We start from the raw sequence: 101,835 nt of genomic DNA, 5'->3' as shown, positions 1-101,835 counted from the left end.
ATGTCTAAAGAAAAATTTGAACGTACAAAACCCCACGTTAACGTTGGTACAATCGGCCACGTTGACCACGGGAAAACAACTTTAACAGCTGCAATTACAGCTGTACTTGCAAAAAAATACGGCGGTCAAGCTCGTGCATTCGATCAAATCGATAACGCACCGGAAGAAAAAGCACGTGGTATCACCATCAACACTTCACACGTTGAATACGATACACCAACTCGTCACTATGCACACGTAGACTGCCCAGGCCATGCTGACTATGTTAAAAACATGATCACTGGTGCTGCACAAATGGATGGTGCTATCTTAGTAGTGGCAGCAACAGATGGTCCTATGCCACAAACTCGTGAACACATCCTTTTAGGTCGTCAAGTAGGTGTTCCTTACATCATCGTATTCTTAAATAAATGTGATATGGTTGATGACGAAGAATTATTAGAATTAGTTGAAATGGAAGTACGTGAACTTCTATCTCAATATGATTTCCCAGGTGATGATACACCAGTAATTCGTGGTTCTGCGCTTAAAGCGTTAGAAGGCGATGCAGCATGGGAAGACAAAATTGTTGAATTAGCAGAAGCATTAGATAGCTATATTCCAGAGCCAGAGCGTGATATCGACAAACCATTCCTATTACCAATTGAAGACGTATTCTCAATTTCAGGACGTGGTACAGTAGTAACTGGTCGTGTTGAACGCGGTGTAATTAAAGTTGGTGAAGAAGTTGAAATTGTTGGTATCAAGCCAACTACTAAAACAACTTGTACTGGTGTTGAAATGTTCCGTAAATTGCTAGACGAAGGTCGTGCAGGTGAAAACGTTGGTGTATTACTACGTGGTACAAAACGTGAAGAAATCGAACGAGGTCAAGTACTTGCAAAACCAGGTTCAATCACTCCACATACTGATTTTGAATCAGAAGTGTATATTTTAAGCAAAGATGAAGGTGGTCGTCACACTCCATTCTTCAAAGGTTACCGTCCACAGTTCTACTTCCGTACAACTGACGTAACTGGTACTATCGAATTACCAGAAGGTGTAGAGATGGTAATGCCTGGAGATAACATTAAAATGACAGTATCCTTAATTCACCCAATTGCAATGGCAGAAGGTTTACGTTTTGCGATTCGTGAAGGTGGTCGTACTGTTGGTGCAGGTGTTGTTGCTAAAGTTATTAAGTAATCAAACTTACCGTAATAAAGAGCAACTATTGATGCTCTTTATAATCAGTAAAAAAGGTGCATTTAGGTGTGCCTTTTTTATTTTTTAATCAATAATTTCATATATACTTAAAGTTAACTAACCGCAGTAACCTTATATTTTCTACAGCATTATAAAACGTCAAGCCTCGAACATATTTCCGTTAAAAGAAAGCCTTTAGCCAATTATTCTAAATGTCTATTAATACTTTTACTAATTTATCTAGCATGTTTTTAGTACTTCATTGATATTAAAAATAAATTTCACTATTTACAGTTATACATAAGGTTGTTATTAGTGAATTTAATTCATGATACTATCAATTAGAAACTTATTTATTTCAATAAATATAAGGGTTAGAATAATTTATCGAAAATATATTATTCGCTTATTGTTAGATGGATAAAATTTATTCAAATTAATTTTTACAAGGGAGGATTTTATGGAATATTTACAACTTGGCAACTCTAATATTAAAGTGTCTCGTCTTTGTTTAGGATGTATGAGTTTTGGTGATCCTGCCAGTAAAATGCATGCATGGACACTTAATCCCGATCAAAGCGAAACAATTATTAAACATGCACTAGATTTAGGAATTAATTTTATTGACACTGCCAACACTTATTCTGCTGGTACAAGCGAAGAATATTTAGGACGAGCAATCAAAAAAAATATCGCTCGCGACAAAGTCATATTGGCAACGAAAGTCTATTTTAACGAAGGACACCTATCAAAAGCCGCAATTGAAAGGGAAATCGATGGATCGCTTAAACGACTTGGCACTGACTATGTCGATTTATACATCATTCATCGCTTTGACTATACAACACCAATGGAAGAAACAATGCAAGCTTTACACAATCTTGTCAAGGCAGGAAAAGTCAGAGCTTTAGGAGCTTCGGCTATGTATGGATACCAATTTTATAACATGCAACTTGTGGCAAAGAAAAATGGTTGGACGCCTTTTATTTCTATGCAAAATCACTATAACCTACTGTATCGTGAGGATGAGCGTGAATTAATTCCTATCTGTCATCAATTCAATGTTTCACTAACCCCATATAGTCCTTTGGCTGCTGGTAGACTTGCTCGTTTAGAGTGGCAAACCGATACACTACGCAGTAAAACTGATCAGACCTCTATTGCCAAATATGATGGTACGCAAAAAATGGATGCTAATATTGTACAAAGAGTCCATCAACTTTCGGAGAAATACGGTGTGACTATGACACAAATAGCATTAGCTTGGCAATTTGCTAAAGGAGTCACTTCACCAATTATTGGTGCAACTAAAACCAAATATCTCGATGATGCTGTTGGTTCGCTTAAAGTATCTTTATTAAAGGACGATATTGCATATTTAGAAGAACAATACACGCCACATCGTGTTGTTGGTGCGCTTTGATTTGTGATATGGAAGGTTATTTTTAATAAAACAAAGCATTAATAAAATAATTATAACATTTAGCCTTTCTAAAAGGCTATTTAGGGTTTAGTTAGGTTAGGATGCTTTGTCATTTTGATGAAAAATACTTACCATGATAATTTCAGAGTGTGAGAGGGGGTGTAAAATCCTCTCGTTTCGCTAATTAGTATTTAGTGGAAAGTATTGGAATGTATTTGCCTGTACATCAAAGGCTTATTAATCTTTCCGCCAAATGTTCTATACCATATTAACTTGCCCAGCAAAACTTAGAAAGAAAAAAGTTAGGCTAAGGTTACGTGAAACCCTAAAAATATCATATTAATCTAATTATATTTTTTGCTTTATCATTATTTAATGAAAAATAAAAGAGTGCTAGTTTTTAAAAAGGGAAAAATATTGGCACTAAAGCAATATCCACCGCCATTACTAAAAAAGTTAACGGTACGCCAATTTTGACAAAATCGCCAAAGCTGTATCCTCCCGGTGCTACTACCATGGTTTTAATCGGTGAGGATACGGGCGTAATAAATGACGCTGATGTGGCAATTGCCACCGTCATGGCAAATGGATAAGGTGAGTAACCAAATTTTAGTCCTAAATCAATAGCGATTGGCGCAATTAAAATGGCTGTTGCAGTATTGGATATAAATAATCCAATTGTTGAGCATAATAAGAAAACAAATGTTAGCACCATGTATGGGCCGAAAGAGCGTAAGTGGACTTCAAGCCAAGCTGATATGAGCGAAATCCCCCCCGTTTTGTTGAGTGCTAGTGCAAAAGGCATCATACCTATAATTAGAATTAAGGTTGGCCAATGTATGGATTTATAGGCATTAGCCATGTCAATGCATCGTGTTGCTCCCATCAGTAAGCCGGCGACTAATGCCGCAACCACATTAGGCACAATACCTGTCACCATTAAAATAATCATAATGGCTAGGTTAATTAAAGCCGCTGGTGCTTGTGAGCTTGCTGGTGCAATGTCGTCGATATCGGCCGGAAAGTCTAATACAACAAAGTCATTGGTTCGAGTTTGTAGTTTTTGGATCGAACCCCAGTCACCACAAACTAATAATGTATCACTCATTTCTAAACGTTCTTGGAATAAGTTGTTTGTTTCAACCGGTGCATGATTACGCCAAATACCAATTACAGTCAGGAAATATTTTCCTCTAAAATCAATTTCATTAAGTGTTTTTCCACACAGTGTCGATTCTGGGAGCAGGGCAACTTCGGCCATGCCGACTTGTTTAACCTGTTCTGAAAAATATTCACCTCGTAATACTTTCGGTTCAAGGTTGTTGGTGTTTAAAAAGGTTCGATAATCGGCTTCGGAGTGTGACATATCGAGTAATAAAATATCATTTTCACGAAATTCGGTTGAGCCATTAACGGGGATTAGTACTTTGTGGAATTTGCGCCAGCGTTCAATACCAATAACATTTACACCATGTTCACTACGCAAATGTAAGCCATCAATTGTGCGCCCAACAAAAGGTGAGCCAGCTAGTATTTGTGCTCGATGGGCTCGGCCAATTAATTTATAGTCTCGAATTAAATCGGTGATTTTTCGTCTTTGTGGTTGGGTATTAGTTGGGGTAACTTGTTCTGCTGTGAGTAACCAATTGCGTGTTAATATGCAATATATAACCCCGACAATTAAAACACCAATACCAATTGGGGTGATCGAGAAAAAACTGAATTCAGTCAAAGCGGCACGGTTTAATTCACTGTTTACCACAAGGTTTGGTGCGGTGGCAACCAGTGTCATCATGCCACTTATTAATGCCGCAATACAAAGTGGCATCATTAATTTTTTTACATGAATACCAGTATGGTTAGCAATGCTAATGGCAACGGGTATAAAAATTGCAACTACGCCAGTTGAGCTCATCACTGAGCCAAGCAAAGCAACGCCTAACATAATGCAGGTGATAATGCGAATATCGTTTTTGCCTGAGACTTTTAATATGTATTCGCTCATTTTGTATGAAATGCCTGTTCTAACCAAGCTTTCACCAATAATAAATAGAAGGGCAATTAAGATAATATTCGGATCGCTAAATCCAGCGAGGGCTTCCGCTGGTGTTAATACGCCTGTGATGGTGATTGCCGCGATTGTGAGCAATGCAATAATGTCCATTCTTAATTTGCTGAACGAAAACATTAAAATTGCTATTAATAATAATATGCAGACAGTAATAAGTGGGTAATATTCAATAAAATAATTAGGTAAGAATTTAGTGATTGATGATACTAAACTATCCTCAGATGACAAATGTTCCACAAAAAGTAGCTCTATGATACAGATTACATTTTGTACATAATACCTTGATTTATTGTAATAGGGAATATCTCTAAATGAAGTTTATATGACTATAATTACTTTGTTGTTAATTTTCTTTAACATTATTTTACATTTTTTAACATTTTTTGCTATTTTCTTTATGACCTATTCGCATTATCGAAAAGTAGGTGTAATTTAAGCAACTAAACCTATTTAATCGTTAACTCTTTAGGAGAGAATATGTCATCAAAAAAATCTGTTGCACAAATTATAGTTGATGTTTTGTCTGAAGCAGGTGTTAAGCATTGTTATGGTATTGTTGGGGATACTTTAAATCATATTACTTCTTCTATTAAAAAAAGTAATATTGAATGGGTACACGTTCGTCATGAGGAAGTCGGTGCTTTTGCCGCAGGGGCAGAAGCCTATTTAACAGACCAAATTACAGCTTGTGCTGGATCTTGTGGTCCAGGAAGTTTGCATTTTATTAACGGTATTTATGAAGCACACCGTAATAAAGTACCTGTTGTTTTATTGGCAAGCCAATTGGTGACTTCGCAACAAGGTACCGATTTTCCGCAAGAAGTTGATTTTGAATCTATTTATAAAAATTGTTCTGTATTTTGTCAGCAAATTAATGATCCAACCCAAGCAAGACAAATAACAACCGCAGCAGTTCAAGCTGCAATTAATCAACGAGGTGTAGCTGTTTTAGTGGTACCTTATAATATTAGTTTAATTAAGGTTGAAGATAATAGTGGGCATAAGATTTATCACCCTAAACCTATTATTCGTCCGTCAAATGAAGAATTAAATCAAATCGCAGAAATACTTAATAATAATCCCAAAATAGCTATCTTTGCTGGGCAAGGAGTGTGTGAGGCTCACGATGAGCTTATTGCCTTTGCTGAAAAATTAAAATCACCTATTGTGCATACCTCAAGAGGTAAAGATTTTGTTGAGTATGATAATCCTTATAATGTTGGTATGACTGGTATGTTTGGTATGGAGTCAGGAACAACAGCGATTAAAGAGTGTGATGTGTTAATTATGTTAGGTGCTGATTTTGCGTGGTCACAATTTTATCCTGATAAAGCGATTATTATTCAAGTTGATATCGATGCCACTCATCTGGGGCGGCGTCATCCAGTGAGTGTGGGGGTTGTTGGTAGTAGTAAGCCAACGTTAGCCGCTTTAATTCCTTTAGTTGATGAAAAACAAGATACTACGTTTTTAGAAAAATGTCGCCAATTGTATATGAAGGCAATGGATAAATTGAATAAGAAAGCTGTACCTTCTCAAACAATGATTCATCCTCAATATTTAACCGAGCTTGTTGATAAATATGCGACACAAGATGCTGTGCTTTGTGCTGATGTTGGCTCAGCTATGGTTTGGGCTTGTAGGCATTTTAATACCAATGGAAAAAGACGTACGGTAATTAGTTTGAAACATGGCACAATGGCAAATGCAATGCCGCAAGCGTTAGGTGTGCAAAAAGCATTTCCTAATCGTCAGGTAATTACTTTATCAGGTGATGGTGGTATTAGTATGTTATTAGGCGATTTGTTAACTACAATTCAAGAAAATTTGCCAATTAAAATTATTGTGCTTAATAATAGTTCACTTAATTTTGTTGAATTGGAACAAAAATCAGAAGGTTTAGTTGATCACTATACCGATTTACAGAATCCTAATTTTGCAAAAGTTGCTGAGTCGATGGGATTATTTGCGATAAGAGTCGATAATTCTGATTCTCTTGATGAAGCAATGCAATCATTTTTATCACATCAAGGTCCTGCATTATTAGATGTTAAAACCAGCTCTAATGAATTAGTTATGCCGCCTGAAATTCAAGCATCGCAGGTTATGGGGATGGCGCTTTACAGTGTAAAAGCTTCTTTGCAAGGGAAAATGGGCGATGTAGTAAATCTATTGGTGGATAATTTTATCAAGAAATAGTTTATATTATTTTTTATATTTATTTTAAATGACAAGTTTACAGAGAGTTTTTGTTAAAAACTTTCAGGAAATAGGGGTGTTTCAGTATAATTTGGGGGGGAGCTGCCGCTGATTTGCGGCAGAATAAATGAATTAAAAACTAACGGCGCCTTCTTCTGCGGAAGTTAAATTTTCTCGGATAACGGTAAATAGTTCACGCCCATAACCTAGATGTGAATCCGTTAAGTCGAAAGAATAAGGTTCACGTTTGGCTAATTCTGCTTCGTCTACTAATAATGTTATTTCGCCAGTTTGACCATTAACACGGATCATGTCTCCATTTTGGATTTTACTGAGTAAACCTCCATCATAAGCTTCGGGGGTGACATGAATTGCGGCAGGTACTTTACCCGAAGCCCCCGATAATCGACCATCAGTTAATAACGCAACTTTATAACCTTTATCTTGCAGAACACCTAGCGGTGTTATTAGTTTATGTAATTCTGGCATACCAATTGCTTTTGGTCCTTGATAACGGACAACAACTACGCAGTCTTTATCTAGTTTGCCAGCTTTATATTCGGCATCTAAATCATATTGGCTATTAAAGATGACTGCTGGTGCTTCAATAATTTGATGTTCAGGTGCAACGGCTGATGTTTTCATAATTGCACGGCCAAGATTACCTGACATCACTTTTAATCCACCATGAGAATTAAATGGTTTTTTGATTGACGCAATGACGCTGTCATCTAATGATTTTGTTGGGCCTTCACGGAAAGTAAGTTTGCCATTTTCTAAAATAGGTTCTTGAGTATAACGACTAAGTCCACGCCCTACTACAGTTTCAACATCTTCATGTAATAAGCCACCAGATAATAGTTCGCGAACCAATAAAGATGTACCTCCAGCTGCTTGAAAGTAGTTTATATCGGCTAGACCATTCGGGTAAATTCGGCAAAGTAGTGGTACTGCCGTTGATAGGTCTGAAATATCATCCCAATTAATAATTATGCCAGCTGCTTTAGCCATCGCCACAATATGCATGGTTAAATTAGTTGAACCGCCAGTTGCGAGTAGTGCAACTAGACCATTGACAATCACCTTTTCATCTACCATTTTACCAATAGGCATATAGTTGCCTGATTGGTTGGTTATGCGGGTAATTTGTTTAGCTGCAGCATTAGTTAATTCAAAACGTAGTGCTGTTTCAGGATGAACAAAAGCTGCTCCAGGCAAATGTAGTCCCATTAATTCAATAACCATTTGATTAGTATTTGCTGTACCATAAAAAGTACAAGTACCACTAGTGTGATAAGATGCCGATTCTGATTCAAGTAAATCTTCACGTGAAGCTTTACTTTCCGAGTAAAGCTGTCGGATACGCACCTTTTCTTTATTGGATAAGCCTGATGGCATTGGTCCTGCAGGTACAAAAATAGCAGGTAAGTGACCAAACGTTAATGCGCCAATAAATAAACCTGGTACAATTTTATCGCATATTCCAAGATATAGAGCACCATCAAACATATTATGCGAAAGTCCGACAGCAACCGACATCGCAATCACATCACGGCTTGTTAATGACAGCTCCATTCCAGGTTCTCCTTGAGTTACACCGTCGCACATGGCTGGTACTCCGCCAGCCATTTGCCCAACAGCACCAATTTTGTGAAGTGCTTTTCGGATTTGTTCAGGATAAAACTCATACGGTTTATGGGCTGATAACATATCATTATAAGAACTAATAATCCCTATATTACTTTTTAAGATATTTTTTAGATCTTTCTTATCATTGGTACAACAAGCCGCAAAACCATGAGCTAAATTACTACATGGTAAACTAGATCGAGTTACTTTATTATGCATAGCACGTTCTATTTTTTGCAGATAATTGGTACGAGATACCCTAGAACGCTCAATAATTCGTTGAGTTATAGCCTGAATAGTCGGATTCACATTGACCTCGTTTATTTTTTCTATTTTTTAACAATGACATATTGTCCGTATTACTTGTTCAGCATCTTGCACAACCTTTTTTAGTGGTTGTTCAATATTAATATTGTAGACATCTTTTTCATCGGGAGTTGGTTCTTCTAGAGTATCAAATTGCGATTGAAGCATGCCTGTCTTTTGGTAGTGTCCTTTACGTTTAGCTAACCTTTCTGCGATTACATCGAAACTTCCTTTCAAATAAATAAAATGTACATTTTCATTTTCACCGCGAATAATATCTCGATATTTTCGTTTTAATGCCGAGCAAATAATAATTGAGACATCGTTAACATTACTCATAGCAAATGCGGCATTACTGATTAAGCTAAGCCAAGGCATTCGATCTTCATCGTTTAATGGCGTACCGCTCCGCATTTTTAAAATATTAGCCTTTGGATGTAGAAAATCGCCATCTAAAAAAGCAGCATCTAGATTGTAAGCAACTTGTTTGGCAACTGCTGATTTACCACATCCTGATACTCCCATTAATACAAAAACTTGTTTGTTTTTTTTAGTCATTATTTATCCTTCGTACATCCAACTAGTTACGGGTAACATTTTGACATGTTAACCCCTATTTGCAATATAAAAAAATTTTTTTTGTGATCTGGATCAGGTTTTACTTTTAATTCTTCAATTAATAGTAAGTTACCTATTGGTTAATCTTTATTATTGAAAATTAGATTACGATCACAAATATATAAAATCTTATTTGCTTTTTAATTCGAAAGTAAATAATCTTTCGTTATTATTTTGTTTTCGAAAGTTAAATTAGAAAAGTAAACTATAATAAATAGTGGAGAATAAATATGAATAAATTTCAGCTTTTTTTCGAAAACAATCTTAAATTTGATAATGAATTAGAAGCATTAACTTATATTAGTGAGCAATTACAACAAAAGGGCATTGTTAAAAAAAGTCATTTAAAAGCCTTAATCGAAAGGGAAGCATTATTTCCAACGGGTATTGCTTTCGATGGTTATGCTGTGGCTATTCCACATTGTGACGCAAAGCATGCAAATACTCCAGCAATCTTTATTATTCGCACTCAATTCCCAGTTTCTTTTAATCGAGCTGATGATGATAGCAATATTGATATTTCATTGATTATTTCACTTGTTGTGACTTCACCAGAAGATCAAATTGAGCTATTAAAAACGCTTTTTTCAAATTTACAACATAAAGACTTCTATCAATTTTTATTAAACGCTCCGCAAAATGAAATTGTGGATCATTTTAATAACGTGATATTTAATCAATAAGTTTCAGGAGGCATTATGAAAAAGAAGATTATTGTTGCTTGTGGTGGTGCTGTTGCAACCTCCACTTTGGCTGCTGAAGAAATAAAAGAATTGTGCAACGAGAATAATATTCAATTTGATCTTATTCAATGTCGCATTAATGAAATTAATACTTTTATTGATGATGTTGATTTGATCTGTACTACAGCCAGAATGGATCAGAATTTTGGTGATATTCCAATTGTTCATGGAATGCCTTTTGTATCCGGGGTTGGTATTGATCAACTAAAAGAAAAAATATTATCTATTTTAAAAGGATAAATCTATGTTTACTGAAATTATGCAGTACATTCTCGATCTTGGTCCATCGGTGATGCTACCCATTGTGATTATCTTGTTTTCATTAGCTTTAAGAATGAAGTTGGGTGATGCACTAAAAGCTGGAATTCATATAGGAATAGGGTTTGTTGGTATAGGATTAGTTGTCGGTTTGTTAACCAGTTCTGTTGGACCTGCAGCTCAAGCGATGGCTGAAAGATTTGATATTAGTCTAAATGTTATCGATGTTGGTTGGCCTGGTGCTGCGCCTATGACTTGGGCTTCACAAATTGCTTTAGTAGCCATTCCCATCGCTATTGCAATAAATATTATTATGTTAGTTTTAAGATTAACTAGGGTTGTTAATGTTGATATTTGGAATATATGGCACATGACATTTACTGGTGCGCTTGTTTACATTGCAACAGGCTCTTACTGGCTTGGTATTGTAGGGGTTATTGTTCATGCCATTATTGCTTATAAACTGGGTGATTGGTTTGCCAAAGATACCAAAGATTTTTTTGAGCTTGACGGTATTGCGGTTCCTCATGGTACGTCTGCATATTGTGGTCCAATTGCTGTTTTTGTTGACGCTGTCATTGAAAAAATCCCAGGTATTAATAAGATTAATTTTAATGCTGTTGATATGCAAAAGCGGTTTGGTGCGTTTGGTGAGCCTGTTACCGTTGGCTTATTCATGGGCATCATATTAGGTTTATTAGCAGGGTATGGTGTGAAAGAAACGCTACAACTAGCGATTCAAACTGCAGCGGTAATGTTATTAATGCCACGCGTAATTAAACCTATTATGGATGGATTAACACCGATCTCTAAACAAGCTCGTAAACATTTGCAATCAAAATTTGGTGGGCAAGATTTTCTTATTGGTTTAGATCCAGCATTGTTATTAGGGCATTCAACGGTAGTATCGGCGAGTTTAATTTTTATTCCATTAAGTATTTTTATCGCCATCATCCTACCTAGTAATGAAGTTTTACCTTTTGGTGATTTGGCAACTATTGGCTTTTTTATCGCAATGGGGGTAGCTGTTCATCAAGGTAACCTGTTTAGAATCATTATTTCTGGTTCTATCATTATCGCCATTACGCTTTGGATTGCCACTCAAATGATTCCATTGACTACTCAACTAGCCATTAATGCAGGCACGATGACTACGAATAATGGCGTTTCAGTTGGTGCAATGGATCAAGGTGGGTCACCCATTACTTATCTTATGGTTCAGTTGGTCAACTTGAAACAACCTATTGGTTTTGCCCTTATTGGATTGTTTTACCTTTTCTGCTTATTTTTGACATGGAAACGTGCCCAAAAATACCAGTTATTTCTGAAAAATTAACCATTAGATCAAGAAGATGGGGTAATAAAATAATCCCAAAACAGTCATCACCAAAATCAATCAGAAAGCTTTTACTCAGTAACGAGTGAAAGCAATACATTAACGTAATTTGTTTACCAATAAAGGAAAATAACATGAAAGCGGTTGTTGTCAATGAAGGGGGAGCTTTAGCTATACAAAATATAGGAATGCCCAAAATAACATCTCCAGATCAAATCTTAGTAAAAGTTGCTTATTGTGGTTTATGCGGTTCAGATATTCCGCGTATATTTCACCATGGTGCTCATTTTTATCCCATTACATTGGGACATGAATTTAGTGGTACAGTTGTTGAAATGGGGTATGGTGTGACTGAATTTGAGATTGATGATTTAATATCTTGCGTGCCATTGTTACCATGTTTTAAATGTGATGAATGCCAAAATCATTATTATTCACTTTGTAAGAATTATACTTTTGTTGGTTCAAGGATAACAGGCGGTTTTGCTGAGTATATTGTGTTAGATAAGAAAAATGCATTTAAATTACCTAAAGGTATCAGCCCGCTTGAAGGTGCATTTTTTGAACCAATGACTGTTGGAATGCATGCTTTGTTATTGGCTGATGGATGTGAGGACAAAAATGTTGTCATCGTTGGCGGTGGCACAATCGGATTACTTGCTATGCAATGTGTCAAGGCAATGGGGGCAAAATCAGTTGCGGTGCTTGATATTAACCAGCACCGCCTCGATCTAGCCAAACAACTAGGCGCTGATGCGGTATATCATTCTCAAGATCTTAGCACCGACGCGATTTACCAAGCTTTATCTTCATCTCGCTTTGATCAAATTGTATTAGAAACGGCGGGTTCACCCGTTACGGTCAACTTAGCCATTGAAATTGCAGGCTCTAGAGCGAAGGTAGTCTTAGTGGGTACACTTCATCATGATATTACACTTCCAGAAAAAACATTCGGACTGATTTTACGAAAAGAGTTACAAATTTTAGGCAGTTGGATGAATTATTCAGCGCCATGGCCAGGTAAAGAGTGGCAATTAGTGAGTCAGTACTTTATGGATGGAAAAATTAAACTTGATGAGCTGATTGCTGGCATGGGGGACTTTGATTCATTTATTAAACAAGTGACTGCCTTAAATGGTCGTCCTATGAATGGCAAAATTTTATTAAATTGCATGTAATTATTTTGATTTAAGTCAGTGATTGAAAATGAAACCTTATCTTTTGATTTTGTTTGTTATACACTGCTAAAAAATTTTCGAAAAAGGAAATATTATGAATGCAAGTGAAAGACGCCAACAGATAGTAGAACTTCTTAATATGAAAGGAACTGTGTTAGTTTCTGATTTATCGGAACAGTTCAATGTTTCTGAGGTCACAACCAGAACCGATCTGAGATTGCTAGAAAAACAAGGAGTGCTAACACGATTTCATGGCGGAGCAACCAAAATCATGAATAACGGTGACTTAAAATCATTTAAAGAGCTGCAATTAGAAGAACGTTATCAGCGATTTATAGAAGCTAAAAAACGTATTGCAATTGAAGCGGTTAAACATGTTAAAGAAGGTGACACTATTATTTTAGATAGTGGTAGTACTACCATGTTGATAGCTGAAGAACTCGTAAAATTGAAGCATATTACTGTGATTACCAATAGTCTTACTTCTGCATTTATATTATCAGACAATAGTGACATTATGCTATTTATGTGTGGCGGTACACTTAGACATAAAACGCGTTCTTTTCATGGAAAAATTGCTGAGCAATCGTTAACTGGCATCTCTGCTGATATTTTGTTTGTTGGTGCAGATGGAATTGATGCCAAAAGAGGAATAACAACGTTTAACGAAGGTTACACTATTAGCAGTGTTATGGCTAATGCCGCTAAGAATGTGATTGCCGTGCTCGATTCATCAAAATTTGGTCGTAATGGGATTAATGTTGTGTTACCCCTTAACCAACTCAATACCATTATTACCGATATTGATGTTGACAGTAGCTGTAAAAAAGAATTTGTGGCAAAGGGTATTAAATTAATAACGGTTTAATATTTGTGCTTACACTCGTATGTTTTTTTATATCTTAATTGGTCATAAATATTAAAAACCATTACTCGTTTAGGTTGAATATCCTAAACGATAAAAGTTTTTGCTTCTAGCCAAGCCGATTTAATGATAGTGATCATTTAAGTTTGTTATTTCTCCCAACGATATCAATGCGTAGGTGAGAATATGATATTAACAATTACGATGCCCCCTTCGGTGGATATATCTTATCCATTAAATAAATTAGCGATTAATGATATTAATCGAGTCTCAGAGGTAAAAAAAAACGCAGGAGGTAAAGGGCTTAATGTAACTCGAGGCATTAAATATTCAGGTATTCCTGTTCTTGCATCAGGCATTATTGGTGGAACAACGGGTGAGTATATTCAAAAACAATTAGATAAAGATAATATTAATTACAACTTTTATATCACCCAACATGAATCAAGAAACTGCATTGCCATTTTACATGAGGGAAATCAAACTGAAATCCTAGAGTCAGGCCCAGTATTAGATAATCATGATGTCAATGTTTTTTTGGAACACTACCAGAATTTGCTTAACCAAGCGCAGGTTATTGCTATTTCAGGGTCATTACCACAAGGATTTCCAATCGGTTTTTATACTCAATTAATTGAAAAAGCAAATAAGTATCAGATCTCAGTATTGCTAGACTCATCAGGTAAAATGTTATTAGAAACGCTCGTTTCTAAAAATAAACCTTTTTTAATCAAACTCAATAAAGGTGAACTACAGCAGATTATTCAAATGGATATCGATCCAAATGATGTAACTTCATTAGTTAGAGCCGTCAATCATCCTTTACTGAATGATATTGCTTTTATCATCATCTCATTAGGTAAAAATGGTGCTTTTGCTCGTTGCCATCACAACTATTACCAAGTTTCAATTCCTAAAATTAACATGGTGAATCCTGTTGGATCGGGGGATGTTACGTTAGCTGGGCTTGCTATTAGTATCCATGAAAAAGAAACTGTAGAGGTAATGTTTAAACGTGCGATGACTATGGGAATGCTAAATGCAATGGAATAGCAAATCGGTTTTGTCAATATGGATAATTATGACAAGTATTATCAACACGTTAAAGTGAAAAAAATCGTAGCAAAATAACAGATTAATGAGGATTAAATTATGTATCTTATTTCTAGTCAAGAGATGTTAAAAAAAGCTCAACGTGAATGTTATGCTGTGCCCGCATTTAATATACACAACCTTGAAACTATTCAAGTTGTTATTGATACCGCTAAACAGATGCAATCCCCCGTGATACTTGCAGCAACGCCAGCAACTTATAGTTACGCAGGAATACAGTATTTAATCAGTATTTGTGAAACAGCAGCAAGCATTCACCATTTTCCTTTTGCGTTACATTTGGATCATCATGAAAATATCAGTGATATTCAAACAAAAATAGGGGCAGGAATTCGCTCGATTATGATTGATGCCTCGCATCACCCCTTTGAAGAAAACATTGACATAGTTAGTAAAATGGTTGCTTTTAGTCATAAATATAATGCTAGTGTTGAAGCCGAATTAGGGCGGCTTGGCGGGCAAGAAGACGATCTTATTGTCGATAACAAAGATAGTGCTTTTACAGATCCCAATGCGGCAAAAGAGTATGTCGAACGCACAGGAATAGATTCACTTGCGGTAGCTATTGGTTCAGCTCATGGTATGTACAAAGGTGAGCCTAAACTCGATTTTGAGCGATTAGCCAAAATTCGAAATAAAGTTGATATTCCACTAGTGTTACATGGTGCATCGGGTATACCTGAGGCGATGGTGAAAAAATCGATTTCATTGGGTATTTGCAAAGTAAATGTGGCAACTGAATTAAAAATTGCCTTTTCAGATGCTTTAAAACAAGATTTTAAACTCCATCCTGACGTCAATGATCCAAGGCACTATATGCAGCCAGCAAAAGCCGCCATGAAAAAAATTGTTGAAGATAAAATACGTATTTGCGGTAGCGCAGGTAAATTATAATATGAAAGATCAAGGTGTTATTTTGAATTAGCAAGAACGTACAATTTTTAACCAGCAGTTGATCGCTGCTGGTTAAAATGTGTTAAGTGACAGCACATTAAGTATTTCTAGGAATGACTTGCTTGTTTACCGTAATTTGAAAAACGATTGTAATGCATAGACATAACGCTGTATCCCAAACAGATGATATGATGCCTATATCATAAAGAAAAATCACCGTCACTGATTTGGCTAAACGCTTTATGGTCAGTTGGTCTACAATTATAATGTACTAAAGAAAGCCCGAATGAAGCTTTTTGTGCCTTTAACCAGTAAAAATGAATGTTATAAAACCATTTATTATGGTATTAAACGTCTGGTTAAAGTCGAAAAATCTATTGAAGATAAATTAAGGTGGCAAGCTAAATGCTATAACAAAACCTATCCGCGTGAAATGCTACACGTTGATACCAAACGTTTACCGTTACTTAAAAATTAAACAAAACAGAAAACTAGAGAATATTTATTTGTCGGCATTGATGATTTTTCACGTGAGCTTTATGCGGGTATTTACCCTGATAAATCCCAATTTAACTCGGCACAGTTTTTACAAACGATGTGTTAGCCCAATCTCCTTATATCATTGAATGTATTTATTCCGATAATGGACGTGAATATCAAGGCACCAGCGAACACCTATTTGTTAAAACGTGTCATAGCCATCATATTAATCAAAAATTTACCAAACCTGCCAGCCAACAAACGAATGGGAAAGCCGAAAAGAGTGATACGAACTTTGAATTGAGATGTGGCATAATCAGCAAATATTTAGCAATTTAAAAGATAGAAAATAAAAATTTAAACGCTTTATTAATTTTTATAATACCGTTAAACCGCATAAAGCGATTTCAAGGAAAACGCTTTATGAGTTTTTATAGGATTATTTTAATTATGAAGTGTAAACAACTCGGCGTTTTTTACAAATTAGAATTATTTTTACAATAATGCTTAAAATGCTCGAAATTAAAACTACCAATGAATTATGATGCATTAACTTTTACTCGTTCAACAAACATCATCACGATAAAAGCAATAATCGTTAAATAGATGATGAAAGCCCCATAAGTTGCTAACATATCAATCAGTGAGCGCCCTCGCATGGCAAAATCGCGGAAAAATTTAAATAACCAAACTAATGGGAAAGCATGGCTAACATAGTAAGTCCAAATTGGCATTATTCCCACAGCCATTGTTGAACCACCCATGATAAACCCTGGAGGTACTAAGAAAATCATTCTACCAGCGCCTTCCCCTGGATTGTTAGTTTTCCAAGACAGTAACAATCCTAGCCAACCAAATGCCAATCCTGTCATAAATATGCTCGGTACAAAAGCAAAATAGTTACCGTCAAAACGCAGTTGTCCAAATATAACAAGTATGGCTGTGATAAGCGTTAATGCTGTTGTAAAAAATAGTGCATAAGGTATTGTTTTTGCTAATAAAGGTAAGAATCCTCTTTCTATAGTTTGTTCCCACATGCCAGTTACTTTTAAGCGGCCAATAATCATTAATGAGGTTAGACCGTAAGTCAGTGACGAGAAAAAGTAGACAAAATATATAATCGTCGATATGGTGGACGAGCTTGCAGGATTAAACATATATCGTGTTTTAAGTTGCATTGGTGATAAAGTTGCTTCAATGCCTTCTTTACCAAGTCCTAATGCTGCAACTTTACCAACACTAAGTTCAGCCCCCAATTTTGGAATATATTCATTAAGGCTTTGTAGTACTTTGGCATTTTGTGCATCGTTTGTATCATCAGCAAAATAGCCTAGGCGTACTGTTTGATCGCCTTTTTTTAAGCTTTTTTCTAGACCTTTAGGAATATATAAAACACCTAAATTACGGTCGTGTGAAACCAATGTTATTGGATTTACTGGCGATCTTATTACTTCTGTCACTTCAATATAAGGCGATGTATTGACTTTGCTAATTAATTCAGTCGAATAATGAGAACCATCAAGATCAATAACCGCAATTTTTCCTTCAAACACAGCTCCATGACTTAATACAATTGAAAAAACGAGCGAAACAATAGCAGCTAAGCCAAGCGAAACTTTATAATAAGGTATAAAATGGCCAGACAACATGGCGTCAAGCTCTTCAAGCATGGATTTAATGATGTTTTGCATCATTTTTCAACCTCAAGTGTCATTCCAGTTAATAGTTTAGGAATTGATTTTATGTAAATTCTGACTTGATAAGAGGTTAAATCAGCTTGACCTCGTTCTCGTGTCATGCGTAAGTCAGCAAATGATGGTGCAGCGGTGGCAAAGCGAACTTTTCCTTTTACTTCTTTGTTAAGTGCAATTACATTTGCTGTAACCGTTGTGCCTGGTTGATAATCATTAACCATTTTTTCATTCACATAAATGTCGATATATTTACGATCGGTTTCTAATAAGACTGCTGGCGCACCGTTTGGTACCATTTCGCCATCTTCAAACATAAGTTTTAATACTTTTCCATCTTCAGGTGCTCTTAATGTTAGTCGATCATAATTAAGCTGTAGTTGTTTTAATTCAGCTTCGCCTTGTGCGAGTTGTGATTGAAGCTGTGTTAATTGATTTTGGCGGTTTAGCAGTTTTTGTCGCGCAATTAAGATTGATTGTATTGTCATTCCTGTTGCATTTTTTGTTTGCTCAAATTGGCTAATTTGTTCAGGCGTCGCACCAATCATTAAGGTAGAAAGTTGACTTTCAATTTTAATAACTTGCATTTTTGCATTAATAAAAACATTACGAGCATTATCAAGTTGTGACTGCGAGTTTCCCCCCGACTTACGTAATTGGGTTTGGCGATCAAATTCAGTATTAGCTAGGTTTCGAGCCGATTTTGCTGCTTCTAAATTGGCTTGCACTTCTTCTATTTTTCGCCAAGTTGATAATTCCGAAAGGTTGGTTTCATTTTCAGTGATTTCAATATTTTTTTGTTCTTGGTTTACTGCCGCCTTTTGGCTATCAACTAAAGCTTGTAGTCGATCGATAGCTAGTTTGGTATCGATATCTTCTAATTGCATTAAAGGATCACCTTTTTTTACTATTTGTGATTCTTCTACAAATCGCTTGGTGACTTTTCCTCCGACATTTTGAAAGGCAATATTAATCTCATCGGCAGTTAATACACCAGATTTGATGCTTTTGGCAACCGAGACCGCATCATTTCTTGATCCTAAAAAGATTAAAAATGAGCCAAAGATTAGCAGGAGTAAAAAGATAACAGGAATTTTGACATTTTTTTTCATATACAGCTTATTTTCCATTTATTTAGTCAGCTAACTATTTAAGTGAAATGAAGGACTTTAATGATTAAAGTCCGTTATTTTCGTAATAATTTACGTAACATCAATATTAAAGACTCTTGTTCTTGCGAATTGAGTACTTGTGCAAAAGCGCGAATTGATTTTAGGTGATTGGGTAATGCATTTTGAATCAGCTTTTCGCCTGTATGTGTTAAAGCGATTAATCGAGAACGACCATCATCACCACTTTTTGACATCGAGATTAAAGGCTCTGGCGCTGCCAGCATTCGTTTAACCATTACTGATACTGTTGCTGGTGTTACACCAATGCGCAAAGCAAGATCACTGGTACAGATTTCACCTTCTGAAAACAATGACATCAATAAGGCAAACTTACCTTCAGAAACGCCGTAATCTTTATCTAATTGCGCATAGATATTAGCACGAATTAAATCGGCAGTTGTTATTAAGCTCAAAACCAGATCAACACCAGAAACATCAACGATGTCATCGTTAAATCTTTGTGATCGAGCTATGGTTTCACGTGAAGGAAGCTTTCTTGAATTGTAATTCAATTATCATTACTCAATTTATTTAGTCGGCTAATTATAGCTAATTTAGCTAAAATTAGCAATTATTTTAAGTACGTTTTTGCAAGTTTGATATTTAAGTACTACTAAAGTAGTAATCCTTGAGGGTAGTTATATTCTATGCACAGTTTCATACAATGTTATTAAATTAAAATTTTTTAGCAATTTAATTAAATTAAAATTGGAGTTATGTATGAGTAAAACCAACCTCGTTATTATTGGTAATGGGATGGTTGGGCATCGTTTTATTGAAGAGTTAATTGATAAAATGCAGCCCAAACAATTCAATATTACTATTTTTTGTGAAGAACCTCGTCTTGCCTATGATCGGGTACACCTTTCTTCTTATTTTTCTGGTCACACAGCAGAAGCGCTTTCTCTTGTTCGCGAAGGTTTATACGAAGAGAATAATATTCAAGTCTTACTTAATGAACGGGCTATTTTAATTAATCGTCAGCGTAAGGAGATTCATTCTCAACAAGGGCGAATTGTTGCTTATGATAAATTGATTATTGCGACAGGATCTTATCCTTGGGTACCACCGATTAAAGGTGCTGATGGTTCGGATTGTTTTGTTTATCGTACGATTGAAGATCTTGATGCTATTCAAGAATGTGCAAAGCGTTGTCAAAAAGGCGCTGTTGTGGGTGGGGGATTGCTTGGACTTGAGGCTGCTGGAGCTTTAAAAAACTTAGGTATGGAAACGCATGTGGTTGAGTTTGCTCCAGTGCTTATGGCAGAACAGCTGGATGTGCAGGGCGGAGAACAACTACGTCGTAAAATTGAGGAAATGGGGGTAGGTGTTCATACCAGTAAAAATACCCAAGAAATTATTCACACACCTGCTGGTAAAATCATGCAATTTGCGGATGGCTCTGCACTTGAAGTCGATTTTATTGTTTTTTCAACTGGCATTAGAGCAAATGATAAATTAGCTCAAGAATGTGAGTTAGAAATCGGTCCTCGCGGGGGAATTGTTATAAATGATTATTGCCAAACTTCGGATCCTGATATCTATGCTATTGGTGAATGTGCTTGTTGGCAAAACAAGGTGTTTGGTTTAGTTGCACCAGGCTACAAAATGGCTCAGATTGCCTTAGCGCATTTAATGGGACAAGCAGATAAATTTGAAGGCGCCGATATGAGCGCTAAGCTAAAGCTTATGGGAGTCGATGTCGGTAGTATTGGCGATGCTAAAGCAAAAACAATAGGGTGTCATAGTTATGTTTATTTAGATGAAACAACGCCAGTTTATAAAAAATTGGTTGTTTCGAATGATAATAAAAAGCTTTTGGGTGCGGTATTGGTTGGCGATACGTCAGATTATAGTAATTTATTGCAATTAATGCTTAATGATATGGATCTACCTGAACATCCAGATACGTTGATACTGCCTGCACATGCAGGAGCAAAACCAGCTATGGGGGGTGATGCGCTTCCCGATTCAGCACAAATCTGCTCTTGTTTTGATGTGACTAAAGAAAAAATTATTAATGCCATTAATGCTGGTTGTCATACGGTTGCAGCAATCAAAGCTGAAACTAAAGCTGGGACTGGGTGTGGAGGCTGTATCCCACTTGTTACACAAATTCTTAATTTAGAGTTAGCTAAACAAGGCATTGAGGTCAGCCATGCATTATGCGGACATTTTAAATATTCGCGTCAGGAGTTATATCATCTTATCCGTGTTGAGGGCTTAACGTCTTTTGAGCAAGTAATTAAGAAACATGGTAAAGGCTATGGCTGTGAAATTTGTAAACCTACCGTCGGATCTTTATTAGCTTCATGTTGGAATGATTATATTCTTAAAGATAATTTGATTCCTCTACAAGATAGTAATGATATTTTCTTAGGTAATATTCAAAAAAATGGTACTTATTCGATAATTCCACGTAGTGCTGGTGGTGAAATTACTCCAGAAGGATTAATTGCTGTTGGCCAAATAGCTAAAAAATATCAGCTCTATTCTAAAATTACAGGTTCACAGCGCATTGGCTTATTTGGAGCTCAAAAAGACGATCTTCCAGCTATTTGGAAGGAGCTTATTGAGGCTGGTTTTGAGAGTGGTCATGCTTATGCCAAAGCATTAAGAATGGCAAAAACCTGTGTAGGTAGCACTTGGTGTCGATTCGGTGTCGGAGATAGTGTTGGTTTTGGTGTTGAGCTAGAAAACCGCTATAAAGGCATTCGTGCACCACATAAATTTAAACTAGGCGTATCAGGTTGTACACGTGAATGTGCCGAAGCGCAAGGAAAAGATATCGGTGTTATTGCTACTGAAAAAGGATGGAATCTTTATGTGTGTGGTAATGGTGGTATGAAGCCTCGTCATGCTGATTTACTTGCCGCTGATCTCGATAAAAATACACTAATCCGATATATTGATCGTTTCCTTATGTTTTATATTCGTACCGCAGATAAATTACAACGGACGTCAGTCTGGCTTGAAAATTTAGATGGCGGTATTGATTATTTACGTAGTGTTATTATTGACGACAAATTAGGTATAAATGCTGAGTTAGAAAGTGAAATGACACGCTTACGTAAATTAATGGTATGTGAATGGAAGGAAGCTGTTGAAAATACAGAAGGTCAAATTCGATTTTTTCATTTTATTAATAGTAACAAACGTGATGAGAATGTCCAAATCGTACCTGAGCGTGATCAGCATCGTCCAGCAACAGCAGAAGAACGTAAAGTAATGTTAGGGGAATAATATGAGTCAATGGATAACTATTTGTAAACTTGATGAGATTTTACCTGGCACAGGAGTTTGTGCACTTGTTGGTAATGATCATGTGGCTATTTTTCGCCCTTATAATAATGCTGAGCTTTATGCGATTAGTAATATTGATCCATTTGCTAAAGCAAGTGTTTTATCCCGAGGCATTATAGCAGAACATGAAAATGAGTTATGGGTGGCAAGCCCGCTTAAAAAGCAACGCTTTCGTTTAAAAGATGGTTATTGTTTTGAAGATGAACAATATTCAATCTTCCATTATGAAGTAGATGTTAATGACGGTGGGATCGTACAAGTAAAGTCGCGCTAAATGTATTTTTAAAAGGATAAATTCATTATGTATACAGAGACAATTAATAAATGTGCAGCAAATGCTGCGCGTATTGTTCGTTTGACAAAAACGAATCCATTTGGTTTTTGGCTAAGTTCTGCTATGGCTGGGGTTTATGTAGGAATAGGTATTATTTTGATTTTTACTTTAGGAAACCTTGTTGATCCATCAATAAGACCTTTACTTATGGGGGCAACATTTGGTATTGCTTTAACGTTGGTTGTAATTGCAGGTTCTGAATTATTTACAGGGCATACCATGTTTTTAACCCTAGGAGTAAAATGCAAAAAAATTACTCATACCCAAATGTGGACAGTATTGCCACAAACATGGTTAGGAAATTTATTAGGTTCAATTTTTGTTACTGCATTGTATTTTTATGCTGCAACACCGCTATTATCAACGGATACTAGTTTGGTTCATGCAGCGGCTTTAGCAAAAACATCTGCTTCAGCTTCGGCATTATTTTCTAGAGGTATTTTATGTAACTGGTTAGTTTGTTTAGCGATTTGGATGGCTAATCGAGTTGAAGGTTCGGCAAAGTTTATCGCTATTTGGTGGTGTTTGTTAGCATTTATTGCTTGTGGTTATGAACACTCCGTTGCGAACATGACACTTTTTTCACTTTCATGGTTTGGTCATCATAGTGATGCTTACACATTAACTGGAATTGGTCATAATCTATTATGGGTTTCATTAGGAAATATTGTTTCTGGCGCATTATTTATGGGACTGGGATACTGGTATTCAACACCCAAAGAAGATCGACCTTAATAGCTGTTTAATTCAGAAAATGTGGTTAAAATAACCTAATATAAGGAGAGAGCATGGTAAGCAATCCCCCAAAAGGTGTTAAATTAATGAGGATTATATTTGGTTTTAATCGTAATTAGTAATAAAAAATAACGAAGCAATTAAAAATAGGATAATTAATAAATTTCTATTATTAGAGGTTAGTTGTTAATAAATTTTTAAACAGATAATGTTTTATTTTGAGGTATTATGGATTATTTCCCCTTATTTTGTAAGCTAGAAAACCGTGATTGCTTATTAGTCGGTGGCGGTGAAGTTGCTGAGCGTAAAGCTCGATTATTACTTGAAGCTGGTGCACGCTTAACTGTCAATGCGCATGAATTTAACGAGCAATTCATATGTTGGAATGAACAAAAACAACTAGTTTTAGTTCAAGGGGAGTTTAATGCCGAATTACTGAATGATAAATGGTTAGTTATTGCGGCAACAGACTGTCAGGAAACTAATCAAAGGGTGAGTGTTGAGACGGAAAAAAGGCGTATTTTTTGTAATGTGGTTGATTCTCCAAAAGATGCGAGTTTTATTATGCCCTCAATTATTGATCGTTCGCCTATTATGGTTGCAATATCTTCAGAAGGGCATGCTCCTGTTTTGGCTAGATTATTGCGTGAAAAACTAGAGTCCATTTTACCCCAACATTTAGGAAAATTAGCTAAATATGCCGGTTATTTACGTAATAAAGTTAAAACAACCTATCAAACAGTGACGGAACGTCGTCGTTTTTGGGAAAGGTTATTTTCTCATGATAGGTTAGCTCAAGCGATTGCTAATAGCGATTCAGATCATGTTGAAAAACTCACTAATGAGTTATTTGATACTTCACTTGATTCGCGTGGAGAGGTTGTATTAGTTGGCGCTGGTCCGGGTGATGCAGGCTTGTTGACTTTAAAGGGATTACAACAAATCCAACAAGCAGATATTATTGTCTATGATAGATTAGTATCGGATGAAATTATGAATTTAGCCCGTCGAGATGCTCAACGTATTTTTGTTGGTAAGCGAGCAGGATTTCATTGTGTACCTCAAGAACAAATAAATCAGATTCTTTTACAACAAGCTAAAAAAGGTAAACGTGTTGTACGTTTAAAAGGTGGAGATCCTTTTATTTTTGGTCGAGGTGGTGAAGAGCTCGAAACATTATTTAATGCTGATATTCCATTTTCTGTTGTGCCAGGAATTACTGCAGCTTCAGGTTGTTCTGCTTATAGTGGAATTCCATTAACGCATCGAGATTATGCTCATAGCGTACGTTTAATTACTGGTCATTTGAAAGATGGTAGTCATCTTGATTGGAAAAGTTTAGCCGCTGAAAAACAAACATTAGTTTTTTATATGGGATTATCTCAAGCTAGTAACATCGAAAAACAATTAATTAAATACGGTATGAATGCAAATACGCCAGTTGCAATTGTTGAAGAAGGTACAACGACAAAGCAAAAAGTAATATCAGGTCTGTTATGTGATTTAGCACAATTGTCTTTGCAGGCTTATAGTCCTAGTTTAATTATTATCGGGCCTGTTGTAGCATTCCGCGAAAAGCTGAATTGGTTTTCTGAGTATTAATAGAAATAAATAGATGAATTTTCGTGAACACCATCCTATATTTTGTGTTATAAATTGTTTTACCTATTTAAGGTAATGCGTTATGATTTATCTATTTTTAAGTAAATAACATTATTCCTTACTTTGTAAATACCATACTGTCATTTCCATTCGTGATTTAAAATTAAGTTTTTTGAATATACTTTTGATATGTACTTTGACGGTGCTTTCTACGATACCTAAATCTCTTGCAATTAGCTTATTTGATAGTCCTTGTACTAATAAATTAAAAATTTCATTTTCTCTTAGTGTCAACAAGCTGACATCATGCATCTGTTTTGCAATTGGTTGTTTGTTATGACGCATGTAATTGAGGATAATATGCGAAATAGCATTATCCATAACTAGTTTTCCAATCGAGATTTCTTGTAGTGATTTTAGAAAATCTTCAGGCTCCATATCTTTTAATAAATAGCCATCAGCACCTGTTTTTAGTGCGGTGATTATATCTTCTTTTGCATCTGATACTGTAAACATAATAATTCGACTCGATATGTTTTTTTGGCGCAAATAGCGTAATATTTCTAATCCATTAACGTCTTGCATATTGATATCAAGTAAAATAATATCAGGATCAAGCTCTTCGGCTAATTTAACGCCTTCTATTCCAGAGCCAGTTTCTCCTACAATGTCAAAATGGTTGACTGTATTTATCAGCTGTTTTACGCCATTTCTTAACATTGGATGATCATCAATAAGAAGTATTGAGCAATTTATTTGTTCCATTTTTACTCTTCTGTTGTTTTGAATGAAATGGTTTTATTAACCTTAAATGCTATCATAACTTGTGTTCCTTGGAGAGGTTTGCTATTTATTGTTAAATTACCATTTAGTATTTCAACTCTATCACGCATAATGATTAGACCATAGCTATTATCTAGTCTAATATTGTTTTGTAAACCAATTCCATTATCCTCAATACAAACAGAAATAATTTGATGGTCATCAATTTTTAAACTAACAATAACCTGTGTAGCTTTAGCATGTTTGTATATGTTATTTAGTCCTTCTCGAATTATTTGCAATAAATGAAATGCATATTTACTATTGATAATATTCAGCGGTAATAAATATTCAAACTGAATATTGAATTGTAATTTTTGATTAAATTCCTCAATTAATTCCAGTAAATTTGCATAAAAACCCGTTTGGTTAAGGCGTAAGCGAAAAGAGGTAATTAGTTCTCTTAGTTGAGAGTAGGTTATATTGACTTCTTTACGCATTGTTGACAATAAATCAATACTGCTTTGTGATGTTAAATCTGATTGCATTTGTAAGCAGCTGAGGTGTATTTTTAAACAAGATAGAGATTGAGCAATGGAATCATGCAGCTCTCTGGCCATTGCTGAGCGTTCTTTTATTAATAAATATTGTTTTTGTTGTTCAATTTGTCTATCGAGCTTCATTGCGGTAGTCATTTGCTTGATGACTCCTATAATTAAGTTTTCTTGTTCATTGGTTAATATGATATTTTCTGGCTGTAAAGCAAATAATATCCCATATTTTTCTCCATTTTCTTGAAGGTGCCAATGGCGTTGAAAGTTATTTTTTTGAGAAGTTTTTGATGAGATTAAACAAGCGTTGCATTTAGGACCTTGGCAATAAGGTAATTTTTGTTCATTATTGTAACTAATTTGTTGATAATGATCAGTATTATTTGATTCATAAAAACGAATTTTAAATTGAGTTAATGGTACTAAATCTTCTAATTTGTGTAGTATTTTTAGAAAACGTTCACACAATGGTTCTGAAGTATGCAGTTGCTTAATTGTTTGATATTGAAATGAAACGATTTTATTGGTTTGTTGTAATTTATCTGTTTTTTCTGCGACTTGTTTTTCTAACAATAAATATTGTGATTCGATTTGCTCGGACATTTTGTTAAAAGCAAGCCCTAATAGATCAAATTCATTTTTTCTACCTTTAATATTAAAACGCGCTTTAAAATTGTGGTTAAAAATTGCTTCAGCCATACTAATTAGTTTCTGCCATGGCGCAAGGAGGTAGTAGCGTAAATAATAAATTTGAACAGCTAAAAAAATTACGATAATAACAATAAATAATTGTTGTAATTGAGAAATATAATAAATTTTGTTTTCGGTTTTTTGATCAATCTTATCTACTAAATTGTTGATACGAGCAACATAGTTTTCAATATCAATTTTTATTTCATCGATTTTTTGTGCTTGCTGTATTTTAGTAATAAGTCGAGTATTCCAATCGGTTTCTAACTGATTAAATGCATTAATTAAATCGTAACGTTTTAAAAGCGTTAAATGTTTTTGTGATGAAGAAATATTAATAAAAATATTTAAATTATCATAATCTTCCTTATTGAGTGGAACCATTGTTAGTATTTGGTAGTTCTTCATTCTTAGTAAGCCTAATTGATTAACCATATACGCTCCACCTTTTGTATCATTGGCAATCTGGATTGAAAACGATAATGCAACTAAAGCAATAGCGCCTAAACAGAGCAGCAATAGTGTTAAACGATTAATAATTGATTCGGTGTAGCGAATTTTTATTTTCGACATATAAACACTTAACGTTATTTTTAAATTTTATTCTGGCTAAATAGTAATTTATGATTATTGTAGCTTGAAAAGAGTATCTCGCTGATCTTTTTTATAACTTTTTGCGATCTTTTGTTAAAGAGCGCTTGCAACAAGAATAAAATTTGCGTAAAATTCACGCCCTATAAGATTAATCACGCAGACATATATGTTTAATCAAGTAATCGTCTGCTTTTTATTGCGGAGTTAAGTATGTACGCAGTTTTCCAAAGTGGTGGTAAACAACACCGAGTTAGCGAAGGACAAGTCGTTCGCTTGGAAAAAATTGAAGTCGAAACAGGTGCAGAAGTTGTTTTCGATAAAGTTTTAATGGTAGCAAATGGTGAAGACATCAAAGTTGGTGCTCCGTTTGTTGAAGGTGCAACAATTAAAGCAGAAATTGTTGAGCACGGTCGTGGCGATAAAGTGAAAATTGTTAAATTCCGTCGTCGTAAACACTATCGTAAACAACAAGGTCACCGTCAGTGGTTCACTGATGTGAAGATCACTGCAATCGCTTAATAGGAGTATCGAACAATGGCACATAAGAAGGCTGGTGGTTCATCACGTAATGGTCGTGATTCCCAAAGTAAACGTTTAGGTGTTAAACGTTATGGTAGTCAAGAAGTTCTTGCTGGTAACATTTTAGTTCGTCAACGTGGAACTCAATTCCACCCAGGCACTAATGTAGGTTGTGGTCGTGATCATACTCTATTTGCCTTAATTGATGGACAAGTAAAGTTTGAAGTTAAAGGACCTAAGAATCGTCGTTATGTTAGTGTAGTTGCTAACAGCTAATTCATAAACGGTTCAAAAAGTTTTAGAAGCCTCACAATTATTGTGGGGCTTTTTTCATTTCTTGAAGTTAATATAAAATTGATGGTGATATGATAAAGCAGCAAAATGTTAGATTAGGTTTTGCACTTGCCATGTTAACCGCAGTGATGTGGGGCATTGTGCCAATTGCAATGAAATACGCACTAGTAGTTGTTGATCCATTGACATTAGCTTGGTCTAGACTAGCTATTTCAGCGCTTGGTATTACCATCTGGTTGGCTTATAAAAAGCAATTTCCTAATTTAATGATGTTTAGAAAATGTCGTCGTTTTGTTTTAGTGATGATTGCAGGTTTTGGGTTGTTGGGTAATTTTGCACTGTTTGCTAATGCACTTCAGTATCTTTCAGCTACAACCGCTCAGGTTGTTGGGCAAACAGGCATTGTGATTTTTATGATTTCAAGTGCTTTTATTTTTAGAGAGCGACTCAGACCGACTCAGATTATTGGTATTTTAGTATTATTAGTTGGGCTGGGGTTATTTTTTAATAAAAATATTGTAGATCTGTTTTCTAATATGTCTTCATATGGTATTGGCGTGTGGCTTGGTTTACTGGCTTCGGTATCATGGGCTTGTTATGCGCTTGCTCAAAAAGTACTATTACAGAAATTACGTGCAGAACAGTTACTTTGGTTGATTTACCTTATTTGTACTGTTTTTTTGTTGCCTTTTACGTCGCTAAGTAAAATTACAAATGCTGATGCAACTCAACTGTTTGCTATCATATTTTGTGGTTTAAATACTATTATTGCTTATGGCGCATTAGTGATGGCTATGGAACGATGGCAAGCAGCACAAGTGAGTGCAATAACAACCCTAACGCCATTGTTTTCGCTGATCTTTTCAGATTTGTTTGCTTTAATTTGGCCTGAAAAGTTTGCTATGCAATATTTAAATATTTTAGGTTATATTGGTGCAGTATCTGTTGTTGCTGGTGCTATGTTTGCGACCATTGGGCATTATATTTGGCATCCAAGAAAAGGCTGGCTAATTAACCGCAATAAAGGGGAAGAATAATGAAATTTGTTGATGAAGCATCAATTCGCGTTGAAGCTGGAGATGGTGGAAATGGTTGTGTCGGTTTTCGCCGAGAAAAGTATATACCTAAAGGTGGTCCTGATGGTGGCGACGGTGGCGATGGTGGTGATGTCTTTTTTATCGCTGATGAGAATTTAAATACACTAGTTGATTTTCAGTTTGAAAAAAATTACCGTGCTGAGCGTGGCCAAAATGGACAGGGTTCTGATTGTACGGGTAAGCGTGGCCGAGATATTACCGTTAAAGTACCGGTGGGGACACGAATTACCGACAAATATACAGGTGAAATTATTGGTGATTTAACCCATCACCAACAAAAAGTATTGGTTGCCAAGGGCGGTTTTCATGGGCTTGGAAATGCGCGTTTTAAATCATCGGTAAATCGTGCGCCAAGACAAAAAACTGATGGTACTCCAGGTGAAAAGCGCGATGTATTATTAGAATTGTTGTTACTTGCTGATGTGGGGATGTTGGGCTTGCCTAATGCTGGTAAATCAACTTTTATTCGCTCAGTTTCAGCTGCTAAACCAAAAGTTGCCGATTATCCATTTACTACTTTAGTGCCTAGTTTAGGTGTAGTAAGAATGGATAATGAACAAAGTTTTGTTGTTGCTGATATTCCTGGTTTAATAGAGGGGGCATCAGACGGTGCAGGACTTGGTATTCGTTTCTTAAAACATCTTGAACGTTGTCGTGTTTTAGTTCATTTGATCGATATGGCACCAGTAGATGAATCAGATCCGGTAGAAAATGCTAAAGTGATAATCCAAGAGGTTCAACGATATAGTGAAAAATTAGCTAATAAACCACGTTGGTTGGTGTTTAATAAAATGGATGTATTAGGTCCTGAAGAGAGCGCTAAACGTGCGGCTGAAATAGCTAAGACACTTGATTGGCAAGATAAATATTATATTATTTCAGCCATTAATCAAGAAGGTGTAAAAGCCTTGTGTTGGGACTTAATGGAATATATCAATGCGCATCCACGTGAAGCAGAACAAGAAGTGTCATCGCCTGAAAAAGTGGAATTTATGTGGGATGATTACCATCAACAAGTAATGGATGAGGCTTTTGATGATGGCGATGATTTTGATGACTGGGACGAAAGCGATGAAGAGGGTGTTGAATTTATTTATCAAAAATAATGAGTACTATACTCTGTTTTATTTCGCCTAAATTAGCCATTGCGTAGAATTTTTTATAAAAGCAGAATAGGAATATTCTGCTTATTTTTTATATTGTTAAATATGAATCCTCTTATTATGAAATTAGAGAATAAAGGATTTATTTTTATCTAGCTTAGAAAATAAAAAAATGCTTGATCATTGTTAATGATAATCATTATCATTATTGTCGTACTTTGTTAGAGCTTTAGAGGCTTCTGAAAAAGTATGACATTGCTCACATTGCTTCCAATGTTTACCAGCTTGACGTTATCGCTAAGCTGGTTTTTTTGTTTTGCGTTATTAACAATTATTTTTAAACATTAACCTCTAGTTAAAACTATTTTAATTGTTGTTTTTATCTACATGCTAATGTCGTCACAAAGGCTTAAATAAATTGACGGAAGAAGAGTAAAAATTATTTTTATGATTACCCAGATGGTTGGTTAAGTTTTCAAAAACTAGCTATTTATTAGTTTGTTTTCAATATCAAATAAAATGAGAAGTGCTGCGTTGCCACCAAATTCTTTAGGGGCTTGATGAAAACAGATAACATGAGGATGCTGAGCTAGCCACATGGGTGTTTGTTTTTTTAAGATGTTTTTCCCATGTCCATACATGATACAAGCACAATGCGTTCTTTCACGTAAACATGCTGCGATAAGAGCGGCAATTTCTTTTTTAGCCTCTTGTTGAATTAACCCATGTAGGTCTAAAAAGAATTCTGGTTCATAAAATCCACGACGCAATTTTTTTACTTCGTAGGGATCTGCATTTTCTCGGCTATAGCAAATAGGGTCTTCTTGCAATAGCGGCTGATAATCATCAGAAAAATAAAATTCAGCATTAATTTTTTCATATTGCTGTTTTTGGGTTTCTATTACTTTTTGTGAACGTTTTTGTGGTTTATGAACGACAGTATCTTGTTTTAGTTTTTTGGTGATGTTACCAATACTATTTTTAAACAAGTTTATATCATCTTGGTCTAAATTAAATTTATTTGGCATTGATTTCTACTCTGGATAAGTTTTTTCTTTAAATTCGCACAAATCTTCTATAACACAGGATCCACATCTAGGCTTTCTGGCAATACAGGTATAACGGCCATGTAATATTAGCCAGTGGTGACAATTTATTTTATATTCTTTGGGTACGACTTTCAGCAATTTTTCTTCAACAACCTCTACTGTTTTACCTGGTGCAAAACCTGTACGGTTGCTTACTCTAAATATGTGTGTATCAACGGCAATGGTAGGCCAACCGAAAGCGGTGTTTAACACAACATTTGCCGTTTTACGACCAACACCCGGTAATTCAATTAGTGCATCAAAACGTTCAGGAACTTCACCCTGATATTTATCTACCAAAATTTGACACGTTTTTATTATATTATCCGCTTTACTGTTATAAAGCCCAATGGTACGGATATAGCTTTTTAGTTTATCAATACCAAGAGCCAAAATTTGTTCAGCAGTATTAGCAATAGCAAACAGCGGTTTTGTGGCTTTGTTTACACTAACATCAGTCGCTTGGGCTGAAAGTACTACTGCGATTAATAGTTCAAAAGGTGTTTCATACACTAGTTCTGTTGTTGGATCTTTAATATGATCTTTTAATCTTTCTAAAATTTGAATTCGGGTTGATTGTTTCACAAAATAATTTTATTAAAAAATAGTAAGACGCATATTATATACTTTTATTTACTGTTTATCTGTAAGTTGCATTTATTTTTTTATATGGATGAGAACGATGAAATGTACTGATTAATAATTGTAAGACAATTTTATTTTTAATGTTGCTTAGTTTTTTGTTATTTGTATATTCACATTTATACTCACTGACTTTTTAGCATAGTCATTTTATGATAAGCTAGCGTACTATTTCTTAATTTTATCAAATAAGGTTTTTTAAAGATATGCCCTTACCAATGATTGTCACCTTTGCTGTATATATTTTAGGCATGATTGCCATAGGTTTTTTTGCGTTTCGTTCAACGCAAAATTTTGGTGATTATATTTTAGGTGGGCGTCGTATCGGTAGTGTTGTGACTGCGCTTTCAGCTGGCGCATCAGATATGAGTGGTTGGCTATTAATGGGATTACCTGGTGCTGTTTTTTTGTTTGGTATTTCACAAAGTTGGATTGCAATCGGATTGATTATTGGTGCTTATTTAAATTGGCTACTCATTGCAGGACGATTACGAGTCTTTACTGAAATCAATCATAATTCATTAACTTTACCCGATTATTTTGCTCGTCGATTTGATGATAAAAGCTCACTTCTACGCATTATTTCAGCTGTCATTATTCTAATATTTTTTACTATTTATTGTGCTTCTGGCGTAGTTGCGGGTGCAAAGTTATTCGAGAGTACATTTGGTATGAGCTATGGCTGGGCGATGTTAGCGGGTGCAGGTGCAACAATTGCCTATACGTTTATCGGTGGTTTTTTAGCAGTAAGCTGGACTGATACTATTCAAGCTAGTTTAATGATGTTTGCACTTATTCTAACGCCAATTATGGTTATGGTGAATGCTGGTGGGCTTTCTGATGCATTGATATATATTGAATCGCTCAATTCAGATTATACCAATTTATTTGCTCATATGGATTTTATTGCCATTATTTCATTATTAGGTTGGGGGCTTGGATATTTTGGGCAACCTCATATTTTAGCCAGATTTATGGCTGCTGATTCACATGAAGTAATGAAAAACGCTCGACGGATTAGTATGACATGGATGATTTTGTGTTTAGCTGGCGCAATCACGGTTGGTTTTTTTGGTATCGCCTTTTTTGCTCATAATCCAGATTTATCTTACTTGATTAATGATGGTAAACATGAACGTATTTTTATCGAATTGTCGAAATTACTTTTTAATCCTTGGATTGCTGGTATTTTGTTGGCCGCTATTTTAGCAGCGGTCATGAGCACATTAAGTTGTCAATTATTAGTTTGTTCAAGTGCTCTAACGGAAGATTTTTATCGTGCGTTTTTTAGACCAAAAGCAAAACAAAAGGAATTGGTATGGGTTGGTCGTATAATGGTGCTATTAGTTTCAGTTATTGCTATTTTATTAGCTATTAATCCAAATAATAGCGTACTTGATTTAGTAAGTCATGCTTGGGCTGGATTTGGTGCGGCGTTTGGTCCTATAATCGTATTTTCTGTTTTTTGGTCGCGTATGACACGTAATGGAGCACTAGCTGGAATGATAACTGGTGCCGTAACTGTGTTGCTATGGATTAATTTTAATTGGTTTAATTTGTATTCGCTTATCCCTGGATTTTTATTTGCTTCTATAGCTATTATTATTTTTAGTCTTTTTGATAAAAAGCCAAACGAGATCGTAGCAGATCATTTTAAACAAGCGTATAAACGTTATCACAACAAAGTAAATTAGAATAAATCTTATTTAAACTAGAATATAAATGTAATAAATTTAATAGGTAAAATATCATGACAAAAAATGTGATCAAACAACTACAAGAACGTGGGCTGATTGCTCAGCTTACTGATGAAAAAGCACTAATAGAACAAATTGAACAAAATCCTATTGCGCTTTATTGTGGTTTTGATCCAACAGCAGATAGTTTGCATCTTGGTCATTTAGTTCCATTACTTTGTTTAAAACGTTTTCAGTTAGCTGGTCATAAACCTGTTGCGCTTGTAGGGGGAGCAACAGGATTAATTGGCGATCCAAGTTTTAAAGCTGTTGAACGAAAACTTAATACTGAGGAAACAGTTATTGAGTGGAGTGAAAAGATCAAACAACAAGTGTCACCATTTTTAGATTTTAATTGTGGTGGAAATTCAGCGATTGTGGCTAATAACTATGATTGGTTTAGTGGCATGAATGTACTGACATTTTTACGTGATGTTGGTAAGTATTTTTCAGTTAATGCGATGATCAATAAAGAATCAGTTAAACAACGTATAGATCGTGATGAGGTGGGTATTTCATTTACTGAATTTTCTTATAGCTTATTACAATCTTATGATTTTGCTTGTTTGAATAAATCACATGATGTTGTTTTACAAATTGGTGGATCTGATCAGTGGGGTAATATTACTGCAGGTATTGATTTAACCCGTCGTTTACATCAAAAACAAGTTTATGGTTTGACTGTACCGTTAATCACTAAATCAGATGGTACCAAATTTGGTAAAACTGAAAGTGGTGCCGTATGGTTAGACCCTAAAAAGACAAGTCCTTATAAATTCTATCAATTTTGGATAAATACTGCTGATGCTGATGTTTATCGATTCTTAAAATTTTTCACATTTATGCCTCTAAGTGAGATTGATGCATTGGAGGAAAAAGATAAAAATAGTGGCGTTGCACCACGAGCTCAATATGTACTTGCCGAGCAAGTTACACGCTTAGTTCATGGTGAAGAAGGATTGATTGCAGCAAAACGCATTACAGAAAGTTTATTCTCTGGCAAATTAACTGACTTATCCGAAGCTGACTTTGAACAATTAGCTCAAGATGGTATGCCAACATTAGCCGTTGAGGAAAATGTTGATTTGCAACAAGCAATTGTTAATGCGGAATTTGCACCATCAAGAGGACAAGCTAGAACAATGATTGAATCTAATGCTATTTCTGTTAATGGTGAACGTAACACTACAACTGATTACCGTTTTACTGATAGTGATAAACTATATAATCGTTATACTTTACTTCGTCGTGGTAAAAAATATTACTGCTTATTAATTTGGAGTTAATTTCATGAAAAATATTTTATCTATTCAGTCACATGTTGTATTTGGTCATGCTGGGAATAGTGCGGCTGTATTTCCTATGCGTCGAATAGGTGTAAATGTTTGGCCTTTAAACACTGTACAATTTTCTAACCATACTCAATATCGACAATGGGCTGGAACGGTAATGTCTGCATCACATTTAACAGAAATTGCTGATGGAATTAATGAAATCGATGAGTTGAAACGGTGTGATGCGGTATTAAGTGGTTATATGGGATCACCAGAACAAGGTAATGCAATTATAGAAATAGTTAAAAAAGTAAAAGCTGTTAACCCTAATGCGATTTACTTTTGTGATCCTGTAATGGGACATCCTGAAAAAGGATGTTTTGTTGCTCCTGGTGTTTCTGAGTTTTTATGTAATACTGTGTTGCCTGTGGCAGATATGATGGCTCCCAATATTTTGGAACTTGAAGAGCTTAATGGAAAACAACGTATTAATAATGTTGATGAAGTAATTTTAGCTTGTCGAGAGTTATGTAAAAAAGGACCTAAAGCAATTTTAGTTAAACATTTAAGCAGAGCTGGATATAAAATTAATCGTTTTGAAATGTTGCTTGTAACTAGTGACGAAGCATGGCATATTGATCGCCCGCTAGTTGATTTTGGTGTAAGACAACCCGTGGGTGTTGGTGATATGACAAGCGGGCTTTTTTTAGCTAATATTTTACTTGGGAAGTCATTGGTTGAAGCTTTAGAACATACTACCTCAGCCGTGTATGCGGTTATGCTTGAAACCTTAAAGCAAGATGAATATGAATTACAATTAGTTGCAGCTCAAAATGAAATTGAAAAACCAACACGATGGATTAATGCAAACAAAATTGATTAATTGAAGAAATAAGTGAAAATCGAATTAGCTAACGATTAGTATTAAATTTATGAGGATATGATGGACGATATTTCATTAGGAGTGATGCTTGCTGATTTACGAGAAAAAATGGGATTAACTCAAGATGATATTGCCAATAAAATTCATGTGCGAAAGACAGTAGTTGTTCATATCGAAAATGATCGGTTACCTCATGCCCCGCTTGTTTTTATAAAAGGTTATATTCGTACTTATGCTGAAATAGTTGGCTTATCATCAGATTACTATCAACCTTATCTAGATGAATTAACTAAAAAATTTAAGTCTCAACAAAAGAAAGTGCAAATACAAATGTTTATAACAAAAAAACAAGGAAAAGCTCCATTTATCTTTTGGGGAATATTTATTCTTCTTTGTGCTCTTTGTATAACGTTATATTATGTTAATAAAGACAATAAAAATAATCTTATTGAAGTAAGTCATTATATTTCGCCATCCTCTTCTACTCGTGTTAATAGTTAGCAAATTTTCTTATTCTCATACAGACATTTGCCTTAAATCTTGTTAAGATTGCTGGCTAGTTATTTTGTAAAATGGTTAAATATGTATGAGTCATCAAGATTTACCAATTGTTAGACGAGAATCAACCCGAATTTATGTCGGCAATGTTCCTATTGGTAACGGAGCTCCGATTGCAGTTCAATCAATGACAAATACTCGAACCACAGATGTAGAAAAAACAGTAGCCCAAATTCAAGCACTTGAACGTGTTGGTGTAGATATTGTGCGGGTTTCCATACCTACAATGGATGCAGCTGAAGCTTTTAAATTTATTAAGCAGCAGGCAAAAGTTCCACTCATTGCCGATATTCATTTTGATTATCGTATTGCATTAAAGGTTGCCGAATATGGCGTTGATTGCTTAAGAATTAATCCTGGCAATATAGGTAATGAATCAAGAATTCGAGCTGTTGTTGATTGCGCTAAAGATAAAAATATCCCGATACGAATCGGTGTTAATTCTGGTTCTCTTGAAAAAGATATTCAAGAAAAATATGGTGAACCTACTCCAAAAGCGATAGTTGAATCAGCTATGCGCCATGTCGATATACTTAACCGACTTAATTTCGAACAGTTTAAAGTTAGTGTAAAAGCATCTGATGTGTTTACTGCAGTTGATGCTTATCGATTGTTAGCTAAGCAAATAAAGCAACCATTGCATCTAGGTATAACTGAAGCAGGTGGTGTTCGAAGTGGTGCTATTAAATCGGCCATTGGATTGGGATTATTGTTATCAGAAGGTATTGGCGATACACTTCGAGTTTCCTTAGCGGCTGACCCAACAGAAGAAGTGAAAGTTGGATTTGATATTTTAAAATCGCTGCGTATACGGTCTCGTGGTATTAATTTTATTGCGTGTCCAACCTGTTCTCGCCAAGAGTTTGATGTGATTAATACAGTCAATACATTAGAACAGCGATTAGAAGATATTATTACGCCAATGGATGTATCAATTATTGGCTGTGTGGTTAACGGTCCTGGGGAGGCATTAGCTTCAACTATGGGCGTTGCTGGCGGTCATAACAAAAGTGGTTTTTATGAAGATGGTGTACGTATTGGCCGTATTGATAATGAACAAATGATTGATAAATTAGAAGCTAAAATTCGTGCTAAAGCATTAATATTGAAAAACAGAATTGCAGCAACTGAATTATAATTTTATTAGATAGCGAATAAATAAATGACAGAGAAAAAGATCCAATCTATACGAGGAATGAACGATTTACTCCCAACAGATAGTGCAAGTTGGCAACAGATTGAAAAAATCGTTAAAGGTGTACTAAATAGTTATGGCTACAACGAAATTAGAACGCCTATTGTTGAAGATACTGCGCTATTTAAACGGGCGGTCGGAGAAGTCACCGATATTGTTGAAAAAGAGATGTATACTTTCAATGATCGAAATGATGAAAGCATCACTTTACGCCCAGAAATTACCGCAGGTTGTGTTCGAGCAGGAATTGAACACGGTCTTTTTTATAATCAAGAACAACGCCTTTGGTATTTAGGACCAGCTTTTCGTTATGAAAAACCACAAAAAGGGCGCTATCGTCAATTTCATCAATTTGGTGTTGAAGTCTTTGGGCTTGAAGGGCCAAATATTGATGCTGAGCTTATTTTATTAACGGCTCGTTTTTGGAAAGCCCTTGGTATTGAACAGCATACTTCTCTTGAACTTAATTCAATTGGTTCGCTTGAAGCAAGAGCCAATTATCGAAATGCGTTGGTTGCTTTTCTTGAGCAACATAAAGGTAAATTAGATGAAGACTGTTTACGTAGAATGTATACTAACCCATTGCGCGTACTTGATTCAAAAAATCCAGTTGTTCAAGAGTTGCTGAATCAAGCTCCAAAATTGTTTGATTATTTAGATGAAGAATCTAAAATTCACTTCGAAAGCTTATGCCGACTATTGGATAATGCTGGAATAGAATATAATATTAATCAAAGATTAGTACGCGGTTTAGATTACTATAATCGAACAGTTTTTGAATGGGTAACTAACAGCCTAGGGGCACAGGGAACAGTTTGTGGTGGTGGTCGCTATGATGGTCTTGTAGGCCAACTTGGCGGGCAACCAACACCAGCAGTTGGTTTTGCAATGGGGGTTGAGCGTTTAGTGCTATTAGTGCAAGCGGTTAATCCATCATTTTATTGTGATAATTCGATTGATATTTATATGATTTCATCTGGTGATGAAAAGACCATATCAGCTGCTCAAAGTGTTGCAGAGCAATTACGTGATGGTTTTCCTGATTGGCGAATCATGACAAATTATGGTAGCAGTAATTTTAAGAAACAATTTACCAAAGCAGATAAATTAGGTGCTAAAATAGCCGTTATTATTGGTGAAAATGAATTATCTAATCAAACAGTAATGATTAAAAATTTACAAACAGGCGAACAAGTTGAAGTTGCAAAAAAAGATGTTGTCCAAACTTGTTTGTCTATTAAGTAAAGGAAATAGGAGAAAAACGTGAGTCATCAGTTATCCAGTGAAGAACAACTTGAAGAGATAAAAGGCTTTTTTGCTAAAAAGTGGAAAATTATGGTTGCCGTTCTTGTGATCGGATTATTGACCTTTTATGGCTGGCGTTATTGGCAATCATATAAAGCTGAAAAGGCAATAGAATCATCAGATAAGTATGAACAATTAATTACTCAATTAGATGCTAATAAACCAGATTCTGTTAATGAATTAGTATCTTTTGCTAAAGATAACGATACTATTTATAGTGTGTTTGCTAATTTGCGTGCAGCAAAATTTTATGTTGAGGTATTAAAAGATTATCCTGAGGCACAAGCGTTGTTAGTTGATGCTTTAAAGAAAGCGGATTCAGAGCCTGTGAAAGCGATTATTAATATTCGTATAGCACGTTTACAGTATCAACAAGGTCAATATCAAGAAAGCCTAACATCATTAGGTAATGTTACTAATGAAAGTTGGGGAGCAGTAATTAATGATCATAGGGGTGATGTGCTTGTTAAAATGTCCCGTTATGCTGACGCCATGAGTGCTTATAATGCTGCTTTAACTTCTTCGCCAACCAAAGATTTAGAAGAAAGCATTAAAATGAAGTTGAATCAAGCTGAATATTTAAAAGCAAAACAACAAGTTGAACAAGAAGCTAAGGCAAAACAAGCCGCATCTGAAGAAAGTAAAAATTAATTTATCCTGCTATAAGGGTCTATACAATGAAGTTATCAAAATATCTTTTTGCTGGTGTTTTTGTTTTTTCACTAGCTGGGTGTTCTTTATTTGGTGGAGAGGAAGATATTGTCCAAATTGCACCGTCACCGAAAGTAGATAATCAATTTTCTATCCAACAAGTGTGGAAAAATAGTACTGCAGGCAATACTCATATTTATTCATTATTAGGTCCGATTAATTATGATAATGCTATTTATGTAGCGAGTCGTAGTGGACAAGTTAAAGCAATTGATTTATCAAGCGGTAATACTATATGGGATGTAAATTTATCTGAAAGTACACTTTTCAGTAGTAAAACAGCACTATTTTCAGGTGGTGTAAGTGCTGATGATAAATATATTTATGTAGGCAGTGAACGTGCTGTTGTCTATGCGCTAGATCGTCTCGATGGTAAAGTTGTGTGGGAAAAAACAGTGAAAGGGGAAGTACTTGCTCGTCCAGTATCTTCTGAAAATAAATTAATAATTCATACTGCCAATGGTATTCTTCAAGGCCTTGATCGTGACACAGGTGATTATTTATGGGATGTTTCCTTCGAAGTACCAGCATTATCGATAAGAGGTAACTCTACGCCAACTATCGCTCATGGTGCAGCAATTGTTGGTGATGATAATGGCCGAGTAAATGCTTACTATATTAATGATGGCCAATTAATTTGGCAACAACGTATTTCACAGCCATCAGGCTCTACAGAAATAGCAAAATTGAATGATGTTGATTCTACTCCAGTAGTTGAGGGGAATTTAGTTTATTCTATTGGTTATAATGGTAGTGTTGTTGCGCTTGATTTAAGTAATGGTCAGACTGTTTGGCGTAAAGTACTTGGATCTATTCATAGCTTTGCTGTTGATACTGATAGACTGTTTGTTATTGACCAAGATGACAATGTTCAAGCCATTGCTAAGAATGGCGGTGGAGAACTTTGGACTCAGTCAGACTTTACTCATCGTTTGTTAACTGATCCAGTCATCTACCAGAATTATGTTGTGTTTGGTGATTTTGAAGGTTACCTATATTGGTTAAATGCTGAAAGTGGTGAACTTGTTGCTAAAACACAAGTGAGTAGTAGTGGATTAATATCTAAACCATTAGTTGTAGACAATAAGTTAATTGTTCAGGCTAAAAATGGTGATATTTATGCTTTTACAAAGAATTAAAGTAACCTAGAGAAGAAACATGGTACCTGTTGTAGCGCTTGTTGGTCGTCCAAATGTTGGAAAGTCGACTCTATTTAATCGGTTAACACGAACTCGAGATGCCTTAGTGGCTGACTTTCCTGGATTAACTCGTGATCGTAAATATGGAAGAGCTGAGATCAAGGGTCATGAATATATCTTAATTGATACTGGTGGTATTGATGGAACAGAAGATGGGGTTGAAAGCTTTATGGCTGAGCAATCTCTGCAAGCAATAGAAGAAGCTGATATTGTTCTTTTCTTGGTTGATGCTAGAACTGGTACAATGCCAGCCGATCATGCTATTGCAAAACATCTCCGTTCTCGCGATAAAGCTACTTTTTTAGTAGCCAATAAGATTGATGGTATTGATACCGATACTGCGATTTCTGATTTTTATGGTTTAGGATTGGGAGAAATTCATCCAATTGCAGCTAGTCATGGTCGTGGCGTAAGTTCATTAATTGAAACTGTATTAGATCCTATTTTTCAGTTCGATAATAATGAAGATAATAACTCGGATGATAATCAACAATTAGATGATCTAGTTGAATTATGTGATGATTTTGTTTCTGAAACAGAATCATTAATCAATCAACCTATCAAAGTTGCTATTGTTGGCCGACCAAATGTTGGTAAGTCAACACTAACTAATCGAATTTTAGGTGAAGAGCGAGTTGTTGTATATGATATGCCAGGAACAACTCGAGATAGTATCTATATACCAATGAATCGAGATGAACGTGAATATATCTTGATTGATACGGCTGGTGTACGTAAACGAGGAAAAGTTACTGAAACAGTTGAAAAATTTTCAGTTATTAAAACGTTACAAGCAATTGAAGATGCTAATGTAGTTATTTTAGTTATTGATGCCAGAGAAGGTGTATCAGATCAAGACTTATCATTGCTTGGTTTTATTATTAATAGTGGGCGCTCACTTGTAATAGCCGTTAATAAATGGGATGGTTTATCACAAGATATCAAAGAGCAAGTTAAAACGACATTAGATGATAGATTAGATTTTATTGATTTTGCTCGTGTGCACTTTATTTCTGCGTTGCATGGTAGTGGTGTTGGTAACTTATTTGATTCGATTCAAGAAGCATATGATTGTGCAACACGTCGTGTTAATACCGCATTATTAACCAAGATTATGCAAATGGCACAAGATGACCATCAGCCGCCTTTAGTTCGAGGACGACGTGTTAAACTAAAATATGCACATGCTGGTGGTTATAATCCACCAATTGTTGTGATTCATGGTAACCAAGTAGAAGATCTACCAGATTCTTATAAACGTTATTTGATGAACTATTTTAGACGATCACTAAAAATCATGGGGTCACCAATTCGAATTCAGTTTAAAGAAGGAGCTAACCCATTCGAAGGTAGAAAAAATACTTTAACTGCATCACAGCAACGTAAACGTCGTCGATTAATGAAGCATGTAAGAGGGCGAAATTAATTTATGTCAGGAAAATTAATAAATGATTCTGGGAAAGAAGGCCTTTGTCCAAAGTGTCATCATAAAATGAGTGTTGTTTCGCCACAGAATTTTAATTGTCCTCATTGTAAGCAACATTATCTTGAACAGTATATTTGCCCGACTTGTTTGCAAAAAGCTCAAATGATCAAAGGTTGTGGAGCGGTTAACTATATTTGCCCAACTGATGGTTTGATATCCAGCAGTAAGGTGATATTTCATTATTTACCAGAATAAAAGCTTTATTTATATTAAAGCCATAAGAGGTTATTTTATGCGAATTATTTTATTAGGAGCACCAGGAGCAGGAAAGGGAACACAAGCACAATTTATTATGCAAAAATATGGTATTCCTCAAATTTCAACTGGTGATATGTTGCGAGCAGCAGTAAAAGCTGGTAGTCCACTTGGTTTACAAGCTAAGGAGTTAATGGATGCCGGTAAACTAGTTACCGATGAACTCGTTATTGCATTAGTTAAAGAACGTATTGCACAAAGCGATTGCGCTAATGGCTTTTTGCTAGATGGCTTCCCTCGCACGGTTCCACAAGCAGATGCAATGAAAACAGCTGGCATAAATGTTGACTATGTGCTTGAATTTGATGTACCAGACGCAGTGATTATTGATCGCATGAGTGGGCGCCGAATTCATGCTCCTTCAGGTCGTGTTTATCACATTCGCCATAATCCACCAAAGGTGAAAAATGTTGATGATGTGACTGGTGAACCACTTACTATTCGCAAAGATGATAACGAAGAAATCGTTCGTAAACGCCTTGTTGAATATCACGAATTGACTAAACCACTAATTAGTTATTATCAGCATGAAGCCAAAGAAGGGCGGACACAATATTTCTGTATCGATGGAACGCAAATTGTAACTGAAGTAACAAAAGAATTAGTGAAAATTTTAGGATAATTTGTTTTTTTATTAAAAGCGCAAGGCAGTTAACACTATCTTGCGTTTTATTATCTCGAATGAATTTATGTCACTACTTATACAACACTAATTTGAAAATCGTAATAAAATACATTGATTCTATAATATTTTCTAATTAATTCTTTTGTTATAATAAAGATGAATCTTTACTAAAATAACACTGGCAGAGTATTGATTTTATTTAATTTTAATCGTGTAACAGAAAGCCTTATCTATACCGATAAGACTTTCAATTTTTAGCAAAAAGTAAAACACTATAAAACCATTCTTACAATATCGATTTCGCCTAATTCTTTATAAAGATTTTCGACCTGATCGATATGCGTTGCATTAATGGTAATTGATACAGAATGATAATTACCTTTACTACTAGGTTTGATTGATGGCGTATAATCGCCAGGAGCATGGCGTTGAATCACTGATACCACTTTGTCTACAAGCTCTGGTTTTGCTTCTCCCATTACTTTATAGGTAAAAGAGCATGGGAACTCTAATAACTCATTTAATTTTGTTTTTTGCATAATTTTATTTTTCTCGTTTATTTGGTTTGGTGTATCGTTACGACTACCAAGAATAAACACTATATATAGGCAGTTTACTATTCTTCAAGTAACAAATAATAAACATTGCTTTTTAAAGTATATATTTTGATCTATGATAGAAATTATAACATAGTGTAATTAACGTATCTTGCTATTTACTAATAAGGCTAAAATAACATGTCATCTAAATCCAATAATAAAGAACCTTTTGGTACATTATTAGGGTATGCGCCAGGTGGCGTTGCCATTTATTCATCTGATTATGAAACTTTAGATCAAAAGCAATACCCTAATGATGCATCTTTTCGTAGCTATTCTGGTTATGAATATATGGGATATAAATGGCAATGCGTTGAATTTGCAAGGCGATTTTTATTTTTAAACTATGGTATTGTTTTTACAGATGTTGGTATGGCGCATGAAATTTTTTCACTACGTTTTCTAAGGAAAGTTGTTAATGAAGCGATTTTACCTTTGCAAGCTTTTGCAAACGGAAGCAAAAAAAAGCCCGAGGCTGGTGCGTTACTTGTTTGGGATGATGGTGGTTTTTTTGACCGTACAGGTCATGTAGCTATCATTACTGAAGTATTTAAAGATAAAGTACGGATAGCAGAACAAAATGTCATACATAAGCGTTTACCAATTGGGCAGCAATGGACTCGTGAACTTAAAATGACAGTGACCAGTGACGGTTACCAATTACATGACTCGTTTGATGATACGAAAATCTTAGGGTGGATGATTCAAACTGACAAGACTGAATATAGTTTACCGCAACCTAAAATTCCTAAACCGTTACTTGAAATTCATAGCGCGCATATTGAAAACCAAGGTCAATTTGATAAAAATTGGTTAAATGAATCAGATCCATTAGAAAGTGCGTATGTTTCAGCGACAGGTCATGCTATTAGTCATGATGATCACTATCGCTATTTCACTATTTCTGAAAGTGCCGAACAAGAGCTTATTCGCGCAACCAATGAATTACATTTAATGTATTTGCATGCCACAGATAAAGTATTAAAGGACGATAACTTATTACTTAATTTTAATATCCCAGAAATATTATGGCCAAGATTAAGACTTTCATGGCAGCAGCGCCGTTACCAAATGATTACTGGGCGGTTAGATTTTTGTATGGATGAACGAGGCTTTAAAGTCTATGAATATAATGCTGATTCTGCTTCTTGCCATACTGAAGCAGGTCATATTTTGCAAAAATGGGCTATTCAAGCTGGACTGAATATAGGAATCAATCCTAGTAGTGGTTTACTTAATTCTTTAGCTAACTGTTGGAAGCATAGTGATGCTCAATCTTTTGTTCATATTATGCAAGATAATGATAGTGAAGAAAATTATCATGCATTATTTATGCAAACAGCACTTACTCAAGCTGGATTTAATAGCAAGATTTTACGAGGGCTTACTGGACTAAGATGGGATAAACGTGGTCGACTTGTTGATGATGAAGATCGCCAAGTAACTTGTGTTTGGAAGACATGGGCTTGGGAAACAGTATTAGAGCAACTTCGAGAAGAAAGCGAGGCACAAATTGCAGGGTTACCAATTCGTACATGGCATCCTGAAAATTCAGTTAGATTGCTCGATGTACTTTTGCGACCGGAAGTCTCTGTTTTCGAACCACTGTGGACGGTTATTACAAGTAATAAAGCTATTTTACCCGTATTATGGTCTTTATTTCCTAATCATCGTTACCTATTAGAGTCTACATTTGAACTCAATGAAAGCCTAATTAAAAAAGGTTATGCAATAAAACCAATAGCTGGACGCCGTGGTAGTGATATTCAATTAGTGAATAATCAAGAACAGATCCTTGATAAAACAGTAGGACGATTTGCTAAACAAGAAAATATTTACCAAGAACTATGGTGCTTACCGAAAGTCGAAGATCGTTATCTACAGTTATGTACTTTTACTGTTGGTGGACATTATGGTGGGACTTGCTTACGCTCCGATCCTTCTTTAGTTATAAAAGGTGAAAGCGATATGCAACCATTACGAGTATTAACAGATGATGAGTTTTTAAAATAATTTTGTAAAAAACTTTCAGGTAAATAGGCGTTTTAATATAAAATTTAGTTCATCATTTCTGAATGCTCCCACGTATTGGTTACAGAATGTGGTCTTTGAATAGATATATGTATCATCCCTGATATTCTTCTTTTCAAGGCCACCATTACTTTGTTCTTATGTTAGAATTTTTTTCAGATAAATTTTTCTGCCAGTATTTGGTTTTAATACGCTGTTTATGGTTCGCTCTAGAAAAAAAGCACAAGCTTGCCAAACATCCCATGTTTGACATGCTAACTTTACTTCGACACATTCTGACGTAGTAAAAAGACAGCCATATTAATTTTGAGTGTTATGAGAGTTTATTTTTTCTTATAAAATGGTTCAGATAGAGTATTGATTTTATTTTTAAATTAAATAGTTATAATGTATTATTGAGGAATAGATAATATTATAGTTAATTGTAGTAGCTCAGATTTAATTTGACAGACACTTATTACTCATTGGTCTTCATTTCAACAAAATGCGTGTCCGATGCGCAAAATAAATTATCCAACATTACGTTATAAAAATCACTTTGCTCATAGTCAAAAAATAAAGCCTATGCTAGACTGAACCAAACTCTGAAGCTTTTTTACCTAAGTGACATTTTCATATGGTGGATTAGCCGCGGTATAACGCAGAAATGGTTATGCTTCCCGATTTGGATAAGGTGTTTAATGTATATATGCAATTAGTTGATAATTATCAGCGTCGATTTCAATATCTGCGTTTGTCGATTACCGAGCTGTGTAATTTTCAGTGTCAGTACTGTTTACCACGTGGTTACCAGCCTAACAAGAAACATAAATTTTTGTCGCTCAGTGAAATTAATCATGTTGTGGCAACATTTACTGATCTCGGTGTACGCAAAATTCGATTAACTGGTGGCGAGCCTACTTTGCGTCGCGATTTTATTGATATCTTATCGCTCATATCCTCCTATCCCAGCGTGAAAGAACTCGCTATTACGACCAATGGTTCGCGTTTATTAAAAAATATTCACTATTGGCATCAAGCTGGTTTAAATGCGATTAATATTAGTATTGATAGTTTTTCTCCCCATTTATTTAAATTAATTACTGGTCAAGATAAGCTTAAAGAATTACTGCATTGTGTTGATAAATCGTTAGAAGTAGGTATAAAAAAAGTCAAAATTAACACCGTTTTGATGAAAAATATGAATGATAATTTAAATGATTATTTGTTATGGATTAAAAATATTCCAGTAGAGTTGCGTTTTATTGAACTTATGGAAACAGGCGAAAGCAATGATATATTTAATCGTTATCACTTGTCTGGTAGTTTTATTGAAACACAATTAATTGCGCAGGGGTGGGAGTTACAACCCAAAAAAACATTATCAGGTCCTGCTAAGATTTATGTGCACAGCGATTATCAAGGAAAAATTGGTTTGATTATGCCCTATTCAAAAGATTTTTGTAAAAGTTGCAATCGATTACGTGTATCATCTATCGGTAAGTTACATTACTGCCTATTTGGTGATGCGGCGGTTGATTTACGTGATTTGTTGGAAAGCTCAGAACAGAAACAACAATTAAAAGCAAAAATTCTTGCTTCATTAATGATTAAACCAGAAAAGCATTTGTTACATGATCATCGTGTAGGGATCACCCCTAATTTATCTTATATCGGTGGATAATTGGCTGTTCTGTTTTGGGACATTGTCAATTTGCCAATGTTGTATAGCCCAATCTAGTAACTGTTTTTGAGTGGCGTCTTGCCAATCTTCTGGCACATATTGTCCTAGAAACTGTAAAGCCTGGACGGTTAACGCTTTAAAATTTTTTAAATCAATCGGACTAGCATGATTTTGTTTTGATAGTTTATTGCCATTTTTATCTAATACTAGTGGTAAATGGCTGTAACTTGGCACAGAAAAACCAAGCAGTTGATATAGTGAGATTTGTTTTGCAGTAACAGGTAAAAGATCCGCGCCACGAACAATTTCGGTAATTCCTTGTTCATGATCGTCTAAAACTACCACTAAGTTATAGGCAGATAAGCCGTCTTTGCGGTGAATAATAAAATCTTCTTGCGCACTTGCTTTTTCAACTGTTTGTAAGCCACGAATCTGATCTTTAAATTGAAAAATAGGATTATTTTGTTTTAAACGTACAGCAACTTGTTGCTTATTATTGATAGATAAATATCGTTCACGACAAAAGTTATCGTAAATACCATTTGTTAGGTTTTGAATTCGTTGTCTAGTACAGTCACAATAATAGGCTTGTTGTTTATCTATAAGTGTTTTTAAAACAGTGCGGTAACGCTCACTGCAAGATGATTGATACAAGACTGTATCATCCCAATATAAATTAAGCGCTTCAAGCGTTTTTAATATAAGTGATGATGCCCCTTTGATTTCTCGTGGTGGGTCGATATCTTCGATACGGACAAGCCATTTACCACGACAAGATTTAGCTTGGAGATAACTACCAAGAGCCGTTACCAACGAACCGAAATGTAATGGCCCGGATGGCGAAGGGGCAAAACGACCGATATAATGCATAGGTCTGATTTGGAATGATAGATAAAACTGGGATCACATACCCATTTGTTTTTCGCGAAGTTCAGCAAGCGTTTTACAATCAATACATAAATCGGCTGTTGGCCTTGCTTCTAAACGGCGGATTCCAATTTCAACACCACAAGATTCACAATAACCAAAATCGTCTGATTCGATTTTCTTTAACGTTTTTTCAATTTTTTTGATGAGTCTTCTTTCTCTATCTCTAGCGCGTAATTCAAGGCTGAATTCTTCTTCTTGTGTTGCTCGGTCAGCCGGATCTGGAAAGTTCGCTGCTTCATCTTGCATATGTGTAACTGTTTTTCCCATTTCACCTTGTAGCTGTGTTAGCCAAGCTTCTAAAATAAGTTTGAAATGTTTCAATTGCTTAGGGTTCATGTACTCCTCATCTTTTGCCTCTTTATAAGGCTCAAGCCCAGCAATTGAAAGCAGGCTAAGAGAAGATGTATTTACTTTTTGTTCCTTTTTCACTGCAATCCCCTTAAGTAAAGATTATTTGAAAGCGCTAAACTATAGCAATAATTCAGCCTTTGGCAAATTTTTTTTATCATTTTTATAATTAAAAAATAAAAAAAATAGTACAACTATATGTTATTAATAAAGATAATTACTTATTCCACTTTTTTAATCCATTTTCAGAACATTTAGCTACTAAATCGTACAATTTGTCATTATCGGGGAAAATAAGTTCAGGACTGATATCAAATAGTGGATAGAGGACAAATTCTCTATTTTTCATATGATAATGAGGGATAGTAAGTCTTTCATTATTAATAACTAAGTCATCATAAAGTAAAATATCTAAATCTAGGGTTCTAGCACCCCAACGATTATCTTTGCGTACGCGTCCTTGTGCTTTTTCAATTACTTGTAGTTCATCAAGCAATGCTATAGGTGATAAGCTTGTCGTCAGTTTAATTACTGCATTAAGATAATCATTTTGATCTTGTGGTCCTAAGGGCTTACTTCGGTAAAATGGTGAAATATCTACCACTTTTGTGCTAGGCAAACAGCGTAATGATTCAATAGCACGATTAGCTTGTGCAAACGGATCTTCAAGGTTGCTCCCTAAAGCAACATAACAAATTGACATAATTAGACTTATTTTTTGTGATGTTAAGTACAATTTAATGGCAATATCTTAGCACATAAAACAATTGCCAAGAATAATTATATAAATAGATTCATGCTTATGACTTTGTGTTATAAAAATATAACCATATAATCTTTAACTTTTTATTTATTTTTCATTATGTTACTTATGGTAAAGCAAATTATTTTATTAAATGGTTATTTTTATTACTTATTGTATTTATTGAGAATATAAAATGAATTTAGGTCAACAATTAAGTATTTTAATAAAAAATACTTCAATAATCAGTGATCCTCAAGTTATTGATTGTGCTATCAAGGGTATAACCGATTATTTTGCTTGTAGTTTACAAGCTTGTCAGAAAGATGATGTTCATAAATTACTAGCATGGATAGCAGATGAGGGTGGAAATACTAGAGCTTTGCTGATTGGTCAAAAAAAGTTAGTTACGGCAAGGCAAGCAGCACTTTTTAATGGCTTCCAAGCGCATTGTTTAGATTATGATGATGTACATTCAGATGTTAGAGGCCACCCCTCAGCCGTTATTTTATCCGCTCTTATTGCTAGTGTTCGATTAGATAGTATTGAACAAAAGGTTGATAGTCGACGTTTTTTAACGGCTTATGTTATTGGTATCGAAGTGATGGCTTTGTTGGGTAAAAGTGTTAATCCACAGCATTATGAAAAAGGTTGGCATGCAACTATTACTTTGGGTGGAATTGCCGCCACTGCTGCTATTTGTTATCTCTATGATGAACCTTTTTTATCACAGGCATTAACATTAGCAGCTACACAAGCATCAGGAATGCGTTTGTTAATGGGTACTCCGATCAAATTTTTACATGCAGGATTAGCAGCACAGCATGCTGTACAATCCGTTGAATGGTTAAGAGCTGGTATACATGCCGATCAGGATTTTTTAGATGATAAATTAGGTTTTTTGGCTATTTATGGGCAAGGTAATACACATTTTGATTTAAGTCATTGGGGTAAAACTTGGAAGATTGTGGATCCCGGATTATGGTTTAAAAATTATTCTTATTGTTCAGCTGCTGCTTATATTGCTGATGCGGGTCAATTACTTTACCAAAATCTTAGCTTTGAATTTGATAATATTAATAATATTGTTATTTATTTTGCACCGCCAAATAGTGATGCTGCACTGATATATAAAACCCCTTCATTGGCGCAGCAAGGACGTTTTTCGGCTGAATATGTTTTAGCATTAACTCTTTTAGGATTGCCACTTGGTTTTGAGCAGTTTTCATCACAACCTATTTCAAATGCAATAAAACAATTAATGCAGAAGATGAAACGAAGTTATCAAACGCATCTTACGCCACATCCCGAAGCTTATAATGGGCGTTATGTAATTATTGATATTTTTCTTAAAAATGGTAAAAAGATAAGTCAGTGTATTGATATTCCCAAAGGTTCTCCTAAAAACCCATATAGCCAAACTGAAATGTCGTTAAAATTGCATTCAGCGATTAAAGATCAAGCTAAAACAGAGCAATTATTAACAGATATTCATAAACTAGCAAAAGGTTTAGATTTTCGTCAATTTCTATTATCTTATTTATTTACTCTTTAAATATTAAATTATTATCATTAGTTAATATAGTTTTTAACTAAATTTCAAAATCAATTTCGTCAGTTAGCTGGCGTAAAAATCGTTGCGTAATTTCATTTTGAGGATTATCGATGACTGATTTTGCAGATCCCTCTTCGATAATCACTCCTTCAGCCATAAAGATAATTCTATCTGCAACGTACTTAGCGAACTCCATTTCATGAGTTACTATAATCATAGTAATACGTTCTTTTGCTAGCTGTAGCATGACTTGCAATACTTCGTGTACTCGCTCAGGATCAAGTGCAGAAGTCGGTTCATCAAATAATAATACATTTGGTTTAACAGCTAAAGCTCTTGCAATTGCAACACGTTGTTGTTGACCACCCGATAAAGTGATGGGATATTGTGTTGCATATGGCAACATACCGACTCGTTCTAATAATGATAATCCTTGTTGTTTTGCTTTGGTTTTATCCATTTTTTGACCAACAATTAATGGATAAGTTATATTTTCTAATGCTGTTTTATTTTTAAATAAATTATAGTGTTGGAAAACCATAGCGGACTGTTTTCGTAAGTTGCTTTCTTCTTTAATACTATAATGCTTACTATTAAGTGATACAGTCCCTATTTTGATAGTGCCAGTATTTGGTTTTTCTAGTAAATTTAAACAACGTAACAGAGTTGATTTTCCTGAGCCTGATGGGCCAATAATGGCAACAATTTCACCTTGTTTTATATTTAAGTTGATGTCCTTTAATACTTCATTATTTGCAAAACGTTTAGATAAATGCGAAATAGAAATCATAACCTTACTCCTTAACGATGATAAGGTATACTGAGCTTTTGCTCTAATTGTTTTTGTATCCAAGAATAGACAACAACAGTTAGCCAGTAAACAATACCTACAGCTAGATAGGTTTCGAAGTAGAGGAATGAGTTAGCAGTTAACATTTTCCCCGATGCTAATAGTTCTTGCACGCCAACAAAAAAGGCAACAGATGAATCTTTAAGTAATGAAATGAACATATTACCGGCGTTTGGTAGAGCATTGACCATAGCTTGTGGTAGTATAATACCCCGATAAACTTGTATTTTACTTAAACCAACGGTTATTCCTGCCTCTTTCTGACCCTGATCAACGGACTTTAAACTTGCTCGGAAAATTTCAGCTAAATAGGACGAATATTTTAAACTGAAGCAGATAATGGCTGCTGTTGTAGCGCCCATTTGTTTTAAAATAGGAAAAATTTGTGGTAATCCGTAATAAATAATAAACAGTAAAACAACAGAAGGTATTCCTCGAAACAGTGAAATAAACAGTGCAAAAAACGAATCGATAATGATTATTTTATTGCTACGTAATAGTGCAATCGCAAGTCCAAATATAATGGCAAACATAATCGATATGATGGTAATAAAAAGTGTAACTGGCAGATAAGGTAATATCTGCGGAAACACACTTAAAAAATAGTTTACATTAAAATTCATAGGGTAATATCTTCACCAAAATATTTAATTGCAAGGTTTTTCAATGTGCCATTGGTGCGTAACTTTTCGATGGCTTGATTGAATTTTTCACGTAGTGCTTGACCTTTTTCATCTTTACTAAATGGAAAAGCAACTTGCTCAATAGTAATTGGCTCACCTACTAATTTAAACGGTAGGTTTTTACGCTTAATTTCAGCCAGTAATATTGGCTTAGAATTGACATAACCATCAACTCGTCGATACTCCGTGTCATACATTGCACCATCTCGTGTTTCATAGGTTTTGATTGTTATTTCGTTGTTAGGAAAGGCTTTTTTTAGATTGTTTATATGATTTGAGCCTAGCACACCAGCAATGGTTTTACCTTTAAAATCAGATAATTGCTTGATATCGTTGTTATCTTTGTGGGTAACAACTTGGCTACCGTAAAGGCTATAGGTATTGGAAAAATCATATTTGGCTTGACGAGCAACTGTAACCGCAACTGCATTGGCAATAGTATCTAAACGCCCTGAATCAAATTGCCCCATCAAGCCACCAAATTCAGCAATGATCCATTCGACTTTATAGCCTAATTCGTTAGCAATTGCTTCAGTAACTTCAACATCAAATCCGACTAAATTGCCATCTTGTTTATAACCGTTTGGATAGCTTTGTCCTGTGGAGCCCACTTTAATGACATTTTGCTCTGTTACTTGGTGATTGGATTTATTATCACAACCAATTAAGGCTAGGCTAGTTAATAAAAGAGCGGACAGTAACTTGCTTATTTTTTTCATTGTTTATTACTCCTTTTTTCCATTCGGTATAGTTTTTATGATTTAAGATTTTTTCAAAATAAAGCGTGGTATGATCGAGTGTTAAATTAGCTTCCCCTATTTTTTTATAGCCTCTATTAATATAAGTTTGGGCAAGCCATGGATGATTTGCAGCAGTGCCTAACGTGACAGCAGGTAATTTTAGTTGGTTAATTAGAATTTGCTGTTCAACAAAATTCCATAATGTATTACCATAACCTTTGCCTTTATATTGTGGCGCTGTTGCAAACCAACCTAAATGTGGTAACCCATAAGGTCCAGGGTTATTGCCCCACGGAAAGCGAATACTTAAGGTTGATAGTAGATCACCTTCTTTTTCTAATAGATACACGGCATTCGAATTAATATGGTCAGCAATTTGTGATTGCGTGACTGTTGCTGCGGCAAAATGGATGCCTAATTGAGTGGTAGTTTGATAAGCACTATGCAATAGCGCCTGATAAGCCGGAATGTCTTTATGAGTGATTAAGCGAAAGCTCATGCTAATACTCCACACTGTTCAGCATATTGAATAACTTGTGCTACTTTTTCCGGTGCAGAGCCAATATAGCTAATTGGATCTAACCAAGCATCAAGTTCGGATTCGGTGAATTCTTTATTTAAACGTGGTTCTTCTAATAATATATCTTTAAATGGTCGATTTTGTTCAAATGCTTTCATGGCGCTTTGGTAAACTAAATTATGTGCAGTTTGTTTACCTAATCGTTTGCCGATTTCAAACATCACTTTTTCAGATAGTAGTAAACCATTTTGTAGTGATAAATTGGTCAACATTTTGTCAGCATTGACTTTAAGTCCTTTAAGTACTGCAAGTGCTGTGTGTAATTGCGCTGAAATATAGAGATTAATTTCTGGTAGTGCGATCCATTCGGCTCGCCAACTCATGGCATCGCGCTCATGTTCAACTTTCATTGATTCGTGAATTAACGCGACGCTTTTTAAAAGTGGAGCTGTCAAACTGGCTAAACCTTCTAATGCCGCTGGGTTGCGTTTATGTGGCATGGTAGTTGAGCCTATTTTTCCTTCCGAGAACGGTTCTTCAACTTCGTTAATTTCGGTACGCATTAAGTTGTAAAATTCATTGCCTATTTTACCTAATGTGCCACTAATTAGCGCAATGACTGATGCATATTCAGAAAAACGGTCACGAGCTGCTTGCCAACCGATATTAGGGATATTAAGTCCCAGTATTGTTAAAGCACGAGTTTCAATTTGTGGTCCTAACTTGCCCATTGAGGCATAAGTACAAATTGCACCACTAATATTACCGACTAATACTCGTTGTTTGATTTCACTTAAACGTTGTAAGTGCCGAATAAATTCATCTAACCATACGGCAAGTTTAAAACCAAAGGTTGTGGGGAGTGCCTGCATGCCATGGGTTCGTCCAACCATGGGTAAATACTGATACTTTTTGGCTAAACGTTTTAGTTCTAGTGCCACTAGTTTGCTATCACGTTCAATTACAGTAAAAGCTTGTTTTAATTGTAAAACAGTTGCAGTATCGACGATATCTTGTGTGGTTGCGCCGTAATGAATATATTGACCTGCATCACCGACTTGTTTTTGCAGTGCATTAATTGTTGACATTAATGAATGTTTGGCTTTAGCTGCTTCTTCGGCAATTTGTTCAATTGATAATTTAGAAGCATCGGCTTTGGAAATGATTGAATTGGCTGATTCAATTGGAATAACACCTAACTTACCTTCCGCTTTAGCTAAAGCAACTTCGACATCCACCTGTTTTTGCAAGCGATTTGTCTCTGACCAAATTGCTCTCATTTCATTAGTACCAAAGTTATTGCCCAAAATTAAAAAATCTAAAATATGTGACACCACCAAACTATCCTCAATAATTGTTACTATCCTACTAAATAATTATTAGTAATTATTGGAGTATCGTCTAATAATCTGTTTTTCTATTGATATAATCAAATGGAATAAGATATTAATAAGAGAGGGAGGAGGTGTAAGTAATCATTAGGATACTTTTTGATTAATAAGGATATGTATGCCAAAGCTAAGCATATTTTTTTATAGTAAAAAACATATTAAATTTAAAGGAGGAGTAAATAGAAACACCCTTTAATTGAGCGTTTCTATTGTTATGACTGTTTATTATTAAAATTTCTATAGTACTTCAACAATTGATTCGCAAAGTCTGGACATGTTATCTAATGTCATACCAGCCACGTTGATACGTCCTGAGTTTACGATGTAGATGCCATAATCATTACGTAATTTTAGCACTTGTTCTTCGTTCAAGCCACTGAACGAAAACATGCCATTTTGTTTGGCAATAAAACTAAAATCTTGATTTGCACCTTTGTCTTGTAAGGTTTTTACAAATAGTTGTCGCATGCGGTGAATACGTTGACGCATACTTGTTAATTCATCGATCCACTCTTCTTTTAATTCTTCATTGTTTAATATATAAGAGACGATTTTAGCTCCATGGGCAGGAGGGTTTGAGTAATTAGCTCGAATAATTGTTTTAACTTGACTAAAGGCTCGATCGGCAATTTCAGCATTTGCCGCAATTAATGTAAATGCTCCCACTCGTTCGTTATATAAACCGAAATTTTTAGAGTATGAACTTGCAATAAGTAGTTCTGGATGATTATTGGCAAATAACCGTAACCCATAAACATCTTCTTCTATACCTTGTCCAAAGCCTTGATAAGCTAAATCAAACAGTGGTAACCAACCATTTTCTAAGGCAAGATCCGATATAGCTTGCCATTGTTCTGGAGTTGGATCGATACCCGTTGGGTTATGACAACATCCATGGAATAATACCGCTTCGCCAGCGGCAACTTGATTTAAGCTACTCATCATAGCATCAAAATCAAGAGTGTGCGTTTGTGCACTGTAATAATAGTATTCGCGTACTTCAAGGCCTGCCATTTGGAATACACTACGATGATTTGGCCAAGTTGGATTACTTACCCAAACTCGTTTTATTTTGGTTCGACGAGCTAAAAAGTCTGCCATAATGCGTAAAGCCCCTGTTCCTCCGGGGGATTGTGCAGTTCTTGCTCGTTCATTTTCACTACCAAAAAGCAAAATTTGCGTTGCGATATTGAAAGATTTTAGACCGTCAATAGGGAAATAACTTTTGGTGATTTCGTCATTTAGTAACAAATGCTCTGCTTTTTTTACACTTTCTAAAATAGGGGTTTTTGTCGTATCATCTTTATAAATACCGACGCTTAAGTTAATTTTATTGGTGCGTTCATCTTTATTATAAAGGTCAGCTAGCCCTAAAATGGGATCGGTTGGCGCTGCTGTCAAATTTTCAAACATAATCCACCTATTTAATTGATTATTATTACTGCATTATATACACATTATTTTGTAAGTTACAATTTCAAATAGGTATACGAAAAAATAGATTTTTGTAAACATTTTTAACTTTCTTATAGTTACTGAAAAACTGTAAGTTGATTAAAAAATGAAATCAAATCATTAGTTAATGTCGTTAGTTCTCCTGTAATTAAGTCCTCTTTTACTATTTCGCCCGTTAAATTGTTTAATGAAATTATTTTTGTGCTGTCATCCGTTGTAGCTATAAAAATGGTTGGTGTTCGTTTTAATCTTTTTTGTTGGGATAAATGAGCTATTAAATTTTGTTCTAAAGTTGAAAAGTCATCATCGTTCCATGCTTGAATTAAGGTTAAATGTGTGTCGGTAAATTTAGCCGTCATATTGCCTGCATATTGTGTACCATAAAAAATGTGAGCAGATGGATGTAAAATGATACCAATAACTTGTTCAACAATCGAGAGATCTCTTGGCGGTTCTAATAAGAATGGTTGCCAAAATACCGTGAGATGGTCAGTTTTTAAAATACAAGGCGAGGGGATGGCATGTAGTTCTTCGCTTTGTGGTGCGTATTTGAATTGCTCAATCCAACGAGTAGTAAAATTAAGTAAGGCAATTTTATTGGCAGAGTTCATAAACAGATATATCCTATATTTAAATTATAATGTCATTTTATTGTAATTATACTGATTAGGATTTGTTATGCATAATTACATCGGCGTTTTATTTTTAAGTAATGAAATAATTAGTAAAAAAATTTTATAAAAAAGTTTCCGGTAACTAGGTGTTTTAATATAAAAATTTAAGCAAATTAAATAATTTATTTATCTTGTGGTTAAAGCTAGTTGAATGTAGTCAAAAATGAATTTTTAACTGATTGTAAAATAGTCAGTTTAATTTACTTGCTATCCTTGACTGAAACGTTAATAATAGTGGCGGATAATTTTATCCTTGTAATGCAGCAATGGCGTTAGACATTACAGTTTGTAAAAATAAAATAGCGTAAGTAGAATCATTATAATTAGATAATATGTTTATTTTAAACAATTGCATAAAGATTTAGTTTATTTGCTAAAGCCGGTAAGACACAAAGGTTTGCAAATTATCTACATTAATAGTGTCGATAAATTATATAATTAGGTTTTTTTAAAGTATTTAGTGCTTTTAATTTAGCATTTTGCTTAATGTATTATATTAATGTTGTGTAAGCGGTGTCAGGTTCACATAAAATAATAACAAAAATAACAGAAATAAAATAATGAATGCTGTATACCAATATTTAGTTAAGTACCATTATTCATCATTGTTAAAATAATCACTTATCAATAATAAGATTCTACCTAACTGTTAATTAAGATTAATCAAGAGTGTAGAATAATGAAAAGAATGCTAATCAATGCAACCCAGCAAGAAGAGCTGCGAGTTGCGCTTGTTGATGGTCAACGATTGTATGATTTAGATATCGAAAGCCTTGGGCATGAACAAAAGAAAGCGAATATTTATAAAGGTAAAATCACTAAAATTAATCCAAGTTTAGAAGCCGCTTTTGTTTCGTATGGTGGTGAGCGTGATGGTTTCTTACCTTTAAAAGAGATTGCTGAAAGCTATTTCCCATCTAATATTTCTGGTCGTCGTAGTATTAAACATCTACAGGAAGGTCAAGAAGTCCTTATCCAAATTGAAAAAGAGATTCGTGGCAAAAAAGGTGCGGCTTTAACTACCTATATTAGTTTAGCTGGTAGCTATTTGGTATTGATGCCTAATGATCCTCGTGCTGGTGGTGTTTCACGCCGTATAGAAGGTGAGGAAAGAGCAGATCTTAAACGTATTATTGATGCAATTGAAAAGCCAAAAGGTATGGGCGTTATAGCTAGAACGGCGGGCGTTGGTAAAAGCCAAGAGGAGTTGCAACAAGATTTAGATGCATTAGTTAACTATTGGACAGCAATTCAAAACGAAGCAAAAAAACATCCTGCACCAAGTTTGATTCATAAAGAAAGTGATATCATTACTCGCGCGTTTCGTGATTATTTGCGTGATGATGTTGGTGATATTTTAATTGATAATTCTAAAGTACTTGAGATTGCTAAAAAACGTTTAGCTGATTTGGGACGTGTTGAGTATATCAGTCGCTTAAAGCTTTATGAGGGTGATGTGCCATTATTTAATCATTTCCAAATTGAGGGGCAGATTGAGTCGGCATTTCAGCGAGAAGTTCGCTTACCTTCTGGTGGTTCAATTGTTATTGATGCCACAGAAGCGCTTACAGCAATCGATATTAACTCGGCTAAATCCATTCGTGGTAGTGATATTGAAGAAACAGCATTTAATACTAACCTTGAAGCAGCCGAAGAAATAGCTCGTCAACTACGTTTACGCGATTTAGGTGGTTTGATTGTTATCGATTTTATTGATATGACACCGGTCCGCAATCAGCGAGAGGTAGAAAATCGCTTAAAAGAAGCGATGAAAACCGATCGTGCACGAATTCAAACTACGCGAATTTCACGCTTTGGTCTACTTGAAATGTCGCGCCAACGTTTAAGCCCATCATTACGTGAAGCAACGCATCATATTTGTCCTCGTTGTCAAGGTACAGGTACAGTTCGGGACAATAATTCATTGTCTTTATCTATTCTTCGATTGATTCAAGAAGAAGCAATGAAAGATAATACAGTACAAATCGATGTCATTGTTCCTGTGCCAATAGCAAGCTATTTACTCAACGAAAAACGTCGTGCTATCACAAATATTGAAAGCATGCATCCTGATGTCAAAATTGTGATTGCTGGCGATGAAGAGATGGAAACCCCATTGTATAAGGTGATTCGTAAGCGTAGAGGAGAAGAAACAGATGTGCTGAGCTATAATCTTCCAAAATTGATTCGTGAACTTGAGGAAGAGGAAGAAGAGCAACAAGCTGTTGAAGTTATTGTTGAACAAGCTGTATTATCAGGTCCTAAAGTTGAAGCATGTGCAACACCAAAAGAAAAGGTAGAGTTAAAAACTAAAAAATCAGATGGTCTGTTTAGTGGGTTATTTGGTAAATTACGTAAACTGTTTGTTACTGAAAAAGTAGAACCTCAGCCAGAAGTTAAAACAAGATCGACCAAAAGACGGGATAATCAACGTTCAAACAATCGACGTCAACGTAATAACCGAAATAACAATGCAGCTAATAATGGTAATGTTGTTGCCGTAGGCAATACTAATGAGGTTAAAGAATCAAGTCGAAATAATAATCGCAGAGCTAAACAAAATAGTAATTCAAATACTAATTTAGTAACCCCCGAAAATAATCTTAAGGCAGATAGGGTTGTCGATGAAGAGGTACAACCAAAACTGCGTGAAGCTAAGCCAAGGCGTCAACAACGAACATTAACTAAAAGTGTTCGTGTGAAAAATAGTAATGCCATGGCTATGGTGCAAACTGAACTAGAACGAGTTGTTATTCCTTCTTTATTATTACCTATTATTGTTTCAGAATCAGCTGAGGACAATATTGTATCAGAAATTCAACCGAAACGTCAGCGTCGTACTTCAAGACATTTACGAATGAATGGCCAACGTAATAAACGTCGTGTTCGTAATGTAGAACTAAAACAGTCTCCAATGCCATTACCGTTTGCCGCAGCATCATTGGAATTAGCTTTAGGTCGCGTTGTTGTTGATTACAGTCAAATAACTAATGAAGAGCAAAATAATGTGGTACCTGTCATTCCATCGCTTTTACTTCCTGTTATTGTTAAAAATGAGGAAGATGTAAATAGTACTGATACTGCTAATGTTGATGAGGTATCAAAAGCTCCGTTATTTGTAAGTGCTCAAGAGGATTTTAACGTTAGTGAGCAAAATGGTAATTATATTGATCTGGTAAGCAATGATTTACACTCAATAGGTTATTCTTCTTCAGCGATGACTAAAGCTCCTGCACCAGAATATGTGACTTCTGATGTCGGAATAAAATCGCGTGAAGAATTGGACTATCATTTTGAAGGTAAAGGTAATGCTGGTGGTTTAAGTGCTCAGGATCATGCTTATGCTGCAGCAAGTAAACCAGTAATACCGGACAATCAATAAAAATAGATTAAAACACGGTAGTGTGTTTATGTCGCCGTGTTTTAATTAATTATAATAGCGATAAAGATAAACAATGATTATCTATATTTTCAAAAAAATAGTAACGTTTTTGTTTATTATCTGCGTATTAGCTCAGATCAGTTTTTGTTTAGTTTATTTTAGCCCTCACTCAACATTTAATATTAATAATTTAAGCTTTTTGGATGCCTACAGTGCTTTTTTTAAACAGTTACCGCAAGGTCAATTCAGATTGTTAACTGGAGAAGCAGTACCGTTTTTCCATATATTATTGGCTACATTTGAACTGTGTATTCTCGCTTTATTCGTTGCTTTACTGATTGGATTGCCATTGGGAATTTTTCTTGGACTTAGTAATATTCATTGGTTAAATAATATTATCCGTTTAGGATCTTTATCATTGTATTCTTGCCCTATAGTTATGGTTGTTATTATCGTTATGTATTGGTTATCGCCAACTTGGTTGATATCGATAAATTTTGATGTATCGCCATCAATAGCTGGAACTTCGTTATTGGATCTTTTGATTTCATCAAAAATAGGTAAATGGCATATGATATTGGGTCAACTTCACTATTTGTTTTTGCCAATCATTATTTTAGCTATTCAACCAAGCATTATGACTATTCAACTTGTTAGCCAGAATGTAAGAAATATATCACGACAGAATTTTATTAAAATGGCAATTATTCGTGAGCGCTCGCCGTTCAAAATTTTACGCCGCCATTTATTACCTAATTCCATTCCCGCGACTATTCCACAGCTGACTTATAATACGACAACACTACTTTTTTCAACTATGGTAATTGAAATTTTATTTAATCGAGTAGGATTAGGGCAATGGGTGATGCTTGCTTATCATCATCATAATTATTTTGTTATTTCTATTGCCATTTTAGCCTGTGGCACTGTCATCAGTTTGTTAACGTTATTGGGCGAAATTTCAGCGGTAGTTATTTATCCTTTACGTCATAAGGAACATTATGTCTAGGCAAGCAAGATTGCTTAAAAATGTTAATTTAAGCTTTAATCGGTTGCATAGCAATCTTTACTTAATTGTTGGCTTTTATGGCATATTAGCGATCTCATTTGTGGCATTATCAACCAAATGGTTCTTTCATGCTCATTTAAACCCTATTTACCCAACTTCATTACCACCTGCTTGGTGGTCTAATGGTGATATTAATCATATATTAGGTACAAATGCTAAAGGACAAGATATTTTTGGTTATTTGTTAATTGGTTATCGTTCAACCATGTCAATGACATTAAAGGCGGTTTTTTATGTGGCTGTCATTGGTGGGCTAATTAATTACTTAATGTTTTTTATATCATTTATGCGCCCTTTTATATTATTTGTTTTTAAATTTTTTATGGTAGTACCACCGTTACTTGGTGTGATTGTGATTAGCTTATTATTAGAAGATGACATTACTAATATTTTATTGATAATAGGGTTATCTTATACGCCACGCTTTATTTATAATATTCATCAGCGTGCTATCAATGAATGGAATAAAACGTATATTACGGCCTATAGGCTTGATGGTTTATCTTCCTTGGCAATTTTTAATCATTATATTTTACCTAATATTTTACCTATTTATTTGACTGAAATTGTTTCGCTATTTGGTTCGATTATTTTAGCTATTACTACCATAACTTTTTTAGGTTTTGCAAATGATATTTCTCGACCAGATTTAGGTATGATGATGTTTCAAATGAAAGATATCATTGCAACTAATTATTTAGCCTTTTTATCTCCGGGAATTGCAGTTTCTGCTACAATTATTTTGGTTTATTTATTCAATTTTGGATTATATGGCCGTCGAGCAGGAACTTAATTATGGCATTATTAGATATTCGTAATTTAACCATTGAGTTTATTACACCAGATGGTCTTTTGCGCGCAATTGATCGCGTAAATTTAAAGTTGTCAGAAGGTGAAATTCGAGGTTTAGTTGGTGAGTCAGGATCAGGAAAAAGCCTTATCGCTAAAGCTATTTTAGGTGTGACTAATCATAATTGGAAGATTTCAGCTGATCGATTTTATTTTAATGACATTGATTTACTTAAACTCACTCCTAGACAGCGCCGAAAAGTCATTAGTGCCAATATATCGATGATATTCCAAGAACCACAATCTTGCTTAGATCCTTCCATGAAAGTAGGACAACAATTAATTAGTGCAATTCCAAGAAGGACATTTAAGGGGCATTGGTGGCAAAGGTTATTTTGGCGTAAACATCGAGCGATTGAGTTATTGCATCGGGTAGGAATTAAGAATCATAAGGAGATATTAAAATCTTATCCGTTTGAATTGACTGAAGGTGAATGTCAAAAAGTCATGATTGCAATTGCGTTAGCTAATCAGCCTAAGCTACTTATTGCTGATGAGCCGACAAATGCGATGGAAGCAACTACTGAAGCACAAATTTTTAGGTTGCTAGCTAGTATGAATCAAAATGTGGGTACCACTATCTTATTTATTAGTCATGATCTGCAAATGGTTACCAGATGGACTGATCGTATCAATGTTTTATATTGTGGACAGACAGTTGAAGTCGCTGATAGTAAAGATTTAATTAAATCGCCTTATCATCCTTATACTCAGGCGCTAATTTATGCAATTCCTGATTTTGGTAAAGCTATGCCGCATAAAAGTCCTTTAAATACTTTGCCTGGAGTGATTCCATCATTAGAACACCTACCAATAGGTTGTCGATTAGGGCCTCGTTGTCCATATGCCCAGAAAAAATGTATTTTGGCTCCAGAATTGATACCGATAAAAGATCATTTCGTAGCCTGTCATTTTCCGTTAAATACAGATGAGTAGCCATAAATAATAGGAATATACGATGAATCCAATATTAAGAGTGCGTAACTTATCTAAGCAATTTAAAATTCCTAAAGGTTTTCTGGGGCATTTATACATTAATGCAGTGAAGCCATTATCGTTTTCTCTTAATGAAGGTAAAACGCTTGCAATTATCGGAAAAAATGGCTCTGGCAAATCGACACTCGCAAAAATGTTAGTTGGTATGATAAAGCCTGATAGTGGAGATATCTGGATTGACGGTAATAAAGTTCAATACGGCGATTATAGCTATCGTTGTCAACTAATTCGTATGATATTTCAGCATGTAGAAAGTTCATTTGATCCAAGATTACGTATTGGGCAATTGCTTGAAATCCCATTAAAGTATAATGTTAATTATGATGCTCATGAACGCGAAAAGTTAATTAGAGATGTATTGAAGCAAGTTGGATTGTTACCTGAACATGCCTCTTATTATCCTTCGGTGATGGCTGCGGGGCAAAAACAGCGAGTGGCATTAGCTCGAGCATTGATTTTAAAACCCAAAGTGATAATTTTAGATGAAGCATTAGCTGCACTTGATATTTCGATGCGTTCACAAATTGTTAATTTAATGCTGATGTTACAAGCTGAACAAAATATCTCTTATGTATATGTAACTCAAGATATTGGGATGATGAAACATATCAGCGATGAAATTTTAGTTATGCATAATGGCGAATTGGTTGAATATGGTAATACTGCTGAAGTATTAGCTTCACCGCTGAGTGATATTACCCAAAAATTAATCAATAGCTATTTTGGTGAAGCGCTTACCGCAGATACTTGGCGTACCGATACTCGTACTTTTTAATCAACAATTCTATTCGAGTTATTTTGATTTTTGCATGAAGCAATACACATTTCTTTAGAATGTTCGTCAATTTGTAATTTGATTATTCTGATGATTTTGTTAAATAAAAAATCTCGACAAATAAATTAAAAGATACTATATTTAGCTATATGGATTTCTAGACGTCTATTTGATGTTTAAAAATAACTTATCGATTTAGGAGTTTTTATTATGCCTATTTGTATTCCTGACTCATTACCTGCGGTTGATGTATTACGTAATGAGAATGTATTTGTTATGACGTCATCGCGTGCTAATACCCAAGAAATTCGACCTCTTAAGCTTCTTTTTTTAAATTTAATGCCTAAAAAAATCGAAACAGAAAACCAATTTTTGCGCTTACTTTCTAATTCATCTTTACAAGTTGATATTCAATTATTACGTATTGATCAGCGAGAGTCTAAAAATACGCCAATTGAACATTTAAATAGTTTTTATTGTGATTTTGATGATATTTGTGAGCAAAATTTTGATGGGTTAATTATAACAGGTGCCCCACTAGGGAAAGTGGCTTTTTCCGATGTTGTGTATTGGTCTAAGTTAGCCGAAATTATTACTTGGGCAAAGGATCATGTTACTTCAACTATGTTTGTTTGTTGGGGTGTTCAAGCTGCTTTGAATGTCTTATATGATTTACCAAAATTTACTCGCACGCAAAAGTTATCGGGTGTTTTTCAGCATCATATTGTGCAATCTAATGCGATTTTAACACGCGGTTTTGATGATACCTTTTGGGCTCCCCATTCTCGTTATGCTGATTTTCCAATTGATAAAATAAAAACATATACCGATTTATCTATTTTAGCTGAGTCTGATATTACCGGTCCTTATTTAATGGCTACAGCTGATAAGCGAATGGTGTTTGTAACAGGTCATCCTGAATATGATTCTTCAACGTTGGCAAATGAATATTATCGAGACTTAAATGCAGGTATTAATCCTGATATGCCATATAATTATTTTCCTGATAATAATCCTCATTTAACACCAAAAGCCACATGGCGTAGCCACGCTTACCTATTATTTAGTAATTGGCTCAACTATTATGTTTACCAGTTAACTCCATTTGATTTAACTACTCGAAATTTAACAATTGATGACTAATAAAGGTTAGCCGCATCTTATAATCAAATTTTGTTAGGTTGTTGCTAGATTTATTTAACAATAACCTATTTAAATTGGATCTTACAATGCCAAATATTAAATAATAATTGGTAAAACTTGCGGAATATTATCTGAATGTAATTTTAGTTATATAACTAGACTTGCAACCAGAATGTTACAGGACCATCATTAATCAATGATACTTGCATGTCGGCTGCAAATTGGCCAGTTTGAGTTGTTATTTTTTGTTGGCATTGTTCTACAAAAAACTGGTAAAGCCTATTTGCTTCATCGGGGTTAGCGCCTTTTGTAAAGCTTGGTCGCATTCCTTTTTTAGTGTCTGCAGCTAGGGTAAATTGAGAAACAACTAATACTTCGCCATTAGCTTGGTTAACATTTAAATTCATTTTTCCTTCATTATCGCTGAAAATACGATAACCTAAAACTTTGTCACATAAACGAATTGCTTTTTGTTCGTCATCATCTTGCTCAACTCCGAGGAAAATCAGTAAACCCTGATTAATCTGTCCAATGATATTATTGTCTACTGTAACACTAGCTTGTTTTACTCGTTGGATTAAGGTGATCATAATTTAATTACTCTGGTAAAGAATGGTTGTTAACTATATGTTTTTTTTGTCGGTTATAGTCAGTTAAGGTTGCTGCAAATTCGGCCCCAAACAAGACAATGCACCAAGAAAAATAGATCCAAACTAACATAATGGGGATTGATGATACTACTCCGTAAATGAGTTGATATGTTGGAAACGAAGTAACATATAGAGCAAATGCGCGTTTACCTATTTCAAATAAAACTGCAGCGACAAACGCTCCAACCATCGATTCTTTTAAAGGTACAGATTCGGTCGGGATAATGCTATAAAGTAGCCAAAATCCAACCACAGAAATAAAAAATGGTAAACAATTAAGTAGTATATTGCCAGCTGTTGCTGTAGATAGCCATTTCAATGAAAAGATATAAGAGCTAACTGCTATACTAGAACCAATTAAAATTGGACCTAAGGTTAGTATCGTCCAATACATAGTTAAATTGTACATAAAGGAACGTTTGTGTTTAGTTTGCCAAATATGATTAAGCGCTGCATTAATTGAGTTGATAAGTAACAGTGATGTAACAATCAGACCAATTACACCAATAAAAGTCATTTTTTTTGTATTGGAGATGAATTGTTCTAAATAATTTTGGATGATGTCGCTCGCTGTAGGAACAAGATTCTTATAGATTAGTTGTTTCAATAAATGGCTAACTTCATTAAATATAGGAAAAGCTGAGAGTAGAGAAAAAATAACGGTAATAAGTGGAACTAGTGCTAGAATGGTAGTATAAGCAAGTCCCGCAGAATAAGTTGTTAGTTGGTCGTGATTAACACGATGCCATAACATTTTTATAAAGATCTGTATTTGCGTCGTTGATTTCATTGGCTTATTTATATTCTAGTTAGAAATAACACAACCATTAATTCCATTAATATTTAATAAATTTAATGCGTTATCTGCTTCCTTTTTACTGGTATATGGTCCAGCTGTAACTCGATATAATTGACCTGAAGAAATATTGCCACTAACACCAGTCATTGCAAGCTTAGCTTTTAGTTTATCAGCATTAAATTTATCTTTAAATGCACCACATTGTAATAGCCATTTGTTTGTAATAGCTTGTGTTGGCTGTGATTGTGATGTTACATTTGATGTTTGGTTTTTCGTTGTTGCTTCTTTTTGAGAAGGCGTTACAGTGCGTGCATTATTGACAAAGCTATTTAAGATTTGCTCTCTTTCACTAGCAATTGAACTTGACGCGGAACCATAATTAGCATTAGGGGTTTCTAATTCCTTAAGGTATGTCCAACGCTCTTGAGGTTGTTCAGGTAAAGTTATTGAAGGAGGTTGAGTTTTTGCTTTTGGCGGTTCAGCGGTTTTTTTAGGTGTATTATTTGCAACAAAATAGAGAATAGCAGAAAATAAAATAATAATTATAATAGCCAAAAATATCATAAAATTAGGCTTGTTTTGTGACTTATTTTTTTTTGATTGGCTCTTTTTCCTGACATAATCACGCTGAACCACAATAAACTCTCTTTTTTAATAATATTGTATAAAATAAAACTAGTATATAAATAAAAAAAGTGGCTTACACCACTTTTTTTCGTATTTCTTTAACTATGTTAGTTAAAAAATTAATGTATTAAGCCAATGCTTTAATTTGTTTGATTAAATTTGCTTTATGACGTGCAGCTTTATTTTTGTGAATTAAGCCACGAGCCGCTTGACGGTCAACAACTGCTTGCATGTCTTTGAATGCCACTTCAGCTGTTTGTTTATCACCAGCTGCAACAGCTGCGTAAACTTTCTTGATATAAGTACGCATCATTGAACGGTTACTAGCATTATGTTTACGGCGTTTTTCGGATTGAACCGCGCGTTTCTTAGCTGATTTGATATTAGCCAAAGTCAACTCCCAAGTTTAGATAAAAATTATATATTAATAAGGTGGCAGAATATGCCTTAATTTCTTTCCATTGTCAATGGCGCCGCATAAAAAAATATGATTGGTAGTTTTTGTATTTATTATTGATGTTTACTATTTGAACAGTATTGCCTATAACTTAGAAAGAATTTTTATGTTAGAATAACAAAAGTTTTATTTTTTTATATTTTACAAGGGGAAGTATCATGTCTATTATTAGAATGCAAGATCTTGATCTAAAAGGAAAAAGATTATTTATTCGCTCAGATCTTAATGTGCCTGTTAAAAATGGTAAGGTAACTTCCGATGCGCGTATTAAAGCATCATTACCTACTATTGAAGAAGCCATTAAAAAGGGAGCTAAAGTTATGGTTACCTCTCATATTGGTCGTCCAAAAGAAGGTGAGTATAACCCAGAGTTCTCTTTACAACCCGTTGTTGATTATTTAAAAGAACATGTGTCATTCCCTGTTCGTTTAGTAAAAGATTACCTCAATGGTGTAGATGTAAAAGAAGGCGAGTTAGTTGTACTTGAAAACGTTCGTTTCAATGTAGGCGAAGGTAAAGATGATGAAACTTTGTCTAAAAAATACGCTGCTCTTTGTGATATTTATGTAATGGATGCATTTGGTACAGCTCACCGAGCTCAAGCTTCGACTCATGGTGCTGGTAAATTTGCTCCAGTGGCTTGTGCTGGTCCATTGTTAGCAGCTGAACTTGATGCGTTAGGTAAAGCATTAGATAATCCAGAAAGGCCAATGGTTGCTATCGTTGCTGGTTCTAAAGTATCAACAAAATTAACCGTACTTGATTCTTTATCAAAAATTGCTGACCAAATTATTGTCGGTGGCGGTATTGCTAATACTTTTATTGCCGCTGAAGGTTATAATGTAGGTAAGTCTCTTTATGAAGCAGACTTAATTTCAGAAGCTAAAAAATTAATGGCTAACTGTGAAATCCCAGTTCCCACTGATGTTCGTGTTGCAACAGAATTTAGTGAAACAGCAACAGCGACTGAAAAATCAGTTAAAGATGTTAAAGAAAATGAACAAATTCTTGATTTAGGTGATAAATCAGCAGAAGTATTAGCAAGTATTATTAAAAATGCTAAAACCATTTTATGGAATGGTCCAGTGGGTGTTTTTGAATTTCCTAATTTCCGCCGTGGTACTGAAATTGTAGCAAAAGCAATTGCCGATAGCGAGGGTTTTTCAATTGCTGGTGGTGGAGATACATTAGCTGCAATAGATCTATTTGGTATTGAAGATAAAATCTCTTATATTTCAACTGGTGGTGGGGCTTTTCTTGAGTTTGTTGAAGGTAAAAAACTCCCCGCTGTTGCGATGCTAGAAGCTAGAGCAAAGGCCTAGTATTTGAGTTCAGTAAAAGGATGAGATAATTACTAATCCTTTAATTTTTATAAATAAATTTATAGGTAATAAAATGGTTACTAAGATTTCTGATGTTGTTAAACCTGGTGTTGTCACTGGTGATGATGTTCAAAAAGTATTTCAAATCGCTCGCGAAAATAACTTTGCATTACCTGCGGTTAACTGTGTTGACACAAATACTATCAATGCCGTTATTGAAACAGCCGCAAAAGTAGGTTCTCCTGTTATTGTTCAGTTTTCTAACGGTGGAGCTCAATTTATTGCTGGTAAAGGCCTAAAATTAGAAGGTCAAGAATGTGCTGTGTTGGGTGCTATTTCTGGCGCAAAACATGTTCATCTTATGGCTGAAAAATATGGAGTCCCTGTTATTGTTCATACTGATCACTGCGCTAAAAAATTACTTCCATGGGTTGATGGCTTACTGGATGCAGGTGAAACTCATTTTGCTAAAACAGGTAAACCATTATTTTCATCTCATATGATTGATCTTTCAGAAGAGTCATTAAAAGATAATATTGATATTTGTTGTCAATATCTTGCTCGTATGTCAGCAATGAAAATGACTTTAGAGTTAGAGCTAGGATGTACTGGTGGTGAAGAAGATGGTGTTGATAATAGTCATATGGATAGCTCAGCACTTTATACTCAACCAGAAGATGTAGCTTATGCTTATGAGCGTTTAAGTGCTATCAGTCCTCGTTTTACTATTGCAGCTTCATTTGGTAATGTGCATGGAGTTTATAAACCAGGTAATGTTAAATTAACGCCAAAAATTTTAGATAACTCACAAAAATATGTATCTGAAAAATATAATCTACCAGCTAAATCATTAAACTTTGTCTTCCATGGCGGATCAGGTTCTACGCCAGAAGAAATTGCTGAAGCAGTTAGTTATGGTGTAATTAAAATGAACATTGATACAGATACTCAATGGGCTAACTGGTCTGGTATTTTAGATTACTACAAAGCAAATGAAGCTTACTTACAAGGGCAATTGGGTAATCCTGAAGGGGTTGATGCCCCAAATAAAAAATACTACGATCCTCGCGTATGGCTACGTAAAGGCCAAGATTCTTTAGTCGCTCGTTTAGAACTTGCATTTAAAGAGCTTAATGCAGTTGATGTTCTTTAATTCTTATACTGTTTAAGTTTAAAGCAAGGTAAATATCTTGCTTTTGAATTATCCTATAACTTAAATAAATCTTGCATTTTTATTTAAGTTATAGGATAATTCTGCCCTCATTTAACTTAGGGGAGCTGTCTATTTATTAGTAATTATTATTAATAGAGGCGTTTGCACCCGAGCAAAGGAAACTAAAAATGGCAAAAAAAGTACAAGCTTACATCAAGTTGCAAGTTGCAGCTGGTGCAGCAAATCCTAGCCCACCAGTTGGTCCAGCACTTGGTCAACATGGTGTGAATATTATGGAATTCTGTAAAGCATTTAATGCAAAAACAGAAAGCATGGAAAAAGGATTACCAATTCCTGTAGTAATTACAGTCTATTCTGACCGTTCATTTACATTCGTAACTAAAACACCTCCAGCAGCTGTTTTGTTAAAGAAAGCGGCTAAAATAAAATCTGGTTCAGGTGAACCTAATAAGAAAAAAGTAGGTAAAGTAACGAGTGCACAAATTCGCGAAATCGCTGAATTGAAAGCTGCAGATATGAATGGTGCGACCATTGAAACGATGATGCGTTCTATTGAAGGAACAGCTCGTTCAATGGGCTTGGAAGTGGAGGGTTAATTCATGGCTAAATTATCTAAGAAGGCTAAACTTATCCGCGAAAAAGTAAATGCAACTAAACAATATGAAATCAATGAAGCAATTACTTTATTAAAAGAATTAGCTACAGCTAAATTTACAGAAAGTGTTGATGTTGCTGTGAATTTAGGTATTGATTCACGTAAATCAGATCAAAATGTTCGTGGTGCAATCGTTCTTCCTCATGGTACTGGACGTAGTGTGCGTGTTGCTGTCTTTACTCAAGGTGCAAATGCAGAAGCGGCAAAAGAAGCAGGTGCTGAATTAGTAGGTATGGACGATCTTGCTGATCAAATCAAAAAAGGCGAAATGGATTTTGATGTTGTAATTGCATCACCAGACGCTATGCGCGTTGTTGGTCAATTAGGCCAAATTTTAGGCCCACGTGGTTTAATGCCAAACCCTAAAGTTGGAACTGTAACTCCTAACGTTGCAGAAGCTGTAAAAAATGCTAAAGCTGGTCAGATCCGTTACCGTAATGATAAGAATGGTATTATCCATACTACTATTGGTAAAGCTGATTTTGATGCAGATAAGCTTAAAGAAAATTTAGAAGCATTACTTGTTGCGTTAAAACGTGCAAAACCAGCCTCTTCTAAGGGTGTATTTATTAAGAAAGTTAGCCTTTCTACTACAATGGGTGCTGGTGTTGCTATTGATCAAGCAACATTAAATGCAACTGTTTAATTAATTTTATAATTAAATAGCGAAATCGGTTGGTGTCTGGCCTTAACCAGACCCCGTCCAAGACCGTAGGTGTGGTTGATGTTTGACTACTTAATTTTCCTACGTAGACGGTGACAGAACCTGATAAGATATAATAGAAGGATTCTGCTCATCGTGGTTGTGCTAGTTACATTTGTAGCTAGCTTGAATAAGTCTAGGCTTTTGCCTAGTATAATCCAGGAGCAATACCAATGGCACTAAATCTTCAAAATAAACAAGAAATTGTTGCTGAAGTTAATGAAATCGCCAAAGGTGCGCTATCTGCAGTTGTTGCTGATTCTCGTGGCGTAACTGTAGAAAAAATGACTGCATTACGTAAATCTGCTCGAGAAGCGGGTGTTTATATGCGTATTGTTCGTAATACGCTATTACGCCGTGTCGTTGAGGGCACTCAATATGAGTGTTTAAAAGATACGTTTGTAGGTCCAACTCTAATTGCATTTTCAAATGAGCATCCAGGTGCTGCAGCGCGTATTTTTAAGGCGTTTGCGAAAGAAAATGAAAAATTTGAGATTAAAGCCGCAGCCTTTGAAGGTGAGTTGATTACTGCAGCGAACATTGATCGCTTAGCAACATTACCTACATATGAAGAAGCATTAGCTCGCATGATGTCAACCATGAAAGAAGCCGCAGCTGGCAAGTTGGTTCGTACTCTTGCGGCGGTTCGCGATCAAAAAGAAGCTGCTTAATTGGCAGCCTGATTGTGAATTTTATTAATTAGAAATGTAAATTTGGGAAACTATATTATGTCTATCACTAAAGAACAAATTTTAGATGCAGTTGCAGAAATGTCTGTTATGGATGTTGTTGAACTTGTATCAATGATGGAAGAAAAATTTGGTGTTTCTGCAGCGGCAGCTGTAGCTGTTGCAGCAGCAGGTCCTGCTGAAGCTGTAGAAGAAAAAACTGAATTTGATGTAATCTTAAAAGATGTTGGTGCTAATAAAGTAGCTGTTATCAAAGCAGTACGTGGTGCAACAGGTTTAGGCTTAAAAGAAGCTAAAGATCTTGTTGAATCAGCTCCTGCAACAGTTAAAGAAGGCGTTAGCAAAGCCGATGCAGATGAACTTAAGAAAGCACTTGAGGAATCTGGTGCAGTTGTTGAACTTAAATAAGTTTATCAAAAGCAATCTAAATGGCTGGGGGTTTTTGCCTCCAGCCTTTTTGCGCTATAATAAGATAAAGAATTTTATTTGAAGATTATCAATAAAAAATAATAAAGAAATAGTATATTTATTAAGCCTAATCAATTGATATTTATAGATATTTTCGATGAGGTGTCAGGTGTATCAGTTGGCGACAACACCCTGATGAATATTTAATCATGCTAAAATAGCAGATAAGCAAGTTGAGGAACTAATGGTTTACTCTTATACCGAGAAAAAACGAATTCGTAAGAATTTTGGTAAGCGTCCACAAGTCTTGGATATACCGTATCTTCTTTCTATTCAACTTGATTCGTTCCAGAAATTTATTGAGCAAGATCCAGAAGGACAATATGGCTTAGAAGCTGCATTCCGTTCAATATTTCCGATAAAAAGTTATAGTGGTAACGCTGAGTTACAATACGTGAGCTTTATGATGGGCGAACCTGTGTTTGATGTTAACGAATGTCAAATTAGAGGGATCACTTACTCAGCGCCGTTGCGCGTAAAATTACGTTTAGTTATTTATGATAAAGATGCGCCAGAGGGAACAGTTAAAGATATTAAAGAGCAAGACGTCTATATGGGCGAAATTCCTTTAATGACAGACAATGGGACTTTTGTGATCAACGGTACAGAACGTGTAATCGTTTCGCAATTACATCGTAGTCCAGGTGTGTTCTTTGATAGTGATAAAGGTAAAACGCACTCTTCTGGTAAAGTTTTATATAATGCTCGGATTATTCCTTATCGTGGTTCTTGGCTTGATTTTGAATTTGATCCAAAAGATAATCTTTTTGCTCGTATTGACCGTCGTCGTAAACTTCCAGCAACAATTATTTTGCGTGCGTTAGGCTATGAAACAGAAGAAATTTTAGATATCTTCTTCGAAAAAACTATTTTTGAAGTAAGTAAATCTAAGTTAAAAATGGATCTTGTTCCTGAGCGTTTACGTGGCGATACTGCGCTATTTGATATTGAATCAAAAGGTAAAGTTTATGCTGAAAAAGGCCGACGTATTACAGCTCGTCATATTCGTGAGTTAGAAAAAGATAAAGTTAGCAAAATTGATGTGCCAGTTGAATATATTGTTAATAAAGTTCTTGCTAAAAATTATGTTGATGAAGAAACGGGTGAGGTAATTGCTTTTGCCAATACTCCGATTTCATTAGAACTCTTGCTTCAATTAACTAATGCTGGATATAAAAAGATAGAAACATTATTCACTAATGATTTAGATCATGGTGCATTTATTTCTGAAACCTTAAATGTTGATTCAACTCGTGACCGTCTTGGAGCATTAGTTGAAATTTATCGCATGATGCGTCCGGGGGAGCCACCGACAAAAGAAGCAGCTGAAGCGTTATTTGATAATTTATTCTTCTCTGACGAACGCTATGATTTATCTGCTGTTGGTCGAATGAAGTTTAACCGTTCATTAGGGCGTGATGACATTGAAGGCGAAAGCGTTTTAACGAAAGATGATATCGTTGACGTAATGAAGAAATTAATTGCTATTCGTAATGGTCACGGTGAAGTTGATGATATCGACCATTTAGGTAATAGACGTATTCGTAGTGTTGGCGAAATGGCAGAAAACCAATTTCGTATTGGTTTAGTTCGTGTTGAACGAGCAGTGAAAGAACGCTTATCTCTAGGTGATCTTGATTCACTAATGCCACAAGACATGATTAATGCTAAACCAATTTCAGCAGCGATTCGTGAATTCTTTGGTTCAAGTCAGTTATCTCAGTTTATGGATCAAAACAATCCACTATCCGAAATTACGCATAAACGTCGTATTTCAGCTTTAGGACCAGGTGGTTTAACGCGTGAGCGGGCAGGATTCGAAGTGCGTGACGTACATCCAACGCACTATGGACGTGTATGTCCAATCGAAACGCCTGAAGGTCCAAACATTGGCTTGATTAATTCATTAGCAGTTTATGCTCGTACCAATGAGTATGGCTTTTTAGAAACACCATACCGTCGTGTTATTGATGGTATTGTAACTGATGAAATTAACTATCTATCAGCGATCGATGAAAGTGAATTTGTAATTGCTCAGGCAAACTCAAATCTTGATGAAAATGGTCGTTTTAAAGAAGATTTAGTAACTTGTCGTTTAAGTGGTGAATCGGGTTTATATAGTCCTGAACAAATTCATTATATGGATGTATCAACTCAACAAATCGTATCAGTTGGTGCTTCATTAATTCCGTTCCTTGAACATGATGATGCGAACCGTGCCTTAATGGGTGCGAACATGCAACGTCAAGCAGTACCAACGTTGAAAGCTGAAAAGCCGTTTGTTGGGACTGGTATGGAACGTGCAGTAGCTGTTGACTCGGGTGTAACAGCGGTTGCTCGTCGTGGTGGTATAGTTCAATATGTTGATGCATCACGTATTGTGGTTAATGTTAATTCAGATGAAATATACGTCGGTGAAACAGGTATTGATATTTATAACTTAACTAAATATACCCGGTCTAACCAAAATACTTGTATTAACCAAATTCCATGTGTGGAATTGGGAGAAAAAGTTGAACGTGGCGATGTACTGGCAGATGGACCATCTACTGATCTAGGTGAATTAGCATTAGGTCAAAATATGCGAGTGGCATTTATGCCATGGAATGGTTATAACTTTGAGGATTCTATTTTAGTCTCTGAAAAAGTGGTACAAGACGACCGTTTTACTTCGATTCATATTCAAGAGTTATCTTGTATTTCTCGTGATACGAAATTAGGTGCAGAAGAAATTACTGCGGATATTCCAAACGTAGGTGAAGCCGCACTGTCTAAACTTGATGAGTCTGGTATTGTATACATCGGTGCTGAAGTAAAAGGTGGTGATATTCTAGTTGGTAAAGTGACACCTAAAGGTGAAACACAATTAACGCCAGAAGAAAAATTACTACGTGCTATTTTTGGTGAAAAGGCATCTGATGTTAAAGATACCTCATTACGTGTGCCAAATGGTGTTTCAGGTACTGTTATTGATGTTCAAGTGTTTACTCGTGATGGCGTAGAAAAAGATAAACGTGCAATTGAAATCGAAGAGATGCAACTCAAACAGGCAAGAAAAGATTTAACAGAAGAACTTAAAATCTTAGAAGCTGCATTGTTTGCTAGAATTCGTGATGTATTAATTTCAGGTGGAATCAAAGCGGATAAACTAGATGCTTTGCCACATGAAAAATGGCTAACAATTGGTATCGCAGACGAAGATAAACAAGCTCAATTAGAACAGTTGGCTGAACAGTACGACGAAATTAAAACAGAGTTTAACAAAAAACTTGAAGCTAAACGTATGAAGATCACTCAAGGCGATGATCTACAGCCGGGCGTTCTTAAAATCGTTAAAGTTTACTTGGCAGTTAAACGTCAAATTCAGCCTGGTGATAAGATGGCTGGTCGTCATGGTAACAAAGGGGTTATTTCAAAAATTAACCCAATTGAAGATATGCCATATGATGAAAAAGGTCGTCCAGTTGATATCGTATTGAATCCGCTAGGTGTTCCGTCCCGTATGAATATTGGACAGATCTTAGAAACTCATTTGGGTATGGCAGCTAAAGGTATTGGTCAGAAGATCGATGCTATGCTAAAAGAACAGCAGGAATTAGCTAAATTACGTGAATTTATTCAAAAAGCGTATGATCTTGGTTTAGGTGCTGCGCAAAAAGTTAATGTTGCAGAATTTACTGATCAAGAAGTGATGACTTTAGCACAAAATTTACGTAATGGTATGCCATTAGCAACACCTGTATTTGATGGTGCTAAAGAGAGAGAAATTAAGGCATTACTTGAGCTGGGTGACTTACCAACTTCTGGCCAAATTACTTTGTACGATGGTCGTACAGGTGAAAAATTTGAACGTCCAGTTACTGTAGGTTATATGTATATGCTCAAATTGAATCACTTAGTTGATGACAAAATGCATGCTCGTTCTACTGGTTCATACAGTCTGGTTACTCAACAACCATTGGGTGGTAAAGCTCAATTTGGTGGTCAACGTTTTGGTGAGATGGAAGTATGGGCACTTGAAGCATATGGTGCAGCTTATACCTTACAAGAAATGTTAACCGTTAAATCTGATGACGTAAACGGTCGAACTAAGATGTATAAAAATATTGTAGATGGTGATCATCGTATGGAGCCTGCGATTCCAGAATCATTTAATGTACTATTAAAAGAGATTCGTTCGCTAGGTATAAATATAGAGTTAGATGAAGAGTAATTTTCTCTAACTTAAATGATTTCTATTTATAGGGATAACTTATTAGTAATAATAAGTTATCTAATTGGTTTAACTCCATAGGAGTCAATTGTGAAAGACTTATTAAAGTTTCTAAAAGCACAAACAAAAACTGAAGACTTTGATGCTATCAAGATAGGCCTTGCTTCTCCTGATATGATTCGCTCATGGTCTTTTGGTGAAGTCAAAAAACCTGAAACAATCAATTATCGTACGTTCAAACCTGAACGTGATGGATTGTTTTGTGCACGTATTTTCGGACCAGTAAAAGATTATGAATGTTTATGTGGAAAATATAAACGTCTAAAACACCGTGGTGTTATTTGTGAAAAATGTGGAGTTGAAGTAACTCAAGCTAAAGTACGTCGTGAACGTATGGGGCACATTGAACTTGCATCTCCAACTGCTCATATCTGGTTTTTAAAATCATTACCTTCTCGCATCGGCTTATTACTTGATATGCCACTTCGCGATATTGAACGAGTGCTTTATTTTGAGTCATTTATGGTTCTTGATGGTGGCATGACTAATTTAGAGCGAGGTCAGATTTTAACTGAAGAGCAATATCTTGACGCGTTAGAAGAGTTTGGTGATGAGTTTGATGCTCGTATGGGTGCTGAAGCTATCCAAGAATTATTGCGTAATATTGATGTGCAAGCAGAATGTGAAGCTCTACGCGATGAGCTAGCAACTACTAATTCTGAAACTAAGCGTAAAAAACTAACTAAACGTATTAAGATTATTGAAGCATTTATTCAATCAGAAAACAAACCTGAGTGGATGATCTTAAATGTATTACCTGTGTTGCCACCAGATTTACGTCCATTGGTTCCACTAGATGGTGGGCGCTTTGCAACATCAGATCTAAATGATCTTTACCGTAGAGTTATTAACCGTAATAATCGTTTAAAACGTTTATTGGATTTAGCTGCACCAGATATTATTGTACGTAATGAAAAACGTATGTTACAAGAATCTGTTGACGCATTATTAGATAATGGTCGCCGAGGTCGTGCGATTACAGGTTCTAACAAACGCCCATTAAAATCCCTTGCCGATATGATCAAAGGTAAGCAAGGTCGTTTCCGTCAAAACTTGTTAGGTAAACGTGTTGACTATTCGGGTCGTTCTGTAATTACTGTAGGTCCATACTTGCATTTGCATCAGTGTGGTTTACCGAAGAAAATGGCACTTGAATTATTCAAACCATTTATTTACGGAAAATTAGAACGTCGCGGTTATGCAACAACCATTAAAGCTGCGAAGAAAATGGTTGAGCGTGAAGATGCAATTGTTTGGGATATCTTAGATGAAGTTATTCGTGAACATCCAGTATTATTAAACCGTGCTCCAACGTTACATAGATTAGGTATTCAGGCATTTGAACCTATCCTAATTGAAGGTAAAGCGATTCAATTACACCCACTAGTTTGTGCGGCATTTAATGCTGACTTTGATGGTGACCAAATGGCGGTTCACGTTCCATTAACGTTAGAAGCTCAGTTAGAAGCACGTGCGTTAATGATGTCAACCAACAATATTCTTTCACCAGCAAGTGGAGAACCTATTATCGTGCCTTCTCAGGACGTGGTTTTAGGCCTTTACTATATGACTCGTGATAAAGTTAATGCCAAAGGTGAAGGCATGATATTAACCGGTCCTAAAGAAGCTGAAAAGCTATACCGTTTAGGCCTAGTTGAATTGCATGCTAAGGTTAAAGTTCGTATTACTGAAAGCCAACGAAATAGTGTAGGTGAATGGGAAGATACTACCTCGATTGTTGATACGACTGTCGGTCGTGCAATTCTATGGTTAATTATGCCAAAAGGAATGAACTTCTCTGTTATTAATCAGCCTCTTGGTAAAAAAGCGATCTCTAAGATTTTAAATATTTGTTATCGCCAATTAGGTATGAAAGATACGGTAATTTTAGCCGACCAAATTATGTACACTGGATTTGCTTATGCAGCACGTTCAGGGGTATCTGTTGGTATTGATGATATGGAGATTCCAGCTAAGAAATCACAAATCATCAATGAAGCTGAAATTGAAGTTGCTGAAATCCAAGAGCAATTCCAATCAGGTTTAGTAACTGCTGGTGAACGTTATAATAAAGTTATCGATATTTGGGCTGCAGCTAATGAACGTGTTGCTAAAGCCATGATGGATAACTTATCAACTGAAAAAGTCATTAACCGTGAAGGTGAGGAAGAAGTTCAATCTTCTTTCAATAGTATTTACATGATGGCCGACTCAGGTGCACGTGGTTCTGCTGCACAGATTCGTCAGCTTGCTGGTATGCGTGGTTTGATGGCAAAACCAGATGGTTCGATTATCGAAACACCTATCACAGCGAACTTCCGTGAAGGATTAAACGTACTTCAGTACTTTATTTCTACTCATGGTGCGCGTAAAGGTCTTGCCGATACTGCATTAAAAACAGCAAACTCAGGTTACTTAACTCGACGTTTAGTTGACGTTGCACAAGATCTAGTGGTAATCGAAGACGACTGTGGCACCTTAGAAGGTGTGGTCATGACACCAGTTATTGAAGGTGGTGATGTTAAAGAACCACTTCGTGAGCGTGTATTAGGTCGAGTCACAGCTGAAGATGTATTAAAACCTGGTAGTGCAGATATCTTAATTCCACGTAATACTTTACTTGATGAAAGTAAATGTGACTTACTTGAAGCTGAATCGGTAGATAGTGTTAAAGTACGTTCAGTCGTTTCGTGTGATACTGATTTTGGTGTTTGTGCAAAATGTTATGGACGAGATTTGGCTCGAGGTCACTTGGTTAATAAAGGTGAAGCCATCGGTGTTATTGCTGCGCAATCAATTGGTGAACCAGGTACTCAGTTAACCATGCGTACGTTCCATATTGGTGGTGCGGCATCGCGAGCTGCTGCTGAATCAAGTGTGCAAGTTAAAAACAAAGGTAGAATTAAATTAACTAATGCTAAATTTGTAACTAACCCAGATAAGAAATTGGTTATTACTTCGCGTAATGCTGAATTAACTATTATTGATGAATTAGGTCGAATGAAAGAAACCTATAAAGTTCCTTACGGTTCGATTTTAAGTAAAGGTAATGGTGTAACAGTTGATGCGGGTGAAACTGTTGCTAACTGGGATCCGCATACAATGCCAGTTATTTCTGAAGCAAAAGGTTTTGTTCGTTTTGTTGATATGGTTGATGGGCAAACTATTACTCGCCAAACTGACGAATTAACTGGTTTATCATCTATTGTGATATTAGATGTGGCAGAACGTACTGGTGTGGGTAAAGATTTACGTCCAGCAATTAAAATTGTTGATGCTAAAGGCAAAGATATCTATCTTTCTGGTACAGAAATGCTTGCACAATACTTTTTACCAGGTAAAGCGCTAGTACAGTTAGAGGATGGTGCAGAAATCAATATTGGTGACACACTTGCTCGTATTCCACAAGCATCTGTTGGTACCAAAGATATCACCGGTGGTTTACCTCGTGTTGCTGATCTATTTGAAGCACGTAAACCAAAAGAGCCTGCTATTTTAGCTGAAATTGATGGTATCATTTCATTTGGTAAAGAAACGAAAGGTAAACGTCGTTTAATTATCACTCCGTTAGATGGTAGTGAACCATATGAAGAAATGATTCCAAAATGGCGTCAACTTAACGTGTTTGAAGGTGAACAAGTTGGTCGTGGAGATGTAATTTCTGATGGACCTGAATCGGCTCATGACATTTTACGTCTACGTGGTGTTAATGCTGTAACACGCTATATTGTAAACGAGGTTCAAGAAGTTTATCGTCTACAAGGTGTAAAAATTAACGATAAACACATTGAAGTTATTGTGCGCCAAATGTTACGTAAAGCAACAGTTATTCATCCTGGTGGCTCTCGCTTGCTTGAAGGCGAACAACTTGAAGTTTCACGCTTGAAGATTATCAACCGTGAACTTGAGGCTCAAGGTAAAGAACCAATTGTTTATCTACACGATCTACTTGGTATTACCAAAGCATCATTAACGACTGAATCGTTTATTTCTGCAGCTTCGTTCCAAGAAACGACTCGCGTCTTAACTGAGGCAGCGGTAGCTGGTAAAAATGACGAATTACGTGGCTTAAAAGAAAACGTAATTGTTGGTCGATTAATTCCAGCTGGTACAGGTTATGCTTACCATAAGGAACGTTTACGTAAACGAGCAATGCCATCGACTGATGAGATTCAAACAACAATTTCAGCAGAAGAAGCTACAGCTAATTTAGCTGAGTTACTCAATTCTGCTGAATAGAATCAATAGTTTCATTAGATTTGATTTATAAATAGCACGCACAGCGTGCTATTTTTTATATTGTAAATACCCCCCAAACTTAGTACACAACTCACGTAGAAAATTAAGCTGCTTGTTAGTGTTTTATACTCAATCGGTGTCATGTTATTTAATGCCTCATGCGGTCTTTCCGTGTTATCAATCGTTAACCATTCTTCGGTTACCTTCCTTACCTGTTCCAGATTATTAAAAAGATATAAATCCAATACCTCTGTATGGTACGAACGGTTAAATCGTTCAATAAAGCCATTTTGATAAGGGCTACTAGGCTTTATATAATCAATGGTTATATCATGTGATTTAGCCCAGTTTATTAAGGTTTTTCCTGTAAATTTTGGCCCATTATCGACCCGTATTTTTAATGGATACCCATGATATTCGGCCAGTTTATCTAAGTAACGGGTAATTCTTCCTGCTGGTAAGCTCACTGCAATATCAATACCTAACGCCTCACGATTAAAGTCATCGATGACATTGAATGTTCTAAAGCGACGTTGATTACGGCTACTGTCACTCATAAAATCCATTGACCAACATTCACCTTGTTTATTAGGAACCAATAGCTTTTCTGGTGTTCATGAGGGGGATACGTTTTTTAACGTTTAGCTCTAATATTAAGTTTCAACTCACAATATACCCGATACACTCGTTTATGATTCCATTTATAGCTGAGTTTTTTGATACGATTAAAGCATTTAGGAAAGCCCCAGCGTAAATGCCGGTCTGTGATAGCATTCAACACCGAAACAATCACTGAATCATCCTGTAACTTAGGTTGATAATAGTAAGCACAACGACTTAAGCCAACAATGGCACAATTCATAGCAATACTAACCGAATGATTTTGTTGTAGTTGCTGTGCCCACGTTTTACGTGCCTTTTTGTGAGCACTAAAGCTTTTTTATGATTTCTTCCTGAAGCTGGGATTTTAAGCTCAGTTCGGCAAACATCTGCTTAAACTTGCGGTTTTAGGCTTCAAGCTCCTTTAAGCGTTTGATATCCGAAGTTTCAATTCCGCCGTATTTTTCTCACCATTTATAAAAAGTTGAATTACCCATGCCATATTTATGGCACAGCTCTTTAACGGGAAGACCAGCTTCAGCTTCTTTTAAAATAGCTACGATTTGATGTTCAGTCATTTTTTCATAATTAAATCCCCTTTATTTTTATCATAGAGAATTTTCTACTTTTTTGCTGTACTATTTTAGGGGATAGTTACATGATGATTTTCGAGCGATTATGAAAGATAGTTTGTGTCGATTATCATAATAAATGAAAAGACCAAAATAACTACTTTTATACTGAAATATGGGTGTTTTCTGAAAAAACTTTACAAGAAAAAAATAATCATTAACAAAATGAATATTAAAGTAATAATCAACAACTCAAACAAATTATATTGTGTGATCCCATTGACGAAACCTTGATTTAAAGGTAATATGCGCGCCTTATGGCATTGTGTAGTTTTTAACTACACTAAAAAAATTTTTTAAGGTAGTATGCATATCTTATGCAAAATAAATTACCATTTACTATTGACCCGATTAAATCGGCACAAAAACGACTTGATTATATTGGATATTATCCACTTCAAGCGGTAAATAGGGTTGATAGCCCAAAAAGTGATATTGAGTGTAGTTTGTCTTTTTATTATGATGAACAAAAACTCTGCATTATCAATATTGATGCAAAATTAACGTTAGAACAAACTTGTCAACGTTGTTTTAAACCTTTTGTCACTGAAGTTCATGTGACGAATAAATTTAGTCCTGTTAAGAGCGATGCTCAAGCAGAGACGCTACCGGAACATTATGAACCCGTTTTGATGAACGAGTTTGGTGAAGTAGATATATTAGCGTTACTTGAGGACGAAATTATTCTCTCGTTACCAATTGCGCCGGTACATGATAGTAAACACTGCGAAGTGTCAGAGGCAGATATGGTATTTGGTGAAATTCCTACTGAGAATGAAAAAACAAATCCATTTGCAATTTTAGTTAGTTTAAAGAATAAGGGGTAAATCCATGGCTGTTCAACAGAATCGTAAAACTCGTGCAAAACGTGGTATGCGTCGTTCTCATGATGCATTAACTGTTGCTAATATCTCAGTTGATGAATCAGGTAAAACACATTTGCGTCATCACGTAACCGCTGATGGTTATTATCGTGGTCGTAAAGTGATTTCTAAATAATTATTTAGTAATTAGAAATCCTCAGGTGACATTTTGGATAATCTAACCATTGCGTTAGATGCTATGAGCGGGGACTTCGGTCCTCGTATTGTTGTTCCTGCTGCAATACAAGCACTAAATAATTATCCAACTCTTTCAATTTTTCTGGTAGGGTGTCTAACAGAAATCAATCTTTTTTTGCCTAAAGAAAAAGCAAAGTTAATTACTCAATACCAACAAGAAGGTCGATTAATGTTGATAGAATCGACATCAGTAATAGCTAATGATATGAAACCTTCTTATGCAATTCGTCATAGTCAAGGATCTTCTATGAGAATTGCGCTTGAACTAGTTAAAGATAATAAAGCTCAAGCATGTGTAAGTGCTGGTAATACTGGTGCATTAATGGGGCTGTCAAAACTACTTTTGCATTCATTGACGGGTATAGATCGTCCTGCACTCGTTGCTATAGTTCCAGCATTAAACAATCAAAATACAGTAGTATTGGATTTAGGAGCTAATGCTGAGTGTGATAGTGATATGTTAGTTCAGTTTGCGATAATGGGTGAAATTTTAGCTAAAACAGTGCTTAATATTGAATATCCTCGTGTTGCATTACTTAATATTGGTGAAGAAGACATTAAAGGTTTGGATAAAATTCGTGCGGCTTCTGCTATTTTGAAATCAAATAACAAAATTAATTATATCGGTTATTTAGAAGGTAACGAACTTTTAACGGGTAAAACCGATGTACTTGTTTGTGATGGTTTTGTGGGTAATGTAACGTTAAAAACAGTAGAAGGTTTAATAAAAATTTTTATGTCTTCTTTTAAATTATCGTTAGGTCATCATTCACTATTATTGAAATTATTGAGTAAATGGCTACAAAGGAAAATTGCAAAAAATTTTGGTTATTTAGATCCCGGACGATATAATGGTGCTTGCTTGCTTGGACTTCGAAGTATTGTGATTAAAAGTCACGGTAGTGCCAATCAAAAATCATTTTATGCAGCAATAGAACAAGCTATTTTGGCTATACAAACAAATATACCTGAGAAGATTGCAACGAGCCTTTCTTCCGCACTACCCAAGAGCGAATAATTAGATGTATACAAAGATATTAGGAACTGGGAGTTATCTTCCAAAACAGATAAGAACTAATGCAGATCTTGAAAAAATGGTTGATACCAGTGATGAATGGATCACAACGCGTACTGGTATTAAAGAAAGACGTATCGCAGCGCCAGATGAAACTGTAACAAGTATGGCTTATGAAGCTGCTATAAATGCAATTGAAATGGCCAATATCGATAAAGAAGAAATCGGTATGATTATTGTTGCAACAGCAACTTCGGTCAATGCATTTCCAAGTTCAGCAACAGAATTACAAGCTAAATTAGGTATTGGTGATGTCGTTGCTTTTGACGTGTCAGCTGCTTGTTCTGGGTTTATTTATGCGCTTGATATTGCTGACAAATATGTTAAAAGTGGTGCAATTAAAAATGCTTTAGTTGTTGGTTCTGACATGTTAACCCGTGGTGTTGATCCAAATGATCGAGGCACCATTATCATTTTTGGGGATGGTGCAGGAGCGGTTGTTGTCGGCGCATCAGAAGAACCAGGTATTATTGCTTCGCATCTTCATGCTGATGGTCGTTATGGTGATCTATTAAAATATCCATATGTTGATCGCCGTAATATGAATGATCCTGTTTATATGACAATGCATGGCAATGAAGTGTTTAAAGTGGCAGTTAAAGAGCTGTCAAATTTGGTTGACGAGCTTTTAACTGAGAACACGCTCAACAAAGCAGATTTAGATTGGTTAGTCCCCCATCAAGCTAATTTAAGAATTATTTCTGCAACCGCAAAACGCCTAGATATGGATATGAATAAAGTTATTGTCACATTAGATAAGCAGGGTAATACTTCTGCTGCTTCTGTGCCTTGTGCTTTAGATGCAGGTGTAAGAGATGGACGAATTCAACGAGGCCACCTAATTTTATTGGAAGCCTTTGGTGGCGGATTTGTTTGGGGATCTGCACTAGTTAGATTTTAGTTTATGAAGTATTTTTAATGATCAAGGATTTAAGAATGACCAAATTTGCAATGGTATTTCCAGGACAAGGCTCTCAAGCTGTCGGTATGTTAAAAGATCTTGCTGATAATTTTCCGATTGTCAAATCAACATTTGATGAAGCTTCTGATGTGTTAGGTTATGATTTGTGGGATTTAGTACAAAAAGGCCCAGTTGAAGAACTAAATAAAACATGGCAAACACAACCAGCACTACTTGCTTCATCTGTTGCAATATTTAGAGTCTGGCAAAGTGTTAATGGTACTCAACCCGATTTTATGGCAGGTCATAGTTTAGGCGAATATTCTGCTTTAGTTTGTGCAGGTGTGATTGATTTTAAAGAGGCGATTAAATTAGTCGAATTACGCGGAAAATTAATGCAAGAAGCCGTGCCAAGTGGCACAGGTGCAATGTATGCTATTATTGGATTAGATAACGAATCAATTAGCAAAGCATGTGAACAAGCGGCTCAAGGGCAGATTGTTGCGCCAGTGAATTTTAATTCACCTGGCCAAGTAGTTATTGCTGGTAATAAGGAAGCTGTTGAACGTGCAGGCTCACGATGTAAAGATGCGGGTGCTAAGCGTGCATTATCGCTTGCTGTAAGCGTGCCATCACATTGTGCGTTAATGAAGCCAGCAGCTGACAAATTAGCCACTACATTAAATGATATTGAATTTAACACACCAAAGTTTGCTGTTATCAATAATGTTGATGTTAAAGTTGAAACATCTGCAGAAAAAATTAAAACTGCATTAATTGCTCAGCTTTACAGCCCTGTACGTTGGACTGAAACTGTTGAGTATATGGCAAAACAAGATGTAAAACTTTTAGTTGAAATGGGGCCAGGGAAAGTATTAACTGGATTAACTAAACGTATTGTTGATACACTTTCTGGTCTTGTGGTTAATGATAAAGTATCATTAGAAACGGCATTAGAAAACACAAAGTAAAATGGTAAAAGAGGTGGTTATGAACCTATCAGGAAAAATTGCTTTAGTTACGGGCGCAAGTCGTGGAATTGGTAAAGCAATTGCAGAAAAATTAGTCGCTTGTGGCGCAACTGTTATTGGTACGGCAACAACAGAAAAAGGTGCTGAAGCTATTAGCCATTACTTAGGATCAAATGGTAAAGGTTTTGCTTTAAATGTGACTGATGAGACATCAATTGAGTCGGTTATGGGTGCAATTAAGGCTCAATTTGGTGATATTGATATTTTGGTTAATAACGCAGGTATTACTCGTGACAATTTATTAATGCGAATGAAAGAAGACGAATGGCAAGATATTTTGGATACAAATTTAACATCTGTTTTTCGCTTATCTAAAGCATTATTGCGCACAATGATGAAAAAACGCTATGGAAGAATTGTAACCATTGGCTCAGTAGTAGGCACAATGGGAAATGCTGGCCAAGCTAACTATGCGGCAGCTAAAGCTGGATTAATTGGTTTTAGTAAATCGTTAGCACGTGAAGTTGCATCACGAGGTATTACTGTTAACGTGGTTGCACCTGGTTTTATTGCAACTGATATGACGGATGCATTAACTGATGAACAAAAATCTTTAACATTAGCACAAGTTCCTGCTGGAAGATTAGGTGAACCAGCAGAAATAGCTAATGCAGTAGCATTTTTAGTATCAGATGAAGCATCTTATATTACTGGTGAAACTTTACATGTCAATGGTGGCATGTATATGGTGTAATTGGTTAGAATAGTGTAAAATGAGCCATTATTTTAACGTTTTGAACAAAAACTAAGCAATTGGGTTGGAAAATGATTGGCATCTTTTTCAACATTTTATAAAATTACTTTCACCGCCACTTTCGGCGATTTTTATAGGAAAAAAAAGAGTATGAGCACTATTGAAGAGCGAGTTAAGAAAATTATTGTTGAGCAACTTGGTGTAAAAGAGGAAGAAGTTAAAAACGAATCTTCTTTCATTGAAGATCTTGGCGCTGACTCTCTTGACACAGTTGAATTAGTTATGGCTTTAGAAGAAGAATTTGATACTGAAATTCCTGATGAAGAAGCTGAAAAAATTACAACTGTTCAATCTGCAATTGATTATATTACTGCAAATCAATAAGGTTAGTAGAGTTTTCATGATAGGCGGTCAAATGATCGCCTAGTTCGTATTTATATCTTTAATTATTAAATTAAAGATAACTTGGTATAAATCTGTAGAAAACTCAAAATAAAATTTTTTCAATGATTCAAATTTCATTTCAAACCTTTCCTGGAGGGCAATGTGTCTAAACGCAGAGTTGTTGTAACTGGAATGGGCATGATATCTCCTGTAGGTAATACAGTTGAATCCACTTGGCAAGCTTTATTAGCTGGGCAAAGTGGTGTTGGACTCATAGAACACTTTGATACAGCCCCTTTCGCAACGCGCTTCGCCGCGGTGGTTAAAAACTTTAATGGTGAAGATTATAATATTTCACGCAAAGATGCACGTAAAATGGATTATTTTATCCAATATGGTGTTGCTGCGGGTATGCAGGCAATGCAAGATGCTGGCATTGAAATCACGAATGAAAACGCAGAACGAATCGGTTGTGCTATAGGTTCTGGTATTGGTGGACTTGGGTTGATTGAAGAAAACCACAGTGCATTAGTAAATGGTGGACCACGCAAAATTAGCCCGTTTTTTGTACCATCAACAATTGTTAATATGATTGCGGGTCATTTATCTATTATTTATGGATTAAAAGGACCGAGTATTACTATTGCAACAGCTTGTTCTTCAGGTGTTCATAATATTGGTCATGCAGCACGCATGATTGCTTATGGTGATGCTGATGCGATGTTAGCTGGTGGTGGCGAAAAAGCGAGTACTCCATTGGGTATTGGTGGTTTTGGTGCAGCTCGTGCTTTATCAACTAACAACGACAATCCTAAAGCAGCAAGCCGACCTTGGGATAAAGATCGTGATGGTTTTGTGTTGGGTGATGGTGCAGGAATTATGTTCTTAGAAGAATATGAACATGCCAAAAAACGTGGAGCTAAGATTTACGCTGAACTAGTTGGATTTGGTATGAGTGGTGATGCTTATCATATGACTTCGCCTCCAGCCGGTGGTAGTGGTGCGGCCTTAGCAATGAAATGTGCGCTACGCGATGCAGGTATTACTCCAGAACAAGTTGGTTATATTAATGCTCATGGTACATCGACCCCTGCTGGTGATAAAGCTGAAACTCAAGCGGTAAAAAGTATTTTTAAAGAAAATGCTAGTAAAGTGATGGTAAGTTCAACCAAATCTATGATAGGGCATTTATTAGGTGCTGCTGGTGCGGTTGAATCAATTTTTACTGTCTTAGCATTGCGTGATCAAGCTGTTCCGCCGACAATTAATCTTGATAATCCTGATGAAGACTGTGATCTTGATTATGTTCCTCATACAGCGCGTCAGGTTAAGAATTTAGAATATGCACTTTGTAACTCTTTTGGTTTTGGCGGAACCAATGGTTCGGTACTATTTAAAAAAATATAATTTTAAATTATTATCCCATCACTAAAAGTGGTGGGAATTATTTATCTCTTATTCATCTCTTATTTATGTATTGTTAATAATAATTCATTTTATTAAATAAAAATGTGGCATATTCCTCATTTTTTCAACATTATATTTGGTAAATTGGATGTTAAAGCATATTTTATATTTATATCCATACCAACAAATATTTTTTCTCCTTAATTGAAGACGATATGTTTAGTGTATGCTCAAGTTTTATTTTCACATTTTAGGAGCTACAATTATGATAACTACTGCAGTTTTTCCCAACCGTTATATTCAAGGTTTCAAAGCAATTGAAAATTGTTTAGGGCAAGAGTTAGTAAGACTTGGCAAAAAAGCTCTACTGCTTGAAAGTCCATCCGCACATAAAAATCTATCCGGTGCAATTGATACATCATTAAAAGGTAATATTGAATTTATTGTTGATATTTTTAATCGTGAATGTAGTGATGAAGAGATAGCCAGAATTATTCAGATAGTAAAAATAGAACATATTGATATTATTGTTGGTATTGGTGGTGGAAAGACCATTGATACAGCCAAGGCTGTTGCTGGCACACTGAATTTTCCTTGTGTGGTTGTGCCAACACTAGCGTCAACTGATGCACCTTGTAGTGCATTATCGGTTATTTATACACCAACTGGTGAGTTTGAACGCTACTTTTTATTGTCACGCAATCCTGATCTTGTTTTAGTTGATTCTGATGTTGTTGCTAAAGCGCCAGTACGATTTTTAGTTGCTGGAATGGGTGATGCTTTAGCAACTTGGTTTGAAGCAGAAGATTGTCGCCAATCTAGAGCTGGCAATATGACAGGACGTCCTGGACCGATTTCAGCATTTGCATTGGCGAGATTTTGTTTTGATGTATTACTAAAATATGGTGTGCAAGCTAAAAAGGCGTGTGAGCAAAAAATCGTTACTCCTGCACTGGAACATGTGATTGAAGCTAATACTCTTCTTTCTGGGCTTGGTTTTGAAAGTGGCGGGTTGTCTGCTGCCCATGCCATTCATAATGGCTTTACTGTATTAGAAGCAACACATGATTATTGGCATGGAGAAAAAGTAGCAATAGGTACTTTGGCAATGTTAATGTTAATCGATAGTGATCCAGATATGATTGAAACTGTATATAATTTCTGTGAATCTGTCGGTTTACCAACCACGCTGGCTGAAATTGGCTTAGCTAATGTCAGTGATAAAGACTTGATGAAAGTCGCTATATTAGCATGTGCTGAGAACGAGTCAATTCACAACTCTTTAGCCGAAATAAACCCAAATACAGTTTTTGCCGCTATCAAAGCGGCAAATGCAGAGGGATTACGTCGTAAATAGTTTTGCGCTTTTTAGATTAATAGTGCTAACTTTAAATTCACTCTTGTTGGTTGTTTACATCGAGAGTTTTACTTTTCTTACATTTTATTGTAAGTTCGTATATGTAAAGAGAATAAGAATATTCTTCTTGCCTGTGTTATAATTCAAAGCTAATTTTATCGCTTCATTTCTGGTAATTATGGCAGAACCAAAATTTATTCATCTTCATTTGCATAGTGATTTCTCTATGATTGATGGAATTGCTAAGGTAGGTGCATTAGTAAATGAAATGAGCAAGTTGCAGATGCCTGCATTTGCAATCACTGATTTTACTAATCTTTGTGGACTGGTTAAGTTTTACGGCTCAGCAATGTCAAAAGGTATTAAACCTATCATTGGTGCAGATCTCGCTATTAGAAGTTCTCAATTGCCTGATGATATTTATCATCTAACTCTGTTAGCAGCTAATAATCAGGGATATCAAAATCTTACTTTATTGATTTCTAAAGCCTATCAACGAGGATACATTGGAGATTTGCCTGTTGTTGATAATGAGTGGTTAATTGAGCATCGAGAAGGGTTAATTGTATTAGCTGGGCGAGAAAGTGATATTGGTATCGGTATTGTTCGCAATAATCAAACTATTATTGAGCATGCTATTAATTTTTACTTTGAAAATTTTAATGAGCATTTTTATTTTGAACTAGTACGGACTAAACGAACCAACGAAGAGCTTTTTATTCATAGTGCAGTAAAATTGGCTGAACAGTATCTGTTACCCGTGGTTGCTTCTAATGATGTTCGCTTTTTAAAATCTTCAGATTTTGAGGCTCACGAAATTCGTGTTGCTATTCATGATGGAAATACACTAGAAGATCCTTCCAGACCTAAAAATTACTCAACAGAGCAATATTTACGATCTGAACAGGAAATGTGTGAACTATTCTCTGATATACCAGAAGCGCTTGAAAATAGTGTTGAAATAGCAAAACGCTGTAATGTAACCATCCGGTTAGGTGAATATTTTTTACCTAAATTTCCTACTGGTGATATGTCGACCGAAGATTTCTTGGTGCATAAATCGCGTGAAGGTTTAGAAGAAAGACTTGAGTTTTTATTTCCTGATCCAGAAGTTAGAAAGCAAAGAAGATCTGAATACGATAAGCGTTTAGAAACAGAATTAACGGTTATTAATCAGATGGGTTTTCCTGGATACTTTCTAATTGTTATGGAATTTATTCAATGGTCGAAAGATAATGATATTCCTGTGGGACCAGGGCGTGGTTCAGGCGCGGGTTCACTAGTTGCGTATGCTTTAAAAATTACCGATTTAGACCCACTGGCGTTTGACTTACTTTTTGAACGATTTTTGAATCCGGAACGTGTTTCAATGCCTGATTTTGATGTCGACTTTTGTATGGAAAAGCGAGATCTAGTAATTGATCACGTTGCTGATATGTATGGTCGTGATGCGGTCTCTCAAATTATTACTTTTGGAACTATGGCGGCTAAAGCGGTAATCAGAGATGTTGGCCGAGTACTTGGACATCCTTATGGTTTTGTTGATAGAATTTCCAAATTAATTCCATTAGATCCAGGAATGACATTGGCTAAAGCTTTTGAAGTTGAACCTCAACTTCAGGAGTTATACGATAATAATGAAGAAATTAAATCATTAATTGATATCGCACGTCAATTAGAAGGCGTAACTAGAAATGCAGGTAAGCATGCTGGGGGGGTTGTCATTTCCCCAACTAAGATTACAGATTTTTCGCCAATTTATTGTGATCCAGAAGGAAATCACCCAGTAACCCAGTTTGATAAAAATGATGTTGAATATGCAGGTCTTGTTAAATTTGACTTTTTAGGACTAAGAACATTAACCATTATTGATTGGGCAATCAAAATGATTAATGAACGTCAGTTAAGAGATGGTAATAAACCAGTCGATATTACTCGAATTCCTCTTGATGATCAGCCGTCATTTGATTTGTTATTGAAAGCTGAAACAACAGCTGTGTTCCAACTTGAATCTCGAGGTATGAAAGACTTAATAAGGCGATTAAAACCTGACTGTTTTGAGGATATGATCGCTTTAGTTGCTTTATTTAGACCAGGTCCGTTACAATCAGGCATGGTAGACAACTTTATTGACCGTAAACATGGCAGAGAAGAAGTGTCCTATCCTGATATAAAATATCAACATGAATCATTAAAACCTATCTTAGAACCAACATACGGTATTATTTTGTACCAAGAACAAGTTATGCAAATTGCTCAGACTTTGTCCGGTTATACCTTAGGTGGTGCGGATTTATTACGCCGAGCTATGGGGAAGAAAAAACCTGAGGAAATGGCAAAGCAACGCTTTGTCTTTAAAGGAGGTGCCGAAAAGCAAGGTATCGATGGTGAGCTTTCCATGCGCATATTTGATTTAGTGGAAAAATTTGCCGGTTATGGTTTTAATAAATCCCATTCAGCAGCTTATGCGCTTGTTTCTTATCAAACATTATGGTTAAAAACTCACTATCCAGCAGAATTTATGGCTGCAGTTATGACTGCCGACATGGATAATACTGATAAAATTGTCGGTTTAGTTGATGAATGCTTACGGATGGGATTAAAGGTTAACCCTCCAGATATTAATAGTGGCCTTTATCACTTTCATGTGAATGATAAAGGTGAGATTGTTTACGGGATTGGGGCTATAAAGGGTGTCGGTGAAGGGCCTATTGAGGCAATTGTTGAAGCACGTAATAGTGGTGGATATTTTAAAAATATATTTGAACTTTGTGCTCGAACAGATATGAAAAAGATCAACCGCCGTGTACTTGAAAAACTTACTATGGCAGGGGCATTTGATAAATTAGGTCCTCATAGAGCGGCTATTTTGCATAGTATCAATGACGCAATGCAGGCAGCAGATCAATATGCAAAAGCTCAAAATATTGGTCAAGAAGATATGTTTGGAGTCTTAGCGGAAGAACCTGAGCAAGTTGAGCATGCTTATGCTGCGGTACCTGAATTACCCGATCAAGTTTTACTTGATGGCGAGCGTGAAGCTTTAGGACTTTATTTAACAGGGCATCCTGTAACGCAATATTTAAAAGAATTAAATCGTTATACAGGTGGATTACGAATTAGTGAAGCATCTCCGACAGGTTGGGGAAAAACAGCCACTTTTGCTGGTATTGTTACTGATGCTAGGACTCGAATTACTAAAAAAGGTAAAAAAATTGGTTTGTTTACTTTGGATGATCGTTCTGGCCGTATTGATGGTATGCTTTTTGCGGAATCATTGGAAAGTTTTGGACATTTACTCGTAAAAGATAAGATCTTAATTGTTACAGGCCAAGTTAGTAATGATGATTTTAATGGTGGTTTTAAAATGTCAGTGCGGGATATTGTTGCTCTAAAAGATGCCCGAGCTAAATATGTAAAAGGACTGTCCATTACATTAACTGAAAGTGAAGCAAATCAAGCGATATTGCAGCGTTTACAACAACTTTTAGAACCTTATCGCCATGGTAGTGTGCCTGTCAACTTATATTATCACCGAGATGATTCGGTTGTTATGATTCAATTCGGCACGACATGGAGAGTTATTCCAGAGGACGCTCTGATTGTTGAATTAAAGACACTTATTGGCATTGATCGTATTGAATTTGAGTTTGAATAAGAAAATAAACTTATTAATAGTAGTATAGTTGATTAATTGAATTTATTAAATAAATGATGTTACTTTAATTATATGTAAGTGGTATAAAATTTGGGATAGTTGAAGTCTAATAATATAAATTTAAGTGACTTTAATGAGCATTACATAGTAGAATTGGATTAGTTTTATTTTAAGAATTAGCTAGTATACTGTATTAGATGTGTATTTTTTAAAATACCAAATAAATTAAGAGGCAATTACAAGCGTTATGAACAATTTTTTGGAATTTGAAAAGCCAATAGCGGAATTAGAAGCAAAAATTAATTCCTTAAAGAATATTGATTCGCAACAAGTTGAATTAGATATTAATTTAGATAAAGAGATTAAGCAATTACATAAAAAAAGCCGTGAATTAACAAAAAAAATATTTGCTAATTTAACACCTTGGGAAATTGCGCAACTTGCAAGACATCCAAATCGTCCTTATACATTGGATTATCTGAAAGAAATTTTTACTGATTTTGATGAATTAGCTGGTGATAGGGCTTATGCTGATGACAAAGCAATTGTTGGTGGAATAGCTCGTATTGATGGAAGATCTGTGGTGGTTATTGGGCATCAAAAAGGTCGAGAAACAAAACAGAAAATTTACCGAAATTTTGGTATGCCTGCTCCAGAAGGGTATCGAAAAGCTTTACGATTAATGCAATTAGCGGAGCGTTTTAAATTACCAATTATTACTTTTATTGATACTCCAGGCGCTTATCCTGGTATTGGTGCCGAAGAGCGAGGTCAAGCAGAAGCTATTGCTCGTAATTTAAGAGAAATGTCACGTCTTAAAGTACCAACTATTTGTACAGTAATTGGAGAGGGAGGCTCTGGGGGCGCTCTTGCTATTGGGGTTGCCGATAAAGTTAATATGCTTCAATATAGTACTTACTCTGTTATATCGCCAGAAGGTTGTGCTTCGATTTTATGGAAAAGTGCTGATAAAGCACCAGTTGCAGCTGAAGCTATGAATATGACTGCAGATAAATTACTAAAATTGAATCTTATTGATTCAATTATACCTGAGCCACTGGGCGGTGCCCACCGTGATTATGCTGTTGTATCTAATTCACTCAAAATACAGTTACTTAGTGATCTTGATGAACTTGAAAGTATGGACTTATCTGTATTACTAGAAAGAAGATATCAACGCTTGATGAACTATGGCTACGTAAGGTAATTTGGAATATTGTAATGAAAAAATCGACAGGTTTACTACGTATCCTTAAGGCAGCAAAATATTCTTTAAAAGGTTTGAAATCAGCTATCAAATATGAAGCCGCATTTCGCCAAGAATTAATTCTATTAATTGTGGCTTATATTATTGTAATGCTAGTCGATTTTTCTATTTATGAACGTATTTTATTACTTGGTTCAATTGGAGTTGTGATGATTACTGAGTTAATAAATAGTGCAATAGAGTGTGTAGTTGATCGGATTGGTTCTGAAAGGCATGATTTATCTGGCCGAGCAAAGGATTATGGCTCGGCTGCTGTATTTTTGTCGTTATTATTGACTATTATCTTGTGGATTTATCTATTTTCTTGTCACTTTTCATCATAATTTTTTATTTGAACGTAGGTTTTCCGGAAAGTTTTTGACAATAATTTAATTACCTAAAAACTATTCAGAAACTAGTTCTCTAATGATGAAATTTCCTGTTTGTTCAACGTTTAAAGTTGTTTTTAGCCATGGCAAAATTGTATGCATTTGTTCGTGTAATTTCCATGGAGGATTAATTACTATCATTCCTGATGCTGTCATGCCTTTTTGGTCATTATCAGGCTTTATTGCCAGCTCAAATTGTGAAATTCGTTTTATGCCTAAATTAATAATATTATCAATCATTTTTTGAGTTTGTGTACGAGATACCACAGGATACCAAATTAAGTAAACACCTGTTGCAAAACGTTTATATGCTTCAAATAATGCTGCAGGGATTTTTTGATAATCGTCTTTAATTTCATAAGAAGGATCAATCAATATTATTCCACGACGAGATAGTGGAGGTAACTTTGATTTTAATTGGGAAAATCCATCTTCACGTAAAACTTTTGTTCGTTTATCTTTACTAAATTCTTGTTTTAATAAAGGGTAATCAGTTGGGTGTAACTCTGTAAGGTTGAGCTTGTCTTGTTCACGTAATAATTGCTTGGCAATTAATGGTGAACCTGGATAATATTTTATTTCCTCAAAAGGATTATAGCGTCTTAGTACCGATATATATGTATTAAGCAATTCAGGAATATTAGATTGTTGCCATAGTAAATTAATTCCTGATAAATATTCACCCGTTTTTTCTGCATGCTCACTTCTTAATAGATATCGTCCAGCCCCCGAGTGTGTATCTAAATATAAAAAAGGCTTTTCTTTTTCCTTTAATGATTCAATACATAACGTTAAAACTATATGTTTTAATACATCTGCATGATTTCCTGCATGGTAACTGTGGCGGTAGCTTAGCATAGGGAATCTACTCTCTTTTTTTCATTTTTTTGCATATAAAAGGTTATTAAGGATAAACAAAGAAGACAAGGGATTTCCATTAATTCTTCAATGAGATCTTTTCGCTCTTTTGTTATAACTAGAAATTCATGTCCAATACGGCGATGTTCTGCAATATCAGCTATACCTAAGAATAAAAAAGCAAAGAATATATGCCAAACTGGTATTTTTTCGTATTTGTAGCGACGAGCAATTTCTCGGCGAATCGTGGGTAAAAATATACTTAGTATTGGGATCGCTATTAATATACTAGCAATGATTTTATAATAGAAACGAGGTACCTCAGGGAAAAAGTCTCTTCCCCAACTAATTCCTCGACCAAAAAGCATAAACCACCAGAAAATTGTCCAAACCCAAAATCTATAAAGCTCAGAATGTTCAGATACTCGTTTTGCATAATAATAGGTATAACAGCACATAAATAATAAGAAGAGAGATTGAATATGTTCAATCACTACAACCGTCATTCCATTGTATAAAGGTATAAACCAATTTCCCGTAATATAAAGGATAATGCCAAGAGTGATAATTAATAACGAACTTTTGTAAAAATGAAAATCTAATTTACACATACAATATCTTATTATTAAAAAGCGCTTTTAAGTTTCAGTATAGTACCGCATTTACGACATAAATAACTAGTTTTATTCTTTTGAATTTTGTTGTGTCTTATCGAAGTTAAGTGATGTTGTTGACAATTGCAGTAGTATAAATAAGTATTGTGTTGAATGGAAAAACGGTGAGTTGTCACAGGGCTTTTTTCTAATATTTCTGACATAATATATTGCCATTCTTTGCCATGTGGTTTTACTTTGCCAAACTTTTTAAACACAATAAGATGAGCTAATTCGTGAGGCACAACTTCCTCAATAAATTGAGTACCATTATCTAGCAACATAATCGAATTAAGTTGAATTTCCCAACGTGTTAAAAAGGCACTACCAGCAATACTGCCTTTGGGTTTATAAATGATCTTAGGTTCTTTATATTGAGAATGTAGACGTTGATTGGCTTGCATTAAGTGAGTTCTTAAACAAGCCATAGTTTGATTATGTAAATAAATTGGTATGCGTTTATAGTCCTGCTGCATCACGTAGTAGTGCCGCTTTATCAGTTTTTTCCCAAGGGAATATATCTCGACCAAAATGACCGTAACTTGCAGTTTGTTGATAGATCGGTTGAATTAGATCAAGCATTTGGATCAATCCATAAGGCCTTAAATCAAAGAATTCTTTAATAAGCGATACAATTTTATCGTGATGGATTTTTTCTGTGCCGAAAGTATTGACATAGATTGATGTAGGATTGGCAATACCAATTGCATAAGATATTTGTAATTCACATCTGTCAGCAAGTCCTGCAGCAACAATATTCTTTGCAACATAGCGTGCGGCATAAGCTGCTGAGCGGTCAACTTTTGAAGGATCTTTTCCAGAAAAGGCTCCACCACCATGATGAGCTGCTCCACCGTACGTATCGACAATGATTTTTCGTCCAGTTAGTCCACAGTCTCCCATAGGGCCACCAATAACAAAACGCCCAGTAGGATTAATAAAGTATTTTGTCCTAGATGTTAACCATTCGGCTGGTAATGTTGGTTTAATGATTTCTTCCATGACAGCTTCATGTAATGCTTTTTGCTCAATACCTTCTGAATGCTGAGTTGATAAAACGATTGTATCAATACCTTTTATCTGACCGTCTTGGTAAATTAATGTGACTTGGCTTTTTGCATCAGGTCTTAACCAAGGAAGTGTACCATTTTTTCTAACTTCTGCTTGGCGGCACATTAAGTCATGAGCATAGCTTATAGCAGCAGGCATTAGATTTAGCATTTCATTTGTAGCATAACCAAACATAATACCTTGGTCACCAGCACCTTGCTCTAGAGGATCGTTTCGATCAACTCCTTGATTGATATCCGGAGATTGTTTACCAATAGCATTAAGCACAGCACATGAATTTGCGTCAAATCCCATTTCTGAACTGGTATATCCAATATCATTAATTGTTTTTCGAGTTAATTCTTCGATGTCTACCCAAGCTGAAGTAGTGATTTCACCACCCACTAAAGCCATACCTGTTTTTACATATGTTTCGCAAGCAACACGTGCTTTTGGATCTTGTTTTAAAATTGCATCAAGTACAGCATCAGATATCTGATCGGCAATTTTATCTGGATGACCTTCTGAAACAGATTCGGAAGTAAATAGAAATTCTGACATAGAATACCTTCTTGACTTAATTTTTGTATAAGTATATCTAGTTATTTTAGCAGTTTTACCGTCTAGACGTCTAGTCCATATTTTATGGAACTAAATGCAACATTAGCTTAGGTAAAATACTTGCATTAATTTTTAATCGATTTACGATATGACGCGTTTCTAATTTATTACTTAATGTCTTATAGCTAAAATGAATATCGTAAAACAATCGCCTTCAGTGTTAGTATTTGATTCAGGTATTGGTGGTCTATCTATTTATAATGAAATTTACAATAAAATACCTAATGCACACTATATCTATGTATTCGATAATGAGATGTTCCCTTATGGAGATAAATCATCAGAGTTTTTAATTAATAGAGTGAACTCTGTCATTGAGGCTGTTACTAAATTTTATCCAATTGATTTAGCAGTTATTGCTTGCAATACAGCTAGTACTATTTGTTTGCCTAGTTTGCGTGCTAAATTTTCTTTTCCTATTATTGGTGTTGTACCAGCGATTAAACCAGCTAGCTTACTTACTAAAAATAAATGTATAGGATTATTAGCTACAAAAGCAACAGTTGAAAGAACTTATATAGCCGATTTAATAAAGCAATTTGCCTCGCACTGTACTGTTAAATTGTTAGGTTTATCTGAATTAGCACTCATAGCCGAAAATAAATTACAAGGTATTAGTGTAGATATGAAACAGTTAAAAGAACTAATGCAACCTTGGCTTGGACTACAAATAATCCCCGACACAATAGTGCTAGGTTGTACGCATTATCCTTTTATTAAAACAGAATTACAGACGCTTTTTCCTCAGGTGAGCCTAATAGATTCAGGTTATGCGATTGCAACAAGGGTCTGTAATTTACTAAATGATAAATATAATCTGGACCAAATAATTCCTTCTGCGTCCGAAAATATTGTATTAAGTACAGTTTATACTCAGTCTATAGAAAAGTTGATTAAAAAATTATCTGATTATAATCTTAATAAATATCATGACATTAAAGTTCATGGGGGTTAAAACTTGCGCGACTAGATAACTATTTTATCTTTTTTGCTTGCACAAAAATTTTAAGCCCCTATAATGCGCATCCACTGACACGCAGTCAGCGACAAGCAGGCGGAGAGTTGGTGGTAAAGTGAGATCAAAAAAATTTAAAAAAGATCTTGACGAATAAAAAGGTGTAGCGTAGTATACGCAACCCTTGAGACAGAGAACTAAGTCAACGAAAAGTTGATGAGGAATATAAGCTGTCAGCTCTTTAAAAAGAAGAAACAGACAATCTGTGTGGGCACTTGCGAGACAAAAGATTAAAGTCTACGGACTAAAAAATTAAGTCTTGATAAGTGACACTGAAGATTCATTTGAATATGTCAGAGACAGTTATTGAGCATCAAACTTTAAATTGAAGAGTTTGATCATGGCTCAGATTGAACGCTGGCGGCAGGCTTAACACATGCAAGTCGAACGGTAACATGAGTGCTTGCACTTGATGACGAGTGGCGGACGGGTGAGTAAGGTATGGGGATCTGCCGAATGGAGGGGGACAACAGTTGGAAACGACTGCTAATACCGCATAAAGTTGAGAGACCAAAGCGTGGGACCTACGGGCCATGCGCCATTTGATGAACCCATATGGGATTAGCTAGTTGGTGGGGTAAAGGCTCACCAAGGCGACGATCTCTAGCTGGTCTGAGAGGATGACCAGCCACACTGGAACTGAGACACGGTCCAGACTCCTACGGGAGGCAGCAGTGGGGAATATTGCACAATGGGGGGAACCCTGATGCAGCCATGCCGCGTGTATGAAGAAGGCCTTCGGGTTGTAAAGTACTTTCGGTGATGAGGAAGGTGATGTATCTAACAGGTGCATTAATTGACGTTAATCACAGAAGAAGCACCGGCTAACTCCGTGCCAGCAGCCGCGGTAATACGGAGGGTGCGAGCGTTAATCGGAATGACTGGGCGTAAAGGGCATGTAGGCGGATAATTAAGTTAGGTGTGAAAGCCCTGGGCTCAACCTAGGAATTGCACTTAAAACTGGTTAACTAGAGTATTGTAGAGGAAGGTAGAATTCCACGTGTAGCGGTGAAATGCGTAGAGATGTGGAGGAATACCGGTGGCGAAGGC

Annotated in this window: 92 protein-coding genes, 1 rRNA gene and 1 riboswitch; of the genes, 61 read left to right on the top strand and 32 right to left on the bottom strand. The window is 35.5% G+C overall.

Annotation, left to right across the window (positions count from 1 at the left end; all coding sequences use genetic code 11):
- Entirely contained in the window at positions 1-1,185 is a 1,185-nt protein-coding gene (tuf, locus tag A9G43_RS03240; protein ID WP_065605820.1) for an elongation factor Tu, read from the top strand.
- 460 nt (positions 1,186-1,645) lie between these two features.
- On the top strand, positions 1,646-2,608 hold the full coding sequence (locus tag A9G43_RS03235) for an aldo/keto reductase (RefSeq protein WP_065606584.1): 963 nt from the start codon (positions 1,646-1,648) through the stop codon (positions 2,606-2,608).
- A gap of 400 nt (positions 2,609-3,008) precedes the next feature.
- Here the strand turns inward: A9G43_RS03235 and A9G43_RS03230 are convergent, their stop codons facing one another.
- Positions 3,009-4,850, bottom strand: coding sequence for an SLC13 family permease (locus tag A9G43_RS03230; protein WP_442903312.1), 1,842 nt, complete (start codon positions 4,848-4,850; stop codon positions 3,009-3,011).
- 306 nt (positions 4,851-5,156) lie between these two features.
- On the opposite strand from A9G43_RS03230, the gene A9G43_RS03225 reads away from it, so the two are divergent.
- The gene (locus tag A9G43_RS03225) at positions 5,157-6,878 is read left to right on the top strand and encodes a thiamine pyrophosphate-dependent enzyme (protein ID WP_065606580.1); all 1,722 of its coding nucleotides are present in this window, start codon (positions 5,157-5,159) and stop codon (positions 6,876-6,878) included.
- Positions 6,879-7,010: 132 nt separating this feature from the next.
- Here the strand turns inward: A9G43_RS03225 and edd are convergent, their stop codons facing one another.
- On the bottom strand, positions 7,011-8,816 hold the full coding sequence (gene edd, locus A9G43_RS03220; RefSeq protein WP_065606578.1) for a phosphogluconate dehydratase: 1,806 nt from the start codon (positions 8,814-8,816) through the stop codon (positions 7,011-7,013).
- Positions 8,817-8,843: 27 nt separating this feature from the next.
- A complete protein-coding gene (locus A9G43_RS03215) occupies positions 8,844-9,371 on the bottom strand; it encodes a gluconokinase, GntK/IdnK-type (RefSeq protein ID WP_065606576.1) in 528 nt (175 codons plus the stop codon).
- Between the two features lie 290 nt (positions 9,372-9,661).
- On the opposite strand from A9G43_RS03215, the gene gatA reads away from it, so the two are divergent.
- The 8 genes from gatA to A9G43_RS10980 all read left to right on the top strand — a co-directional run bounded on the left by gatA (position 9,662) and on the right by A9G43_RS10980 (position 16,296).
- Positions 9,662-10,114, top strand: a complete 453-nt coding sequence (gene gatA, locus A9G43_RS03210) for a PTS galactitol transporter subunit IIA (protein ID WP_065606574.1) — start codon at positions 9,662-9,664, stop codon at positions 10,112-10,114.
- Between the two features lie 15 nt (positions 10,115-10,129).
- Complete coding sequence (gatB, locus tag A9G43_RS03205) at positions 10,130-10,414, top strand: PTS galactitol transporter subunit IIB (protein WP_065606572.1); 285 nt, start codon at positions 10,130-10,132, stop codon at positions 10,412-10,414.
- A gap of 4 nt (positions 10,415-10,418) precedes the next feature.
- On the top strand, positions 10,419-11,768 hold the full coding sequence (locus A9G43_RS03200) for a PTS galactitol transporter subunit IIC (RefSeq protein ID WP_065606570.1): 1,350 nt from the start codon (positions 10,419-10,421) through the stop codon (positions 11,766-11,768).
- Between the two features lie 134 nt (positions 11,769-11,902).
- Complete coding sequence (locus A9G43_RS03195; protein WP_065606568.1) at positions 11,903-12,946, top strand: alcohol dehydrogenase catalytic domain-containing protein; 1,044 nt, start codon at positions 11,903-11,905, stop codon at positions 12,944-12,946.
- A 94-nt stretch (positions 12,947-13,040) separates the two neighbouring features.
- Entirely contained in the window at positions 13,041-13,814 is a 774-nt protein-coding gene (locus A9G43_RS03190; protein ID WP_065606566.1) for a DeoR/GlpR family DNA-binding transcription regulator, read from the top strand.
- 183 nt (positions 13,815-13,997) lie between these two features.
- On the top strand, positions 13,998-14,864 hold the full coding sequence (locus A9G43_RS03185) for a hexose kinase (RefSeq protein ID WP_218058598.1): 867 nt from the start codon (positions 13,998-14,000) through the stop codon (positions 14,862-14,864).
- A 99-nt stretch (positions 14,865-14,963) separates the two neighbouring features.
- The gene (locus A9G43_RS03180; RefSeq protein WP_065606564.1) at positions 14,964-15,818 is read left to right on the top strand and encodes a tagatose bisphosphate family class II aldolase; all 855 of its coding nucleotides are present in this window, start codon (positions 14,964-14,966) and stop codon (positions 15,816-15,818) included.
- Between the two features lie 286 nt (positions 15,819-16,104).
- Positions 16,105-16,296 (top strand): hypothetical protein, encoded by a 192-nt coding sequence (locus tag A9G43_RS10980; RefSeq protein ID WP_065606562.1) that lies wholly within the window; start codon positions 16,105-16,107, stop codon positions 16,294-16,296.
- Positions 16,297-16,837: 541 nt separating this feature from the next.
- On the opposite strand, the gene A9G43_RS03170 is transcribed toward A9G43_RS10980, so the two are convergent.
- The 3 genes from A9G43_RS03170 to A9G43_RS03160 form a co-directional block, all read right to left on the bottom strand.
- Positions 16,838-17,992: an ABC transporter permease gene (locus A9G43_RS03170; RefSeq protein WP_218058597.1), complete on the bottom strand. Its 1,155-nt coding sequence runs from the start codon at positions 17,990-17,992 to the stop codon at positions 16,838-16,840.
- Entirely contained in the window at positions 17,989-19,101 is a 1,113-nt protein-coding gene (locus tag A9G43_RS03165; protein WP_081298004.1) for an HlyD family secretion protein, read from the bottom strand. The genes A9G43_RS03170 and A9G43_RS03165 overlap by 4 nt, the downstream gene beginning before the upstream one ends.
- A 74-nt stretch (positions 19,102-19,175) precedes the next feature.
- Entirely contained in the window at positions 19,176-19,673 is a 498-nt protein-coding gene (locus A9G43_RS03160; protein WP_065574652.1) for a MarR family winged helix-turn-helix transcriptional regulator, read from the bottom strand.
- Positions 19,674-19,881: 208 nt separating this feature from the next.
- On the opposite strand from A9G43_RS03160, the gene nirB reads away from it, so the two are divergent.
- The 4 genes from nirB (at position 19,882) to cysG (ending at position 25,135) form a co-directional block, all read left to right on the top strand.
- Positions 19,882-22,404: a nitrite reductase large subunit NirB gene (gene nirB / locus A9G43_RS03155; protein WP_065606560.1), complete on the top strand. Its 2,523-nt coding sequence runs from the start codon at positions 19,882-19,884 to the stop codon at positions 22,402-22,404.
- A gap of 1 nt (position 22,405) precedes the next feature.
- Complete coding sequence (gene nirD / locus A9G43_RS03150; RefSeq protein WP_065606558.1) at positions 22,406-22,738, top strand: nitrite reductase small subunit NirD; 333 nt, start codon at positions 22,406-22,408, stop codon at positions 22,736-22,738.
- A 27-nt stretch (positions 22,739-22,765) separates the two neighbouring features.
- Complete coding sequence (gene nirC, locus A9G43_RS03145) at positions 22,766-23,533, top strand: nitrite transporter NirC (RefSeq protein ID WP_065606556.1); 768 nt, start codon at positions 22,766-22,768, stop codon at positions 23,531-23,533.
- A gap of 228 nt (positions 23,534-23,761) precedes the next feature.
- Entirely contained in the window at positions 23,762-25,135 is a 1,374-nt protein-coding gene (gene cysG, locus A9G43_RS03140) for a siroheme synthase CysG (RefSeq protein WP_065606554.1), read from the top strand.
- Positions 25,136-25,246: 111 nt separating this feature from the next.
- On the opposite strand, the gene narL is transcribed toward cysG, so the two are convergent.
- Together narL and A9G43_RS03130 are read right to left on the bottom strand one after the other, a co-directional pair.
- Positions 25,247-25,900, bottom strand: a complete 654-nt coding sequence (narL, locus tag A9G43_RS03135) for a two-component system response regulator NarL (RefSeq protein WP_065606552.1) — start codon at positions 25,898-25,900, stop codon at positions 25,247-25,249.
- 2 nt (positions 25,901-25,902) lie between these two features.
- Positions 25,903-27,711: a histidine kinase gene (locus A9G43_RS03130; RefSeq protein WP_065606550.1), complete on the bottom strand. Its 1,809-nt coding sequence runs from the start codon at positions 27,709-27,711 to the stop codon at positions 25,903-25,905.
- A gap of 231 nt (positions 27,712-27,942) precedes the next feature.
- Here A9G43_RS03130 and rplU point away from each other — a divergent pair, with 231 nt between their 5' ends.
- The 4 genes from rplU (at position 27,943) to cgtA (ending at position 30,748) form a co-directional block, all read left to right on the top strand.
- The gene (gene rplU / locus A9G43_RS03125; RefSeq protein WP_025314436.1) at positions 27,943-28,251 is read left to right on the top strand and encodes a 50S ribosomal protein L21; all 309 of its coding nucleotides are present in this window, start codon (positions 27,943-27,945) and stop codon (positions 28,249-28,251) included.
- 15 nt (positions 28,252-28,266) lie between these two features.
- Positions 28,267-28,527 carry a 50S ribosomal protein L27 gene (rpmA, locus tag A9G43_RS03120; RefSeq protein ID WP_034915250.1) on the top strand — a complete coding sequence of 87 codons (261 nt, stop codon included), beginning with the start codon at positions 28,267-28,269 and terminating at the stop codon, positions 28,525-28,527.
- 89 nt (positions 28,528-28,616) lie between these two features.
- Positions 28,617-29,582, top strand: a complete 966-nt coding sequence (locus A9G43_RS03115; protein WP_065606548.1) for a DMT family transporter — start codon at positions 28,617-28,619, stop codon at positions 29,580-29,582.
- Positions 29,582-30,748: an Obg family GTPase CgtA gene (cgtA, locus tag A9G43_RS03110; protein WP_065606546.1), complete on the top strand. Its 1,167-nt coding sequence runs from the start codon at positions 29,582-29,584 to the stop codon at positions 30,746-30,748. The genes A9G43_RS03115 and cgtA overlap by 1 nt, the downstream gene beginning before the upstream one ends.
- A gap of 479 nt (positions 30,749-31,227) precedes the next feature.
- On the opposite strand, the gene smrB is transcribed toward cgtA, so the two are convergent.
- Positions 31,228-31,773 (bottom strand): endonuclease SmrB, encoded by a 546-nt coding sequence (gene smrB, locus A9G43_RS03105; RefSeq protein ID WP_065606543.1) that lies wholly within the window; start codon positions 31,771-31,773, stop codon positions 31,228-31,230.
- Between the two features lie 6 nt (positions 31,774-31,779).
- On the bottom strand, positions 31,780-32,418 hold the full coding sequence (nth, locus tag A9G43_RS03100; RefSeq protein ID WP_065606541.1) for an endonuclease III: 639 nt from the start codon (positions 32,416-32,418) through the stop codon (positions 31,780-31,782).
- 263 nt (positions 32,419-32,681) lie between these two features.
- On the opposite strand from nth, the gene putP reads away from it, so the two are divergent.
- The 11 genes from putP to adk all read left to right on the top strand — a co-directional run bounded on the left by putP (position 32,682) and on the right by adk (position 43,699).
- Positions 32,682-34,169: a sodium/proline symporter PutP gene (gene putP, locus A9G43_RS03095; RefSeq protein ID WP_176701688.1), complete on the top strand. Its 1,488-nt coding sequence runs from the start codon at positions 32,682-32,684 to the stop codon at positions 34,167-34,169.
- Positions 34,170-34,225: 56 nt separating this feature from the next.
- Entirely contained in the window at positions 34,226-35,497 is a 1,272-nt protein-coding gene (gene tyrS, locus A9G43_RS03090) for a tyrosine--tRNA ligase (protein ID WP_218058596.1), read from the top strand.
- 4 nt (positions 35,498-35,501) lie between these two features.
- The gene (gene pdxY, locus A9G43_RS03085) at positions 35,502-36,368 is read left to right on the top strand and encodes a pyridoxal kinase PdxY (RefSeq protein WP_065606537.1); all 867 of its coding nucleotides are present in this window, start codon (positions 35,502-35,504) and stop codon (positions 36,366-36,368) included.
- A gap of 57 nt (positions 36,369-36,425) precedes the next feature.
- The gene (locus A9G43_RS03080; protein ID WP_081298003.1) at positions 36,426-36,869 is read left to right on the top strand and encodes a helix-turn-helix domain-containing protein; all 444 of its coding nucleotides are present in this window, start codon (positions 36,426-36,428) and stop codon (positions 36,867-36,869) included.
- 85 nt (positions 36,870-36,954) lie between these two features.
- On the top strand, positions 36,955-38,064 hold the full coding sequence (gene ispG, locus A9G43_RS03075; protein ID WP_065606533.1) for a flavodoxin-dependent (E)-4-hydroxy-3-methylbut-2-enyl-diphosphate synthase: 1,110 nt from the start codon (positions 36,955-36,957) through the stop codon (positions 38,062-38,064).
- 24 nt (positions 38,065-38,088) lie between these two features.
- Positions 38,089-39,366, top strand: coding sequence for a histidine--tRNA ligase (hisS, locus tag A9G43_RS03070; protein ID WP_065606532.1), 1,278 nt, complete (start codon positions 38,089-38,091; stop codon positions 39,364-39,366).
- Between the two features lie 18 nt (positions 39,367-39,384).
- Positions 39,385-40,077 carry a YfgM family protein gene (locus A9G43_RS03065; RefSeq protein WP_065606529.1) on the top strand — a complete coding sequence of 231 codons (693 nt, stop codon included), beginning with the start codon at positions 39,385-39,387 and terminating at the stop codon, positions 40,075-40,077.
- Between the two features lie 26 nt (positions 40,078-40,103).
- Entirely contained in the window at positions 40,104-41,276 is a 1,173-nt protein-coding gene (bamB, locus tag A9G43_RS03060; protein WP_065606527.1) for an outer membrane protein assembly factor BamB, read from the top strand.
- 19 nt (positions 41,277-41,295) lie between these two features.
- Complete coding sequence (gene der / locus A9G43_RS03055; RefSeq protein ID WP_065606526.1) at positions 41,296-42,762, top strand: ribosome biogenesis GTPase Der; 1,467 nt, start codon at positions 41,296-41,298, stop codon at positions 42,760-42,762.
- A 3-nt stretch (positions 42,763-42,765) separates the two neighbouring features.
- The gene (locus tag A9G43_RS10665; protein WP_081297592.1) at positions 42,766-43,017 is read left to right on the top strand and encodes a YfgJ family double zinc ribbon protein; all 252 of its coding nucleotides are present in this window, start codon (positions 42,766-42,768) and stop codon (positions 43,015-43,017) included.
- A 37-nt stretch (positions 43,018-43,054) separates the two neighbouring features.
- Positions 43,055-43,699, top strand: a complete 645-nt coding sequence (adk, locus tag A9G43_RS03050; protein WP_065606523.1) for an adenylate kinase — start codon at positions 43,055-43,057, stop codon at positions 43,697-43,699.
- Positions 43,700-43,974: 275 nt separating this feature from the next.
- Here adk and ybeD read toward each other — a convergent pair whose 3' ends face one another.
- Positions 43,975-44,241 (bottom strand): DUF493 family protein YbeD, encoded by a 267-nt coding sequence (ybeD, locus tag A9G43_RS03045; RefSeq protein ID WP_034913328.1) that lies wholly within the window; start codon positions 44,239-44,241, stop codon positions 43,975-43,977.
- Between the two features lie 198 nt (positions 44,242-44,439).
- On the opposite strand from ybeD, the gene gss reads away from it, so the two are divergent.
- Both gss and moaA read left to right on the top strand, forming a co-directional pair.
- A complete protein-coding gene (gene gss, locus A9G43_RS03040) occupies positions 44,440-46,314 on the top strand; it encodes a bifunctional glutathionylspermidine amidase/synthase (RefSeq protein ID WP_065606521.1) in 1,875 nt (624 codons plus the stop codon).
- Positions 46,315-46,902: 588 nt separating this feature from the next.
- A riboswitch (molybdenum cofactor riboswitch) is annotated at positions 46,903-47,024 on the top strand.
- The gene (gene moaA / locus A9G43_RS03035) at positions 47,021-47,995 is read left to right on the top strand and encodes a GTP 3',8-cyclase MoaA (RefSeq protein WP_065606519.1); all 975 of its coding nucleotides are present in this window, start codon (positions 47,021-47,023) and stop codon (positions 47,993-47,995) included. Its footprint overlaps the riboswitch before it by 4 nt.
- Here moaA and gluQRS read toward each other — a convergent pair.
- The 3 genes from gluQRS to folK form a co-directional block, all read right to left on the bottom strand.
- Positions 47,975-48,865, bottom strand: coding sequence for a tRNA glutamyl-Q(34) synthetase GluQRS (gluQRS, locus tag A9G43_RS03030; RefSeq protein WP_065606516.1), 891 nt, complete (start codon positions 48,863-48,865; stop codon positions 47,975-47,977). The genes moaA and gluQRS overlap by 21 nt on opposite strands.
- 33 nt (positions 48,866-48,898) lie before the next feature.
- Positions 48,899-49,354: an RNA polymerase-binding protein DksA gene (dksA, locus tag A9G43_RS03025; RefSeq protein WP_065606514.1), complete on the bottom strand. Its 456-nt coding sequence runs from the start codon at positions 49,352-49,354 to the stop codon at positions 48,899-48,901.
- Between the two features lie 136 nt (positions 49,355-49,490).
- Entirely contained in the window at positions 49,491-49,976 is a 486-nt protein-coding gene (gene folK / locus A9G43_RS03020) for a 2-amino-4-hydroxy-6-hydroxymethyldihydropteridine diphosphokinase (protein ID WP_065606512.1), read from the bottom strand.
- Between the two features lie 235 nt (positions 49,977-50,211).
- Between folK and A9G43_RS03015 the strand changes: the two genes are divergently transcribed.
- Complete coding sequence (locus A9G43_RS03015; protein WP_065606510.1) at positions 50,212-51,570, top strand: MmgE/PrpD family protein; 1,359 nt, start codon at positions 50,212-50,214, stop codon at positions 51,568-51,570.
- A 37-nt stretch (positions 51,571-51,607) separates the two neighbouring features.
- On the opposite strand, the gene A9G43_RS03010 is transcribed toward A9G43_RS03015, so the two are convergent.
- From A9G43_RS03010 to syd, 7 genes are all read right to left on the bottom strand, one after another.
- Positions 51,608-52,360, bottom strand: coding sequence for an amino acid ABC transporter ATP-binding protein (locus A9G43_RS03010; RefSeq protein ID WP_065606508.1), 753 nt, complete (start codon positions 52,358-52,360; stop codon positions 51,608-51,610).
- Between the two features lie 11 nt (positions 52,361-52,371).
- Positions 52,372-53,043 (bottom strand): amino acid ABC transporter permease, encoded by a 672-nt coding sequence (locus tag A9G43_RS03005; RefSeq protein WP_065606506.1) that lies wholly within the window; start codon positions 53,041-53,043, stop codon positions 52,372-52,374.
- The gene (locus A9G43_RS03000; protein ID WP_065606504.1) at positions 53,040-53,822 is read right to left on the bottom strand and encodes an amino acid ABC transporter substrate-binding protein; all 783 of its coding nucleotides are present in this window, start codon (positions 53,820-53,822) and stop codon (positions 53,040-53,042) included. The genes A9G43_RS03005 and A9G43_RS03000 overlap by 4 nt, the downstream gene beginning before the upstream one ends.
- On the bottom strand, positions 53,779-54,342 hold the full coding sequence (locus A9G43_RS02995; protein WP_081298002.1) for a GNAT family N-acetyltransferase: 564 nt from the start codon (positions 54,340-54,342) through the stop codon (positions 53,779-53,781). Before A9G43_RS02995 ends, A9G43_RS03000 begins: the two co-directional genes overlap by 44 nt.
- The gene (gene purB / locus A9G43_RS02990) at positions 54,339-55,700 is read right to left on the bottom strand and encodes an adenylosuccinate lyase (RefSeq protein ID WP_065606502.1); all 1,362 of its coding nucleotides are present in this window, start codon (positions 55,698-55,700) and stop codon (positions 54,339-54,341) included. Before purB ends, A9G43_RS02995 begins: the two co-directional genes overlap by 4 nt.
- A 291-nt stretch (positions 55,701-55,991) precedes the next feature.
- Positions 55,992-57,167 (bottom strand): amino acid aminotransferase, encoded by a 1,176-nt coding sequence (locus tag A9G43_RS02985; protein ID WP_065606500.1) that lies wholly within the window; start codon positions 57,165-57,167, stop codon positions 55,992-55,994.
- Between the two features lie 119 nt (positions 57,168-57,286).
- Entirely contained in the window at positions 57,287-57,820 is a 534-nt protein-coding gene (gene syd, locus A9G43_RS02980; protein WP_065606498.1) for a SecY-interacting protein, read from the bottom strand.
- A gap of 742 nt (positions 57,821-58,562) precedes the next feature.
- Between syd and rne the strand changes: the two genes are divergently transcribed.
- From rne to metA, 6 genes are all read left to right on the top strand, one after another.
- Positions 58,563-61,265, top strand: a complete 2,703-nt coding sequence (gene rne, locus A9G43_RS02975; RefSeq protein ID WP_065606496.1) for a ribonuclease E — start codon at positions 58,563-58,565, stop codon at positions 61,263-61,265.
- A gap of 73 nt (positions 61,266-61,338) precedes the next feature.
- Entirely contained in the window at positions 61,339-62,274 is a 936-nt protein-coding gene (locus tag A9G43_RS02970) for an ABC transporter permease subunit (protein ID WP_065606494.1), read from the top strand.
- Positions 62,267-63,127 (top strand): ABC transporter permease subunit, encoded by an 861-nt coding sequence (locus A9G43_RS02965; protein WP_065606492.1) that lies wholly within the window; start codon positions 62,267-62,269, stop codon positions 63,125-63,127. Before A9G43_RS02970 ends, A9G43_RS02965 begins: the two co-directional genes overlap by 8 nt.
- 2 nt (positions 63,128-63,129) lie before the next feature.
- On the top strand, positions 63,130-64,119 hold the full coding sequence (locus A9G43_RS02960; RefSeq protein WP_065589644.1) for a peptide ABC transporter ATP-binding protein: 990 nt from the start codon (positions 63,130-63,132) through the stop codon (positions 64,117-64,119).
- Between the two features lie 22 nt (positions 64,120-64,141).
- On the top strand, positions 64,142-64,954 hold the full coding sequence (locus A9G43_RS02955; protein ID WP_065606490.1) for a peptide ABC transporter ATP-binding protein: 813 nt from the start codon (positions 64,142-64,144) through the stop codon (positions 64,952-64,954).
- Between the two features lie 210 nt (positions 64,955-65,164).
- Complete coding sequence (gene metA, locus A9G43_RS02950; RefSeq protein WP_065606488.1) at positions 65,165-66,097, top strand: homoserine O-acetyltransferase MetA; 933 nt, start codon at positions 65,165-65,167, stop codon at positions 66,095-66,097.
- Positions 66,098-66,252: 155 nt separating this feature from the next.
- Here metA and dtd read toward each other — a convergent pair whose 3' ends face one another.
- The 4 genes from dtd to rpsT form a co-directional block, all read right to left on the bottom strand.
- Positions 66,253-66,687: a D-aminoacyl-tRNA deacylase gene (gene dtd, locus A9G43_RS02945; protein WP_065606486.1), complete on the bottom strand. Its 435-nt coding sequence runs from the start codon at positions 66,685-66,687 to the stop codon at positions 66,253-66,255.
- Between the two features lie 7 nt (positions 66,688-66,694).
- A complete protein-coding gene (locus A9G43_RS02940) occupies positions 66,695-67,537 on the bottom strand; it encodes a virulence factor BrkB family protein (RefSeq protein WP_065606484.1) in 843 nt (280 codons plus the stop codon).
- A 15-nt stretch (positions 67,538-67,552) separates the two neighbouring features.
- A complete protein-coding gene (locus tag A9G43_RS02935; protein WP_176701687.1) occupies positions 67,553-68,101 on the bottom strand; it encodes an SPOR domain-containing protein in 549 nt (182 codons plus the stop codon).
- A 199-nt stretch (positions 68,102-68,300) separates the two neighbouring features.
- The gene (gene rpsT / locus A9G43_RS02930; protein WP_025316521.1) at positions 68,301-68,564 is read right to left on the bottom strand and encodes a 30S ribosomal protein S20; all 264 of its coding nucleotides are present in this window, start codon (positions 68,562-68,564) and stop codon (positions 68,301-68,303) included.
- A 224-nt stretch (positions 68,565-68,788) separates the two neighbouring features.
- Here rpsT and pgk point away from each other — a divergent pair, with 224 nt between their 5' ends.
- The 8 genes from pgk to rpoC all read left to right on the top strand — a co-directional run bounded on the left by pgk (position 68,789) and on the right by rpoC (position 82,153).
- Positions 68,789-69,952 carry a phosphoglycerate kinase gene (gene pgk, locus A9G43_RS02925; RefSeq protein ID WP_065606480.1) on the top strand — a complete coding sequence of 388 codons (1,164 nt, stop codon included), beginning with the start codon at positions 68,789-68,791 and terminating at the stop codon, positions 69,950-69,952.
- 73 nt (positions 69,953-70,025) lie between these two features.
- On the top strand, positions 70,026-71,105 hold the full coding sequence (fbaA, locus tag A9G43_RS02920) for a class II fructose-bisphosphate aldolase (protein WP_034910416.1): 1,080 nt from the start codon (positions 70,026-70,028) through the stop codon (positions 71,103-71,105).
- A gap of 188 nt (positions 71,106-71,293) precedes the next feature.
- On the top strand, positions 71,294-71,722 hold the full coding sequence (gene rplK / locus A9G43_RS02915; RefSeq protein WP_034884321.1) for a 50S ribosomal protein L11: 429 nt from the start codon (positions 71,294-71,296) through the stop codon (positions 71,720-71,722).
- A gap of 3 nt (positions 71,723-71,725) precedes the next feature.
- Positions 71,726-72,427, top strand: a complete 702-nt coding sequence (gene rplA / locus A9G43_RS02910; RefSeq protein WP_034910418.1) for a 50S ribosomal protein L1 — start codon at positions 71,726-71,728, stop codon at positions 72,425-72,427.
- Between the two features lie 230 nt (positions 72,428-72,657).
- Positions 72,658-73,155, top strand: coding sequence for a 50S ribosomal protein L10 (gene rplJ / locus A9G43_RS02905; protein ID WP_065606478.1), 498 nt, complete (start codon positions 72,658-72,660; stop codon positions 73,153-73,155).
- A gap of 57 nt (positions 73,156-73,212) precedes the next feature.
- Positions 73,213-73,581, top strand: a complete 369-nt coding sequence (rplL, locus tag A9G43_RS02900) for a 50S ribosomal protein L7/L12 (protein WP_065606476.1) — start codon at positions 73,213-73,215, stop codon at positions 73,579-73,581.
- A 244-nt stretch (positions 73,582-73,825) separates the two neighbouring features.
- The gene (gene rpoB, locus A9G43_RS02895; RefSeq protein WP_065606474.1) at positions 73,826-77,854 is read left to right on the top strand and encodes a DNA-directed RNA polymerase subunit beta; all 4,029 of its coding nucleotides are present in this window, start codon (positions 73,826-73,828) and stop codon (positions 77,852-77,854) included.
- A gap of 90 nt (positions 77,855-77,944) precedes the next feature.
- Positions 77,945-82,153, top strand: a complete 4,209-nt coding sequence (gene rpoC, locus A9G43_RS02890) for a DNA-directed RNA polymerase subunit beta' (protein WP_065606472.1) — start codon at positions 77,945-77,947, stop codon at positions 82,151-82,153.
- Between the two features lie 14 nt (positions 82,154-82,167).
- Here the strand turns inward: rpoC and A9G43_RS02885 are convergent, their stop codons facing one another.
- The 3 genes from A9G43_RS02885 to A9G43_RS10660 form a co-directional block, all read right to left on the bottom strand.
- Positions 82,168-82,752, bottom strand: coding sequence for an integrase core domain-containing protein (locus A9G43_RS02885; protein ID WP_141674006.1), 585 nt, complete (start codon positions 82,750-82,752; stop codon positions 82,168-82,170).
- 35 nt (positions 82,753-82,787) lie between these two features.
- On the bottom strand, positions 82,788-83,015 hold the full coding sequence (locus tag A9G43_RS10850; RefSeq protein WP_141674005.1) for an IS3 family transposase: 228 nt from the start codon (positions 83,013-83,015) through the stop codon (positions 82,788-82,790).
- Between the two features lie 205 nt (positions 83,016-83,220).
- Complete coding sequence (locus A9G43_RS10660) at positions 83,221-83,331, bottom strand: transposase (protein ID WP_081298001.1); 111 nt, start codon at positions 83,329-83,331, stop codon at positions 83,221-83,223.
- 371 nt (positions 83,332-83,702) lie between these two features.
- Between A9G43_RS10660 and yceD the strand changes: the two genes are divergently transcribed.
- The 12 genes from yceD to A9G43_RS02820 all read left to right on the top strand — a co-directional run bounded on the left by yceD (position 83,703) and on the right by A9G43_RS02820 (position 96,543).
- Positions 83,703-84,212 carry a 23S rRNA accumulation protein YceD gene (yceD, locus tag A9G43_RS02875; RefSeq protein WP_065561382.1) on the top strand — a complete coding sequence of 170 codons (510 nt, stop codon included), beginning with the start codon at positions 83,703-83,705 and terminating at the stop codon, positions 84,210-84,212.
- A 4-nt stretch (positions 84,213-84,216) separates the two neighbouring features.
- On the top strand, positions 84,217-84,384 hold the full coding sequence (gene rpmF, locus A9G43_RS02870; protein ID WP_025316508.1) for a 50S ribosomal protein L32: 168 nt from the start codon (positions 84,217-84,219) through the stop codon (positions 84,382-84,384).
- A gap of 33 nt (positions 84,385-84,417) precedes the next feature.
- On the top strand, positions 84,418-85,464 hold the full coding sequence (gene plsX / locus A9G43_RS02865) for a phosphate acyltransferase PlsX (RefSeq protein WP_081298000.1): 1,047 nt from the start codon (positions 84,418-84,420) through the stop codon (positions 85,462-85,464).
- A 4-nt stretch (positions 85,465-85,468) separates the two neighbouring features.
- Positions 85,469-86,422: a beta-ketoacyl-ACP synthase III gene (locus tag A9G43_RS02860; RefSeq protein ID WP_065606468.1), complete on the top strand. Its 954-nt coding sequence runs from the start codon at positions 85,469-85,471 to the stop codon at positions 86,420-86,422.
- 35 nt (positions 86,423-86,457) lie between these two features.
- Positions 86,458-87,393 (top strand): ACP S-malonyltransferase, encoded by a 936-nt coding sequence (gene fabD, locus A9G43_RS02855; protein ID WP_065606466.1) that lies wholly within the window; start codon positions 86,458-86,460, stop codon positions 87,391-87,393.
- A gap of 19 nt (positions 87,394-87,412) precedes the next feature.
- Positions 87,413-88,147 carry a 3-oxoacyl-ACP reductase FabG gene (gene fabG, locus A9G43_RS02850; RefSeq protein WP_065606464.1) on the top strand — a complete coding sequence of 245 codons (735 nt, stop codon included), beginning with the start codon at positions 87,413-87,415 and terminating at the stop codon, positions 88,145-88,147.
- 150 nt (positions 88,148-88,297) lie between these two features.
- A complete protein-coding gene (acpP, locus tag A9G43_RS02845) occupies positions 88,298-88,531 on the top strand; it encodes an acyl carrier protein (RefSeq protein WP_034910452.1) in 234 nt (77 codons plus the stop codon).
- A 162-nt stretch (positions 88,532-88,693) separates the two neighbouring features.
- Complete coding sequence (gene fabF, locus A9G43_RS02840) at positions 88,694-89,938, top strand: beta-ketoacyl-ACP synthase II (RefSeq protein ID WP_065606462.1); 1,245 nt, start codon at positions 88,694-88,696, stop codon at positions 89,936-89,938.
- A gap of 265 nt (positions 89,939-90,203) precedes the next feature.
- Positions 90,204-91,295, top strand: a complete 1,092-nt coding sequence (locus A9G43_RS02835; RefSeq protein WP_065606460.1) for a glycerol dehydrogenase — start codon at positions 90,204-90,206, stop codon at positions 91,293-91,295.
- 178 nt (positions 91,296-91,473) lie between these two features.
- A complete protein-coding gene (dnaE, locus tag A9G43_RS02830) occupies positions 91,474-94,953 on the top strand; it encodes a DNA polymerase III subunit alpha (protein WP_065606458.1) in 3,480 nt (1,159 codons plus the stop codon).
- A 247-nt stretch (positions 94,954-95,200) separates the two neighbouring features.
- Positions 95,201-96,160: an acetyl-CoA carboxylase carboxyl transferase subunit alpha gene (accA, locus tag A9G43_RS02825; RefSeq protein ID WP_065606456.1), complete on the top strand. Its 960-nt coding sequence runs from the start codon at positions 95,201-95,203 to the stop codon at positions 96,158-96,160.
- Positions 96,161-96,174: 14 nt separating this feature from the next.
- Positions 96,175-96,543, top strand: coding sequence for a diacylglycerol kinase (locus A9G43_RS02820; protein ID WP_065606454.1), 369 nt, complete (start codon positions 96,175-96,177; stop codon positions 96,541-96,543).
- A gap of 60 nt (positions 96,544-96,603) precedes the next feature.
- Here A9G43_RS02820 and A9G43_RS02815 read toward each other — a convergent pair whose 3' ends face one another.
- From A9G43_RS02815 to metK, 4 genes are read right to left on the bottom strand one after another with little or no spacing between them, the layout of a single operon-like run.
- Positions 96,604-97,446, bottom strand: coding sequence for a 23S rRNA (adenine(2030)-N(6))-methyltransferase RlmJ (locus A9G43_RS02815; RefSeq protein WP_065606452.1), 843 nt, complete (start codon positions 97,444-97,446; stop codon positions 96,604-96,606).
- Positions 97,440-98,057, bottom strand: coding sequence for a hypothetical protein (locus A9G43_RS02810; RefSeq protein ID WP_065606450.1), 618 nt, complete (start codon positions 98,055-98,057; stop codon positions 97,440-97,442). Before A9G43_RS02810 ends, A9G43_RS02815 begins: the two co-directional genes overlap by 7 nt.
- A 14-nt stretch (positions 98,058-98,071) precedes the next feature.
- The gene (locus tag A9G43_RS02805; protein ID WP_065606448.1) at positions 98,072-98,575 is read right to left on the bottom strand and encodes a SprT family zinc-dependent metalloprotease; all 504 of its coding nucleotides are present in this window, start codon (positions 98,573-98,575) and stop codon (positions 98,072-98,074) included.
- Positions 98,559-99,710 (bottom strand): methionine adenosyltransferase, encoded by a 1,152-nt coding sequence (gene metK / locus A9G43_RS02800; RefSeq protein ID WP_065606446.1) that lies wholly within the window; start codon positions 99,708-99,710, stop codon positions 98,559-98,561. The genes A9G43_RS02805 and metK overlap by 17 nt, the downstream gene beginning before the upstream one ends.
- A gap of 190 nt (positions 99,711-99,900) precedes the next feature.
- On the opposite strand from metK, the gene murI reads away from it, so the two are divergent.
- Positions 99,901-100,725, top strand: coding sequence for a glutamate racemase (gene murI, locus A9G43_RS02795; RefSeq protein ID WP_065606444.1), 825 nt, complete (start codon positions 99,901-99,903; stop codon positions 100,723-100,725).
- A 382-nt stretch (positions 100,726-101,107) separates the two neighbouring features.
- Positions 101,108-101,835, top strand: a 16S ribosomal RNA gene (locus tag A9G43_RS02790); the annotation flags it as partial.

This window comes from Gilliamella sp. Occ3-1 (assembly GCF_001690655.1).
GTDB classification, from domain to species: domain Bacteria; phylum Pseudomonadota; class Gammaproteobacteria; order Enterobacterales; family Orbaceae; genus Gilliamella; species Gilliamella apicola_P.
The sequence above is the reverse complement of the archived record's forward strand: the minus strand, read 5'-3'. Positions and strand labels throughout refer to the sequence as shown.

Bases quoted from the DNA above. Each gene is read 5' to 3' on its own strand.
- tuf (WP_065605820.1), top strand. From the start codon at position 1: ATGTCTAAAGAAAAATTTGAACGTACAAAACCCCACGTTAACGTTGGT.
- A9G43_RS03235 (WP_065606584.1), top strand. From the start codon at position 1,646: ATGGAATATTTACAACTTGGCAACTCTAATATTAAAGTGTCTCGTCTT.
- A9G43_RS03225 (WP_065606580.1), top strand. From the start codon at position 5,157: ATGTCATCAAAAAAATCTGTTGCACAAATTATAGTTGATGTTTTGTCT.
- A9G43_RS03215 (WP_065606576.1), bottom strand. From the start codon at position 9,371: ATGACTAAAAAAAACAAACAAGTTTTTGTATTAATGGGAGTATCAGGA.
- gatA (WP_065606574.1), top strand. From the start codon at position 9,662: ATGAATAAATTTCAGCTTTTTTTCGAAAACAATCTTAAATTTGATAAT.
- gatB (WP_065606572.1), top strand. From the start codon at position 10,130: ATGAAAAAGAAGATTATTGTTGCTTGTGGTGGTGCTGTTGCAACCTCC.
- A9G43_RS03200 (WP_065606570.1), top strand. From the start codon at position 10,419: ATGTTTACTGAAATTATGCAGTACATTCTCGATCTTGGTCCATCGGTG.
- A9G43_RS03195 (WP_065606568.1), top strand. From the start codon at position 11,903: ATGAAAGCGGTTGTTGTCAATGAAGGGGGAGCTTTAGCTATACAAAAT.
- A9G43_RS03190 (WP_065606566.1), top strand. From the start codon at position 13,041: ATGAATGCAAGTGAAAGACGCCAACAGATAGTAGAACTTCTTAATATG.
- A9G43_RS03185 (WP_218058598.1), top strand. From the start codon at position 13,998: ATGATATTAACAATTACGATGCCCCCTTCGGTGGATATATCTTATCCA.
- A9G43_RS03180 (WP_065606564.1), top strand. From the start codon at position 14,964: ATGTATCTTATTTCTAGTCAAGAGATGTTAAAAAAAGCTCAACGTGAA.
- A9G43_RS10980 (WP_065606562.1), top strand. From the start codon at position 16,105: ATGAAGCTTTTTGTGCCTTTAACCAGTAAAAATGAATGTTATAAAACC.
- A9G43_RS03170 (WP_218058597.1), bottom strand. From the start codon at position 17,992: ATGATGCAAAACATCATTAAATCCATGCTTGAAGAGCTTGACGCCATG.
- A9G43_RS03165 (WP_081298004.1), bottom strand. From the start codon at position 19,101: ATGAAAAAAAATGTCAAAATTCCTGTTATCTTTTTACTCCTGCTAATC.
- nirB (WP_065606560.1), top strand. From the start codon at position 19,882: ATGAGTAAAACCAACCTCGTTATTATTGGTAATGGGATGGTTGGGCAT.
- nirD (WP_065606558.1), top strand. From the start codon at position 22,406: ATGAGTCAATGGATAACTATTTGTAAACTTGATGAGATTTTACCTGGC.
- nirC (WP_065606556.1), top strand. From the start codon at position 22,766: ATGTATACAGAGACAATTAATAAATGTGCAGCAAATGCTGCGCGTATT.
- cysG (WP_065606554.1), top strand. From the start codon at position 23,762: ATGGATTATTTCCCCTTATTTTGTAAGCTAGAAAACCGTGATTGCTTA.
- narL (WP_065606552.1), bottom strand. From the start codon at position 25,900: ATGGAACAAATAAATTGCTCAATACTTCTTATTGATGATCATCCAATG.
- A9G43_RS03130 (WP_065606550.1), bottom strand. From the start codon at position 27,711: ATGTCGAAAATAAAAATTCGCTACACCGAATCAATTATTAATCGTTTA.
- rplU (WP_025314436.1), top strand. From the start codon at position 27,943: ATGTACGCAGTTTTCCAAAGTGGTGGTAAACAACACCGAGTTAGCGAA.
- rpmA (WP_034915250.1), top strand. From the start codon at position 28,267: ATGGCACATAAGAAGGCTGGTGGTTCATCACGTAATGGTCGTGATTCC.
- A9G43_RS03115 (WP_065606548.1), top strand. From the start codon at position 28,617: ATGATAAAGCAGCAAAATGTTAGATTAGGTTTTGCACTTGCCATGTTA.
- cgtA (WP_065606546.1), top strand. From the start codon at position 29,582: ATGAAATTTGTTGATGAAGCATCAATTCGCGTTGAAGCTGGAGATGGT.
- smrB (WP_065606543.1), bottom strand. From the start codon at position 31,773: ATGCCAAATAAATTTAATTTAGACCAAGATGATATAAACTTGTTTAAA.
- putP (WP_176701688.1), top strand. From the start codon at position 32,682: ATGCCCTTACCAATGATTGTCACCTTTGCTGTATATATTTTAGGCATG.
- tyrS (WP_218058596.1), top strand. From the start codon at position 34,226: ATGACAAAAAATGTGATCAAACAACTACAAGAACGTGGGCTGATTGCT.
- pdxY (WP_065606537.1), top strand. From the start codon at position 35,502: ATGAAAAATATTTTATCTATTCAGTCACATGTTGTATTTGGTCATGCT.
- A9G43_RS03080 (WP_081298003.1), top strand. From the start codon at position 36,426: ATGATGGACGATATTTCATTAGGAGTGATGCTTGCTGATTTACGAGAA.
- ispG (WP_065606533.1), top strand. From the start codon at position 36,955: ATGAGTCATCAAGATTTACCAATTGTTAGACGAGAATCAACCCGAATT.
- hisS (WP_065606532.1), top strand. From the start codon at position 38,089: ATGACAGAGAAAAAGATCCAATCTATACGAGGAATGAACGATTTACTC.
- bamB (WP_065606527.1), top strand. From the start codon at position 40,104: ATGAAGTTATCAAAATATCTTTTTGCTGGTGTTTTTGTTTTTTCACTA.
- der (WP_065606526.1), top strand. From the start codon at position 41,296: ATGGTACCTGTTGTAGCGCTTGTTGGTCGTCCAAATGTTGGAAAGTCG.
- A9G43_RS10665 (WP_081297592.1), top strand. From the start codon at position 42,766: ATGTCAGGAAAATTAATAAATGATTCTGGGAAAGAAGGCCTTTGTCCA.
- adk (WP_065606523.1), top strand. From the start codon at position 43,055: ATGCGAATTATTTTATTAGGAGCACCAGGAGCAGGAAAGGGAACACAA.
- ybeD (WP_034913328.1), bottom strand. From the start codon at position 44,241: ATGCAAAAAACAAAATTAAATGAGTTATTAGAGTTCCCATGCTCTTTT.
- gss (WP_065606521.1), top strand. From the start codon at position 44,440: ATGTCATCTAAATCCAATAATAAAGAACCTTTTGGTACATTATTAGGG.
- moaA (WP_065606519.1), top strand. From the start codon at position 47,021: ATGCAATTAGTTGATAATTATCAGCGTCGATTTCAATATCTGCGTTTG.
- gluQRS (WP_065606516.1), bottom strand. From the start codon at position 48,865: ATGCATTATATCGGTCGTTTTGCCCCTTCGCCATCCGGGCCATTACAT.
- folK (WP_065606512.1), bottom strand. From the start codon at position 49,976: ATGTCAATTTGTTATGTTGCTTTAGGGAGCAACCTTGAAGATCCGTTT.
- A9G43_RS03015 (WP_065606510.1), top strand. From the start codon at position 50,212: ATGAATTTAGGTCAACAATTAAGTATTTTAATAAAAAATACTTCAATA.
- A9G43_RS03010 (WP_065606508.1), bottom strand. From the start codon at position 52,360: ATGATTTCTATTTCGCATTTATCTAAACGTTTTGCAAATAATGAAGTA.
- A9G43_RS03005 (WP_065606506.1), bottom strand. From the start codon at position 53,043: ATGAATTTTAATGTAAACTATTTTTTAAGTGTGTTTCCGCAGATATTA.
- A9G43_RS03000 (WP_065606504.1), bottom strand. From the start codon at position 53,822: ATGAAAAAAATAAGCAAGTTACTGTCCGCTCTTTTATTAACTAGCCTA.
- A9G43_RS02995 (WP_081298002.1), bottom strand. From the start codon at position 54,342: ATGAGCTTTCGCTTAATCACTCATAAAGACATTCCGGCTTATCAGGCG.
- A9G43_RS02985 (WP_065606500.1), bottom strand. From the start codon at position 57,167: ATGTTTGAAAATTTGACAGCAGCGCCAACCGATCCCATTTTAGGGCTA.
- syd (WP_065606498.1), bottom strand. From the start codon at position 57,820: ATGAACTCTGCCAATAAAATTGCCTTACTTAATTTTACTACTCGTTGG.
- rne (WP_065606496.1), top strand. From the start codon at position 58,563: ATGAAAAGAATGCTAATCAATGCAACCCAGCAAGAAGAGCTGCGAGTT.
- A9G43_RS02970 (WP_065606494.1), top strand. From the start codon at position 61,339: ATGATTATCTATATTTTCAAAAAAATAGTAACGTTTTTGTTTATTATC.
- A9G43_RS02965 (WP_065606492.1), top strand. From the start codon at position 62,267: ATGTCTAGGCAAGCAAGATTGCTTAAAAATGTTAATTTAAGCTTTAAT.
- A9G43_RS02960 (WP_065589644.1), top strand. From the start codon at position 63,130: ATGGCATTATTAGATATTCGTAATTTAACCATTGAGTTTATTACACCA.
- A9G43_RS02955 (WP_065606490.1), top strand. From the start codon at position 64,142: ATGAATCCAATATTAAGAGTGCGTAACTTATCTAAGCAATTTAAAATT.
- metA (WP_065606488.1), top strand. From the start codon at position 65,165: ATGCCTATTTGTATTCCTGACTCATTACCTGCGGTTGATGTATTACGT.
- dtd (WP_065606486.1), bottom strand. From the start codon at position 66,687: ATGATCACCTTAATCCAACGAGTAAAACAAGCTAGTGTTACAGTAGAC.
- A9G43_RS02940 (WP_065606484.1), bottom strand. From the start codon at position 67,537: ATGAAATCAACGACGCAAATACAGATCTTTATAAAAATGTTATGGCAT.
- pgk (WP_065606480.1), top strand. From the start codon at position 68,789: ATGTCTATTATTAGAATGCAAGATCTTGATCTAAAAGGAAAAAGATTA.
- fbaA (WP_034910416.1), top strand. From the start codon at position 70,026: ATGGTTACTAAGATTTCTGATGTTGTTAAACCTGGTGTTGTCACTGGT.
- rplK (WP_034884321.1), top strand. From the start codon at position 71,294: ATGGCAAAAAAAGTACAAGCTTACATCAAGTTGCAAGTTGCAGCTGGT.
- rplA (WP_034910418.1), top strand. From the start codon at position 71,726: ATGGCTAAATTATCTAAGAAGGCTAAACTTATCCGCGAAAAAGTAAAT.
- rplJ (WP_065606478.1), top strand. From the start codon at position 72,658: ATGGCACTAAATCTTCAAAATAAACAAGAAATTGTTGCTGAAGTTAAT.
- rplL (WP_065606476.1), top strand. From the start codon at position 73,213: ATGTCTATCACTAAAGAACAAATTTTAGATGCAGTTGCAGAAATGTCT.
- rpoB (WP_065606474.1), top strand. From the start codon at position 73,826: ATGGTTTACTCTTATACCGAGAAAAAACGAATTCGTAAGAATTTTGGT.
- A9G43_RS10850 (WP_141674005.1), bottom strand. From the start codon at position 83,015: ATGAATTGTGCCATTGTTGGCTTAAGTCGTTGTGCTTACTATTATCAA.
- A9G43_RS10660 (WP_081298001.1), bottom strand. From the start codon at position 83,331: ATGACTGAACATCAAATCGTAGCTATTTTAAAAGAAGCTGAAGCTGGT.
- yceD (WP_065561382.1), top strand. From the start codon at position 83,703: ATGCAAAATAAATTACCATTTACTATTGACCCGATTAAATCGGCACAA.
- rpmF (WP_025316508.1), top strand. From the start codon at position 84,217: ATGGCTGTTCAACAGAATCGTAAAACTCGTGCAAAACGTGGTATGCGT.
- A9G43_RS02860 (WP_065606468.1), top strand. From the start codon at position 85,469: ATGTATACAAAGATATTAGGAACTGGGAGTTATCTTCCAAAACAGATA.
- fabD (WP_065606466.1), top strand. From the start codon at position 86,458: ATGACCAAATTTGCAATGGTATTTCCAGGACAAGGCTCTCAAGCTGTC.
- fabG (WP_065606464.1), top strand. From the start codon at position 87,413: ATGAACCTATCAGGAAAAATTGCTTTAGTTACGGGCGCAAGTCGTGGA.
- acpP (WP_034910452.1), top strand. From the start codon at position 88,298: ATGAGCACTATTGAAGAGCGAGTTAAGAAAATTATTGTTGAGCAACTT.
- A9G43_RS02835 (WP_065606460.1), top strand. From the start codon at position 90,204: ATGATAACTACTGCAGTTTTTCCCAACCGTTATATTCAAGGTTTCAAA.
- dnaE (WP_065606458.1), top strand. From the start codon at position 91,474: ATGGCAGAACCAAAATTTATTCATCTTCATTTGCATAGTGATTTCTCT.
- accA (WP_065606456.1), top strand. From the start codon at position 95,201: ATGAACAATTTTTTGGAATTTGAAAAGCCAATAGCGGAATTAGAAGCA.
- A9G43_RS02820 (WP_065606454.1), top strand. From the start codon at position 96,175: ATGAAAAAATCGACAGGTTTACTACGTATCCTTAAGGCAGCAAAATAT.
- A9G43_RS02815 (WP_065606452.1), bottom strand. From the start codon at position 97,446: ATGCTAAGCTACCGCCACAGTTACCATGCAGGAAATCATGCAGATGTA.
- A9G43_RS02810 (WP_065606450.1), bottom strand. From the start codon at position 98,057: ATGTGTAAATTAGATTTTCATTTTTACAAAAGTTCGTTATTAATTATC.
- A9G43_RS02805 (WP_065606448.1), bottom strand. From the start codon at position 98,575: ATGCAGCAGGACTATAAACGCATACCAATTTATTTACATAATCAAACT.
- metK (WP_065606446.1), bottom strand. From the start codon at position 99,710: ATGTCAGAATTTCTATTTACTTCCGAATCTGTTTCAGAAGGTCATCCA.
- murI (WP_065606444.1), top strand. From the start codon at position 99,901: ATGAATATCGTAAAACAATCGCCTTCAGTGTTAGTATTTGATTCAGGT.